Here is a 92,507-nt window from a genome sequence, read left to right as displayed (position 1 = left end):
CAATCCCTGGAGCTACACCTATGCTGCATAGCGATCGCGGCTTTCAATATACCTCATTACGCTTTAAAAAGCGGATTACTTCGAACGGGCTAACTCAAAGTATGTCTCGGGTCGGTAAATGCATTGATAATGGACCAATGGAAGGGTTTTGGGGCACATTAAAATGCGAGAAATACTATCTCCATAAATATCATACATTTGAAGACCTAAAAAATGCGATTGAGCAATATATCTATTTTTATAACTACGAACGTCTACAAAAAAAATTAAACAGTCTTAGTCCGATGGAGTTTCGGACCAAGACTGCTTAAACTTTTCTTTTTTGCTCTGTCTACTTGACAGGGGGCACTTCAAAATGCATCTGGCGGCTTTCCTTGCAAATATATCCTTTCACTCTTGGGAATAATGTGATTATCTAAGAATGAAAGGAAGATAATAATGGCCGAACTAGTTGAGATTCAGGAAATGATCGAAAAGTTGCGCGATAAGTTGCATGAGATTTCACAGGGTAAGACGCTAACTGATACGGAAGTTGTACGGGCAAGCCAGATGCTCGATGTGTTATTAACTGAGTATCAACGAATGTTAAACGAAAAGATTAATAAATAGAGCCGTGGAGGCTCTTTTTTCATGCCCAGTTGGAGGTGCACTATATGCCATACTGCAACCCAATAGACTAGCCGCTTTTACGATGAATCAAAGCTGCTCTGCCAGACGGAGGCCTACTTGTTGACAAAAGAAAGAACCTCTTTAGCTTTCAGAGGTTCTTATTCCATCTCTTAAAAATTTTAGTATCTTTAGGCCGTCTTCTGTTAGAACAGTCCCGGTACCATTACAAGCAGCGCAAATTGTGTTATTTATTTTTCCACGTCCATGACATTTGGCACACTCTTTTTCCATGTTAAGATCTTTTTTCATCGTTTACCTCCTAACTGTGTTTCATAATTTATTTATCGAAGGACTATCTATAAATCTAAACAGCATTTGGGTATAATATTTAAGCGAATATTTAAAGGAATTATTTACCTTTTACCTAGAGTATTTACACTGTGACGAAGAGAATTTTCGCAATAACAATGGGATTGCCTGGTTTCTTACAGAAGATGAGATTTTAAATATGGTATTTACTCTTCAAACAATACAAATAGCTAAACACAGGTTATATGGCCTAGCTAGAGTGCATAAAAGTATTATAACATCAACAGAGGATGTCTGTAAGAATGCTTGCGTGCAGACAGTAACCATTGAGTTTGCTGAAGGTAAAAAAAATATCATTAATCCGCCAAGGTAGGAAGGGGTAGGCGTTATAGAGTCATATGTTAAATTTATATCGAGATTTTAAAGCGCCTTCGGGAGCCCGCAACAGGGCTCTTTTCTTTTACCCCCAAAATTAAAAACCTGGGCGATAAGCCCAGGCCTAAAGAGGTTTAGTCTCGGTGATAGATTTGCCAGTGATGCATAGCTTTTAACCCAACATACACTACGGCACCTACAGCCAGGACTTTTAATAATGGTGAGTCGCCACAACAGTCGCGATGCGAATGATGATGACAGAACATTATTAATCACCTCCTGATCTAGTTTGTCACTTATTTATGATATTTATTGCTGGAAGTGTAATCAATGCCAGTAGACACAAAACCAACTGCCGAGGCATCCCCGTCCATTACGCTCACGACGAATCATTTGTTAAGGTCCAATTTCTGTAATAAAAGTAAATTTGGATATTTACTCCTTATGTTTCTGAACTTATAATATTTACCACTAAGAAGTATTATAAGGGAGAGATAGCAAAAATGAAGGAGCTAATAAAGAGCAGGGTCCACAGTTATTACTGGAATGATGATCTTAACTGTGCGGAAACAACTTTAAAAACCTTATCGGAAATATTTCAGATTGAAATTCAACCGCAAGTTCTAGACGCCGCTATTGGAATGCACGGTGCTGGTAAGTTTGGCGCACAGTGTGGATTGGTTGAAGGAAGTTTAATGTTTATCGGCATCTTGGGAAAGCAAAAAGGTATTGAAAAAGAAAAGATTATTGCTTTGTGCTATGAGTTTGCCGATAGGTTTGAGGACCGCTTCAAAAGCCTACGGTGTAAGGACTTGAGACCACAGGGTTTTAGACCAAATGATCCACCGCACCTCTGTGAAGGTAAGACTAAAATAGCGATTGATTTTTCTGCGGAGTTTATTTCTAAGGCATATGAGAGTAATACATAGGAAGGACTTAGATATAGACAGATAAAAAGTGGAGATTGCCGGACTTGTGGCAATCTCTTTTGTTTTCCTGTTAGAAAGTATAACTTTCCGTCTGGATAAGGGCAGCATCGACTTCCGCTGTCGCCAAAGGTTCGGCGCAAGCCGTGCTTTCTTTATTCTTTTTATCATGTTATAATTTCTGTTAATTGTATACATATGACTTGGAGGAAAAATTGCTTACATTGCTAGTACCCTGTTTGGCGGTAAACACTTTATATGATATTAATCTGGATATGCTTAAGCAGCGTGGTATCTGTGGTATAGTATTCGATCTTGACAATACTATCATTCCATGGAATAGCCCGGATCTATGTCCAGATATACATTTCTGGCTTAATCAACTGAGTGGGCAGGGATTTAAAATATGTTTGGTATCCAATAATGGAAAAAGAAGAGTCAGACAAATAGCGGCACAGTGCGGTGCGCCTTTTGTCGCCCGCGCGTTAAAACCATCTCGGACAGGCTTTCGTCAAGCAGTGCAAACCATGGGATTAACTCCGGCTGAGGTGGCTGTAGTCGGCGATCAATTGTTCACTGACATTTTAGGTGGAAATCGCCTAGGACTATTCACCATCTGGGTTAAGCCATTGGCTTCCCAAGAATTTATCGGCACGAAAATTACCCGTCAGTTGGAAAAACTAGCTATACGCCTGTTAAAGTCTACTGGACGGCTATAGGAGGGCTTAGTGTGAAAGTAGCAATGGTGCAAATGAACGTAATTGCTGGTGATGTAGCCGGCAATAAAGATAAAGGGCTTACACTCATCAGTCAAGCTGCGCGTAAAGCCGAGGTAGTGGTATTACCGGAAATTTGGACAATTGGCTATGCACTTAAGAATGTAGCTCAAGCTGCTGAAACTATGGATGGGTCACTTGTGACTCAGATGGCAGCCATTGCCCGTGATAACGGCGTGAACATCGTTGCTGGTTCCATTCCACTCAAAGTGGATAACCATATCTATAACAGCGCTATTATTATTGATCGGCAAGGCACTGTTGTTGCCAGCTATGACAAAGTGCACTTGTTTAGCCTGTATGGTGAGGAACGTTTTTTTGCTCCAGGCACTAGGCTTGGCTTATTTGCCTTAGGTGATCTTAACGCTGGGGTAGGAATCTGCTATGACCTTCGCTTTCCTGAGCTGTTTCGTTCCCTGGCATTACAGGGGGCTCAAGTTGTATTTGTACCTGCTGAATGGCCGGCGGCACGAGGTGGTCATTGGCGAACGCTGATCCAAGCCAGAGCCATTGAGAACCATATATATGTCTGCGCAGTAAACTGTGTCGGAGAGCATAGAGGCGGTCCTTTCTACGGTCATTCACTTCTTGTCGGGCCTGAAGGCGAGGTAGTGGCTGAAGGCAGTGATCAAGAGGCTATTATCTACGGTGAGATTGATCTGGCAAGAGTCAGTGAGGCACGCAAAAACATGCCCACTTTCACTGATCGCAGACCTGATATATATTGGAAGGGGCTTAACCAATGAACATAACGGCCAAAACACAAAAAGTCGGTTTGCTGGGCTGGCCGCTCAGTCATTCATTATCACCGGCCATGCATAATGCTGCATTTGCCGCCAGCGGCCTTGACTTTGTTTACCTGCCGCTGCCTACACCGCCCGAAGCACTGGCACACGCTGTAGCAGGACTTAGAGCATTGGGGTTTGTTGGCGTCAATGTTACTATCCCGCACAAAGTGACAATCATGGAGTATTTGGATGAAATCGACATTAGCGCTAAGCTAGTGGGGGCGGTTAATACCCTCGTCATTAAAGAAAATCGCCTCATTGGTTATAATACCGATGCTAATGGCTACATTAGCTCTCTCCGCTTGGCAGGCGTAGATATTGAGGGGAAGCAGGCCGTTATTTTGGGAGCCGGTGGCGCAGCTCGGGCGATTGTAGCCGGTTTTATTGGGAACGATATTGCTGCAGTCACTATCGGGGCAAGGGACAAAACTAAGGCAGACGGCATGGCCAGGTTATTTACTGGCAATACACCGGTCAGCGGGGTCGCTTGGGACAAGTCGGACTTTGCCAGGGCGCTCTCTCAGGCCGACATTATCGTCAATACTACACCTCTAGGTATGTATCCTAATACAGCCAGTCAGCCGCCAGTACCGTGGGAACAATTAAAGCCAGCAGCCGTAGTGTCTGACTTGGTCTATAACCCGCTAAACACTGAGTTTATGGCTGAGGCTACACGCAGGGGACATAAGACTATTGGCGGAGCTGGCATGCTGGTCGAGCAGGGCGCGCTTGCGTACAGCCTGTGGACAGGACAGGATGCTCCGCGAGAGATAATGCAGCAAACGCTAATTATGGGATTAAAATGATAATTTACCATAAATTAATATATTATTAAACAAAATATAATCACAATTAAGAAGGAATTGCTAAATTCTGTGCGAATACAACTACTATATTACCTTGGAAGTTAGCCAGGGATTTTATAAAGGGAAGCAACGAAGCCTGAGGCTGTATTTGGGCACTTGGTCCAGGCTGAGCAAGTAGTGCAACCGACCGCAAAATATAATATGTTTTGCTGTGCCGGTTGCTTTTTTTATTATAATAACTGGAGAAAAACATGTTAAATAAGCGTAAACGGCTGGGCGATTTACTTATCGAGTCAGAGATCATTACTAAAGAACAACTGGATAAAGCGTTAACCGTTCAGAAGAAGACAGGTGAGCGACTGGGTAAGGTGCTTATCAATCTTGGCTATGTAACCGAGAGTAGCATGATTCAGGTTCTTGAATTTCATTTAGGTGTGCCGCATGTTGATTTGTCTACTATGAATATAACAAATGAGGTAGCGGCAACCATATCGGTTTCCCTAGCCGAGCGCTATCAAGTGATTCCTGTATATAAGGATAGCAGCAAACTGACTCTGGCTATGGTCGATCCTACCAACTTCTTCGCAATTGATGATGTTCGCATGGTATCTGGCTGTGAGGTTGAACCGGTTATTGCTGCCGAACGCGAAATCATGCGGGCCATCAGTCAATATTATGGTGTTAACGAATTGGTGGAAAAAGCGGTTAATCAGTTAAAGCCGGAAGAGCTTGTAACTATGTCTCAACTACAAACTGCTGATGACGCTCCGATCATCGGAATTGTGAATTCGCTGTTTAGTCAAGCGGTGCGTGAGCGTGCCAGTGACATCCATCTTGAGCCACAGGACAAAACATTGCGGGTTCGATTCCGTATTGACGGTGTACTCAGGGAAGTGGCCAGGTTCACCCGAGATATCCAGGCTGCTATTGTGTCGCGGATTAAGATTACAGGCGGCATGGATATCTCCGAAAAACGGTTGCCGCAGGACGGGCGGATAAAAATAACTGAAGCTGGGCGGGAAATTGATATTCGTGTTTCGACTTTACCTACCATTCTGGGAGAAAAAGTAGTTATGCGGATTCTTGATAAACAGGCTGTAATATTAGAAGTCGGCAAACTTGGCTTCTCTGCTGATAACTTGCAGTGTTTTCGTCGCCTATACACCCAATCTTATGGAATGATTTTGGTTACAGGGCCAACTGGTTCAGGAAAAACAACAACCCTTTATTCCACTCTCGGAGAGATAAATACCATAGGTAAGAACACTATTACGGTTGAAGATCCTGTAGAGTACAGGCTAGATGGTATTAACCAAGTACAAGTTAATCATAAGGCTGGACTGACATTTGCATTAGGACTGAGGTCAATACTTCGCCAGGATCCTAATATTGTTATGGTCGGCGAAATTCGGGATACAGAAACGGCAGACATTGCTATTCGAGCCGCTCTAACCGGACATATGGTGCTTAGCACTTTGCATACTAACGATGCTCCCGGGGCAATTACCCGCTTGATTGACATGGGGGTTGAACCATTTCTGGCAGCTTCGTCGATATTGGGAGTTTTGGCGCAGCGATTGGTGCGCTGCATATGTCCTGAATGCAAAACTACATATTCCCCGGCGGCTGACTCATTAGAACGACTGTTTCTTGGTGTCGAACCAAATCAACCCTTAGCTCTGAGTCACGGCGGCGGCTGTGCGGCCTGTGGGTTTACCGGCTACAAAGGCCGCATGGGTATCCATGAGGTCATGCCGGTCACTTCAGCTATCCGAGAACTCATTAATCAGCGTGCTTCGGCTGATGAAATAGCGATCGAGGCTAAGAATCAAGGTATGGTTTCTATGCGGCAGGATGGTATTTATAAGGCTTTGGCCGGCCTTACAACAGTGGAAGAGGTTATGCGGGTGGCCTATACTGGTCTATAGTAATCGTCACAGCTTCAAATTTAAAACTAATAATTGCATTATATATTGGAGGATACCGGGATTATGGAAGCACTACTCCGCGCGGCTGTCGAACAACGAGCCTCAGATGTACATATTACGGTTGGCGTACCGCCGGTATTACGGCTCAATGGCAGTTTAGTCCGTACTGATACAGCGCCCTTAACGGTTCAGGATACCCGGGCCATGCTGGAAGCAATAACCTCACCAGAACAGCAGGAAAAATTCTGGCAGGCCGGAGAAATTGATTTTTCCTTTGCTATTCCCGGCTTGAGTCGCTTTCGGGTAAACGCTTTCCGACAGCGTGGTTCAGCCGCCATTGCTATCAGGGTAGTAAACGAGCGGATAGCAACCCTTGATGAACTTGGTCATCCTGAGATATTGAAGACCTTGGCCCGCATGCCCCGTGGCTTGGTACTTGTCACCGGCCCGACAGGTAGCGGCAAATCCACGACGCTGGCAGCCATGATTGACCTAGTAAACAATGAACGCGCTAGCCATGTGCTGACCCTGGAAGATCCAATAGAGTATCTGCATAAGCACAAAAAATGTATTGTTAATCAACGCGAGATTCATGCTGATAGTAAATCTTTCGCTAATGCGCTGAGAGCAGCCTTGCGGGAAGACCCTGATGTCATCCTGGTGGGAGAGATGCGTGATGTGGAGACGATCGGCATTGCTGTTACAGCTGCCGAAACCGGTCACTTGGTATTTGCCACCCTGCACACCTGTGACGCGGCTCAGACCATAGACCGGATTATTGACGTATTTCCGCCACATCAGCAACAACAAATCAGGATTCAATTGTCACTGACACTGCAAGGTATTGTATCCCAGCAGCTCTTGCCACGCCTTGACGGTAGCGGACGGATTGTGGCGCATGAGGTATTGACAGTTACTCCGGCAGTGCGTAACCTGATCCGAGAAGGTAAGACCCATCAAATAGCGTCAGTTATTCAGACTGGTGCCAGGTTTGGTATGCAGGCCATGGACTTTTCCCTGCGTGACCTGTTCCGGCGCGGGATTATCAGTTATGATGATGCATTGGAACGCTCCATGAATCCCGAAAATTTTATCCGTTTGGCCAACGGCAGCTAATGCAAGGAGATGACTAAGTGGCCAAAACCTATGACTATAAAGCCAAAGACAGAACAGGCCAAGTGCACACTGGCAGTATTTTGGCCGACAGTGAGACAGCAGTAGCCCTGCATTGCCGGGAAAAAGGCTATTTCGTGCTACAGATCAAAGCGCAAGGCAGGCCCGGCGGAACGCTAGGGGCAATTGCCGATAGCCTCCAAACCGTCAAGACTAAGGACTTGGCTATGGTCTGTCGCCAACTGGCCACCATGGTTGATGCCGGCTTATCGCTGATCTCCTGTTTAAGTGTTCTAATTGATCAGACGTCCAACTCGCGGATCAAAGCAGCACTACAGAGTGTATATAAGAAAGTAAAAGAAGGCGAGACCTTTTCCCACGCCCTTGCCGAGCACCCGCGGGTATTTCCCACGATCATGATTAACATGGTAGAAGCCGGGGAAGTAGGTGGCGTGCTTGACGATGTCTTGAATCGGTTAGCAACTCACTTTGAGAAAGAACACAAATTGAACGAGAAGGTTAAATCAGCCATGACTTATCCGGCAGTGGTTATTACTATGGCTGTGTTGTGTGTAGTATTTATTCTTACTTTTGTATTGCCGACCTTTATGACCATGTTTGCCGGTATGAAAGTTGAGTTGCCCTGGCCAACCAAGATGTTGTTGGCGTTGAGTGACTTTTTAAAGAATTATTGGTGGCTGGTATTGCTTGAATTAAGCTGTATGCTTATCGCCTTAAAAATCGCCTACAACAAGGATAGTACCAGAAAGAAGCTTGACCAACTGATTCTAACACTGCCTATTGCCGGGCCATTGACAAGAAAGATCGCCATCGCAAGGTTTAGCCGTACGCTGAGTACTCTGGTGCGCGGTGGTGTCCCGATTATTACCGCGTTGGATGTAGTCAAAAGGACCATTGGTAATCTGAGTATGATGGATGCGTTAACGAAAGCTCAAATTAGTGTGCAGGAAGGCGTCGGGCTGGCATCGACATTAGGTTCAAGTAAAATATTTACCCCGATGGTTATTCATATGGTAGCGATTGGGGAAGAGAGTGGAGCTCTAGACAAGATGCTGGAGAAGGTAGCTGACTTTTATGAGAGTGAGGTTGATGATACAGTCAGCCGTTTGAGTAGTATTATGGAGCCGGTTATTGTCGGGATATTAGGAGTGGTGATCGGGTTTATTGTTATTTCGGTGGTATTGCCGCTCTTTGATGTTATAACAAATATGGGTAGATGATTATTAGTATGCTTAGGGAAGGGAGGTGAAAGTTATGTTTCAAGACATTAGAAAGAGTATGAAAAATCAGAGGGGATTCACACTGGTGGAACTTCTTGTAGTAATTTCCATTTTGGGGATTTTGGCAGCTATCGCCGTACCCAAATTTGCTGACTCAACAACGGCAGCAAATACAGCAAAGGTAGCAGCTGACCTTCGGACAATTGATAGTGCAGTCGCTATGTTTCAAGCCCAAAATGCATCAGATCCAGCAAGTATTGATGCATTAGTCACAGCGGGGCTGCTTGCTTCTCTACCTGTAGCACCCACTTCAGGGCAAGTATTTATTAACACTACGGCGTCCGCCCGTCCTACCACTGCGTATGCACTTGAGGGTACAGGAAGTGCAAGAAGGGCTGTCTGGGGCACTGGGAATACCTCTGATGATTTCCATAGGTAAATAGTTATAGTGATATATTTTAGCTAGAAGCGATATCACAGGCTTCGCCCTAGTTGAATATATGCTCTCACTATTTAGTGAGAGCATATATTCAATATTGTCAGCACCTATTAAATAAACTTGTGAGTAATTGGGCTTATAAAATCGATAATGCCATTGGAGAGTATATGATCGAAATGAGTCTGCTTTTAGTAGTTTTGGGGCTAATAGTCGGTAGTTTTATTAATGTGTGCATTTTTAGACTACCACGAAATGAATCTATTGTATTTCCTGGGTCGCGTTGTGTAATGTGTAAGACTCCGCTAAAATCAAAGGATTTAATTCCAGTAATTGGTTATTTTCTTTTATTAGGAAGATGCCGGTATTGTGAATGTCATATTTCAATCCGATATCCAGTAGTCGAGTTATTTACTGCATTTATTTTTTTATATTCTTTCTTTGTGGTTGGTTCTTCAGTAAAACTGATAGAAGTATTAATTTTCATTTCATTTCTCATTATGATTTCGATAATTGATTATGATCATCAACTAATTTTAGATAAGACTGTGGTATTGTTTTCTGCGGTTGGTGTAATATTTAATATTTTCATTAATGGTTCGGTATCAGTACTTGATATGTTTTTGGGAAGTTTATTAGGTGGTGCCATTCTCCTCCTTATCGCCATCATCACCAAAGGTGGAATGGGCGGCGGCGACATCAAATTCGTCGCAGCACTAGGTCTCTGGCTTGGCCTGAAACTAACCCTTCTAACCATATTCCTATCCTTTATCATCGGTGGCATAGGCAGTTTATTACTGCTAGCCTTTAAAATAAAAAGCCGCAAGGACTTCATTCCCTTCGGTCCGTTTATATCGATTGCAGCCTTTATCAGTATGCTTTATGGGACAGAAATCATCTCCTGGTATTTACAGACGATAGTTAAGTAAGCTGTAAAGCATTGTTCGAGGTGAATCATGCAGCGAGGCTTTACGTTAATAGAACTATTGGTTACTGTGGCCATCCTTGGTATTGTTGCCAGCATGGCGATACCACGTATTGCCGACTCTGTTGCTACCCAAGAGCTGGATACTTTTGTTAATAATCTTGCGGCCGATATTCGTAGTGTGCAGCAGATGTCTATGAACGCGAACGGTGCGCAGGCTATATATACTCTTTATATCATTAATGGTACTGAGCCCCAATATAATATCCATGATGGGGAAAAATCGACTAAAATCGTTTATGTGCCAGCCTCTGTTACGATTACTGGTGCGCCGGAACTGATCCGGTATGCCATAACTGGCGTACCTTCGTCCGGTGCCCAGACGATTGAATTTAAAAGCACACAGACTAAGAAAAAGTTATATATCAAAGTTGCTCCGGTCACTGGCCGCGTTCGGGTTACCGCCATTAATACCAGTGGCTCGGAATGAACGAGCTGGGGGACGAGTAATGTGGGGTACTATAGAGGTGAACATGGTTACTTGCTCATGGAAGCAGTGGTTGCCATATTTATTGTTAGTACCGCTCTAGTTCCTATTTCCGGCCTGTTTACTCAGGCACTCCATACTATTGATATCGCCGTTGAATATACTACTGCGACTGCGCTGGCTCAAGAACAGATTGAGCTCTTTAAGTCCAAAGATGATCTGTTTTGGGACAATATTATCTTCCCTTATCAGGTTGGGCCTGAATCAATTTCTGGGACAGACTTCAAGCAAACCGTAAGGGCAGAGATATGCTCGCTAGACCCTCAATATCCTGTTAAACAACGGATTATCCGCCTAAGTGTTCATGTTGAACACTTAGGCGGTAGACAAGTGACCTTGGTTACCTACGTTTTACGGGAATTGCCTCAGTTTCTGCAATGACAGGTGAGTGATGAGACGATGTTTGGTCAATCAGCAAGGCATAACCTTGGTGGAGATTGTGACTGGGTTGTCGATTATCATGATTATGATGTCAGCCATTGTTCCTATGCTAGCCACTTCGTTAAAGGCATACCAAGTAGGCCGAGCCCGGGCTGATATCCAGCAAACGGCACGACTGGCAGTGGAACGGATCGCACACAGTGTGCGTTATGCAAAAAATGTCAGTGTTGTCAACAATGGCGGCAGTTTGATATTGAAGGACGGTGACGGCAGCAACGTTACGTACAATGTTAGTTCAGATACCAAGGCGCTTTGTATTGCCATTAACGGCGGGAGTCCCCAACCCTTTGCCGGTGATGGCTTCTCGAAAGCAGAAGGTCAGATTATTATTGTACCCAACCCGAACAACCAACCACTGTTCAACGTTCAGGATGTATTTATTAGAGATGGAAATGGACAGACTCTTTGCGAAGTAAAACAGGTAAAGATAATCATAACTGTACAGGATAAGAACACTGGGTATAAATATACTCTGCAAACCTCTGTGATAGCGTCAAACACGTAGAAGAGGTGTTCGCTATGTCCTATCTAAAAAGGAGAATAGTAGATCAATCCGGATCTAGTGTCTTGCTAGCCATTGCGGTCATGATGTTGCTGGGTGTAGTTGGTAGCGCCTTTATTTTTCGTGGTGTTACTGAGATAAATTCTGCAACCAATTACCGGGATGGTATTCAGGCATTATATTTAGCTGAAGCAGGAGCCAGACGGGCGCTTGTCGAACTTAGCAATAATTCTAACTGGGTACCTGCTAATCCCTATTTTGAAGGCAGCGGGAGTTATTTATTACAAATTACCATTGGTACGCCGAGCACTATTGAAGCCGTAGGTACTGTGAACAAATCTGTTCGTAAGGTTGTATTAAAAGTAACTATTTCATCTGGTTCTGGGTCCCCTCCTCATAGTATTGCGATCAACTCATGGAATTATCATTAGGAGGCCAATTAGCATGCAAATAAAGAATTATATGGAAGATTTAGTTTGGCAGCGGTTAGATGATGTGATTGCCACAAATACCAGGGCGTGTGGTTGCGAAAAATGCCGCTATGATATTGCAGCCCTGGCACTTAATTTTTTGCCACCACGCTATACAGTAACAGATCAGGGTGAGACTTATACTCGGATAAAAAGTTTAGAACAGCAATTTAATATTGATATCATTACCGCAATCACTCACGCAATCCAAATTGTTAGTAAATGTCCCCATCATAATGAATGCTAAATTTAGTAAGCTAGTCGGCACCTTGCAACAGTGGCTTACTCATGGTCCTGCCAGTACGATTGGTATTGATATTGGCTCAGGGGTACTTAAGATTGCTGAAATCAGCTGGCATAAAAATATACCTACACTCAGAGCCGCCGGGATGGCTTCACTACCGGATGATTTGGTGCGAGATGGCATTATTATGGATAAAATGGCACTGGCCGAGACTTTGCGGCGACTTCTAGCAACAGCTGGGAGTACCGGCAAGCACGCTATTATATCGGTTAGCGGCCATGCGGTATTTATTCGAGAGCTTACTTTTCCTATGATGACTAACGAAGAACTGCGTCAAGCCATTAAATGGGATTTGGATAAATATGTTCCTGCAAATGCAGAGAATTATTATTTCGATTTTTCCGTGATTGGTGCTGGCCAGGAGGCACATGAGGTTAGGGTTTTGCTTGTGGCCGCGCCGCAGACCGTGATTGATGCTATTATTGCTATCTGTAAAGAAGTAGGTCTCAAAGCTGTGGCTATTGACATCGAGCCACTGGCTGTATGCCGGACGTTTACACATGAGGTTAATACCTTGGTAGTTGACATTGGGCAAAAGATCTGCCAAATTAGTATTTTTCAAAATAATTGTCCAGTGGTGTCTCGGCTTCTCCCTCTGGGCGGGGCTCGTTATACTGATGTGGTAATGCGATCACTAGAATTAGACTATAGCGAGGCTGAACTGCTTAAAGAGCGCCAACAGGGGCTATTGCAGGCCATCACTAACGATGGGGAAGTTTCCTATATTCATAAACAGCTTATGATAATTGTCGAAGAACTGGGACGGGAGATACGCCGAACCGCTGACTACTATCAAGCACAAAACCGCGAGGCCATCATTGAAAGTGTCATTTTGACTGGCGGTGGAGCTCGGTTAGATAATCTAGTGGTAAACCTTGCTGCGCTATTGAATGGCGTTGAGGTGAAATTGGTTGATCCACTGGTTAATCTGGAGATTTCCGGGTCGCTTGATCCTGAATGGTTGAATAGTGTTGCACCCCAGCTAACAGTTGCGATCGGGCTTGCTCTGCGTGGGGGTGAAAGTGATTAACACCACCATCCAAATAAACCTGCTGCCACCGGAAGAGCGCCAGGAACGCTGGCCAGTCAACCGATTGTTTGCGGTAGCTGCGCTGCTGGGGTTAATGTGCTTTTCCCTATTTGCAGGATATAATGTATATAGAGTATATGAGTTGGAGCGAGATATTGCAGCAGTTGAGCAGCAACTGCAATTATTACAGCCGACACAGGATAAAATGGTATCAACTAATTCTCAGCAGCAAGTAATCAATGCGAAAAATACCCTGCTAACTAAACTGACTACTGAACGTAAGCCATGGTATGCTGTTGTCTCCAGATTAGCTGTGATTGTACCTCCCCAGATATGGCTAGAAGAGCTGGGGACCGGTGATAAGAATACTTTTAAAATGAAAGGTAACGCGCTCACCTATCCTGACCTGGCAAACTTTATGCAACTACTAGATCAGGATGACATGTTTATTGAGCCTGTCTTGATTAGGGCTGAACGCGATAGCCAGTCAGTCGTTACCAAGTTTGAAATGACTGTAAAAGTCAAGGGGTTGTAGTCATGAATATCTCTTGGACCAAGTTATCAATAAAGCATAAGAGCATGGTATTTGCCGGGGGGTTGTTGATTACTTTCTGGCTGTACTATTTTTATATTATTGAAGGTCAAAATCAAAGGCTTGCTGATCTAACTGCCCAACTTCAGGTTGAGAAACAAAAGTTGGCCATCATTCAAGGGTTTTCCCGTAACCATCCTGATCCAGCTACCTATCTTGCCGAACTTGGAAAAAAGTCAGTACAGGCTGAGGCTATGTTGCCCAATCAACCCGACCTAGGCGGTCTGCTGTCTCAGATTGAGCAAGCAACCAAGACCTGTGGGCTGCAACTTGTTGAAATCAAGCCGGCATCACCGCTTGCTAAGGCCGGTTATCGTGAGATTCCAGTTGAGATTAATATTAAAGGCTCTTTCGCCCAAACAGCGGATTTATTAAAGAAGCTTGAGGATATTCCCCGGTTTAACTCGCTGAATCATGTAATCATGAATTCACGTCAAGGGTTATTAGAGAGCAAACTAGTGCTCATTGTTTACAGCTTTGGGGTGCCGGCAGGCACTGCTGGTGATAAGCAGGCCCAAACAGGGCAAACTGACAAGAAATAGCTGATGCATCTGAAATGAGGTAGATTTATGCTAAGATTTATTACTGCTGGCGAGTCCCACGGTCCTGCACTGACCACAATTATCGAAGGCTTACCAGCTGGAGTTCCGGTAGATATTGAACTAATCAACCGGGATCTGGCCCGGCGTCAAAAAGGCTTTGGCCGTGGTGGCCGCATGCTTATTGAACAAGATAGAGTTGAGATCACAGCAGGCGTACGCTTCGGTCAGACCTTAGGGAGTCCGGTGACGATGGTGATTCATAACCGCGATTGGGAAAACTGGCAAGACCGGATGTCACCTGCAGGACCTCCCAGCGGCCAGGCTGTTTCTTCGCCCCGGCCGGGACATGCTGATTTGACAGGCGTACTTAAATATGATCGACAGGATGTCCGCGACATTCTGGAACGGGCAAGCGCTCGCGAGACTGCTGCCAGGGTAGCAGTCGGTGCATTAACGAAACAAGTGCTGACTGCCGCCGGTATCAAGATAATTGCGCACGTTACCAATATCGGGGGAGTTAACGCTCAGGTTGCTAGCCGTGAGTATGACGAATTACAATCCGCAGTTTTCGCATCTGAGTTGGGCTGTCTTGACGCAAACGCGGAAACACAAATGAAAGCGGCCATTCTTGAGGCGAAAAATCATGGTGATTCCCTGGGTGGAATATTTGAAGTGCTTGCCTTAGGCGTGTTGCCCGGACTTGGTAGTCATGTCCAGTGGGATCGGCGTCTGGATACCAAGCTGGCGGCAGCACTAATGTCCATTCAAGCCATTAAGGGTGTTGAGGTTGGGGTAGGCTTTGAGTATGCCAACTTACCTGGCAGTAAAGCCCATGACCAAATATATTATGAACCTGAACGTGGTTATTATCGTCAAACAAATAATGCTGGCGGGATTGAAGGCGGCATGAGTAATGGTGAGCCTATTGTGCTGCGTGCTGCTATGAAGCCGATTCCCACCTTAATGACACCGTTGTCCTCGGTGGATATTGTGTCTAAAGCTCCCATTCAGGCCAATACCGAGCGCAGTGATGTTTGTGCGGTTACAGCCGCCGCCGTTGTTGGGGAAGCTATGACTGCTATTGTGTTAACAGAGGTTTTACTTGAAAAGTTTGGCAATGATAATCTTACAGACCTGCTAAGCGCCATTAGCCATTACCGGCAGCGCCTGGCCGGCTTATAATTGCAAAATGTCGCCTGAAGGAAGGGGCAGCTAGCTATGTCTGCTTTTATCGAGAAACTGAATGCTTGGTACGAGAATTTGCCTATGCGGCAACGCTATTTGGTAATGGCAGGCATCGGAATTATATTGGCAGCAGGGATATCCTTGTTTGTTTTACCGGAAAAACAGCCAATAAACAGTGTTGTTCCCAGCATGGCAAAACAAAAATCGGTAGACGTTTTGCCGGCCATGCCCACAGGCTATACAACACAGACCATGCGTGACCCATTTGCACCACCGCTGGGGTTTGGCAAGCCAGAAAGACCAATAATTCCCCCGCAGACTGGTAATCAACCAATACCGGCGACGGCTATTCAGGGGCGTACAGTCTCCCAAGATACCTCAAAGGAAACGCTGCCGCTTCTCATGGGCGTTGTTTCAGGCGGTAACCGGCAGATGGCAATTATAAATTTTAATAACGTAAGTAGGTCCTACCATCCTGGACAAGATATCGGCCCATATAAATTAGTTAAAGTTGATACAAATTCAGTAATAGTCCAAGGACCTGGCGGGCGGCGGGTCTTAGCACTGGGAAGGTGATACTATGCGATCTATAGTAATACGAATATTTGTGGCCGCGATATTTTCACTTAGTATTTGTTCTTCTGCTTTGGCTAGCAAACCTGTGGTTAATATGAGCGTCGTTAATGGCGAAGTAAGGGATGTTCTCACTGCGTTAGCTGGTATCGGACAGGTGAATATGGTAATTGATGATTCGGTGAGTGGTACGATTACAATTCAACTAAAAAATATTCCCTATGATAATGCGCTTAATTTGGTATGCAAAACGAAAGGCCTTACCTACCATGAAGTCGACGATGTACTTGTCGTCGGGGTTGCCGATCAAATCGGCAGAGGGTTTGGTTCTGTACATATATTTAAGCTAAAATTTATAAAACCCGATTCTGTCAAAGAAACGATCTTATCCATCTTGTTTGGTGAGAAAAAGGGCGAAAAAAAAGTTGAGGAGAACTCTGGCAGTAAGAATGTAAGCACCTCTAATTCAGGTGGCAGTGCTTCAGCCAGTGCCTCAAAATCCAGTGAGAAATCAACAGAGCTAGACCGATTGACAATTGATTATGCAACAAATTCGCTTATTTTGTATGGAACGCCACTTGAGGCAGATAAAATCCAAAGACTTTTGGATGAGCTTGATATACCATATCAGCAAGTATCACTTGAAGCTGAAGTAGTAGCTGTTAATAAAGATAAGAGTAAGGATTTAGGCATTGAGTGGTCATGGGAAGCAACACCCCAGTACGCCGATTATACGGCAGCAGAAACTGAAGTTGTCTATGATGCTGCCGGAAACCCTGTCGGGACACATATTACTGAAGCGGCCAAGGTTACCCGGAAAAATAATAGTGGAGTTATTCAGTTTGGCCGTAATCCAGAAGGATATCCTTACGAATTTTACTATCAGGCCAAAATTAATGCTTTGATCAGCAATGGCAACGCAAAGGTGTTGGCCAAGCCCAAAGTTTCCACAATAAATGGCAAGCAGGCACAAATTCTCATTGGTGACCGTATTCCTGTTTTAGTGGAAAAAGTCGAGAATGGGGAAACAAAAACTACCACTGAATATGTTGACGCCGGCATCAAACTGGTATATACTCCCCGTATTAACACCGATGGGTTAATTACGGTCGAAGTTCGCACTGAAGTCAGCAGCCCGACATTGGTAGCAGAGATGAAAGCATACAAAATTACTACCCGTGAGGCTGAGACTACTGTACGCCTAAAGGATGGCGAGACTATGGTTATCGGCGGGTTAATTGGCTCTACCGATAGCGAAACTAAAAAGGCTGTGCCGTTTTTTAGCGATTTGCCGATATTAGGGGCGCTATTTAAAAATCTTAGTAAATCTAAGTCTGAGACTGAAGTCGTGATTTTTCTTACACCTCGTATTGTCAAATAGTGTCTTTAACTTTTTCCGGAGGAATAATGAAAAATATAGTTTTAATAGGTTTTATGGGTACTGGTAAGACGAGTACAGGACGTTTATTAGCAGGCCGTCTTAACCGTACTTTTATTGATATAGACAAAAAAATAGAGATGCAAACAGGCCTGGCTATTAGTGAAATCTTTCAATTATATGGTGAAAACCACTTCCGGCAGCTTGAACGAGACGTTATTTCACGGGTGTCACGCTACCATAATGCGGTTATCGCTACCGGCGGCGGCGTAGTACTTAAGCAAGAGAACATGATCAGGCTGAAAAATACCGGCATTATCATTGCGCTAACCGCCTCACTGGAAACCATCCTGGAGCGAACTTCCCGGCGAGGCGTCCGGCCACTTTTAGACTGCGAAGATCGAGCCGAAAGGGTAGCTAAGCTGTTTAATGATCGCGCCAGCCTCTACATGAAGGCTGATTATACTATTGATACTACCAATATGCCGCCACATCATGTGGCGGAAAAGATTATAGCACTTTTGCGCGAGGGGAGGCATCTGCGTGGCCGAAGTAAGGGTTAACTTAGCGAACCATAGCTATACCATCCATATCATGGCTGGTATAATCAGCCAGGTTGGTCAATTAATGAAGGATATGCCGCTAAGTAGAAAAGCGCTGATTGTAACAGACGAAAATGTCGCTCCATTATACTCTGGTGTATTGGCAGATAGTTTGGCTGCAGCCGGATTCTTGCCTTTTGTCTTGGTTGTCCCCCCAGGTGAAAGCTCCAAGTCGCTGGCTACAGCCGATAAAGTATTTACCCAAGCGATAAGTATGGGTCTTGACCGCAAATCACCCATTATCGCCTTGGGCGGCGGAGTTATTGGTGATCTGTCTGGGTTTGTAGCGGCTACTTACTTGCGCGGCGTGCCATTTATTCAGGTGCCAACAACATTATTAGCGCAAGTGGACTCTAGTGTTGGGGGTAAAACTGCTGTTAATCACCCGTTAGGCAAAAATCTGATTGGTGCTTTTTATCAGCCACAGTTAGTAGTGATTGATCCGCTGGTTTTGGATACATTGCCTGAACGTGAACTCAAAGCGGGGTTAGCTGAGGTAGTAAAATATGGAGTTATTGCTGATTACGATTTTTTTGATTATCTTATCCGTCATCAAGAGGATATTTTGGCGCGTCGTCCAGATGAATTAATAGAAGTCATAAGTCGCTGCTGCCAGATTAAGGCTGCAGTTGTCGCGCAAGATGAACGGGAAACCTCTTTGCGGATGATACTGAATTTCGGCCATACTATTGGTCATGCTGTAGAGGGCGTAGGCGGCTATTCTGAGTATAATCATGGTGAGGCTGTAGCTATTGGAATGCATGGCGCGGCGCTGCTCAGCAGCAGCCTGCATTTATGCAGTACGGCAGCTAGTGCAGCAGTAAAACAGTTAATTACTGGTATGGGATTACCTCTGACTGCCCCTGGTTATGGAACAGATGAACTGCTGGGGTATTTAGCAAGAGATAAAAAGGTTGTAGATAGTAAGGTTAACTGGGTGTTGATGCAAGACGTTGGCAGGGTGACTATTACTCAAGATGTTTCTGAAGAGCATGTCAGAGCTGTGCTGTCACAGCTAACGGAAAACAGTAATAAGCATTAAGCGAAAGAACAGATGGAGGTTGGTAGTATGAGAGGACAAATGCCCCCATGCCCATCGCGAATTGATCAATTGAATAAGAGAAAAAAGAAATTTAGGTTGTCCAAACAATTCGCGCAGGTAACAGCTATGGCGTTCCTTATTACTATCTTCACGCTGTTTGCCTTTCCCTCTTATGATACGCACTCCGCATATGGCAGCCAGCAGACCTCAATTCCTGCACCACCTGCGGATACTTTTAAACGGGTAAGTGGCTATGTATATAAGCCAGGTGTTTATAAGGTTCCCGAAAATTACCGGATCATTGACGTAGTTGCTGTTGCCGGTGGATTTTCTCCCGGTGCTGCGCCAGAGAGAATCGACATAAATCAAGAAATTGGGCAAGAATTTATAATCGAGATTCCTGGGAAAAGCCCTTTTCCTGATGTTAAGAAGAAATAATTTGTCAAATAGATAAAAAAATGAGGAGAGTACCAATTCGGTACTCTCCTCATTTTTTTATAACGCAAATCACTACTTATTACTCCATGAGATTATTTCAGGGCTTGAACTACCTGTGCCAGATGTTAAGCTTTGCAATATTGTACTTTTGGAGTTAACTTCATTGATTTTTGGTGCGGAATTTATAGTTAACTTTCCTATAACATAAATTCCGCAGATGTCAGCATTATTTGTTACAGTAGAATCCTTCCCGCCGACAAATATTGCATTCGGTGCTTTTATATCTGAGTTTAAATTTAGGGAGCTATTTGTTACAACTAATCCAGCTTTACCCCCTAATTTGAATTTGTTGGTAAACTGTATGTCATCATTTGCGTAAATCTTATTTATAGCAGAGCTAGAATCTTTGTTAATTGATGTGTTATCACTATTAAAATTAATCTTACCGTTTGTTTGAATAAGAACATTTTCACTATTAATAAGGGCATAGTTAGTAATTTGAATAGTATCCTGAGCATACATAATAAAGGTACTATTAGGTAATGGATTTTTATTAATTGAGCTGGTAGAGTCAAGTGTAATATTCTTCTGGCTTTGTATAGTAATATTAGTTCCGCTGATCAAAGGATTATTTGTTAACTGAATATAATTTCCAGCATATATATTAAGTGTACCATTATTGTTAGTTTGAATAGAGGTATTGTTATTTAATGTAATACTACCACTAGCGTAGATGGTAATATTTTCACCTGAAATTGAAAGGTTTTCTGATTGCATACTACCATATATATATATTTTTATTGATTGTCCGGTAGTAGCTTTAAAAATTCGATTACTCAAGTTAGCATAGCCATCGTAATAATAGGTACCCCCTGGGAGTGTGGTCGTACCTGTAATACTTGCTAGATTGGTAGCTCCACTAGCTATTAGGTCGTTTTTCGTTGGCATATCCGGAATAGCGGGTAACTTCGGTATTGAAATAGTTAGAGTACCTGCAGGATTAGCATAATGATATCCATTTGCAACAGCTGAATAATTCCAAGCACTCGGTAAAAGGACATTTGGTGCATAGGAAGCACCGCGAACTGGTTTACCTGTATTTTGAGGTGTTATAAGAGTATTAGTGCCAACGTCTCCAATAATGGTAGGTATATTGTCAATTACAAGCTCTTTAGTAGCAAAAGCGGTATACTTAGTAAATACATCACCTTTTACGGTATCACTTGATCCACTTCCGGGTTTAGCCTGCAGTGCAACAGTTCGTGATATTGAGTTATTTACCCTGCCAATTGATTTAATGGCCGTAGTATTATCAGGATTTTGAGTAATCGTGACCGTATATGTTCCCGCTGTAGCTGTGCCTGCATTCTTGATTGGCGACGTAAAACCAGCTGTTACATAGTTCGGGTTGGCAGTAAGCTGGGCGATAGCCCATTGTGCGCCCGCTTCAGCCAAATATTGGGCGGCGATATCATCACGTACACGGCTGGATGAGGTTACATTGCTGCTCGCAAGGGTAGCATATGCTGCACCAATGATTCCTAAAAATAACATGCCAATAATAGCTAGCATTGCAGCTGAACCCTTGGGGTTATTCAATAATTTGTATATGTATATCATTGACTTGCCTCCCTAAAAGCGGCTAGTTTTTCTATCTAACTAAAAATTCCCGGATAGGAGTTACTGTTGTCTGAATATTATAATTCTGATTCTTTGAGCTTTCAGTAACGCGAAAGGCAATGGTAATACTAGAATTATTTATGGAAAATATTGGTGTAATATCAGTTTGCTTAACAATATTGATATTTTTAGCCCATACTCCCGTTTGACCGGGAACTAGTTCAGCATCAGCGGCAGTATAGCCTGGAACACGGTATAGCTGACGGCTGGTTTTATCGATATAATAAATGTATCTAGCTGCGGTATCTGCTTCCGGGGCAAAACTTATTGCTTCATTGGTATTGGCACTATTGTGAGTAGCATAATTGTAATTGCTACCATACCGCAAATCATTAGCCATCGTTTCCATAACCAGATTGGCTGTTTGTTGTACATCATAGCGGCGATCTCCGTAAAACCAAAAATTAGTTAAGGAGAAAAAAACGCCGGCAAGCGCAGTCATCAATATGGTGGTCAGCATAAGCCAGACCATTATTTCAATCAAGCTAAATCCGTCTTGTGAAGGACCGAGCTTTAGCATAGAAATACCCCTCTCCTAATTGCAACATAGCTAGTTTACTTCTTAGAAAACAAAGTGGTAAATGGTATAATATGAGATTTGTTTTGTTTAGTCCAACTCACTGTTACTGTTAATTCAATCAGGTTTTCAGCCACATCAGTACTGTCCTTTGGCGTATACTCACTGGCGTGAGTAGTAACATTAAATGTTACAGCAGAGTTCGTGCGGTCCTTTTCATCCCCTTGCCAGGGTATATCTTTGGACAGATCTAAGCCAGCCCACTCATTAGCAGTGTATTTTTTCTTCAATAACTCAAACTGCCTTTGAGCTAGATTGGCTGCAAATGTGTAATCGGCAGAGGTTGTAGCTGATTTGTTAACTTGAATAAATAGGCCGCCAATTGCAACGATTGCGACGGAGATTATAACAATGGCCACCAGTATATCAACCATTAAAAAGCCTTTCTGGCAACGTATGTTTTGCATAAGCATGCACTCCTAAAAAAGTAGTATGTACCTTCATTCTAATTCCCGAATATACAATATCAGACAGGCTAAGATTAACTAATTATACCATATGCGTCCATAATATAATATATCGGTAAACAGTCTAACAGGCCCGTTAGACTGTTGTTTTTTTGTTAATTTTTATTATCATTCGTAAACAAAAATTAACATCCCAAGGCAGGAGTGCCTATCCAGCTGTCGAATAGGAATGGGTATCTAATTTTTTCTTTTGGAGGTATGAGCAGGTTGGCAAGCAAGAAGAAAAAAGCAATTATCATTGTATTAGTTGTTGCACTGGTCTTGTCTGGAATTGTTGGCTACCGGATTTATAGTAATATGCAGGCAGGTAAAGAACGGGCCGGACGAGTATCACAGGGGCAGGCTGTAGCTGTCGAAGTTGCAGCCGTAACCAAAAGGGATGTTACACCTGTTTTGACCTTCTCCTCCAGTCTGGAACCGGTATGGAGCGCCGATATTTCTGGTAAAGTTGACGGTCGCATCGACCGTCTGACTGTTGATGAAGGCGATGCCGTTTCTGCTGGCATGACAATAGCTGTGCTGGATATGGGGGAACTTTCCGCCCAGGTCATTCAGGCCGAAGGGAGCCTATTCCAGGCTAGAGCTAATATGGAGCAGGCAGAACTTGATTTCAGACGGATGGAGCCACTCGCCAAACAGGGGGCTGTATCAGCGCAAACTCTTGACTCGGCCAGGACTAAGCGGGATTTGGCTGCCGGCCAAGTCAGGGCGGCTGAAGGCGCTCTGGCTCTTTATGATAGTAAGTTAACAGGGGCCAATATAACAGCGCCACGGGGTGGTGTGGTATCCAAGCGCTACCTTCAATCTGGTTATTATGCCAAAGCCGGGTCTCCGATTGTGACCGTGGCTGATATTAGCACTTTATTGGCTAAAGCCACTGTCGGTGAAGCTGAGATTGCTCAGCTTCAATCAGGCGCTGCTGTTAAAGTCAAAGTTGATGCCCTGGGCAGTCAGGAGTTTACTGGGACTATCACTCGGCTATCGCCGGTAGCGACCATGCCTTCGCGTACATTTACTGCCGAAATCTCAGTCCCTAATCAGCAGAATATCTTGAAGGCAGGTATGTTTGCTAAAGTCGAAGTTCTTGCCCAAAATCATCTCCAGGCGATCGTTGTTCCTGAAACGGCACTGGTTATGCGGGAAGATATTAAAACAGTGTATGTGCTTGCCGCTGATAATAAAGTACAGCAGCGTGCCCTTAAGCTAGGGTATGTTGGTGGGGGCTGGGCCGAGGTCCTTGACGGCGTTAAGGAAGGCGAAAGAATTGTTATCGCCGGACAAAACAAACTGAGAGACGGTTCGACAGTCCGACTGGGAGCGCCTGGGGAGGCTGGCAAGTAAATGATTGACGTTTTTATAAAACGACCGGTATTTACCACCATGCTGGTAATGCTGCTGGTGGTCTTCGGTCTTAATGCTTATCCAAGTCTTGGTATTGACCTTTATCCAGATGTTGAGTACCCTCTCGTTTTAGTAAATGTTACCTATACAGGCGCTTCACCAGAAGAGATGGAGAGCCTTATTACCAAACCCATTGAAGATGCTGTCAGTTCGGTCGCAGGCATTAAAACACTATCCTCTGTATCGCGGGAGGGCGTATCCCAGACTACAATTGAGTTTGAGTTGGGGACAAACCCTAAGATGGTGGCCAACGATGTGCGAGAAAAGGTGGCTGGTGTTCGCAGACGGCTGCCAGAACAGATTGATGAACCGGTAGTACAGCGGTATGATATTACCGCACAGTCAATTCTTACCTTTAGCCTGGCATCAGATACCAGGCAGCGGGGCGAGATCCGCAAGATTGCGGAAGATGTTGTAAAAGACCAAATTCAGCAATTGGAAGGGGTAGCTGAGGTCAGTGTATATGGTGCTGCCCAAAGGGAGATTCAGGTACTAGTCGACCCGCGGAAGCTTGAAGCCTATGGCCTTACACCGCAACAGCTGCTGGATGCAGTTAATAACAACAATGTCAATACTCCGGGCGGACGGGTTACGGAAAAAGGCATTGAACTGACAGTAAGAACCATTAGTAAATATGAGAGTGTCGATGATATTAGAAACATCATTGTTCTCAACCAGCAGGGGCGGTTGGTGCGGCTTTATGAGGTAGCCAATGTACAAGATACCTGGGGCGAAGAACGGACTTATGCCGCAACAAACGGTGTACCTAGCGTAGTTGTGTCAATCCAAAAGCAGTCAGGTACCAACACAGTTGGTGTAGCTGAAAAAGTAAAACAGGCGATGCAGCATTTGGAGCAGAACGTTCTGCCGCCTGATATTAAGGTGACCAAGGTACGGGATAACGCTGTTTACATTAGAAACAGTGTTGAAGATGTAATGATGTCCATGGTATTCGGCGGCTTATTGGCAGTAGCCATTACCTTCCTATTCCTGCGCAATACCAGGGCAACAATAATTGGTGCTATTGCTATTCCTACATCGGTAATATCCACCTTCGTTTTAATGAAGGTTATGAATTTTACCCTTAACAACATGTCTTTGATGGGGCTGAGTTTGGCGGTAGGCATTCTCATTGACGATGCCATCGTTATTGTCGAAAACATTTTTAGGCACATGGAGCAAGGAAAAAGCCCGATGGAGGCGGCGCGTGAAGGAACTAAGGAAATCTCACTGGCCGTTATGGCGACAACCTTCTCAATTCTTGCCGTATTTGTGCCTGTTGGCAGCATGGGCGAGATCATTGGCCAGTTTTTTAAGCAATTTGGTTTGACAATAGCCTTTGCAGTAGCCTTCTCGCTGTTCGTAGCCTTTACACTTACCCCTATGCTGTCAGCTTACTGGCTCAAGGCCGGTCATGATTCATCAGGCCGCAGGGTGCGTTGGCTGGAGGCCCTGCTTGACAAGTGGGAACAGGGTTTTGAAACCCTCCGGGAAAACTACCGGCAGATATTGTATTGGGCTTTGCAGCGGCCGAAGAAGCTTGTGGCACTGGCCATATTATCGCTGTTCCTCAATGCCTTGTTGATGCCTTTCCTGGGATCAGAGTTTCAGCCTACATATGACTCGGGTGAATTCAGTATTAACATGATGGCACCGGCAGGAACATCCATTGAGCGCAATAAAGAGCTGGTAGCTCAGGTTGAAAAAGAAGTTATGACTATCCCCGAGCTTGAATCGGCTTATCTGGTTGTTGGTACCAATCGTCAGGTATACCGTTCGATGATTGGTATACGGTTAGTAGAGTCAGGTAACCGTTCTCGTTCCATGATGCAGATTATGGATGCACTTCGTGTGAAGTTTCGTAATGTAAAAGGTCTAAAAGTATCTGTATCGACAGGTCAGAGCCAGGGGAGAGGCGATTCCCGTCCGGTTCAGGTGGCCTTACGCGGGCCGGAACTGGACTCGCTAAATATGTACGCCAGTACGCTGGCAGAGAAGATCAAACAAATTCCCGGCACTACCGATGTTGACATATCAAGTGAGCAGTCCGAACCTGAGGTACAGGTGAAATTTGACCAGGCCCGGCTGGGTGACGTTGGGCTGGATGCGACTACAGCCGGTAAGGCTGTGCAGATTGCTTTTCTCGGCTCAACTGCTAAAAATCAATATAATGTAGCTGATAGCGATTACGATATCCGCGTTCAGCTTAAACAGGAAAACCGTCTAAGCATCGAGGATGTGGCAAACCTTCGTGTTAGCAGCAAAAATGGCTTTATCCGTCTAGGTGACATTGCTGAGGTCAAGCTTTCTTCTGGTCCAACTCAAATTGACCGTGAAGACCGCCAACGCCAGGTCATTGTCTATGCCAACGCTGTAGGCACCTCTCCTGGAGAAGTAATTGCCAAAGTTAAAGAACTTGTTCCTGGGCTTAACCTCCCTATGGGGTATACGCATAAGTTGGTAGGTCAAGCTCAGATGATGGAAAACTCATTTAAAGAGATTGCTAAGGCGCTGGTGCTAGCCGTCATCCTTATTTATATGGTGCTGGCAGCCGAATTTGAAAGCTTTATTCACCCCTTAACCATCATGCTTTCATTGCCATTCTCGCTGCTTGGGGCAGTACTTGGTCTGTTGGTATCAGGAAATACTATTAACATTATGTCACTGATTGGTGTGATCATGTTGATGGGGCTGGTAACCAAAAATGCTATCCTGCTGGTGGATTATACCAATCAGCTGCGAGAGCAGGGTACGCCAATTATTGATGCGCTGGTTGAGGCTGGCTCTGTGCGGCTCCGGCCAATATTGATGACGACTATGGCCATGATTTTCGGTATGATGCCTATTGCTTTAGGTATTGGCGCTGGGGCTGAACTCCGTTCATCTATGGGAGTTGCGCTGATCGGTGGGTTAATAACATCAACCTTCCTGACGCTCATCATTATCCCGCTTGTCTATCTTCTCATTGATAAGTTGCAAAATTATTTTAGGACGGCTAAACCCGATATAGCAGGAAGAAACCCTGGCGTTTAACGCCAGGGTTTCCTGTCCTGTAAGAAAGTTAACTTTCCGTCTGGATAAGGGCAACATCGACTTACGCTGTCGCCAAAGGCTCGGCGCAAGCCGTGTTTTCTTTACTAGGCTAGCTGCCAGCCTTCAATCACTAGTCTTTTAAACCAGAAAAAGCGGCTCAGCTCAACGGTCAGCGGTATCTCGGGCAGATCATGGGGGATATATACCATGATGCCCTGGATTTCTTCAAGGGTATAATTTTGTGGGTCACGCGGTTGGCCCAGGCGTACAGCCGGGCTTTCTCTTAAATCAATTCAGCAGCTAATGACCTGGAAGAGTTCAAGATATATCGGTTTGCCGCGTGATTTGATATATTCTAGGGCTTGATTAGTTATTGAAAGCATTGCCATAGAACATGCCTCCTTGATTTTCTTTTTTCCATTATTCGTTACGAAAGACAGGTTATCCTGCTGGAGGAGTCTACCATAAATAAGCGAATTCTGGTAAAATATATAATGATTGTACTAATCAATGCAGGTAAGTAAAAAGGAGCTGTTGACATGAAACAGAAAGTCTTTGTTTCGGGGATTATTCCTCAGATTGCGGCCGATATGCTGTCTAAACAATTCGAAGTAATAATGCATAACGACCTCCGCCTTTTAAGTAAGCAGGAGATTACTGACGGCTTAGCAGGTAAAGATGCCCTGCTTTGCTTACTTTCTGACAGCATTGATGCTGATATTATTAACTCTAACCCAAATTTAAAGATCATTGCCAACTATGGTGCTGGCTTCAATAATATTGATGTGACTACAGCCACAGCCCGGAAAATTCCTGTGACCAACACTCCTAAGGTTTCAACTAATGCTACTGCCGATCTGACCTGGGGTCTTATTCTGGCGATTGCCCGCCGTATTGTTGAAGGCGATAAGACAACTCGGGCCGGCAAGTTCACTGGATGGGCACCCCTTTACCACCTAGGGGTCGAAGTAACTGGTAAGACACTGGGGATTGTCGGTATGGGGAACATTGGCAAAGCAGTAGCTAAACGTGCCCAAGGTTTTGACATGCGGATTATTTACAATACCCGTACCCGATTAAGTCCTGAGGTAGAACAAACGATGGGTCTTGAATTTATGCCGCTAGAAGATGTAATCAAGCAAGCAGATTTCCTGACTTTCCATCAAAGTTATAACCCTTCAATGAAGCATATGATTGGTGCTAAAGAACTGGCGAGCATGAAGTCCACAGCATTTCTTATCAATGCGGCCCGTGGTCCGCTAATTGATGAAGCTGCTCTACTGGAAGCTCTCAGACACAAGATAATTGCCGGTGCCGCACTTGACGTATATGAATTTGAGCCTAAAGTAACTGCTGGTCTTGAAACGCTTGACAATGTAGTTCTGGCGCCCCATCTTGGTAATGCTACCATTGAGACGCGGAACGCCATGGCCGAGATTGCTGCTAACAATATTATTGCCGTTCTTACCGGTAACAAACCGCTCACCTGCGTCAATCCGGATATCTATCAATAACTATCATAACAAAAGCACTATAGCTGCCGCTGAGGTATCTAAGAAATTAGCTCGGCGGCAGCTTTTCTTTATCCTTGAGTGACATAATATTTGGAAACTGAATAGGATATATTGTAGTGTCTTAGACGCGCCGCCTTGGGGGTGATGCCGCTGTTTAACCAGATGGAAGAGCTAAATAATTTATTGACATTAATGAGGTTACAAAACAACTATATTCATGAGCTGAATAAACTAATATATGCTGCTGTTTCCGATATGACGCTGGCGAACAATCATCAATTTAGTGAATTTGTTAATCATTTTTCGGAATTTGCCCATTATCACTTTAGCAGTGAGGGCTATAGCCAGGCCGCGCAGCTAGTTCAAGCGTACCATTATATATTATTGGAACGATTGCTTGATGGTCAGGTATTAGCTGCTGCAGAGCAAATGGAGCTAGCCATCGGGCATCTGGAGATGGCTGCCCGTGAGATGCAAGTTAGGTTCTCACCGCAGATTATGTTATTAACTCAAGGGATTTTGCTAATGGAAGAAACTCAGTTAAAGATTATTGAGACATTGGAAGCATTTTTGGAAAGTGCTCATCCTGCTCCCCAGTTGCAAAACTAAAAAAAAGTTAACCCAAAACAGGAGTTTGACTGTTCATATTGAATTCATATAAAGACATAATGCCGATTGAGGACATTATGTCTTTATGTTGTCAAATGGCGAGATTGTTCTGGTGATCTTTGATACAATTTGGAGGATGACGCAATGACTCAATTACAAGACAAAGTGAATAATCTTAATAATATTCTTTTATCATTGGGAAGTGTAGCTATTGCCTATTCGGGCGGTGTAGATAGTACTTTTTTAGCTGCAGCTGCTTATCGAGCACTTGGCGATAAGGCTGTGGCTGTGACGGCCTGTTCTGAGTCGTCACCGTCATGGGAAAATAATGAGGCGCAGGCTATTGCGCAAGCCATCGGTATAAAGCATATAGTATTAACTGCTGGCGAGATGAATAATGCCGACTTTGTTGCCAATACGTCCCAGAGGTGTTATTATTGCAAAAAGGAACGTTTTTCAGCATTGGTTGCCTGGGCCGGGGCGCAAGGTTACGGCTTAGTGGCAGAAGGAACAAACGCTGATGATCTGAAGGACTTTCGGCCCGGGATGAAGGCCATTGCTGAGTTGCCCAAAGTAAAAAGCCCTTTGTTTGCCGCTGGCTTTACCAAAGCTGAGATTAGAGCCGTATCACGGGAATGGGGGCTGCCTACCTGGGACAAGCCCAGCGCTGCCTGCCTGGTATCCCGCCTAAGCTATGGTTTGCCGATTACTCCCGTACGGTTAAAGCAAGTGGAAGCGGCCGAGGAATTGGTGCGCAGGTATTGTTCAGGTCAGATACGGGTTCGACATCATGATTCTTTGGCCAGAATTGAGGTGCAGCCTGAAGCTATGCCGTTTTTGACTAGGCCGGAGGTTTTGCCGAGCATAGTAGCAGGGTTAAAGGAACTCGGTTTTACATATATTGCGCTTGATCTGAGTGGATATCGCACAGGCAGTATGAATGAGACGCTAGACGAGGTGTAGAAGTGGATATTGATTATGTAAGCAGCCTGCTGAAGGAATTCAAGGCAGGCGGTATGTCATTGGAAGAGGCGCTAGATAAACTTAAAACATTGCCTTATGAAGATTTGGAATTTGCTAAGCTTGACCATCACCGAATGCTTAGGCAGGGCTTTGCCGAAGTAGTGTTTTGCCAGGGGAAAACGGTGGAGCAGGTACTTGCTATTATGAACAGGCTTGCTGAGTATAATCGCAGTATTTTAGCGACAAGGGCCACCAGAGAAATGTATGAGGCAGTAAGAAGTGCTGTGCCTGATGCTCAGTATCACGAATTAGCCCGGCTAATCACCGTTGAACGCCAAAAACCTGCAGTAGACAATGAACGCTTTATTCTGGTTATGAGCGCTGGTACGAGTGATATTCCGGTGGCTGAGGAGGCTGCCATTACTGCTGAAATTATGGGCAATGAAGTAAAACGGGTGTATGATGTCGGCGTGGCTGGCATTCATCGTTTACTCGGTCAACGGCAGTTAATTGAGCAGGCTAATGTTCTTGTTGTAGTAGCTGGTATGGAAGGGGCGTTAGCCAGTGTAGTCGGCGGCATGGCGGCAAAACCTGTTATTGCTGTACCGACAAGTATTGGTTATGGTGCGAATTTTGGCGGCCTTGCCGCGCTATTAAGCATGCTCAACAGCTGTGCGGCCGGAGTGGGTGTTGTGAATATTGACAACGGTTTTGGTGCAGGGCGGCTGGCCAGTATTATTAATCATATGAGGTGATGCGGATTATGGCTGAGAAATGTAAAGCGATTTATCTTGACTGTTTTGCTGGCATTAGTGGCAACATGCTGCTTGGTGCTTTAGTAGATATTGGAGCCCCTGAGGAACTGCTTCGGGCCGAACTGGCAAAACTGCCGGTGACTGGTTATGAGCTGACGATAGCAAGAGTGGATAAGGGGGGGATCAGTGCACTATATCTGGATGTTCAGGTGGATGAGCACGGACACCATCATCGCAATTTGGCTGATATAATGGCCATTATTGATGGTTCGACGCTTACTCCTGCTGTTAAGGAAACCAGTAAGCAGATATTTACCCGCTTGGCTGAGGCTGAGGCCAAAGTTCATGGTGTATCAATCAATGAAATACACTTCCATGAGGTGGGCGCCGTTGATTCCATTGTTGATATTATTGGAATAGCCTGGGCGCTTGATTATTTAAGTGTTAAGCAGATTTATGCTTCGCGGCTTCATGTCGGCAGCGGTTTTGTCAAGTGCGCTCATGGGCTTATCCCCGTGCCAGCACCAGCTACGGCCGAACTATTACGCGGTATTCCTTTTTACCAGGGAGATATTGCCAAAGAGTTGGTAACCCCGACTGGGGCGGTTGTGCTGGCAACTCTGGGTAATAGCTATGGCCAGATGCCTGAAGGCTTTATTAGCTGTCAGGTCGGCTATGGCGCCGGAACTTGGGAATTGGACATTCCCAATGTGCTGCGGCTATATCTGGGAGAAATCCCGGCAGATGCCATACAAGGACCGATAGAGGGGCAGGATGATGAGTCCTACTTGGTGGTTGAAGCCAATATTGATGACCAAAACCCTGAACTTTACAGCTATATAATGGATAAACTTTTTGCTGCAGGTGCGCTTGATGTTTGGCTGACACCCATTATCATGAAAAAAGGTCGGCCAGCGACTAAATTATCAGCACTATTCACTGAGGACTGTCAGGCAAAAATTGCCGAGATTATTTTAGAAGAGACAACGTCAATCGGCATGCGGTTCTACCCTGTAACAAGGGCCATGGCTAACCGCGAGTTTATGATTGTGGGACTCCCCTGGGGGGATGTAAAAGTAAAAATTAGTTCATACCAGGGTAAGATATGTAATGTGGCGCCCGAATATGAAGACTGTCGCAAAATAGCCGAAGAGTTGGGCCTGCCGCTCAAGGTTGTCCAACATTTAGCATTAAAAGAAGCCATGTCATTTTGTTAGAGGTATTTGAATGGATATATTAAGCGCAAGGTTGGCTGTTTTATCTGAACGTTTTGCTCAGGCTGGTCTAAAAATAACTGTAGATAAGCCAATTAATTACGGCAGGCAGCTAAAAGTCTCTGACGGCCAAGCGACTGTAACGGTTAATATTTACAGCGGCAAGAAAGGCATCAGTGTTGTCGTAGGTGGCTCTCAGTCACCGTTCAAAACGGCAGTTGAGGCTATCACCCAGGGACAAGTACCAGCGGCTGTAGGCGCGGCTACAGAAAAGTCAGACGTGATTGCCGGACGTCCACCAGGCTTTGAATATGTAAAAGATTTTGATAATAAATGGATTGGTCTTGATGAGTCAGGCAAGGGCGACTTTTTTGGTCCACTGGTTGTGGCTGCTGTGCTTGTTGATGAGCAGGCAGCCCGCAGACTTACATCTGGCGGTGTGAAAGACAGTAAAGCGCTATCTGATGTTAAAAATCGAGCATTGGCTGAGCGCATCCGCGAGGAATGTGCTGGAAGATTTGTGGAACTAGAGTGGACACCAGTCGATTACAATGAGATGTATAGCCAATTTAGTGATGCAGGGAGAAACCTAAATCATCTTTTGGCTTATTCACACGCTCGGGCGCTTGAGAGTCTTCTGATCAAAGAACCGGCTCGCTTTGCTTTAGCTGACCAGTTCGCACATGAACGTTTTATCCAAGCCGAGCTTATGGAACAAGGCCGGACGATTACTCTGGTGCAAATGCACAAGGCAGAACGCAATGTTGCTGTTGCTGCTGCCTCTATTTTGGCTCGGGACCGTTTTTTAGGAAGTATGGCAGCACTTGCGGCTCAGTTCGGCATCACCTTTCCTAAGGGCGCAGTCAATGTTGTGCCTGTTGCCCGCGATTTTGTTTGTAAGTATGGAAAAGATGCGTTAAAGCAAGTTTGTAAGCTCCATTTTAAGACTTTTGAACAGATATAAGTAATTTGGAAATTTTTTTGCAGGAAAAATCGAAATCATGTAAAATTATATTGTTAATATTGTAACTTTTTCGCTAATAGTCAGCTGGTTCTAATGAGCGGGGAGGGAATAAGATGACTAAGTACCGGATTAAGCCGTATCCTATTAGCGATGTAGAAGCTGGCATGGAAATTGGACGAATGGTTCTGACCCAGGATGATAGAGTTATTTTAAGTGAAGGCACTATTCTCTCAGACAGTATGATTGAAGGGTTAAAGTTCTGGGATATTAGTACTGTATTTATTAAAGAGCGGCTATCAGCAGAGCCTGAAGTCGACTTTTCTATTCCCGAAACTGCTCATCAAAAAAAGTTTTATGCTGGTTATGAAGATACTGTCAGCTTATTGAAAGAATCCTTTACCAAGCTTCGTTTTTTTAAAGAAGTGCCACTTACTACCATGCGTGAATTAACAAATGATTCGATTGAACCGCTTATTAACTCAATTGGTGTAATTAATCATATGCATATGGTGCGTCGACAGGATGACTATACCTTTCACCACTCAGTAAATGTTGCTGTTATTTGCGGAGTGCTAGGTAAATGGCTTAGCTATTCTGGGGAAGAATTAAAGGATTTAGTATTGGCGGGGTTGCTGCATGATGTCGGCAAGACTCAGATTCCACTTGAAATACTAAATAAGCCTGGAAAGCTTACACCTGAAGAGATGGAGATAATGCGTCTTCACACAATTCGAGGGTATCATTTGATTCGCGGCACGCCAAATGTCTCAAAGGGAGTCATTTACGGAGTACTCCAGCATCACGAGCGTTATGACGGTAGTGGTTATCCATTTGGTGTTTCGGCTGATAAAATTCATAATTATGCTAAAATTATTGCGATTGCTGACATATATGATGCTATGACGTCTGACCGTGTTTATCATCGCAAAGTCTCACCTTTTGCCGTTGTTGAAATGATTGTTGAAGAAATGTTCAACAAGCTTGACCCGGCTATTGGTACTGTTTTTTTAAACAATGTCCGTGACTATTTTGTTGGCAATATCGTTGAATTAAGTGACGGCCGACATGCTGAAGTTATTTTCTTAGGACAATTTATGGCTTCGAGGCCGACCGTTGTGACTCAAGACAAAGAATATATTGACTTGGAATGCAATAAGAGCCTGAGTATTGTTAATGTTATCAGGGCTTAATGTAAAATAAATACAGGATAAGGGGATCGCTTATGAATAGAAAGGCTGTTGTACTGCTGTCGGGGGGATTAGACTCGACTGTATGTATGGCTGTCGCCAACAGTGAGGGGTATGAACTGCTGCCAATCAGCTTTAACTACCACCAGCGGCATAGCAGGGAGCTTGTGGCTGCTGCCAGTGTAGCTCAGCATTATAAGATCGACCGTCATTTAGTCATTGAGACTAATATGGAGGCTATTGGTGGCAGTGCGCTGACAGATGCTAGCCTTGCTGTCCCAACAGGGCAGATCGGCGCTGTTGGGGTACCGGTTACTTATGTACCTGCCAGAAACCTGATTTTTCTAAGCTATGCGCTGGGCTATGCTGAGGTCACTGGGGCCGACCGGGTGTATATAGGTGTTAATGCGCTTGATTACTCGGGTTATCCTGATTGCCGGCCTGAATTTATTGCCTTGTTCCAGCAGTTAGCCGATTATTCTACTAAAGCGGCTGTTGAAGATGGCCGGAAAATTATAATTGAGACGCCACTGATAAATCTAACCAAAAAGGATATTGTGCTGTTAGGGGATAGGCTGGGTGCGCCGCTTCACCTGACAACAAGTTGTTATCAGGGCACAGATGAGGCTTGCGGGCAATGTGACAGTTGTCTTCTGCGGCTTAAGGGCTTTGCCGAGGCAGGTCTCCCTGATCCTATTTTGTATCGTACTAGGAGTGATTAACATGACGCAAACGACTCAAGGGCGCAACAGCATTAAAGATGTCCAAAACAGCTGCGACGAGCGCGGTATTGCTATTCAAAAGGTTGGGGTCAGTGACGTTCATTTGCCGTTTTTAATAAAAACTAAAAGCGGTTCCTTTCAGACAGTGCTGGCTAAAATTAAACTTACTGTCGATTTGCCCCAGGAATTTAAAGGTACGCATATGAGCCGGTTTATTGAAATCCTTAGTGATTGGAGTCAAAAACCGGTATCATACCGGGAAGTTGAATACATGCTAACAGATACAATTGATCGCTTACATGCCCAGAGAGCCCATATTGATATTGATTTTAAATATTTTATCGAAAAAACGGCTCCGGTAAGCGGTTTCAAAAGTATGTTAGACTATGATTGTATGTTTTCGGCTAGCTTAGTCAGGGGCGAACATCTAGATTTTATGTTTGGTATTACTGTGCCGTTTACTTCTCTGTGTCCTTGTAGTAAAGAAATATCTCAGTATGGGGCACATAATCAACGGGGCATTATGCGGGTGAAGATTAAACATCAGCCAGGCGGATTTATCTGGATTGAAGATTTGGCAGAATTAATGGAGCAGCAGGGTAGCTGTCAGGTCTATCCTCTTTTAAAACGTGCCGATGAGAAATATGTCACTGAGAAGGCATATGAAAATCCTAAGTTTGTTGAAGATGTGCTGAGGGATTTGGTACTAACCTTACGTCAAATAGACAGTGTCCAATGGTTTGAAGTTGAGTGTGAGAACTATGAGTCCATTCATAACCATAGCGCTTATGCCTCGCATATAGAGACGATTGCTAGGTAAACTAAATAGAGCGGCGCCGAACTATTCAATGAGAATAGTCCGGCGCCGCACTTGGTTTACCCTTGTTATTCGGCGCTATAGTCGCCGTTTGCGTCATATTTTGCAGTCATGGTCTGGTTGGCCATTTGGGTTTTTGTGTTATTAGCTGAACTGGTAGCAGAGGTGGCGCTGCCGGTTTGCGATTGTTTGGCCAATTTGCTTAATTCGCTCATATTGGCCGAGGTTGCAGAACTTGAAGAGGTAGAAGCGGTAGCGGAGGTTCCAGAAGTTCCGGAAGTTCCGGAAGTGCTGCTGGAGTAGTCGTTGTTGGCATCCAGTTTAGCAGTTAGAGTACCAAATTCCCGTTTACTTTCCGCTTGTTTACTTTGCTTGTTTTGTTCCATAGTGTAATACCTCCCTGTTTTTATTATTTGACCGCGTGGCCAATAATAGTATCAGAAATCATAGATCAAGTCATACCAGGGATTTTTTGCCCGACCAATGGGTTGCGCTCTATATGTAAAAATTGCCTTCGAGGTAGATATGAAACAACTAATTATTAATGCAGATGATTTTGGCTTACATGAAAAAATTAATCTAGGAATTATTGAAGGTTACACTAACGGATGTATTACAAGTACTACGATTATGGCTGGCGCACCTGCTTTTGACCACGCGACTGCCTTAGCAGCCGATTACCGGAAGCTTGGGATTGGCGTCCATCTTACCTTGGTAGGCGGATACCCGACAGCTGAACCTGAGCAAATATCTTCACTGGTTGATCAAGAAGGGATGTTCTGTTCTAAATATCCGGTATTTTTAAGAAAGTTTTGTTCTGCTAGTGTCCGGCTTGACGATGTGCGCAGAGAACTTGCAGCTCAGGTCCAAAAGGTGTTGGCGGCTGGAATTCAGGTTACTCATCTAGACAGCCATCAGCATATGCATATCGTACCAGGGATTATTGATGTTGTAGTTGATATTGCCAGGGAGTTTAATATTCCGGCCATACGAATCCCTGCTGAACCATTACTTTTCTTTGGCGGATTTATACCATCTACCGGCCGCGTCATTGGCCGCTCTGGTCTTAGTATTTTAGCTAGTCTGGCCCGCTTGAAAGCTCGGCGTGCCAGACTGGCTGTGACTGATCATTTCTATGGTATGCTGGCAGGCGGGAGTATGGAAGAACTGTTTTTACTAAACATTATTAACAGCCTGCCTAATGGCACAACTGAAATTATGGTTCATCCAGGACAGGATGATACAATATTAACTCCGGTTTTTCCTTGGGACTATCATTGGCAAAAGGAGCTGGCGGCTGTTACTAGCCCACGGGTTGCAGACTGCTTAAAGCAAAGAAAGATTGAGCTTGTGTCGTTTGCCGGTGTGAATAACAGATAAAGGAATGATTGATGATGAAAGCATTAGTAACTGGCGGTGCTGGTTTTATCGGCTCACACACTGTTGAGAAAATGCTGGACAAAGGCTGGGATGTTGTTGTACTAGACAACTTAAGTACTGGCTTACGGGACAATGTTGATGCCAGGGCCAGGTTTATTGAGCTGGATATAGTAGATAGTAAGTTGTCAAACATATTTGCTCAGGAGAAGTTTGACTATGTGGTTCATTTGGCTGCCCAGACTGCAGTACCATATTCTATTGACCATCCGGATATTGATTGCAAGGTGAACTTGCTTGGCCTTGTGAATGTGTTAGAAGCATGCCGCCATACAAGTGTCAAACGGGTGGTTTTTGCTTCAAGTGCTGCGGTGTACGGGGATGTAGACAGCCTGCCGGTCACTGAAGAGTGTACTCTAAATCCGACGTCTTTTTATGGTCTGACCAAGCTTACTAGCGAGAAGTACCTGGCTCTGTATAACCAGATACATGGGGTAAACTATATCGCTTTCCGTTACGCTAATGTTTATGGCGAGCGACAGGGCGATGGCGGTGAGGGCGGGGTAGTCAGCATTTTTACCCGTAAAATATGTCTGGATCAGCCTGTTCACATTTTTGGCGATGGCGGTCAAACTAGAGATTTTATTTATGTCGGCGATGTGGCTGAGGCCAATTGTCAAGCGCTTACGGCACCGCAGATGGCAGCAAACAGGGTATATAACATCAGTACGCAAACACAAACTAGTGTTAATGATTTGGTTGAACTATTGGCAGCGGCAGCTGGTAAACAGGTTGATAAAATCCATGCTCCAGCCAGAGACGGGGATATATATCACTCCATGCTATCAAATCAGGCTGCTGTCGAAGGTTTGTATTGGAGGCCGCAGATGCTGTTAGCAGAAGGGCTGGGCCGAACGTATCACTCTTTAAAAAAAATGCCTTAGATGGAGGATAAGCATGCTTAGACGGTTGGATAAAAGTTTTTTTATTGTCGCATGTATTGCTGCAGTGATCATGTTTTTTTATTTGGGAAATATTCCGTTATTAGATCCTGACGAACCGGTTTATGCTGAAACTCCTAAAGAGATGATAAATTTTAACGAATTCTTATCTCCGCGTATCTATGGAGAATACTGGTATGATAAGCCACCTCTGTATTATTGGTTAGTCGCTGGTGCTTTCAAGGTTTTTGGAATGGGGGAATTTTCAGCGCGTTTTCCCTCAGCTTTTTTAGGTGTAGCTGGAGTGTTAGCATTGTACTGGTTTGGCTGTGAAATCTTTAATAAACGTGCAGCCATGGCAGGAGCACTTGTTTTGTCAACAAGTATCGAATATTTTTACCTTGGTAAAGCAGCAGTTACCGATATTACACTTAATTTCTGCCTGACACTTGCTTTACTGGGGTTTATTACAAAGCGCTATTATCTGATGTATATCTTTACAGGCTTGGCTACTGTAGCTAAGGGGCCGGTCGGTTTTCTCTTTCCAGGTGCCATAATATTCCTGTATTTGGCTGCTACAAGTCGGTTCAAAATACTCAAAGAAATGAAGATGCCAACAGGGATTATATTATTTGCTGTCACTGCTTTGCCATGGTATTTGTTCATGTATAGCGTACATGGTAATGCCTTTATTGATACTTTTCTTGGGTTTCACAATGTAACCCGTTTTACTTCGCCTGAGCATCCGGAATTAGTAGTGTGGTATTACTTTATTCCAGTATTACTACTTGGATTTTTTCCATGGACGTCAATTCTCTTTCAATCGGTGTGGGTTTCATTAACACAAAGAAGTCAAGGGAATAATAAGAAGCTACTATTTTTGAACATCTGGGCAGCCTTCATTTTTATCTTTTTTACGATATCCCAGACTAAATTAGTATCGTATATTTTGCCAATGTATCCGCCGCTGGCACTTATTGCAGGCTGGTATATTGACCGGGTTTGGGAGTTCAGAGAGCGCAGTATTATGTGGCCGATTGTACTTGCTATCTTGTCAGCACTCATTATTGCTGGTATGTTTACTGGGTTGAAGCTGTTGCCTATCTTATCTACTGGAATTATGATTTCTGCTGTGTTATTTATCGTAATGACATTATGCTCATTAGTATTTATATGGAAACGACAGATTGGGAAGGCATTTTGGGCTCAGGTAATTGGAATGATGCTGTTTTCCATGGTACTTGTCAGTCTGCTGTTTGCTGGAGCTGCGCCATACTTTACGTCGAAATATATTGCTCAAGAATTTACTAATAAATATGATGGAAAATCGCCAGTCTATGTAATGAAGTTTCTTCGTCCTGGATTTGCCTATTATACTAATGTTTATGGAAGTGAAATCAAGGCAAAGGAATTAGCAACTGCGGTTAATAGTGCACAAGGTAAGGCCTATTTTGTTATTCAGCAGGCTGACTACAAGGAACTAACAGAATCAGAGCGGGAAAGGGTAAAAATTGTGGCTGAAGCTGCAGATAGAATCATTTTGATCAAAGAATAGAAAATTTTTGTACCTAGGCAATTAGGCCTAGGTGATTTTTTTTGTTACTTTGTAATGTTTAAAGCAGGAAAACATTATGAACATATCCAATTATATTTAATTAATCAAATATATGGAATTGGCAGGTCTAAAAGGAGGATTGACGATTAATCTGCTGACACCATAATTTTTAGGGGGGACATTATGAAAAAGTTTTTTGCTATTTTGGTGGTATGTATGATGGTGGCTGGCATCCTGGCCGGTTGTGGCGGTAGCCAAACAACATCACAGAAGCCAACTCAAATGATTCTGGCTACCGGCGGTACAGCAGGAACGTATTACCCGTTTGGCGGCGCAATGGCGCAAATCTTTAACAGCAAGGCTCAGAATGTCAACGTTACCGCCCAAGCGACAGGGGCCTCGGTTGAAAACCTGCGCCTTGTCAATAAAAAGGAAGCAGAATTGGCCATTGTTCAAAGTGATATGCTGGACTATGCATATAACGGTAAAGAGTCTTTTAAGGAGAAACTACCTAATCTAACTGGTATTGCAGTACTATATCCTGAGATTATCCAACTGGTGGTGCGTGCTGACAGCGGTATTAACAGCATTGCTGATTTGAAAGGCAAAAAAGTAGGTGTTGGTGCACCTGGCAGCGGCACGGAGGCCAACTTCCGCCAGCTTATTGATGTTTTCGGCATGGACTACAAAGCACTTACTCCACAGTATCTTTCTTTCGCAGAAAGTGCTGACCAGTTTAAAGATAAACATGTGGATGCTTTCTTGGTAACAGCCGGTATTCCCAACTCGGCCATTCAGGATATTTCCGCTCAGCATAATATTAAAATTTTATCGTTGGCTGATGATAAGATAGCTCAACTTACCCAAAAGTACCCATTTTTAGCTCCTGTTACTATTCCGGCTAATACCTACAAAGGTCAGACTGAAGCCGTAAAAACAGTAGCTGTAAGTGCTACTCTTATTGTAAGCCCACAAGTCAAAGATGATGTGGTCTATAATATTACCAAAGCGTTGTTCGAAAATCAGGCTGATTTAGCCAGAGCCCATGCGAAAGGCAAAGAGCTTAGCTTAGAATCGGCTGTCAAAGGTATGTCGGTGCCTTTCCATCCAGGAGCAGCCAAATATTTCAAAGAAAAGGGCGTACTAAAATAAGAGAAAACTGATATGCGTAAAAGTTTAATTGTGGCCGGCGGCGTTGCAGCAATTCTGCTGTTTCTTGCCGCCGTCCCCTTTCATACCGTTCTTAGCCTATCGCTTGCCAAGACCGGCGATCCGGTGTTATATGCTTGGATAAAACCTAATCAGGAATTTATTCTCAAATTTATCCACTCTGTTAACAAACGTCCGGTATCTGATTATATCAGGGTGGAAGATCAGCATTTTGTTGTGGTTAAATCGGTATATGATTCCTTTGGTGCCGGTATGCCTGAGACTTCCATTGATGGCATGGAGCTGAAATTTAATGCTCAAGGGCAGCTTGAATTAACGAACATCAACCGAAGGTTAGATAAGTTTACTGTGTTTGTCGGCACTGTTGCTGAGCATTCGCTAATAATTAATGATCAGGAGATCTATCTCGCAGAGTTGGCTGCGCCAGGGAAGGGACTGCAATTTGAAATTACTAAAATATCCTATTATGAATTGTGGAAGGGCAGGTGTCTTAATTGAGTAAACCGCATGACCCTCAAAAAAACGGGGGCAGTCCTGAGTTTGAGCCCGAAATATCGCAGATTGAACTAGAAGAATTAATGAAAAAAGTCGACAAAGAATCGACTTTCCGCAAGCTGGAAGGATTTCAGCATAAGCTAGTATATCTTATTGCTGTAGTTTTTTCCTGTTATCATTTGTATACAGGTATTTTTGGTATGTTTGCCGCCCAAATCCAGCGTTCGGTGCATTTGGCTTTTGCGTTTGCACTGGTGTTCCTGCTGTACCCCGCAAATAAAAACTCGTCAAACCGTATTGGCGCGATTGACTATATAACTGCTGCCTTAGCCACTTTTACCGGTCTCTATTTGACGATTGAATATGAGCGGCTAATGACTGCAGCCGGTAACTATACTCAGGCTGATTTGCTTTTTGGTATATTGGGGGTGCTGTTTACCTTAGAAGCAGCTCGCCGTGTTGTTGGTACACCGATTGTAGTAATTGCCGCATCTTTTCTGGTATACGCCTATTTAGGCGACTATTTCCCCGGATTTTTATCCCATCGGGGGTATTCACTTGAACGGATAGTTACCCACATGTATTACACTACAGAAGGCATTTTAGGTATTCCACTTGGAGTTTCATCAACATTTATCTTTTTATTCCTCTTATTCGGCGCATTTTTGGAGCGCACTGGTATTGCTAAATTATTTATTGATATTGCTAATGCTATTGCCGGTTGGGCATCAGGCGGTCCCGCCAAGGTCGCTGTAATTACCAGTGCCTTAGAGGGCACTATCTCAGGCAGTTCGGTCGCCAACACTGTAGGTTCTGGCAGCTTTACCATCCCAATGATGAAAAAACTAGGCTACAAGCCCGAATTTGCAGCAGCTGTTGAGGCTGCTGCTTCGACTGGCGGTCAGATTATGCCGCCGATCATGGGGGCTGCCGCCTTTCTTATGGCTGAGTTTATTGGCCTGCCCTACATTGAAATTGCCAAAGCCGCCGTTATTCCGGCGTTGCTTTATTTTACGGGTGTTCTAATTTCAGTGCATCTTGAGGCAAAACGTCTTGGCTTAAAAGGCGCTAACCGCTCTGAGTTACCAACAGTTTGGTCGGTAATGAAAGAACGTGGACACTTATTTGTGCCGCTTATTGCTATTATTTATGTGCTTACCGAAGGTTTTACACCTGTCCTGGCAGCACTTGTAGGTCTAGCGCTATCAGTATTAGCTGGCATGATTAAAAAAGATACACGCATGGGTTTCGGTGATATCATCAACGCTTTGGAGGCTGGAGCGAGAAGCGCACTTGGCGTGGCTGTTGCTTGCGCGACGGCGGGTATCATTGTCGGTGTTGTTACTTTAACCGGGGTTGGGCTAAAAATGGCCAATGGTCTGGTAGACTTGGCTGGCGGCAACCTGCTCTTAACATTAATGTTTACAATGGTTGCATCTCTTATCTTAGGTATGGGCGCTCCCACTACTGCCAACTATGTCATTACTTCGACGATTGCGGCCCCGGCACTGGTACTCCTTGGGGTGCCGATCTTAGCGGCTCATATGTTTGTGTTTTACTTCGGTATTGTGGCTGATATTACTCCGCCGGTTGCTTTAGCTGCCTATGCCGGTGCGGGGATTGCTAAGGCTGACCCGTTTAAAACAGGTGTGACAGCCACTAAGCTGGCCATCGGGGCCTTTATTATTCCATATATCTTTGTGCTTAGTCCGCAAATAATATTGATTGGAAGTACGCCGATGGGGCTTGTCCAAATTCTTATCACCTCAATCTGCGGCATGACAGCGATTGGCGCTGCTATGATTGGCTATTTATTAACAAACATGTCAATGCCTGAACGCATTGCCTTCTTCGTCGGTGGATTAATGCTGATTGATCCAGGTACACTGACCGATGTTGCTGGATTGGTTATATTGGCGCTTGGTGGAATTATTCAATTGCGCAGAAAGAAAGCTGACCGGTCGATGTCAATTGGCGGCTAACGGTTAGAAAAAGCAGGGTAACTGCGCGGAAATATTGAATAACCGAGTATTATCGCTTATAATAATACGAGATATACTATAATCCGCTGCAAATAGACATGACCTGAAAGAGGAGTGAAAAGTTGTTATGGCACTGTCTGTTAAACCAAAGCTGTGTAAAGGCTGTGGTATCTGCGTGCATTTTTGCCCCAAATCTGTTCTGGATTTAGATGATATGGGCAAAATTTACGTAAAAGATCCTGATAAATGCATTGTCTGTGGCCAGTGTGAACTTCGCTGCCCGGATTATGCCGTCAAAGTTACGAAAGAAGAACAAACTAAAGCTGAGAATGATGGGAGGGATACCAAGTGACCAAGGCGCGCTTAATGCAGGGGAATCAGGCATGTGCTGAAGGTGCGCTGGCGGCAGGAGTCCGTTTTTTCGCCGGCTATCCCATCACCCCAAGTACCGAAGTTGCTGAAATACTTGCCGAAAAGCTCCCAGAGCTGGGCGGTAAGTTTATCCAAATGGAAGATGAAATCGCCAGTATGGGAGCAGTCTGTGGTGCAGCTCTAACTGGTGTCAAGGCCCTTACTGCCACGAGTGGTCCTGGATTTTCGCTAAAGCAGGAGCTAATTGGCTATGCTTCAATCGCTGAGATTCCGGTAGTTATTGTCAATGTACAGCGGTTAGGCCCAAGTACCGGCAAGCCTACCTCACCAGGCCAAGGTGATGTTATGCAGGCTCGCTGGGGTAGTCACGGCGATCGTGGCGTTATCGCTCTGTCGCCAGCCTCTGTGCGTGAATGCTTTGATGTAACCGTTAAGGCTGTAAATTTCTCTGAGAAATTCCGTACACCTGTTATTCTGCTGTTGGACGAGGTCATTGGCCATATGCGTGAGCGGGTGGAATTACCGGCGATGGATGATATTGAGATTATCAATCGTAAGCAGCCCTCAGTACCACCTAGCGAATATCAGGCCTACAAACCTGAGGCTGATGGCGTCCCAGCCATGGCAGCATTTGGTTCAGGCTATTATTATCACGTCACCGGCTTGGTGCACAATTATCAGGGTCAACCTACGCAGGCTAATAATCTTACTGAAGAACTCATTAAGCGGCTCCATACCAAGATTGACAATGCTCAGGATGAGCTGACACTTTATACTGAACATTATCTTGAGGATGCTGAAGTACTGGTAGTAGCTTATGGTGGTTCTGCTCGCGCAGCAATTACCGCTGTTAAAGCTGCCAGAGCACAGGGAATCAAAGCTGGTTTGCTAAAGTTGATAACAATTTGGCCGTTTCCTGGCCATGTAGTACAGCGGGCAGCCGGTCAGGTTAAGAAGGTAATTGTACCTGAAATGAACTATGGTCAGTTAGCTGGTGAGATTGAACGGTATGTGGGTCAAGATAAAGTTGTATCTGTAACTAGAGTCGATGGCGAGCTGTTTAAACCAGAAGAAATACTTGTGCCTATTGTCACAGCTGCTGGAGGTGCTAAATAATGGCAGACATTGAAAAATATTTGCGCCCGTCAGCCTTCCCTCATATTTGGTGTCCTGGCTGTGGTAATGGTATTATCTTAGCAGCGCTTATCCGTGCCATTGATAAACTGGGTCTTGAACAAGATAAGACAGTCATCGTGTCTGGTATCGGCTGTTCGTCACGGGCGTCTGGTTATATGAACTTTAACACTGTGCATACGGCGCATGGGCGAGCGTTGACTTTTGCTACCGGTATTAAGCTGGCCAACCCGGAACTTAACGTACTGGTTATCACTGGTGACGGTGACTCTACGGCTATTGGCGGCAATCATTTCATTCATGCTGCCAGACGGAATATTGATATTACTACAATTATTTTTAACAATAACATCTATGGTATGACTGGCGGTCAGTCGTCACCGCTTACCCCGTTGGCAAGTAGATCCAGCACTGCACCGTTTGGCCATATAGAGCGCTCGTTTGACATTGGTGCATTAGCTACTGCTGCAGGTGCTACCTATGTTGCGCGCGCCACTGCTTATCATGCTAATATGCTGACAGACCTTATCGTGAAAGGTATTGAGAACAAAGGCTTCTCAGTTATTGACGCCATTACTCAGTGTCCTGTTTCCTACGGGCGCAAGAACAAGATGGGTTCAGCAGCTAAAATGATGGAATGGCAAAAGGAAAGCGCTATTCCCGTTAAAGCAGTATCCAAGCTTACGCCAGAGCAGCTCAAAGACAAGTTTCTTATCGGTGAGCTTCATCACTCTGAAGCCCCTGAATATACTGCTGAATATGACAAACTTATTGCTCATGTTCAAGCTAAAAGGGGGAATAAGTAATGTGGCAAATTAGCTTGAGTGGTACTGGTGGCCAAGGTCTTATTCTTGCAGGCATTATTTTGGCAGAGGCAGCTATTCTTGATGGCAAGCAAACCATTCAGACTCAGTCGTATGGTCCTGAAGCCCGCGGCGGAGCCAGTAAATCTGAGGTTCTTATTAGCGATGAAGAACTCGACTATCCTAAAGCAACTTCGGCAGATATTCTGCTGGCCATGAGTCAGGAGGCCTGCGATAAATATATTGGTCTCTTGAGGCAGGGCGGGCGATTGATTGTCGATACTACGCTAGTCAAAACTATGCCAACAGTTGACGCACAAACGCTGGCGTTGCCGATCACCCATATTGCTCGCAATGAGCTAGGCAATGTTATGGTTGCTAATATTGTTGCTCTCGGAGCACTAGTCGGTTTTGCCGGTGTTGTAGGGCTTGATTGTCTGACGCAGGCTGTGTTGGCCAGAGTGCCTAAAGGCACTGAGGAACTCAATAAGAAAGCGCTTGAAACCGGCTTTGCTTTAGGGCAGGCTGAGAGATAAAGTACTACAGGTAGAAAAGGAGCCTTCCGGTTTTGGAAGGCTCCTTTTAGGTCTTAGGCAAGAAAGTTTTAGCTAATCTTTGATGTTTTCAGCTAAAATCTCAGCTACATGCTTGATCTTTACATTAGGTAACTGCTTATCTAGGCCACCTTGAATCTGCATCATGCAGGCTGGGCAGCCGACAGCGATAATTTCAGCACCGCTATTTTTGATATTAGTGATTTTTTGTTTAAGGATAGGCATCGACAGTTCGGTATATTTGACACCAAAAGCGCCGGCCATGCCACAACATTTGTCACAGTCTTTCATTTCTACCAGTTCATATCCCTTGGCAGCTTCGAGCAGCTGACGCGGTTCGGTGTAGATGCCAAGACCTCGCTTCATATGGCAGGAATCATGGTAGGTGACTTTTGTACTGCCAGCTGTTTTAGTTAAGCGGCCGGTTTTCTGGTATTCTTTCGCGATAAAACTAGTGAATTCGCAGACCTTATGCCCGATTTTTTCGGCACGGGTTTTCCAGTCTGGCTCGTCTTCAAACAGCTCGATATATGTCTGATGCCAGGTTTCAGCGCAGGTTGGGCAGGCTGACAGAATCGCATCAGCGTTGGCGGCTTCGAAGACCTCAATATTTTTCTTGGCAATTCGCTTGGCTGTCTCGCGATCGCCCATACCCAGTACTGGTTTGCCGCAGCAGCTTTGTTCTTCTGGAAAGACTACTTCCATGTTAAGGTCTTGAAGTACTTTATAGACTGACTCACCGGTTTCGGGGAAAATAAAGTCAATGTTACAGCCACTAAAGAAGGCTATCCGCTTGGCTGGTTTATTTATTTTTTTGGTTACTTTAGTTACCCGGTCACGGAAGGGCACGTCAGCTACTGCCGGTAGGCTGCGATCTTTGGCCATGCCTGCTAAAAACAGCGGCAGATGACGAATAACGCGACCAGACTGGAAGGGCTTTTGACCGATGGCGGCTAAACGCAGCAGGGTATGGAAGACTTTGCGGTTTGCCAGGACGTTTTCAAATACCGCTTTAACGCCGAAAGGCAGGCCATGTTCTTTAACTGCTTTGGATCTAAGTTCTTCAATGAGATGAGGGATATCGATTTTGCCAGGGCATATCTCAACACATTTTCGACAGCCGATACACAGTTCATTAATCTTTTCAAAATCGCCCATACTGTTTAAGAAGGCAGTCAGGATGGCGCCAATACCGCCGGCATAGATGTGTCCGTACACGTGACCGCCGACAAGGGTGTATACAGGGCAAACATTGAGACAGGAAGCACAGCGAACACATTGGTAAATTTCTTTGAATTTATCATCATGAGCTGCTTTTAAGCGGCCATTATCAAAGAGGATAATATGAAGCTCTTTATCTTGCTCAACCCATTTGCCGTCTTGCTTAACCATTACAGGGGTAGCGCCTGATGTCATAGTCATATAGCTTGTCATGAGCTGACCAGTGGCGTTGCGCGGCAGGGTGCGCAAGATCGGAGCGGCATCTTTAATGGAAGGGATCAATTTTTCATAGCCGATGATGACAACATGAACACGCGGCAGGGTAGTAACAAGACGTGCGTTGCCTTCATTAGTTACTAAGCCGATGGCGCCATTTTCCGCAATGCCGAAGTTTGCACCAGAGATACCCATGTCCGCTTGCAGAAACTCAGTTCTGAGCGCTGTACGGGCTGCTTGTACCATGAAGGGAATATCTGTAGGGATTTCCTGCTTTAGTTCTTTGGAAAAATAACCGGCAATCTGCTCACGGTTTAAGTGAATGGCTGGCATAACCATATGGGAAGGCTTATGACCTGCGAGTGAGATAATCCACTCGCCCAGATCGGTCTCTTTGACATGAAGGCCAGCGGCTTCCAGGTCATGGTTAAGATGAATTTCTTCAGAGGCCATGGACTTGGATTTAACAATCCGTTTTACATTTTTTTCTTTGCAGAGGTTAATGAGGTATTGCTTGAGTGCATCACCGTCTTTGGCGCGGAATACTTTAGCACCGCGCTTAGTAGCTTCGGCTTCGAATTTGTTGGCAAGATTGTCGATGTCGGCAACGGCCCTCATTTTCATTTGCCGGACTTGTTCGCGCAGTGCCTCAATATCGGCAACGTTTTCATAGGCTTTAGCCCGGGAAATAGGATAGGCTTCGGCAAATCGTCCTAACGCGCCGCGCAATACTTCATCATTTAATTTTTCTTCTATTTCGTTCTTTATATTACGGTTGTTTGTTTCCATTACTTACTACCTCCGTTAACTTCTTCATCAACGGCAATAATGACAAAACGGCTGGGACCATGTACCCCGATTGTCAGAACGCGTTCGATATCCGCAGTACGGCTAGGGCCAGTAATGAAGCTAATATAGCCATGGTCATAAACTTTGGAAATGACTTCCATGGCTTCAGTTATACCAGGCACAACATTACCACTGTTCATAAAAGCAACATGAACGGGGGGCAGCATGGAGACTAACCGGCTTTCGAATGCCATAGCGTCCTGGCAGACGCTGCCTGATTCGGCAATGCCAAATTCAACAGCTGAGATGCCAATATCGGCGCTTTCTGCGTGCTCGGCAATGTCGGCTTGCTGGGTATAAAGGGTAACACCTAGTTCAGCTAGCGCGGCATTGATACCGGCAGCTTGTTGCAGCGGGCTGTTAACAGCTACGACCTTTCGAGCGTTAGTGTACTTTACGAGGTTGGCAATAACTTCTTTGGCTTCGGCCGCTGTTTTCACCCGAAAAACTTCAGCGGCTGCATTTTTAGCTCTGGTTTCGAACTCTGAGAATAAGCTGGTGCCGCTCAAACAGGATGTAAGTGCTTGGTTCCAGTTCTCACTAACTCTTTTCAACTCTTCACTCCCCCAATAATAGAAGATAATTAATTGGTATGATGGTCTGACCAGTATATCATTTCGCTAATAAATCTTCAAAATCCTTTTTAATTTGCTAAAAAATGCGAAAGTTCCGGTAAGAAATTAAATTATTTTATTTTATAGTATAATTATGAGGATGACCAGCAGGAAATTACTCAATGGTATGGAATTATATTATTGTTATCCTGTAAGAAAGTATAACTTTCCGTCTGGATAAGGCAACATCGACTTCCGCTGTCGCCAAAGGCTCGGCGCAAGCCGTGTTTTCTTTATAATTTGATAAGTTTAAGGGAATGGGTGCTTCACGCTTAATTGGGAAGTCCGGTGCAACACCGGCACGGTCCCGCCACTGTAATGGGGATGCCGCTTAATGTATGCCACTGGGAAACTGGGAAGGCTTAGGTGCGCGATGAACCAGAGTCAGGAGACCTGCCTGTTCTAACACATACCGTTTTGACCTACGGAAGATAGGCAGGTGTGGGTACAATAATCAGGCAAATCTGTTCTTATTGTTTGTTATTATACCCCCTTGCACAAGGGGGTTTTTCTATTGTCAGATAAGCCGATGCGTAAAGGAATAACTACGGGAACCTGTGCAGCTGCGGCGGCTAAGGCGGCAGTGCTGGCCTGGCAAGGTCAGCATGTTACTACCGTTGAGGTGGTTTCCCCACAGGGCGTGGCCCTGGTAGCGCCAGTGGCTGAAAGCCATGTAGTTGCTGACGGCGGTGTTGCCTGGGTGATTAAAGATGCGGGTGATGACCCGGATATTACTAATGGCGTCAAGATAGTTGCTGCCGTGAGGGTAGCCGATGAGCCGGGTATTGTTATAAAAGCCGGTGAAGGGGTAGGAACGGTAACCAAGCCCGGGTTGGCTGTGCCGGTAGGCGAACCGGCGGTAAATTCTGGGCCGCGTACTATGATAACTAAGGCGGTTGAAGATTGTCTGCCACCAGGTAAGGGGGCGATAGTTACTATTTCTATTCCTGACGGAGAAAGGTTAGCAGCGCGAACTCTTAACCCCATACTTGGTATTGCCGGCGGTTTATCAATTATCGGTACGACAGGTATAGTTGAACCGATGTCAGAAGAAGCGTTTAAGAATTCGCTGGTGCCGCAAATCAGTGTCGTACAAGCGTTGGGATATGACGAGATTGTATTTGCGCCTGGCAAAATTGGGCAGGATATTGCGATCAACCGTTATGGTCTCCCAGCTGAGACTGTTGTTCAGACCAGTAATTTTATCGGCCATATGCTAGAAAATGCTGTTAAGTATGGTATGCGCCGAGTGCTTTTGTTTGGCCATCTTGGGAAAATAGTCAAAGTGTCAGCTGGAGTATTTCATACCCATAATCGTATGGCTGATGCCCGGCTGGAAACATTGGCTGCCTATCTGGCGGCTAGCGGAGCGCCGCAGGCAGCTATTAAAGAGGTATTGGATTCGACCACAACTGAAGCAGCTATGCCAATTATTGCCCGCTATAATATGACAGCAGTATATCAAGTACTGGCCGAGCGAGCTAGTGTTAGGGCTATGCGCTATGTGTTTGGCGACTTGACAGTTGGGACAGTGATCGTGACTTTGAAGGGAGAAATACTGGGCCTTGATCAGACAGCCCGAGAAATTGGAGGCCACTTAGGATGGAATGTACCTATCGAATAGTTGTTGTTGGCATTGGCCCGGGGTCGCCTGATTATGTACTACCAATTGCCAGCCGGACGATTGCAGGAGCTCGAGTTTTAGTAGGCAGTAAACGGGCGCTTGATACATTTGCGTCTGCCGGGCAGATTACCAAGGTTATTGATAAAGATATTAAGAGTGTGCTTGATTTTATCGAATGTCAGCTTGCAGGTCAGGATGTAGTAGTTTTGGTATCCGGTGATCCTGGCTTTTATAGTATGTTGGCTGCGCTTAGAAATCGTTTTGCTGCTGAATGCATTACTGTTGTCCCAGGTATTAGTTCGGCTCAGCTGGCTTTTGCCCGGCTGGCTGAAGTCTGGCAGGACGCGGCTTTAATCAGCATGCATGGCCGGAAGGCGGCTGACGATGTGCTCAGTTACCGGCCAGGCCATAAGTTGGGGATCTTAACTGACACCCAGCATAATCCCGCCCATATTGCCCGCGTCCTGTTACAGCAGGGTTGGCCGGAGACGGCGAGTGTTTGGTTATGTGCCAACTTGTCCTATGATAATGAGGTAGTAGCTGCCATGACGCTTTCTGAGGCGACGGCAATACCAGGATTTGAACATAGTGTAATGGTGGTGAAAGCATGAACCATAGGTTAGGGATTCCTGATAGCCAATTTATTAGAGGCGATATTCCTATGACTAAACAAGAAATTAGGGTATTAACGCTGGCTAAGGCCCGAATTGCTTTTGACGATACTATTATTGATATCGGTGCAGGCACTGGCTCTCTGTCAATAGAGGCTGGTTTATTAGCCAGTCAGGGCAGGGTAATTGCTATTGAGCGTGAACCGGACGGCTTTGAACTAATTAAGGCTAATGCTGCCAAATTTAAAGCCGCAAATGTTGAGGCTGTACTGGGGGCAGCACCTGAGGCACTTGAAGGACTACCGGCCGCTGATGTTGTTTTAGTCGGTGGCAGCGGTGGTAAACTGCCTGATATTTTGACTTGCGCCGATCGTTTGCTCAAACTGGGCGGACGGCTTATTGTAACTGCTGTTACTGTAGAAACGTTGTCTACTACACTAAATATTATGCGACAAAGGCCTGAATACAGTGTTGAGGCTTGCTGTGTACAGGTCACGCGAATTCAGCAAGTGGGCACCAGCAATATGTTTAAAGCACTTAATCCAATATATATAATTGCTTGTACTAAAGAGAGTGGGAAGGCTGTTAATGAGAATAACAGCCTATAAGAAGGGAGACAAAGTAAATGAATGTATTTTTTGTAGGAGCTGGGCCAGGTGACCCTGAACTCATAACTGTTAAAGGGCAGCGTCTCTTAGGGCAGGCTGATATTATTATTTATGCCGGTTCATTGGTAAATCCGGCGCTGCTCTCGCTGGCCAAAAACGGTGCGGCCATCTTTAATAGCGCTTCGATGACGCTTGATGAAGTTATTGCTGTTATGGAACAGGGCGTTAAGGAAAGCAAGTTAGTGGTACGGCTGCATACTGGCGACCCTAGTATTTATGGTGCTATCCAAGAACAAATGGATGCATTGGCTATTAAGAATATTACCTTTGAGGTTATCCCGGGTGTCAGTTCTTTCCTAGCTACAGCGGCTGCTTTAAAGCAGGAATACACGCTGCCTGACGTGTCCCAGACAGTAATTATTACCCGGTTGGAAGGCCGCACTCCTGTTCCCGAAAAAGAAAAACTAGCTAAGCTGGCCAGCCATGAGGCAACAATGTGCATCTTTTTGAGTGTCCATATGCTGGATAATGTTGTTAAAGAACTGGTGGACGGCGGGTATACATATGAAACGCCGGTAGCCATTGTCCAAAAAGCTTCCTGGCCTGATCAAAAGATCTTCCGCGGCACATTAGCTACCATTGCGCAAATTGCCAGAGAAAATAGTATTGACCGCACGGCCATGATTGTGGTTGGAAAAGTTTTGAGCACAGACTATGCCTTGTCGCGATTGTATGCCCCAGAGTTTGGACATATGTTTAGGCAGGCACAGGAGGCCAAGTAGGCTGTGAAACTGGCAATCATTGCAGTGACGAATAAAGGGGCAGAATTAGCCGGGCGCATAGCGCCGCTCGTGGGGTCTAATGTTGATATATATGCCAAGACTGGACGCAATCCAATAAAATCATCTCACACTTATAGTTGCTTAGGTGATTTGGTGCGTGAAATATTTTCCCTTTACGACGGTTTGGTTTTCATTATGGCGACAGGCATTGTTGTAAGAGTTATTGCCCCGTTTGTTAAGGATAAACGATTTGACCCGGCTGTGGTGGTTATGGATGATGGCGGACATTTTGCTATTAGCCTATTGTCAGGGCATATTGGCGGTGCCAATGACTTGACACGCATTGTGAGTAGTGCTGCCGGGGCTGCGGCGGTCATCACCACAGCTACTGATGTTGCAAATCTGCCAGCTGCTGATGTGCTGGCAGTCAAGCTTAACCTAGCCATTGAACCATTTGGTTCTTTGAAGATAATCAACTCGGCGATCGTTAATGGCGACAGAGTAGCGTTTTTCATCGATGGGGCGTTGGCTGGATATGAGCAGTATGTGTGCTTGGCAGCAAACCAGGGAGTTGTACTGGCTGATATCAGTGAACTTACCCATATGGATAAGTATGATGCCGCAGTGATAATTACCGACAGGGAACTCGATTTGCCTAAACCACATTTATATTTGCGCCCTGGCAGTTTGGCCATTGGTCTTGGCTGCCGCCGCGGTACTACCAGTGCCGAAATTTTAGCAGCCATCAGCCAGGCTTGTCGAGCGGTTGGGCGCAGTTTTAAAAGTGTTGCCGTAATTGGGAGTACTGTTGTTAAAGAAGACGAAATCGGCCTGCTGGCTGCTGCTCAGCAGCTGGATGTGCCTCTTGAGTTTTTTACCAATGAACAGCTTTCACGATGTATTGAACAAAATGAACTAGCGTTATCTGATTTTGTTAATGAAAAGATAGGAGTGGGAAATGTATGCGAACCAGCAGCAATTCTGACAGGACGAACCAACAATCTGATCTTGCCCAAAACCAAGTATCCCAAAGTGACTGTGGCTATCACGCCGGTAAAATATCGGTGGTGGGAATAGGCCCAGGCAGCCTGAACGATATGACCCCCCGGGCCCGGCAAGCCATTGAATGTGCTGAGGTAATTGTCGGCTATGATACCTATTTGGACTTGATACAAGATTTGTTACCAGGCAAAGACACTATTGGCACTGGCATGATGCAGGAAATTGACCGCTGTCAGGCAGCTGTCGAACAGGCTATGAGCGGAAAACAGGTTGCCGTTATCTCAAGTGGTGATCCTGGCGTATACGGTATGGCCGGTCTGGTGCTTGAGCTTGTGTCTAAGTATCCGGCGACTGTTCAGCCCGAAGTCAATGTTGTTCCAGGAATCAGCGCTGTAAGTGCCGCCGCTGCCGTCTTGGGAGCGCCATTAATGCATGACTTTGCCGTTATCAGCTTAAGCGATCTTTTAACTCCATGGGAAGTTATTGAAAAAAGAATAGAAATGGCGGCTGCCGGCGATTTTGTTATTGCTATCTATAACCCTAAAAGTATCCGGCGGACAAGTCAGATTGAAACAGTACGCAGAGTTGCGCTAAAACACCGTGGGCCTGATACTCCTGTCGGTATTGTGCATCATGCCACACGGGCCAAAGAAGATATGACATTATCAACCCTGGATAACTTCACTAACGAGCATATTGATATGTTTTCGCTGGTGCTTATCGGCAACAGCCAGACCTATGTAGCAGATGGTAAAATGGTCACCCCGAGGGGCTACCGGCTATGATTTTAGTGCTGGCCGGCACTCTGGACGGACGGGAACTGGCGGTTCGGTTAGCCGAAACCGGTTATCAGGTAATGGTATCGGTAATCAGCGAATATGGCCGAAGTCTAGCAGAAATGCCAGGTATCAGTGTTCACACCGGACAGCTGACAGTAGAAGGCATGAGCAGTTTGATAAGCTCCCGAAAAATTAAAGCTGTTGTTGATGCCAGTCATCCCTATGCTGTTAATGGTTCAGTAAACGCCATGGCGGCATGTGAGGCCATGGAGATTACATACATACGATATGAACGGTCAGAGGTTTCTGTCCCAGAATATAAACGGTTATATATCACCAGTGATGCCGCGGAGGCTGCAAAAGTTGCCGCTGGTCTGGGCAAGGTAGTCTTTTTGACTACTGGAAGCCGGACTCTCAAGGCATTTAAGAACGAACCGTTATTGACGGAATGTCGTCTGATTGCACGGGTGCTGCCTCAGCCTGAGGTTGTTACTGAATGTATTGATTTGGGGTTTAGCCCAGGCGACATTGTTGCAATGAAAGGGCCGTTTTCCCACGAACTGAATGTGGCATTGTTTAGAGAGTATGGTACTGAAGCTGTTGTAACCAAAAATAGTGGTACAGTTGGCGGTGCAGATACTAAAATATCGGCGGCGATGGAACTAGGTCTCCCGATTATCATGATTGGCAGGCCTGCAATTGAGTATAGAAATTTGTGCAAGAACCAAGAAGAAGTACTGGATATCATACTAACCGTTAGATCAGGGGAGGTAAAACAATGGAATACATAAAAGACCCGATGGCTATTGAAACGCGCAGTATGGAGATTATTGCTCCATACCTGGCTGGGTTTAATTTAGATGAACAAGCTATTAAGGTTTATTCGCGGATTATCCATGCTGCCGGAGATCCGGACTATGCCAATATTATAAAAATTCATCCTGAGGCTATTGCTGCTGGTTTAGCTGCTCTAAAAGCAGGCTGCAATATTTTCTGTGATGTTGAAATGGTGCGCACAGGTATTAATAAACGCCGGTTAGCTGAATTTGGCGGGCAGACGTATTGCTTGGTGGCAGACGAGACGGTAGCACAGGAGGCTAAAGCGGCCGGTATTACTCGGTCCATGGCGGCGATGCGTAAGTTTGGCGAGAAACTTAATGGTTCAATTGTGGCCATTGGCAATGCGCCGACAGCCTTGTTTGAAGTCCTGAAAATGATTAAAGAAGATAATATTAAACCGGCGCTGATCGTTGGCGTGCCTGTCGGGTTTGTTGGCGCAGCCGAGTCTAAGGAATTGCTGCACACTATCTCGTCTGTTCCGTACATTACTGTGCTGGGCAATAAGGGTGGCAGCCCTATCGCGGCAGCTTCTGTTAACGCAGTCATGTACATGCTAGGCCGCTAATCGCTATGTCTAGTAAGCAGTTATGCGGTAAAATTATTATTTTTACCGGCTCTGGTAAAGGCAAGACAACCGCAGCGTTAGGGGTAGCTATTCAGGCGGCTGGCAACGGACAACGGGCAGCAGTAGTTCAGTTTCTCAAGGGCGGCGGTTATACTGGGGAATTGTACAGCGCTCGCTATCTTGATCCCTATTTTAGTATTAAACAGTTTGGTTTTGGTTGTCCTATCGCGGTTGAGATACAATCAGGTGAGGCGCTATGCACCAAGTGTGGTCAGTGCTTCCGCGAGAACCGGAACCCGGCTAATCATTTTGCGCCACAGGCACTCGCTTACGCGCAGGAGCTCATGAACGAAAGTGTGGACGTATTGGTATTAGATGAGATTAGCCATGCCATCAAACATAAACTGATAGAACTTGAGGCGGTACTTGCTTTACTAAATGGACGGACGCCGGGTATGTCGATCGTGCTAACTGGGCGCAACATGCCACCTGAAATTATTGAAATGGCCGATGACGCCAGTGAGTGCCGGGTGGTAAAACATCCGATTGATTCAGGCATTGACGCCAGACGCGGCATCGAATATTAGGAGGGATACGCATGGGCCAAATGAATATTCCACGGGTGGTTATTGCCGGGGTTAGCAGTGGTGCTGGCAAAACAACGATAGTAACTGGCATGCTGTCAGCTTTGGCCGAACGTGGCCTGAAAGTCCAATCCTATAAAGTTGGCCCAGACTATATAGATCCCGGTTTTCACCGGCTGGCCAGCGGTAAGAGTGCCCATAACCTTGATACCTGGCTGGTGCCGCCGGAAAAGCTGACTGACATATTTACCAGTACGGCGGCAGGGAATGATATTGCTATTATTGAAGGCGTTATGGGGTTGTATGATGGCGGGCGTTCTGGCGTTAGTAGCACCGCTGCCATAGCCAAAATGTTAAAAGCGCCGGTAGTGCTGGTGATTGATGCAAAATCAATGGGCGAGAGCGCCGCCGCTATTGCTTTAGGTTTTAAAATGTATGACCCAGATGTCAATCTGGCTGGTGTCATTATTAACAGACTTGGTTCTGAGAGCCACCGCCTGATGGTGTGTGAGGCGCTTGAACGATTAGGGATTTCTGTCATTGGGACAGTTTTTCGAAACAACGAGCTTACTATGCCGGAACGTCACCTTGGCTTGACACCGGTTACTGAGCATGATGCTGCAGCTGCTGTAGCTGGGATGGGACGCCAGGTAGCTAAACAAGTGAATTTGGATGATTTACTGGCTTTGGCTAAAACGGCTGAGCCGCTTGCTATACGCCCACCGATAGAAAAAAGCGGTCGGCTGATTAAAGCTCGAATCGCCGTGGCTCAGGATGATGTATTTACCTTTTACTATCCTTCAAGCCTTGAGGTTTTGGCTGAGTTTGGGGCCGAGCTTGTTCCTTTTAGTCCACTTAAAGACAGTCAATTGCCTGCAGTGGATGGTATCGTATTAGGCGGCGGTTTCCCCGAGATGTTTGTTAAGGAATTGTCAGCCAATACTACGATGCGAAAAGATATATTGTGCGCAGCGCAGCGCGGAATACCTGTTTACGCAGAGTGCGGTGGCCTGATGTATCTAGCCAGGCAGATTATAGATTTTGATGGTCAGGCATACGATATGGCTGGTGTTATTCCAGCGGTATGTCAGATGCAGTCCAAACTTGAAACAGTAGGCTATGTGGAGACAACAGCCTTAACAGATAATGTCCTGTGCGCTGACGGGGAAACATTGCATGGGCATGAATTTCATTTTTCACGGATGATTCCAGATGTGGTCGAAGCTGAGTTTCCCTGGGCATTTGACTTTAAGAAAATGCGGACAGGAGCGATCTACCAGGGCGGATATGTATCTGGCAATGTATTGGCATCCTATCTGCATATGCATTTTGCCGGTAATAGACAGGCAGCCGGACGGTTTGTAGAGCGGTGCGCTCGGTATAAGAGCGGTCTGACTGGACAAGGGAGGTAGACAATATGGCAGGTAAAATTGTTTTGGTTACCGGTGGTGCACGCAGCGGCAAAAGCACGTTTGCCGAAAGATATGCCGCCCAAGGCGCCCGTAAGGTAGCATATATTGCTACTGCCCAAATCTATGATGATGAAATGAAAGAACGGGTGAATATTCATCAAAGCCGCCGCCCAGCTAGTTGGCCGACTTTTGAAGCGCCGTACCAGGCTGAAAAAGCCATGGCAGACGCTGTTCAGAGCTCAGATGCCGTGCTGTTTGATTGCCTGACACTATATACCAGCAATCTGCTCCTAGCGCCTGATGCTCCTGGTGACCGTGAGGAACGTCGTCTGGCTGTGCTTGGTGCCATTGATAAACTGCTAGCTAGCGCCAAGCAGGAACAATCAGATGTGATTTTTGTTACTAATGAAGTCGGCTTAGGTATTGTGCCTGATAACGCGCTGGCCCGCGAATACCGCGATGTAGCCGGACTTGTGAATCAAAAGGTTGCACAACATGCTGACGAGGTATATCTGGTAGTCAGTGGTCTGGCTGTTGAACTTAAAAAACTAGCTGTTAGTCTGGGGGAGGATGAGTTTAATGGCTAAAGCAATTATGCTGCAGGGAACAAGCTCCCATGTTGGCAAGAGCATTTTAACTACGGCGTTATGCCGTATTTTTAAACAGGACGGTCAGAAGGTAACACCGTTTAAATCCCAAAATATGGCACTTAACTCCTATGTGACCAAAGACGGCGGTGAAATGGGCAGAGCTCAGGTGGCTCAAGCCGAGGCTGCCGGACTGGAGCCAACCGTTGAAATGAACCCAGTATTATTGAAACCTACCGGTAATTCTTGCTCCCAGGTTATTGTTATGGGTAAACCTGTTGGCAATATGTCAGCAAAAGAATATCATTCCGGATACAGCCTTACGGCACTGGGGGTAGTAACCGAATGCCTGCAGAAGCTGCATAATGACTTTGATGTTATTGTAATCGAAGGGGCTGGGAGTCCTGCTGAAGTTAATCTCAAAGATAACGATATTGTCAATATGCGTATTGCCAAACTAGCTCCGGCACCTGTGCTCCTAATTGCTGATATTGACAGAGGCGGTGCGCTGGCATCAGTTGTCGGCACGCTGGAACTGTTAGAGCCGGATGAGCGGGATTTGGTTAAAGGCATTATTATTAATAAATTCCGGGGCGATATTAATTTGCTGAAACCTGCGCTTGATTTCCTTGAAACCAAGACAGGTAAGCCGGTGCTTGGCGTTATTCCGCATCTTGACCGGTTGGGTATAGATGACGAGGATTCGGTATCGCTGGAAGATAAACAGCAGTCAAATAAAACGGGAGAACTTGATATTGCCGTATTACGTCTCCCGAAAATATCCAATTTTACAGATTTTGACGCCTTAGCGAACGAAAGTGACGTTCAGGTCAGATATGTGCGCCAAGGGGAAACCATTGGCAAACCTGACCTTATTATTCTGCCAGGTAGCAAGAATACGACAGAAGATTTGTTATACCTTCGCCACAATGGATATGAGAAGGAACTTATTAAGTTAGTAAAGAGTGGTACGCCGGTTGTCGGCATCTGTGGTGGTTACCAGATGCTGGGGCGGGAGGTTCAAGACCCTGACCATACTGAGTCAGACCTTGATAAAGTGATGGGATTAGGTCTTATTGATAGTATCACTATTTTTGAAGCCGATAAAGTAACCCATCAAGTCAAGGCTACGGCTGACAACCATAAATTTTTGGGGATTAATTACAGTGGAGATAATCTAACCGGCTATGAAATTCATATGGGCCGTACCCAATTCCTGACTCCTTTTGACCCTGCCTTTACCATTACCACCCGTTCGGGCGAACAGGTACAGATGACTGACGGCGCTGTTTCGGCAGATGGGTTGGTTATGGGCACGTATATGCATGGAATTTTTGACAATGATGCTTATCGCCGGGCCGTGCTTGATGCGCTGCGCATACGCAAAGGCTTGTCGCCTCTAGGTATTGTTCAAGATACGCAGGCGCGTAAAGATGCTGCTTATGACCGATTGGCTGACGTTGTCCGACAGAGTATGAATATGGACTTAGTCTATCGTATCATTAATGAAACTAATGGTAGGTAGATATGGAAGAGTATTTAGCATTAGGCGCAGTCATCCTTGATCGCATTGTTGGTGACCCGCGCTCATCACTCCATCCAGTAGTTATTATGGGTAATTTTATTGCCTGGTTGGAGCGGCGACTTTTGAATGTCAATCATTCGTCTGTATATAAAAATTTAGCTGGTGCATTGCTTGTTACTGTCGTGCTCGCAACAGTATATGGGGTTTCATGGTTGGCTATGGCCGCTTTAGGCTCTATTCATCTCTGGGCTGTTTATATTGGCGGTGCAGTACTGCTGGCTTTTACCATATCGCCTCGAAGTTTGGCTGAAGCTGGGCGGGAGATTGCCGGCTATTTAAATACTGGAAATATGGAACAGGCCCGGTATAAGGTGGGCTGGATTGTCGGACGTGATACCGCTAATCTTGATACCGCTGGGGTCACGCGGGCTACGGTAGAGACAGTGGCTGAGAACATTGTGGATGGCATCATATCACCGCTGTTTTATGCTGTCATTGGCGGTGTACCATTGGCCTGTCTTTACCGGGCAGTGAATACCATGGATTCAATGGTGGGCTACAAAAACGAAAAATACCGGGATTTTGGCATGGTAGCAGCCCGGGTTGATGATATGTTCAACTACATTCCAGCAAGGATTACAGGTTTTCTGATTATCATCGCTGCAGCACTCTTGAGGCATAACGCTGGCGGTGCTTTTACTGTTATCAGGCGTGATGCAGCCAAACACCCCAGCCCCAACAGCGGTTTTTCTGAGGCTGGGGTGGCCGGAGCGCTCGGGGTTAGGCTGGGTGGCCTAAACTATTATGGCGGGGTAGCTTCCTTGCGGGCTTATATGGGTGAGGCTAAGAATGAACTCCGGCCTGTACATATTGAACAAACTATTCAAATCATGTATTTAGTGACCACGCTGTTTATTGCAGGGGCATTTGCTGTAAAGTGGTTACTCAACTAGTTTTGTGTAGTTCAACGTGGAGGAATTAAAGCTTGAAAGATTTTTTTACCGGATTACAGTTTCTTACCCGCATCCGAGTGGTAGAGCAGACAGACTGGTCGCCTGACAGTTTTGGCCGCAGCGTAAAGTACTTTACGCTGATTGGTGCCATTATCGGTGTGATACTGGCTGGACTTAATTATATTTTGAGCCAGTTTTTGCCGCTACATGTGCTGGCAGCTGTTATTATTTTAGCCGAGATTGTACTTACTGGCGGACTACATTGCGATGGTTTTATGGATACTGCTGATGGCGTATTCTCTGGCCGCTCCCGGGAGCGCATGCTGGAAATAATGAAAGACAGCCGGGTCGGGGCGAATGGTGTCGTGGCTTTTGGCCTCTTGTTGCTACTAAAATATTCGCTTATTGTTGATATGACGCCAACTATGCTGACTACCGCTCTAATTATTATGCCAGTTGCAGGACGTGTGGCGATGGTTATCAGTATTGCCTCTTTTCCTTATGCACGGCCTGATGGTATGGGAAAAGCTTTCGCCCAGTATGCTGACCGTACTACTTTAATGCTTGCTCTTGCTATTGCTCTTGCAGTTGTTGTTCCGTTTGGCTTTCAAGCCTCAATCAGCGCCAGTGGAGCTGTTCTGGCCGGAGTGCTGTCAGCCCGTTATTTTGCTAATGTTTTGGGAGGATTAACAGGCGATACCTATGGCGCTATTACCGAGCTGACCGAGTTAGTGGCTTTGCTCGTATTTGTCATTTAAAAGAAATAAGATTCGATCACTGAAAGGCAGACTTTGCTATGACAATTAAAGTTAGAGCACCTGGCTCATGTGGTGAACTAGTACAGGGCACAATAAATGGGGTTAACTTTTTAATTACCTGTCCGGTAGATTGGTATTCAGAAGTTACGGTAGTTCCAGGCGGCAGTATGACAAGCGCTGAGCCCAAGGCAGCCGCGGCTGTAGATAAGACATTAAAATATCTATATGCCGCAGGAGATTTTGGTTTAGTTGTAGAGTCTGATTTGCCAGTAGGAAAAGGCATGGCTTCCAGCAGCGCCGATATAAGTGCCGCCTGTCAGGCGGCGTCGCTCGCGGTAACTGGTAGACGTCTTTCCTGTGATGAAATTGCCGATATTGCTTTAGCAATCGAACCGACTGACGGTATTTTTTATCCAGGAATCATTATGTTTGATCATGTGCAGGGGAAAATCCGCCGCACGTTAGGCACTCCTCCGCCAATCAATATTGCGGTTTTTGATGCTGGCGGGGAGGTAGACACGCTGGCTTTTAATGATCGTCAAGATTTAGCCAGTTTAAATCAAGCAAAAGAGCTGCAGATTATTCAAGCCGTTGAACTGGTGGCAAAAGGCCTGGAAATCGGTGATGCACGACTTATTGGACAGGGAGCCACGATGAGCGCTCTCGCTAATCAGGCAATATTATATAAACCTTGTCTTGATACGGCGATAAACATTAGCCGGGATTTTGGTGCTGTAGGTGTCTGCGCCGCTCATAGCGGCACGGTGCTAGGTGTTATGTTCAGCGCTGACGCTATGAGCGGCCACGAAGCTTGTATCAAGGAGATATGCCGAGCCTGTCCAGAGGTTGCCTATTTAAAGACTATCCAGCTGATTGCCGGCGGACTTATAATAACAGGAGATGATGGCAGTGAGTGCGGATAAGCAGGCAGGTAGCTTTGTTCATGGTGGTAATGTGCACGCTTGGGCACGAGAGCGCGGCAGCAAGGTGTCAGGCGTTCTTGACTATAGTGCTAACATTAATCCGCTTGGTCTAGCTAACAGTGTACGGGAAGCTATAACCCAGTCTATCAGCCAGGTAGTTCATTATCCCGATGTTGAGGCAACTTTGCTTAAAGCTGCAATAAGTAGCTATTACCATGTTGACGTTGAGCATATTACTGCCGGTAATGGTGCTGTCGAACTGCTCTATGTACTAGCGCACACCGTAAGGCCCAAGCGGGTACTTATTCCGGCTCCTACTTTTAGTGAATATGAGCGGGCAGCTAGGGCGGCTGGCGCCGAAATTGAATATGCATATTTATCGCCGGACAATGGTTATAACATTGATATAAGTGCACTGTGCAGCCATTTAAGCGGGGTAGATATGGTGTTTATCGGCAACCCCAATAATCCTACCGGTACGATGTTAACAGTCAGCCAGCTTGAACGGCTGCTATTGGCTGCCAGTCAGGCGGGAATAATAGTAGTTGTCGATGAGTCATTCATGGACTTTATTATCGGTGACAAGGAATATACTTGCCGGCCGCTGCTTAAACAGTATGATAATCTAGTCATACTACATTCGCTTACTAAGTTTTACGCCATTCCTGGTCTTAGGCTGGGCTTTGCCCTTACTCAACCGCATTTATCAGCCAAGCTCCATGCAGCCAAAGATCCATGGAATGTTAATTTATTAGCTCAAGCTGCTGGGGTAGCAGCTTTGGCTGACAACGACTATCAGAATAAAAGCCGACAAGTCGTGAATGGCGAGAAAGACATACTATACGCAGGTCTAAAAGTTCTGCCGGGGTTAAAGCCATTCTTTCCATCTGTTAACTACATATTGGTTGATATAAGCCAAAGCTGCCATTCGGCCTCTGAACTACGGCAGGCGATGGCTGAGGAGGGTATTCTCATCCGTGATTGCAGCAATTATCCGGGATTATCTCCTTATTATGTACGGGTGGCTGTTAAACGCAATGAACAAAATAAAGTTTTGCTCGAACGCTTAGAGCAGATGCTGGGGTGAATACATGACAAGACTTATAGTAGTGCGCCACGGTCAGACACTGTGGAATTTGGAGCGGAAATATCAGGGGCACAGTGATATTGCATTAAATGATAAAGGGCTGAGGCAGGCTGAGGCAGTAGCAGCGCGTTTATCTGAAGAAACCATTGATGCCGTTTATGCCAGTGATTTATCCCGCGCTTTTAAGACTGCTGAATGCATTGCGGCTAAACATGGTTTGAAGGTAAACCTTGTTCCTGAACTGCGGGAGATAAAGTTTGGTGACTGGGAAGGTCTTACTTACGAACAGATTTCCGACCGTTGGCCAGGGCTATTAGGCAAGTTGTGGACAACTCCGGATGAACTTGAAATTCCTGGTGGTGAGACCTTCCATCAACTAAAAGAGCGGGCCTATGCCGCTATTAAAAAGATTGTGGACGCTCATCCGGAACAAACGGTAATAGTAGTGGCTCATGGTGGCACCATTGGCACAATTTTATGTGCCATGCTTGATATTCATCTGAATCATGTGTGGAGTATCAAACAAGATAACACCGCAGTAAATATAATAGATTATTATGATGGCCGTCCGACGCTTAGTTTAATAAACTGTTCCCGCCATTTAAAAGAATAAAGCCTATACATCAGCTCAGTTTCACTGTAGCCGGCTCGCCGTTTATAAAAGTCAAATACTAATAAATTATGAAAGTCAAACAAGTAACAGTCGTGTGCGGTTAAGGCCGAAATGGCGTTTTCAAGGTGAGTTTGATTAATCAGTCAGGAACCCCAATTTTTGACTGATTTTCACCCTTGAGCTAACGGCACTGGCATGATAAGATACATAGTGTCGAGAGACACTATTGCCTGAGGTGCCCGTAACCTCTTATATGTTCAACCGACTCATTTACCTGGGGAGTTTGATGTTATGCAGCTGCCAAGCCTCCTAAGAGTGGACGGCAAAAGCATAAATACAAAAACGCCCACCTGCGAGAAGCGGGTATTGAACATACGAGAGAACGGTACGTTGGGCTTACATACTGATTTCCAGAATACTCTTTCTCGGTATAGAAGGGGTGTTTTTTTTGATTTTTTTCTGTAAGTCAACTTCCAATTTTGCCAAAGTATGTCTAGCTGTGCTATAATAAAAATAATTCTACTTAAGTGAGGGATAAACTTTGAAAAAAGCAATTATCGAGATGAATAAAGGTAAAGTTACCATTGAATTATTTGAAAAGGACGCACCTAAGACGGTCGCTAATTTTGAAAAATTGATTAATGACGGTTTTTATGACGGCTTACAGTTTCACAGAGTAATTAAAGGTTTTGTTGCGCAAGGTGGTTGTCCGAATGGTACTGGTGCTGGTGGCCCAGGATACACTATTCCTTGCGAGACTAAAGGTAACCCCAACAAGCATGAGCGGGGATCGCTGTCTATGGCCCATCGAGGCCCCAATACCGGCGGTAGCCAGTTCTTTATTGTGTATGAGCCCCAGCCGCATTTGGATGGCGTACATACTGTGTTTGGCAAGGTCATTGAAGGTTTGGACGTAGTTGACCAAATTAATCAAGGCGACATAATGAATAAAGTGACTGTTGTTGAGGAATGATTTTACAGGTAACGTCGTAAAATGACGTAAGGGGGTCTCTCTATGAATCATGTTGAAGCAATGCTCCAAACGAAAAGCTGGGCTGTTGTAGGAGCTACCGACAACACTGAAAAATTTGGCTATAAGATTTTTAAAGCACTTAAAGAAGCTGGCTATAATGTGTATCCGGTGAACCCTGGAATAAATGAGATCCTTGGCGATAAGTGTTACCCCGCGCTTAAGGATTTGCCGATTGTGCCTGATGTTGTAAATGTAGTAGTACCGGCGAAAGTTGGCGAGCAAATCATGAGCAATTGCTCTGAGCTTGGCATTAAGAACGTTTGGCTGCAGCCTGGTGCTAATGCTGCCAGCGTAGTACAATTGGCCAGAAATTTTGATCTTAATGTGGTTGATCAAAATTGTGTATTGGTTGAGCTTCGCAACCACAAGTAGGATAATCCGCGTTTTAGTTTAATTAAAAGGGGGACTGTCTGATGGCAAATGTAGTCAATGCTAATGAAAACAATTTCCAGGAGGAAGTGCTTGACTCCGCTAAGCCGGTACTTGTAGACTTTTGGGCTCCGTGGTGTGGTTACTGCACTCGGTTGGCGCCAGTCATGGATGAACTGGCAGAAGAAATGAGTGACCAAATCAAGGTTGCAAAAGTCAATGTGGACGAAAGCCGTTCACTGGCGCAGAAATACGGTGTTATGAGTTTGCCTACGATGGTTATCTTCAAAAACGGTGAGCAAGTGGAAAAGATGACAGGTTATATACCCAAAGCTAATATTGTCACCAAAGTTGAAAAGTTCATATAAAGTAGACTTAGCTTCAGATGGGGTTTTAACCCCACCTGAAGCTAAGTCGCCCTTATCCAGGGACTTAGCCGCTCTTAAACTCCCACTTGTAGAAGATGGAGTCTTAGAGCGGGTTAGTCATCGGATAAATACTTATTCCCAGCTGCTTGCAGCTGGGGTTTTTATTTGACAGTTAACGCATATCCCTACACGCCTTGGCATAGGAAATATAATAGTATTTCTTAAACAGACGGAGGATGTGGCAGTGCAGGATACAGCAGTAAAAGTTGTACTGGTAGGTTCACCCAATGTTGGTAAAAGTGCAATATTTAATTATTTGACAGGCAGTTATGTTGCTGTGTCTAATTATCCGGGTACTACGGTTGATATTTCTACAGGGCATTTCAAGCAGGGCAGACAACGCTTTGAGGTTATCGATACACCCGGAATTTATTCGCTAATCCCGCTAACAGATGAAGAAAATGTTACCAGGTTATTATTAACCAGGCAAGTACCGGATGTTGTCATCCACGTTGTTGATGCTAAAAACTTACGGCGTATGCTTAATATGACCATTCAGCTTATTGATGCAGGATTACCTGTTATCCTTACTCTAAATATTATTGATGAGGCTCAAAGTATGGGCATGCTTATTGATGCCAAACTGCTCGAGAAAATGCTTGGAATCCCAGTCATCGCTACTTCAGTTGTGACCAAAACTGGATTGGAGTCCTTAAAAAGTGCGGTGAGCCAATATAAGCGGGTTAAACCAAGTGTCTTTAAACTGAGCGATGAGATTGAGCAGTCAGTAACTAAGATAAGCGGTCAGTTAACCGGCACATATGGCCTGAGTAAACGTATTACCGCTTTACTATTACTGCAGGGTGACACTAGAACGCTTTCGATTGCTCAGACCGAAGAGGTGTGGCCGGAAATAGCCGCTACCCTTGATCAGCTAGCAGCAGGAAAAAAAAATAGCCTTGACGCTTTTGTAGCGACAGAGCGGCAGGTGGTTGTCGATAAAATTATTGTTAAAGTTGTCAGATATGCAAGTTTTGAGAAGCATCAACTAAAAACGTTAGCAGGATGGCTGGGGAAGGTAACTAGAGAACCATTGACAGGGGTTCCCATCTTATGCCTTGTCGTATATTATGGGCTCTACCAATTTGTTGGGAAATTTGGCGCCGGATATCTTGTTGATTATATCAATAATAGCGTGTTTGTACCCATCATTAATCCGGTGGCTGAAGGGCTGACAAATGCCTTAATCCCGTGGGAATGGTTAAGGTCGCTATTGGTGGGGGAATATGGCATCTTTACCATGGGATTCCGCTATGCGACAGCCATTATTTTGCCGATTGTCGGGACATTTTTTTTTGCTTTTGCTATCCTTGAAGATACTGGCTATCTGCCGCGGCTGGCCATGCTGGTTGATTTGGTTTTCCGGTACTTTGGGCTTAACGGACGGGCGGTTATCCCGTTGACGTTGGGGCTAGGCTGCGGAACGATGGCTGTAATGGTTACCCGAACGCTGGAAAGCAGACGTGAACGATTGTTAGCTACTTTTCTCCTATCACTGACCATACCTTGCTCTGCTCAGCTTGGCGTTGTTCTTGCGTTGCTTTCACATAGCGCTGCTGCGGTTGCTATCTGGAGCTTCTACATGGTTACCATCTTTGTGAGTGTGGGATGGTTGAGTGCTAGGTTTATTCCTGGCCACAGAAGCGCTTTTTACATGGAAATACCACCCCTCAGGCTACCTATGGCAGGCAATGTTATAAAAAAAGCCTATACGCGAATGGCCTGGTACTTTATGGAGATATTGCCAGTGTTTATTGTTACTAGCATCGTGCTCTGGGCTGGAGATCGCAGCGGTATTTTAGATACAATGATTCGATATGTTGAACCCGTTATGGGGATTATTGGGTTGCCGCCGGAAACCGCCCAAGCTTTTCTGCTTGGTTTTTTTCGTCGCGACTATGGTGCAGCTGGTCTTTACGACTTGGCGGTGGCAGGAAAGCTGACTGATGCCCAATTGGTTGTTGCGGCAGTAGGTTTAACCTTATTTGTTCCGTGTGTTGCGCAATTTGCTGTCATGGTGAAAGAACGGGGATTAATTACGGCCTGGGCGATGGTGGTTCTGATTATTATGATCGCGTTTGGTTCAGCCGCGTTAGTTCACAACTGCCTTAACTTGATACTATTCTAATTTGATCGAGAGGGTTGGTTATGACAGAACAGTCTGTTACTGCACTTAAAGCAGGTGAGAGAGCTAGAATAGTGGCAATAAACAGTCAGGATTCCGTGAACATGCGGAAGTTGACAGTCTTTGGTCTGCTGCCTGGTATGGAAATAGAAGTAGTCCAAACCTTTCCGGCTTATGTTCTCAAAATAGATAACACTCAATTGGCGCTCGATCATGAAGCGGCTATAGGGATTATTGTTGTCAAATCTCAACAGGGAAGGATATAAAGAAAACACGGCTTGCGCCGAGCCTTTGGCGACAGTGGAAGCCGATGTTGCCTTATCCAGACGGAAAGTTATACTTTCTTACAGGAAAATAAAAAAAACAGGGCTGAATTGCCCTGCTTTTTTTGGAAATTATTCGCTTACAGCTTTGTTTAAGTCGGCAACCAGAGCAGTTGTGTCAATGCCGTGGGCGGAAGCACCTTGCTCGATATTCTCAAAGCGAGCGGCAGCGCAACCCAAGCAACCCATGCCATAGTTGCGGAATACTTGAACAGTCTGTGGATATTTTTGGACAACATCGACGATGCTCATTTCTTTAGTGATAGTCATTGTAAACAGCCTCCTTAAGTTCAGTATGGAATATGTTGGTAAGATAATTAATTATATCATACTTGACTAATGCTTGTCATGACTTTATTATGATTTTAGAGATGTCGCACGATACTAATATTATCGCCTGCTTTCTACTTTTTATACGAATTTGACATGCATTAGGAGTTTACATGGGGAAAATTGCATTTTCAATCGGAACTATTACTTTTAGCTGGTTCGGTCTGATTCTGGCATTAGCTATTTTGGTGGCATGTATCATTAACTGGTGGCATGTCCGGCTGCGTAACGAAGAGCCCGATAGACTGCTGGATTTAACGCTGTATAGTGTACCTGTAGGCATCATTGCTGCCAGAATATATTATGTTGCGATGAATTGGCAGATGTATGCGGCTGATCCAAGTGAGATTTTACGGATTTGGCATGGAGGTTTAGCTATTCACGGTGCGCTTATTGGCGTAATTCTAACTATCTGGATTTATTCTCAAGTTCATAATATTTCCTTCTGGCGTTGGGCTGATATAGTCGCGCCAGGGCTTGTTTTTGGCCAGGCTATTGGTCAATGGGGTAATTTCGTTAACCAGGATGCATTCGGCTATCCGACTGACGCTCCTTGGGGTATTTATATTGATTATGCGTACCGGCCATCAGGGTATGAGCAGTTTGATTTCTTTCATCCCACGTTTTTATACGAGTCATGTTGGGGGTTAGCGGTATTTATCTTACTGGCAGCAGTAAGCTGGTTGACAACTAGAACGTCTGCAAAGTCAGCACCAGGTAACCTGTTTTTGTTATATATAATTTTGTATTCGGCAGGACGCCTGGTAATCGAGGGATTACGGCTTGATAGTGAAATGATTGGTGATTGGCGATTGGCGCAAGTTGTTAGCGGACTTGCCATAGTGTGTGCTGGAGTGCTTATGTGGCGTAATCACATAGTACAAAAGCGGCTTAAATCCGTGATAGCGGGGAGGAGAGGCGGTGGTTGGTATTAGCCGTCGGCAGGGTTGTCTTATTATTCTTGGTCTTATTTTTTTATTGGTTTTATCATCATCTGTAGTAAGCACCACAGCTGTGGTGGCTGGACGCAATAGTAACCGTGCCGGCAATGTCTCACTTGCCGATGTTCCAATTTTAAACTATCACAAGATTGATACACTGCATCATTCGTTATCAATACCGCCGCAGGAATTTGAAGAACAAATAGCATATTTGTCTCAAAATGGCTTTACTACAATTAGTCCTGATCAGCTTATGTCTTATCTCAATCATAGCAAGGCGCTGCCGGAAAAGCCTATTTTAATCACTTTTGATGATGGCTATCTAGATAATTACACCAACGCATATCCCATTCTGAAAAAGTATGGATTTACTGCTACTATATTTCTGGTAACTAACCTAGTGGGTCATGATGAACGGTTTATGACCTGGGATCAAGTGCGGGAAATGCAGAAAGCTGGTTTTGCTTTCGGCTCACATACTGTGTCTCATGCTGCACTCACTAAGATATCACGGGAGCAAGCGATGGAAGAACTAATTGACTCACGTAAAGAGATGGAGCAGCAGCTTGGCGTTAAGGCGCGTTACTTTGCTTATCCTACCGGCGCATACAATTTACAGGTTGAGGAAATGGTTAAGCAAGCTGGTTATAAAGCGGCGTTTACTATCCGGTATGGTCAGGCAGGCACAGAAAGCGATCCATATGCACTTGAACGCATTCCGATATTTAAAGGCCAGCAGACTTTTCGGAGTTTCTTTATCAGACTTAATGCTGCACCGTTATTGGAGCGTTTTGGACTGATAAGAAATTAGGCATACTAAACTTATAGGACTTAAGTCTCCAATTTTTGGTTTTTTTAGAATCCTGCTGAATTTAAGCAGGATTTTTTTTACTTTCCCAGAATAGACTAAAAAAGTGGGTTAAAGTGGTTTAAAGTGGTTTAAATTTTTCAATGGTGGTGACAGCCGTGTTCATGGGTGAGTATTTGCATACCATCGATAATAAAGGCCGGCTGATTCTTCCTGCCAGGTTTCGTGAAGAATTGGGAGAAACATTTATCGCTACCAAAGGACTTGATAACTGTTTATTTGTATATACGCGCAGCGAGTGGGCCATCCTAGAAGAAAAATTAAAGAAGCTTCCGTTAGCTAAGCCGGAAGCCAGAGCCTTTGTCCGGTTTTTCTTTTCTGGGGCGGCTGAACTCGAATGTGATAAGCAGGGCAGAGTGCTTGTGCCTCCTAACTTACGTGAATATGCGAAGTTAGATAAAGATGTAGTCGTTATCGGCGTGTCAACCCGGATTGAGATCTGGGATAAAACCGCATGGGATGATTATAACCAGCAAGTGAGTCCTACTGTTGCTGAGATTGCTGAAAACTTGGCTGATTTAGGAATTTAATTATAACCGAAACGAGTGGTTAAATAATGCAAGAATATGAATTTGAGCATACCAGCGTACTGCTGAAAGAAAGCGTTGCAGGCATTTTTACCAACCCGCAGGGCATCTATGTAGACTGTACGCTAGGCGGTGGTGGGCATTCGTCTTCTCTAGTTGCGCAGTTGGAGCCGGCTGGCTGGTTAATCGGCATAGACCAAGATCCAGCAGCTATCCATGCCGGTAGAGCACGTCTGGCAGGAGCTAGTTGCCGGGTAAGTATTGTTCAGAGCAATTTTCAGAGTTTAGGCTCGGTGCTTGATAGTCTGGAGACCGGCTTAGTTGATGGAGTTTTGTTTGATCTAGGAGTTTCGTCCCATCAGCTCGACGTTGCCGACCGGGGGTTTTCTTATATGCAGGATGCGCCGCTTGATATGCGGATGAATCCAGATGCTGATTTTTCCGCGCATGATGTTGTTAACACCTATAGCGAGCAACAACTGACAGATATTATTACTGACTATGGTGAGGAACGCTGGGCTAAGCGAATCGCCAAATTCGTTATAGAAAACAGGGCTAATGGCAGTATTGAAACAACAGGCCAACTGGTAGATGTTATTAAGAAGGCTATTCCTGCCGGGGCCCGGCGGGATGGCCCGCATCCCGCTAAAAGAACATTTCAGGCAATTAGGATTGAAGTCAATAACGAACTGGGAATCTTGCGGGATGCTTTTAGCACAGCGGTAGAACGGTTAAAACCTGGAGGACGTATTGGGATCATAACATTCCATTCACTGGAAGATCGAATTGCCAAACAGACCTTGCAGCAATTGGCCAAAATGTGCGTTTGTCCGCCGCAGCTGCCGATCTGTGTCTGCAACACCAAACCCAAGGTAAAGGTTCTGGGCAAGCCTGTGCTGCCATCACCTGATGAGCTTGAACATAATCCACGCGCTCGCAGTGCCAAGCTTCGAATAGCTGAAAAGTTATAGCGACAAATTGTTCTAATTTGTGGGGAGGAACAATAGAAATGTTACTACATAAAAAACAAGAAGTATATGTGTATGAACAGGAAGCCGCTTCGCCTGCGCCTAAGACTGTACAAAAAGCTGACAAACGACTGCGTGTTAAGTGCCTGACACTTGTCATTATGGCTGCTGTAATGGCTGCCGTTACAACTATGCAGAGTGCTGCTATTATTCAATCAGGCTATGATTTAGTGAAAATTAAAGGCCAAGTAGCAAAAGTCGAGAAAGAAAATGAACTTTTGCGCCTTGATATTGCCAAACTAAAATCACCGCAGCGTATTGAAGAAATTGCCGTAAAAGATTTGGGGATGGTTGTGCCTAAAAACGCTTATTACGCGTCAGCAGCCATGGCTGTGAGTAGTCAGTCACAGCCGGCAATGGTTAGCAATACAGGGGTTGCAGAGAAGATTCTGAGCGTAGTCAAAGTCAACAGAGCGGAGGCGAGTAAAGGGCGGTAATTTAGACGAGTGGGGGAGATAAATAAGTGGCATCTGTTTCGCATGTTACCATCAGGAAGAGGGTGGCTTGCCTTTTTCTTATCATATCGGTAATTATGATGGGGTTGATTGGTCGCTTACTATATCTCCAACTTTATAAAAGTGCCTGGCTTTCGGAAAGTGCTGTCGATCAACGCATCCGCGAGATTCCCGTTGAGGCCAAACGAGGCATTATTTATGATCGGCACGGCCGAGAGCTAGCGGTTAGTGTCAGTACTGAATCTGTGTACGCAATACCTGCCGAAATACGGAACCCCGAAGAGACAGCAGCCAGACTGGCTGCTATTTTGGCGTTAGATGAAGACAATCTTAAGAACAAACTAAAAAAACGCCAGGCATTTACGTGGATAAAACGGAAAATTGAGCCAGAAACAGCCCGCCAGGTCCAAATCCTTAATCTTCCCGGCATCGGTCTAACCCAAGAAGGCCAGCGTTATTATCCCCATGATAATCTGGCAGCTCATATTCTTGGGTTTAACGGTATAGATAGCCAAGGTCTGGATGGGGTAGAAATGACTTTTGATAGTTACCTCAAAGGCCGTTCGGGCAGCGTTGTCATTGAGTATGATGCTAGGGGGCGGGAGATACCGCAGGCATCTCACCGGTTTGTGCCACCCATTGAAGGACACAATGTTTACCTTACCATCGATGTAGTTGTTCAGCAGATTGTTGAGCGCGAACTTGAACGGGTAATGAAAGAGACACAGGCTAAGGCTGCTACCATTATTGCTATTGATCCACGCGATGGCGGGATATTGGCGCTTGCCAATAGGCCGGATTATAACCCTAATAAGTTCAGTGATTTTTCACCAAAGTTATGGAGGAATATTGCCGTTTCAAACGCCTATGAGCCTGGTTCAACCTTCAAAATTGTTACTACGTCAGCAGTAATGTCTGAACACATAGTCAAACCTGAAGAAAGATTTTTTGACCCTGGTGAAGTGGAAGTACAGGGACGTAATATTCACTGTTGGAAACATGGTGGGCATGGCAGCCAGAGTTTTACCGAGGTGGTTCAGAACTCCTGCAATGTCGGGTTTGTTAATGTTGGACTGCGCTTAGGGCGCGACTCATTTTATCGGTATATAGATGCTTTTGGTTTTGGGCAGCATACCAATATTGATTTGCCAGGAGAAGCAAAGGGTATTACCATTGATCGAACTAAAGCCACACCGATTAACATTGCGACGATGTCTATCGGGCAGAGTATTGCCGTTACTCCTATTCAGTTAGTGACGGCCGCCGCCGCTATAGCTAATGATGGTCAACTCCTTAGGCCGCAAATTGTTAGAGAAGTTAAGGATAAATCCGGGCAAATCATTAGAGGGTTTCAACCTGATGTCATTAGGCAGGTTCTTGATCCTGCTATGACTAAACAAGTCAAGGAAATATTAGAGTCGGTAGTATCACAGGGAACAGGCAAAAATGCATACATCGAAGGCTTCAGGATTGCTGGAAAAACAGGTACAGCGCAAAAAGTCGGAGCTGGCGGTTATCTGCCTGATAAATATGTTGCTTCATTTGTTGGATTTGCTCCTGCTGACAGCCCTCAGGTAGCCATGCTGGTTGTTATTGATGAACCTGTTGGGCTCTATTACGGTGGGCAGATTGCGGCACCGGTATTTGGGGCTGTAATGAAAGATGTACTGCAGTATCTGAAGGTGAGTCCACAGCTATCAGGTATAGTCAAACCCAGTAGTCAAGAAACCCATGTGCTGGTTCCCAGTGTAATTAATTTAAATGTTCCTGAAGCTATAAAAGAATTAGAAAAAGCCGGTTTGGTCCCACGTATCGAGGAGTCCGGCGATAGAATAGCTGATCAGATCCCTAAACCTGGCAGTCGTATGCCGACTGGCGGCGGTGTGCTTTTATATACTATGACCCCACGCTATTTGGCAGGTGAAGTTACTGTACCAGATTTAGCTGGGAGGCCACCGCGCGAGGCATTAGATATGCTGGCCGAGCTTGGGCTTGCCATTAATCCGGTCGGGAATAGCGGGAAAGCCATCAAACAAGACCCGCTGCCTGGCAGCAAAGTGCTATCAGGAACAACTATTACTACCTATTTCGAGTAAATGGCGTTAAAATAAATGATATTGGTAAAAATAGAATAGGAAAGTGGATATAACAAATTTTACCGTAGTTGGTAGGAGGATAATTTTATGGCTAAAAATTTAGAACAATTAGCGGCATTATTGCCAGATGCTGTCACACATGGGCGGCTTGATAGAGAAATTACGGCAGTTGCCCATGATTCCCGCAAAGTAGTTCCTGGCACATTATTTGTCTGCCTGGCCGGCGTTCATGTTGATGGGCATGATTTTATTGAAGACGCTATTAAGCGTGGAGCAGTCGCCGTGCTTGTAGAGAAAGATGTCACAACGTACGGCGATATAACTATCATGAAAGTAGATAATACTCGTGCAGCCATGCAGGCTGTTGTGCCGTATTTTTTTGATTATCCAGGTTACAACTTAAGAATGATTGGCGTAACTGGCACAAATGGCAAAACAACGACCACTTACCTAATTAGAAGCATTTTGCGGCAGGCCGGCTACAAAGTAGGCTTAATTGGAACGATCCAGACATTGATTGACGATAAAGCACTACCAGTTAAAAATACTACACCAGATGTTATTGAACTGCAAAGTACGCTGGCTGAAATGGTTAACAGTGGTATGGAATATGTGGTTATGGAAGTTTCTTCACACGCTCTGGCGCTAGAACGTGTGGCTGGTTGTGAGTTTGACGTTGGTGTGTTCACCAACATGACGCAAGACCACTTGGACTTTCATCAAACATTTGACAACTATATTGACGCCAAAGCGGAATTGTTTCGCCGCTTGAGCCAGCCCAGCAGCAGGAAGTCAGGTAAGACAGCGGTAATCAATTTTGATGACAGTGCAGGCGAAATAATGGCAAACAATTCAGCGTGCTCAGTGATAAGTTATGGGATAAAGTGTTCTGCTGTGTTAACTGCTGACAGCATTGATGTTGAGGCGGCTGGTTCTAGCTTCAGCATCAATGGAGTATTTGGAATTATGTCACTCAAACTTGGTATTACCGGCATGTTTAATGTCTATAATGTGTTGGCGGCAGTAGGGGTGGCTCTGGCAGAAAAAGTTGATCCGGCGATTATCAAACAGGCACTCGAAAGTTTTATCAGTGTACCCGGGCGATTCGAGTTAGTGCACGCCGGACAACCGTTTACTGTCATTGTTGACTATGCCCATACACCAGATGGTTTGGAAAATGTGCTTAAGACGGCTAAGCAGTTTGCCAAAGGCAGGATTATCGTAGTGTTTGGCTGCGGTGGTGACCGTGACCGTACCAAGCGTCCGATTATGGGTAAACTTGCTGCTCAATATGGTGATATAGTGCTGGCGACATCTGACAATCCCCGCAGCGAGGATCCCGAAAAAATTCTGGCAGATATCGAAGTGGGGATTAGGGATGGCTTGAGCAGTATAGCATGTTCGGATAAAAGCTATAAAATAACTCCAGATCGACGTCAGGCCATCACGCAGGCGTTGCAACTGGCTGAGCCGCAGGATGTTATACTCATTGCCGGCAAAGGTCACGAAACTTACCAGATTCTAAAAGACAGAACAATTGATTTTGATGACCGGCAGGTAGCGCGTGAAGTCATTAGGGAGATGAGAATAAATGGCTGATTTTAGTTTAACTGAGGTCTTAAAGGCTACTGGCGGTCGCCTAACTAGGGGGTCAGGTGGCAAGTTTTTCCGAGGAATCTCCACCGATACCAGGACTGTACAGCCTGGCAATTTGTTTATTGCTCTAGTTGGTGAGCATTTTGATGGGCATGAGTTTGTGGCTCAGGCTGTCAGTAAGGGGGCAGTTGGGGTCGTTGTCAGCAGGTCTGTACATCTGCCTGAACAGGCTCAGGTAATAGAGGTAAACAATACCCTGGTTGCCTTGCAGGATTTAGCAAGGTTTCACCGTAAACGGTATTATATTCCTGTAATCGGTGTAACTGGCTCTAACGGTAAAACAACAACAAAAGATATGCTAGCAGCGGTGCTGTCTAGCAGGTTTAACGTGCTTAAGACTGAGGCTAACTTTAATAATGAAATTGGGTTGCCGCTGACTTTGTTAAAACTTGAATCAGGCCATGAAGCCGCCGTAGTTGAGATGGGTATGCGAGCTCAAGGGGAAATTCGTGAGCTGGCCGGGATAGCCTTACCTACCGTGGGCGTAGTCACTAATGTGGGTGAAACCCATATGGAAATCTTGGGTTCAATTGAAAATATTGCTGAGGCTAAAGCCGAACTGGTTGAAGCAATAGTCCATGATGATTTAGTTGTACTCAATGCGGATGATCCCCATGTACGGGCAATGAAAGATAAGTCTCAAGGACGGGTAGTACTTTACGGCTTAAACCCTGGAGCCTTTGTCCGGGCCGAGAACATTACCACTGGGGAAAATGGTGAATGGATCACTACCTTTGACTGCTGCAGCCCACGCGGTACTTTTCCTGTTGTTTTGCATACGGTGGGTACACATAATGTTTATAATGCCTTGGCGGCAATTGCTGTCGGGTGGGAATTAGGATTAAAACCTAGCGAAATAAAAATGGGTATCGGCAGTTTCGTTTCTGGCGCAATGCGGCTTGAGATAAAAAAATATGGAGAGTATACTGTTATTAACGATGTATATAATGCCAGCCCGTTATCTATGGCTGCCGCACTTAATACTTTATCAGATATTAGCAAAGGCCGTAAGATCGTTGTACTAGGTGATATGCTGGAACTTGGTGATGCGGCAATTGAGGCACATCGCCGGATTGGCCGGCAAGCTGCAGAGCAAGGAATTGAGGTTGTACTGACTGTCGGAGAGTTATCAAAGCATATTGCCGCTGCTGCCCATGAGTATGGGGTTACAGTAACCCACGCTTTTACCGGCCACAAGGAGGCGATAGAGGCGTTACGCGGTCTGATGAATCCTGGTGACTATATCTTGATTAAAGGCTCCCGCGGCATGAAAATGGAAACGATGCTGGAAACATTTAACGATACATCGCTGCTATAGCGAGCCAATACAGGAGGTTACCATGCAGGAATTGTTGTATGCTGCCGTGATGGCGTTTGCCATTGCGATAATAGCGGGGCCGCTCATTATTCCCATGCTAAGGCGGCTGAAATTTGGGCAAAGCATCAGACAAGAGGGGCCAGAACGCCATTATGCCAAAGCGGGTACACCCACCATGGGCGGGGTGCTGATTTTAGTGGCTCTTGTTATTCCCAGCCTTGTCTTTGCAGGCAAAAACCCTGAAGTGTTATTAGCCTTATTTGTTACATTAGGCCATGGCTTAATTGGTTTTTTGGATGATTTTATCAAAGTGGTACTTAAACGCTCATTGGGCCTTAAGGCCCGACAGAAATTATTAGGACAAATTATTATGGCTGTGGCCCTTTCCTATATTGCCAGTATTTACTTTGGCCGCGGTACAGATTTATGGATACCTGTTCTGGGGATTAATGTTGACTTTGGGGCCTTATATTATCTAATGATCTTTCTTGTACTTGTCGGTACTACCAATGCGGTTAATCTTACTGATGGTCTTGATGGTTTGGCGGCAGGCACAACAACTGTAGCCGCTTTGGCTTATGCAGTAATCGCTCTTTATTTTGGAAAACCTCATCTGGCTGTTTTTTGCGTAGCTTTGGCTGGAGCGTGTCTGGGGTTTTTACGGTACAATGCGCATCCGGCCAAAGTTTTTATGGGAGATACCGGTTCGTTGGCCCTGGGCGGGGCGCTGGCAGCAGTCGCTGTAATGACCAAAACCGAGTTTTTGCTGGTTATTGTTGGTGGTGTGTTTGTTATTGAAGCGCTGTCAGTCATTATTCAAGTCATCTCATTTAAGTCAACCGGTAAGCGAGTTTTTAAAATGAGTCCAATTCATCATCATTTTGAATTATCTGGATGGTCGGAGACCAAAGTGGTGACCGTATTCTGGCTGACTGGCGCAGTGTTTGCGGCTGTGGCGTTAAGCGTATTGGCGGTGAGCCGGGCAGGAGGTATGTAAAATGAGTAAACAGACAGAATTCGCCAATAAGAATATATTGGTGTTAGGCGCTGGGGTCAGCGGAATTTCAGTAGCATATATTTTGCGGCAGTTAGGCGCACATGTTACTTTAAGTGACGCCAAGTCCGCCGATACAATTAACAAAGATTTTTCTCAATTAAAAGAAGCCGGTGTTGTTTTGGCACTGGGGAATCAGAATGAAGAACTACTGGTCGGTATGGATTATTTGGTAATGTCACCGGGGATATCTATATATATACCCCTTGTTGCCGCTGCTCAAGGGCGTGGGATTACCGTTATGAGTGAAGTAGAGGTGGCGTACCGGCTGAGCAATGCACCTATAGTTGCAATTACCGGTACCAACGGCAAAACAACAACAACAACACTCCTTGGTGAGATGCTTAAGACTACAGGTCATCAGGTATCTGTAGGTGGCAATATCGGTGCAGCGCTGTCAGAGCAGGCACTTGAGACTGGAGCAGATGGTTTTGTAGTTGCTGAAATATCAAGCTTCCAGCTTGAGGGGGCTATCAAGTTTAGGCCACATATTGCGGCAATCCTAAATCTCACCCCAGATCATTTAGATAGACATCATACCATGGCAGTTTATCAGGAAATGAAAGAACGGGTATTTGCCAATCAGCAGGTGAATGATTACTTAATTCTCAACTATGATGATGTCGTTGTGCGAGAGATGGCCAAACGGGCGCCTGGCAAAGTACTCTATTTCAGTCGTCGGCAGCGTCTGGAATCCGGTATTTTTGTTGAAAGCGGAGCGATCAGGCTGAAATGGGAAGGAAAAGTTATTGATATCTGTACCGTTAATGATATTAGAATAAAAGGCGGCCATAATGTGGAGAATGCGTTAGCTGCCTGTGCGATTGCTTATTTTGCTGGAGTCGATCCTGCAAATATGGCTGAAGTTCTCAAAGTATTCCCGGGCGTTGAGCATCGTATTGAGCCTGTGGCTGAGATTGCCGGTGTAGCCTATTACAATGATTCTAAAGCCACTAATCCAGAATCATCAATAAAAGCGCTAGAGGCTTTTCCGAGTCATATTATCCTGATTGCCGGAGGGCGCGATAAGAATACTGATTTAACGGAATTTATGAAGCTAGTTAAAGAGCGGGTTGACCATTTAATTTTATTAGGAGAAGCTCAAGAGCGCTTTGCAGAGTCTGCAGTTCAACATAGTGTGAGAAACATTCATAAAACAGCTTCGTTTGCCGAGGCAGTGACGCTGGCTCACAAATTGGCTCAATCGCCGCACGTGGTTCTTTTATCGCCAGCTTGCGCTAGTTATGATATGTTCAATAATTACGAAGAACGGGGGAACATATTTAAAGATTTAGTGCGTCGGTTAGGTTAAGGGGGGAGCGAGATTGGCAGTTAGACCTAAGTCGCCCGATTATGTCATCTTTTTTGCCATTATTGGTTTGTTGGGGTTTGGGATTGTAATGGTTTATAGTTCTAGTGCGGTTTCCGCGTATGTCAACTATAATGACAGCTACTACTTTCTAAAACGCCAGATGATTTGGGCCACACTAGGATTGCTGGCCATGCTGCTCACAATGAATATTGATTATCACGTTTGGCGCAAACTGGCAAAACCTACTATGATAATTACCCTTATTTTATTAGTGCTTGTCCTCATCCCAGGGTTAGGTAAAGTAGTTAATGGTGCAAGACGTTGGTTGGGTTTCGGTTCATTGTATCTACAACCATCAGAGATCGCAAAATTGAGCATGGTGCTCTTTACCGCTAATAGTTTGGCAAGATCCCAGGATAAAATTGGATATTTTATTAAGGGAGTCGTTCCGCAATTACTAATGCTTTTAGTAGTGTTCGGTCTCATTTTGAAAGAACCAGATTTAGGTACAGCGCTTGTTATCGGCGGCACAGTGTTTATTCTTCTATTTGCTGCAGGTGCTAAATTATCACATTTAGGTTCATTAGGCGCCGTAGGTGTTGCAGGTATAGTTGCTGCCATTATTGCTGAACCATATCGTCTAAAACGGCTGCTGGCATTTAGCGATCCGTGGGCTGATCCGTTAAATAGCGGCTACCATATCATCCAGTCGTTATACGCTATTGGTTCTGGCGGCCTGTTTGGTGTTGGTTTAGGGCGCAGCAGAGAAAAGTTTTTGTATCTGCCTGAGCCTCATACTGATTTTATCTTTGCTATTTTGGGTGAAGAACTCGGTTTTATTGGTACCGCTACTGTGATAATATTGTTTTTTTTATTTGCATGGCGAGGGTTTAAAATTGCTATTTCCGCGCCAGATATTTATGGTAGTTTGTTGGCCGGCGGAATAACGAGTATAATTGTTTTGCAGGCACTGATGAATATTGCGGTAGTTACAGCATCCATGCCGGTAACCGGAATACCATTGCCGTTTATTAGTTTTGGCGGTTCTGCCCTGATTTTTACACTTGCAGGGGTAGGTATTCTCCTCAACGTATCCCAGTATGTCAGCATGAAATGAAGCTAGGGGGCAAACATATGCGACTGATTATTTCTGGCGGGGGAACAGGTGGTCACATCTACCCCGCCATTACTATCGCGAGAGAAGTAGCCAAGTTAACCGATGACTGTGAAATCTTATTTATAGGAACTAAACAGGGGCTTGAAGCTGACATTATTCCCAAAGAAGGGTTTAATTTTTCAACAATAGAAGTGCGCGGACTAGAGCGGCGAATTTCCTGGCAGAACATTCGAACACTATTTAGTACAGCAGGCAGTGTATGGAGTTCAGCTAAAATTATTAAAAGGTTTAAGCCTGATGTTGTTATTGGCACAGGTGGTTATGTGTGCGGGCCAGTGCTGCTTGCTGCCAGTTTGCTCAAAATACCAACCATGATTCAAGAGCAGAATGTTATTCCAGGTATAACTAATAAAATATTATCTCGGTTTGTTGATAAAATTGCCGTAGGATACCAGGAAGCTGAGCGATATTTTGGGAGGTACAAGCCAGAACAGATTGTATTTACTGGTAATCCGATACGGCCTGAAGTGATGTCGGCTGCTCGGAATGAGGGACAAGCAGCACTGGGATTAGACCCAAATAAACTAACCTTGCTGGTAGTCGGGGGGAGCCGTGGTGCTCGCAGCATAAACAATGCTATGTTCGATGTTTATAAACATTTTAACAGGAGTCCACGTATTCAAATATTGCATGTAACAGGACAAAGCGAGTATAATAGCATAGTTGGCAATATTAAACAATCTGGTATAGACCTTTCCAGTGATGGCAATATTATCATCAAACCATATTTGTATAATATGCCTTTAGCCTTAGCGGCCGCTGATTTAGCGATATTCCGAGCCGGAGCTGTGGGATTGGCCGAATTAACAGCTAGGGGAATTCCCGCAATACTTATACCTTATCCCTATGCTGCCGAAAATCATCAAGAATTTAATGCTAGAGTTCTCGAAACCTATGGCGCAGCAAAAGTTTTTCCGGATAAAGAATTAACTGGGGCTAAATTAGCCAATACAATTGAAAATTTAATAGATAATCCGGCCGTACTGTTAGATATGGCAGGAAAGAGCAGAGGGTTAGGTCGGCCTCAGGCGGCAGAAGCAATCGCTCGGTTGGCGCTCAGCCTAGTAAAGCTGCAAAGCAAATAAAAAAGGTAACACCGGATGTGGGCAACGCATACACTAAGGTATGCCAGAGCGGCAGCCGGGTAGTTTTTTAAGCAGCTCTTTCTGCCAGATGCGCTACATCGGAGACGGGGTGCGCAAGAAAGGGGAGAAATTCTGTTGTTAAATGACATCAAAAAAATTCACTTTATTGGTATAGGTGGCTCAGGAATGAGCGCCATTGCTAAAGTCTTGCTTGATTTGGGTTATGCTGTTTCTGGCTCTGATGCGCAAAGATCAGCTGTTACCGCTAAACTTGAGCAGGCAGGTGCAACGGTGTATCTTGGTCATAATTATGAAAATATCGGCGATAGTCAAGCTGTAGTTGTTTCTACCGCTATCCCTGAAATAAATCCAGAGGTTAAAGCCGCGCGGGATAAGGAGATTCCTGTATATCACCGGGCTGATGTACTGGCATTTCTTATGTCCAAACGTCAGGGAATAGCTGTAGCCGGCGCTCATGGCAAGACCACAACCACATCGATGATTGCCCTTATGCTTGAGAAGTCAGGCATTGATCCGACCATAATCATTGGCGGCGAGTTAGAATCAATAGGCGGTAGTGCAAAACTCGGTCATGGCCCATTCTTAGTAGCTGAGGCCGATGAAAGCGATGGCTCTTTTTTGAAACTTTCACCACATATTGCTGTCGTAACTAATATTGAAAACGATCACATGGATTACTACAAGACCATGGATAATATATTACGCACTTTTGATGATTTCCTACATAAGATTGATCCAGCTGACGGATTAGCCGTTCTATGTTTTGATAATGCTTATGTAAGGAATATGGCACCCAAGCTTGAAAGGCGCTATGTATCTTATGCACTTGAACATGATGCAGATTATATCGCGCGTAATATAAAATCTGACGGTCCGGTTACAATCTTTGATGTGTACAACCGAGATGAATTTTTAGGTACGGCTAGAATCTCTGTTCCCGGGATGCACAATGTGGCGAATGCCTTGGCGTCTGTGGCTGTAGGTCTTGAAGTAGGACTAAGTTTTTCGCAAATTGCTGAAGGGCTCAGCCAGTTTCAGGGGGCCAAACGCCGGTTTCAGTCCAAAGGGCGGGTAAACGGTGTTTGGGTAGTGGATGATTATGCCCATCATCCTACGGAGATTACCACAACTTTGCTGGGAGCGCGTCAAACAGAACCTAAGCGGTTAATTTGCGTCTTTCAACCGCATCGGTATACACGTACCCAGTTTTTGCGCCAGGAGTTCGGCAGTGCGTTTGCTCCAGCCGACATGCTGATTCTTACCGATGTTTACTCAGCTGGAGAGCAGCCTATTCCAGGGATTAGCGGTGAGACACTCAAGGATGAGGTTGAACGGCAAACTAATCAGCGCGTTACTTATATACCGGACAAAGATAAAATTGCTCGGTATCTAGCTGAAATTGTTGAGCCCGGAGATTTAGTGATGACTATGGGTGCTGGTAATATTTACTTATCAGGGGAAGAATTAGTTGAAAAGTTAATGTGTCAAGAGTAATGCGTAGTATTTCTATTAGAGATTAGATATATAAAGTTAGAGGGTGATTGTACTTGTCTGGGAGGGAAGACGATGGAGAAATTTATCGTCACAGGAGAAGTACAACTATGTGGCAGTGTCCGAGTAAGCGGGGCTAAAAACGCTACATTACCAATTATGGCAGCAACGCTTTTATGTTCAGGGGTCAGCGTTATTCATGATGTTCCTTATTTGCGCGACATCCAAGCCATGCAGGATATATTGACTCTTCTTGGAGCTAAAATATCCAGGCAAGAACACACGATGTTGATTGATACTACTAATGTAAGCAAGGCCGAGATACCTGAACATCTCATGCGGGAAATGAGGGCTTCGGTATTTTTAATGGGGCCGCTGTTAGGAAGATTTCGTAAAGTCAGAGTTTCTTATCCTGGCGGTTGCGCTATCGGTCCACGACCAATTAATTTACATATCAAAGCTTTAGAAAAAATCGGCGCAAAAGTTGATGAAAGTTTTGGTTTTATTGACGCAGAAGCGGTAGAGTTAACTGGCGGCGAAGTTAATTTTGACTTTCCTAGCGTTGGCGCTACCGAGAATGCTATGATGGCTGCCGTACTAGCTAAAGGAGCAACAGTTATCCGCAATGCAGCGCGTGAACCGGAAATATCTGATTTGCAGGCTATCTTAAATAAGATGGGAGCAAAAATTACCGGAGCAGGTACTGATACCATTAGAATTGACGGCGTTCAAAAACTTGTTCCTACCGAGCATACTGTGATGTGTGATCGGATTGAAGCTGGCACGTTCTTAATGGCAAGCGTGATGACTCGAGGCGATGTTATAGTGGAAAACATTATTCCAGAATACTTATTCTCAGTCACTGATAAACTTCAGGAAATTGGAGCTCAGGTAATTACTGGCAGTGATTCCATTCGGATAAAGGCAGGAGAGCTTAGAGGCGTAGATATTAAGACGCTGCCCTATCCAGGATTTCCAACCGACTTACAGGCGCCAATGCTATCCCTGGTTAGCATTGCCAAGGGGACCAGCATTATTACTGAAACTATTTTTGAAAATCGGTTTAAGCATGTTGACGAGCTTACTCGAATGGGTGCTAAAATCAAAGTGGAAGGTCGTACTGCCATTATTCGCGGAGTTTCAAATTTGACGGGAGCCATAGTGGCAGCTCCTGATCTACGGGCAGGTAGTGCCTTAGTGCTAGCGGCTCTAGCGGCTAAAGGAACATCAGAGATTGAGCAAGTGTATCACATTGACCGCGGTTATGAAAATATTGAGAAAAAACTACAGGGCTTGGGAGCACAAATTGTAAGGGTACCTGGTAGCTAGAGGGGGACTATTTATGAAGAATAAGAAGATTGCAGTTGTCATGGGTGGGCCGTCTGCTGAGCGGGAAGTATCATTAAATACAGGGCGGGCCATTTTGGCGGCACTGCAGGAAAAAGGGTACAATGCCATTGGCATTGATCTGGCCCCCCGGCATTTTGTCGATCAGCTAAAAAAGGAAAAGATTGATTTGGTATTCAATGCTATTCATGGTCTTTATGGGGAAGATGGATTGATCCAAGGTACACTTGAAATGCTAGGAATACCTTACACAGGATCTGGAGTATTGGCTAGTGCTGTAGCTATGGATAAGGCAGTAACCAAGAGGTTATTTACTGCCGCTGGAATACCTACGCCGCGATCACGCCTATATAACAAGCATGATGCCGGGCGTGATTTGGCTAGTGAAATTCTGTTAGAATTTGGCATGCCGGTAGTGGTTAAATCAGCTGCCCAAGGCTCTAGCATTGGTGTTGTAATTGTTGAAGAACCAGCAAATATCGAATTCGCCGTAAAAGAAGCTTTTAAATACAGCGACCACATTGTTGTTGAGGAATTTATTAAGGGGAAAGAGTTGACAATTTCTATATTAGGTACTGACCAGCCAGAAGCACTGCCTATTATCGAGATAGTGCCTGAGTCAGGGCGGTATGATTATAGCTCAAAATACACCAAAGGAGCCACTGAATATATTGTTCCGGCTAGATTAGAGGCTGAGGTTGCCAGCTATGTGCAGCAAGTCGCGCTTGAGGCGTATAAGCTGTTAAACTGCCGCGGGATTGGTCGAGTTGACGTAATGCTTGATAGTAATAACAAACCTTACGTTCTGGAAGTCAATACCATTCCTGGTATGACAGCTACCAGCCTGGTACCTAAAGCGGCAGCCGCTGTCGGCATAAGTTTTGCCGATTTATGTGAGCGGATTCTCCTGATGACCGCTGAGTAGAAGGTGTTTTGGGCAGTGTCGATAGATGCGGCCCAATTTTTTATTTCATTAAAAGACAATCCAGTGTATAATTACTGCAGAAGATGTCCACAGGAGTGATAGTATGCAGACAGCAGAACGCTTGAGAGAGGCTAGGCGGCGGCGGAGTTCTATATTAGCGGTCTGGCTGGCGGCTTTAGCATTGCTGATAGCATTTTTTTTGTTTATTAAATCTCCTTATTTTACCGTTGGAACAGTATTGGTAGAGGGAAATAAGTATATAACAGTTGAAGAAGTGTTACGCGTTGCCGACATCCCCGAAAAGGTAAATATTTTTAGGCTAAAAACTGATAACATAAGGGACAGGCTGATGAATGACCTCCGCGTGGCCGAAGTCAAGGTAGAACGGAATTTCCCTGCTACCATTGCTATTCAGATTAAGGAGCGTCAGCCGCTGGCCTTTGTCGCCAGTCAATATGGTTTTGTCGAAATTGACCGCCAAGGTGTGGTCTTGGCTGCTTTAAAAAATCTAAAGCAGGTAAAAGTTCCGGTTATTACAGGGGTTCGATTGGGAAACGTATATGTAGGTGACCAGGTGAATAATCCTGGGCTTGCCAGTGTCTTAACCTATCTTGCTGCGCTGGATGAAACTGCTCTAAACCAACTGTCTGAGGTTAATATTAAGTCGCCGGACGAGCTTGTTGCATATACGACTGAGTCAGTCTACATCCGTGTGGGCGATAGCCAACGCCTTACAGAGAAGGCAAGGCTGACAGGCGAGATTTTACAGGAAATCTTAGCGAAAAAGATGGCTGTTGAATACGTAGATCTTAATTATACATCGCCGATTATTAAAATACGTGACAGATAAGGGATAATTTGAAAGGAGACGATATTTTGCTACCTATTAAACAAGGGCAGTTTGCGATTGCCCTGGTCTGTGTTGTGTTGGGTATTATGCTGGCGGTACAATTTCGTACCACTCAGGATATTAGATCAAGCATTCCATTCCAACGGGTGGAAGACTTGTCTCAACGGTTGAGCCAGACCGAAAAAGAACGGGACGCGCTTATTAACCAGGTTCAGGAGTTAAAACGTACTTCTGGTGCGGAAGCAGCGTCTAAGGAATTTGAGATGGTAAGGATGGGAGCTGGCGTAGTGGCTGTAGAAGGCCCAGGAATTATTGTAACTATTGATGACAGCAAGCGCCCTTCTAAACCGGGAGAAAACCCCAATTTATATTTAATCCATGATGACGATATCCTAAAAGTCATTAATGAACTTTGGGCCGCAGGCGCGGAAGCAATATCTATTAACGAGCAACGACTGATTGCCAGTTCAGAAGTTCGCTGCGCTGGTCCGACACTGTCGGTAAATAATTCACGTTATTCGCCGCCTTATGAGGTTCGGGCTATAGGAGAGCCGACAACGCTCGAAAACGCGCTTAAAATGCGCGGTGGTGTAATTGAGACATTGCAATTTTGGGGGATTCAAGTAACAATTAAAAAGCAAGATGGAGTAACAGTTCCGGCGTATAAAGGTGCTTTCCGGTTTGAGTTCGCCAAGCCGGTTCAGGAGGGTGGTCGCTAACATGGTATTGCCGATTACCGGGCTTATTATAGGTTTACTTATAGGTATATCTTTTCCTATTACCGTACCACTTGAATATGCCAAATTTATGTCAGTCGCATTACTCGCATCGTTAGACTCAGTATTTGGTGGACTCAGGGCTGGAATTGAAGAAAAGTTTGATAATACTGTATTTATTACAGGATTTTTCACCAATGCACTATTAGCGGCTGGTCTAGTTTATATTGGAGACCGGTTAGGAATTGACTTGTATTATGTATCGCTGTTGGCTTTTGGCCTAAGGATTTTTCAAAATCTGGCCATCATTCGTAGGTATTTCTTAAAGAAGTAGTGTGAAAGCTTTAAAGCCTGTCTGAGCGTGTTCCGGCTTTGAAGCTTTCTTTTGTTAGTTTTTAAAAAAAAGCGCAAATTTTCCGGTTAAAAAAAAGGGAAAATGCTACTTTTGTTGAAGCTATTGGGAAGAAACATAATACTGTGCTGCGAGGGAGTTATGGATAAAAAAACTATATTAGCTATTGATGTCGGCACAGGTATGGTCAAAGTGTTGGCCGGAAGGCAGGAAGCCGATGGCCGTGTAGAACTACTAGGCAGTGGTGCGGCTCCAACCGCAGGATACGCCAGAGGATTCGTCACTGATATTAACGCTTTGGCCCATTCTATCAGACAAGCTGTGGATTGTGTTGTTATGGCAGCTGATTGCCAAACTGCCGGCTCCATTTATCTGGGGATTAGTGGCTCGATGTTTACAGCCCAAAATAGTGTTGGCATCGTTGCACCAGCATCACCTGGAACTGTAACTGGAGCTGATGTGGAGCGTGCTTGTAAAGCAGCTGTTTTTGCAGTTGCAAATGATGAATATGAGGTTCTTCATGTTTTGCCTGCCAAAGAAAATGCAGCCCAGCCAGGAGCTGCTCTTGAAGTAAAAACTCATATTGTGGCAGCTTCTAAAACGCTACTACAGAATCTTACTAACGCACTTAGTGGGAATGGTATCCGCGTGAGCGGTATTGTCGCTGGAGGTATCGTGGCGGCTGAAGGCATGAAGAATGAGTTGCCTGGCCAACCGTCTAACTATATCTTTATAGATATTGGTGCGGGATCTGCAGATATTTCCGTCTATGCTGACGGCCGCCTTTTCTCATCCGCTTCGTTGCCGCTGGGCGGTGACTATATAACCAGTGATTTAATGCAAGGTTTGAGCGTTGGCCGAGCCCATGCTGAGGAGATTAAGCGCTATTATTCTCGGTTGTCTCCTAATTTGCGTAATCAGGGAGTAATATTAGACTGTAATGATTACGGAACGACTGATAAACACATTCCTTTTGACTTTTTGTATGATATTATCGAAAGCAGGGTAGATGAAATTGTGACTTTGGTGTACGATGATCTTAAGCCGCTGATGGACAATCATCTCTCCGACCATGGGCAAGTTTTTGAATCTGTTTATTTAACCGGCGGTTGCGGAGCAATGCCGAGTGTAGCGGCTTGTGCAGCCAAAGTTTTTCAAATACATACCGAAACGGTAAAACCCGAACGCCTGGCTGTTGAATATGTACATCCAGCTAATACTGTGTGTTATGGCATTATAAAACACGGTGCCAAAGTCGCGGCAAGTGAGCTGGCTACCGAACGAAGTGCATGGAACGTGTTTGTTCATAAAGCTAAAAGACTATTGAAAATTTGATAGATATTGAAGGAGGAAAACTTAGTAATGCTGGAATTTGATATGGATTTGGATCAATTTGCTTCGATAAAAGTTATTGGCGTAGGCGGAGGCGGTAATAATGCGGTAAACCGCATGATTGGAGCTGGCCTGCAAGGCGTTGAATTTATTACTGTTAATACAGATGCACAGGCATTAATTGGCTCAGAGGCTGCCTATCGTATTCAGATTGGCGAAAAACTGACAAAAGGCTTAGGCGCGGGAGCTAATCCAGAAATTGGCGAAAAAGCGGCCCAAGAAAGCCGGGAAGATATCATTAAAGTTCTAAAAGGTGCGGACATGGTATTTATCACTGCCGGCATGGGCGGTGGTACAGGTACAGGTGCAGCGCCGGTAGTTGCCGAATGTGCCAGAGAAGTAGGCGCCCTTACGGTTGGCGTTGTGACTAAACCATTTACTTTCGAAGGCCGCAAACGTCAGCAGCAGGCCGAACGGGGAACTGCTAAACTTAAAGAAAAAGTGGATACTCTAATAACCATTCCTAATGACCGTTTATTACAGGTTGTTGACAAGCGCACCTCAATTATGGATGCTTTTAAAATTGTTGATGATGTGCTCCGTCAAGGCGTTCAGGGCATATCTGATCTCATTGCCGTGCCAGCGCTTATAAATCTTGACTTCGCAGATGTTAAGACCATTATGAGTGATGCTGGCTCAGCACTGATGGGTATTGGTTTCGGCACAGGCGATAACCGCTCAATTGCAGCCGTTGAAGCGGCTATCAGGAGCCCTCTTCTGGAAATGTCAATTGACGGTGCTAAAGGCGTGCTCTTAAACTTCACTGGTGGTCCTAACACAACGCTGTTTGAAGTAAATGAAGCGGCTGATATTATTGCTAGGGCAGCAGATCCGGAAGCGACAATTATATTCGGTGCCACCATCGATGAGCGTTTTGAAGATCAAGTGAGGGTAACTGTTATTGCTACCGGTTTCGATCCTAAGCCATTGTTAAAGGCAAGTGAAGGTAGGCATGAAAGTCCGGTTATTGAACCGTTTAAAAGTAGAGACTTAGATATCCCAGCCTGGATGCGCCGCTAGCAGCGGCTAAACAGGACAACAAAAACCCAGCTCTGTTATGAGCTGGGTTTTTGTTGTCTATTTTTGGAATTGTTTATAGGGCAAGAAATTACATAATTTTAAAAAGATGCTTGTTATAATGGGAATAGTGATTTTAGCTGAAGCATATATTGCTATGTAGCAGTTATCTTTATGGAATAAAATTCCACATTAGGAAGGTATAACCAGTGTATATTTATGCTGATATGGTACTATTGATTAATTTCATCATGAATAGTGTCATTTTAGTTTTAACAGCTTATGCTGCAGGAATTACATTTCAGTGGAAACGCTTGTTGCTGGCGTCTTTGATGGGGGGGATCTATGTATTAGCTGGAATATTGCCAGAAATGGCAATGCTGTATACGATTCCAGGAAAGCTGTTGGCCTCAGTAATTATAATCTCATTGGCTTTTGGTTGCAAGTCGTTAAAGATAACATTAATACTTGTCGGTACTTTTTTTATTGTTTCATTTATTTTGGGTGGATCTGTGTTGGGCTGGCTGTATTTTGTTCAGACCGGGGCACCTAACGGTATTACTCATGACATTGATTTATCATGGGGTAATTTAGCGATAGGCAGTGTTATTGCGTTAATACTCATCCTGCTTCTTGTTAAACAAATGCTTGGGAGAATGTATCGTCGCCAGACTTTATATAAAGCAAGAATAGAGTATGGTGGGCGGGCTATAGAGATAACCGGTATGCTTGATACTGGTAATGGACTGTATTCGCTGTTGGGGCACAAACCTGTCGTTCTTTTAACTTGCCAGGCATCACTTCGCCTGCTTAGCTCAGAGGCGGCCGAATTTTTGATCAGAAACAGCCCTGGTGCATGGTTGGCTAATCTTGATCAATGTCAAGATTCAGCCTGGCTAGCAAGAATAGAAATTATTCCCTATCAATCTGTCGGCAGCCGGAATATGATTTTGGGATTTAGACCTGACAGTATTACCGTGGTAACCGAGTATGGCCTGGCTCAGACAGCCAATGTACTTCTCGGTATCTATGATGGCTTATTTACTGGTGATCGTAATTGTCAGGCGCTATTACACCCTGCGCTAATTAATGGGATAAATATGACAAAGGAGGCGGGGATATGCGCATTACCTGGTCGATAGTTAAACTATATGTTAAGCTTAAGGTGATATCATTTCTCCAAGTTATCGGCTGGCTTAAGCCAGACGAAGTATTTTACGTAGGTAGTGCAGAGATTTTACCACCGCCGCTATCAAGCGATGAAGAGGTATTTTTGCTTAATCGTTTACAAAAAGGTGATAAGTCTGTCAAAAGTGTCTTTATTGAGCGGAATCTTCGGCTTGTTGTCTATATTGCACGTAAGTTTGAAAATACCGGAGTAAGTGTCGAAGATTTGGTAAGCATAGGTACGATTGGGCTAATTAAAGCGGTAAACACGTTTGATCCCATTAAAAAAATTAAACTAGCCACATATGCTTCTCGTTGTATTGAGAATGAAATTCTAATGTATTTGCGCCGCAATAGTAAGACTCGGGCTGAAGTGTCGTTTGATGAGCCGCTTAACATTGATTGGGATGGCAATGAGCTGTTGTTGTCCGATGTTTTAGGGACAGATAATGATATAATTTATAAATCTGTTGAAGAAGAAGTGGATAAAACCCTGCTCTATGCAGCCATGAGTAAATTATCAGGACGGGAACGGCGAATTATGGAACTTAGGTTTGGCCTTAATGATGACGGTAATGAGCGCACACAAAAAGAAGTAGCCGATATGCTGGGAATATCTCAATCGTATATCTCTCGGTTGGAAAAAAGAATCATAAAACGTTTACGCAAAGAAATTAGCCGCATGGAATGAATGAAGTGCCCCCTGTCAAGTAGACAGAGCAAAAAAGAAAAGTTTAAGCAGTCTTGGTCCGAAACTCCATCGGACTAAGACTGTTTAATTTTTTTT

General features: G+C 44.9%; 100 protein-coding genes, 1 other RNA gene and 2 riboswitches. Of the genes, 91 read left to right on the top strand and 10 right to left on the bottom strand.

Translation table 11 applies throughout. From position 1 onward, the window contains the following. Both B9A22_RS20130 and B9A22_RS20125 read left to right on the top strand, forming a co-directional pair. On the top strand, window positions 1-311 hold a 311-nt coding region (locus B9A22_RS20130), incomplete at its 5' end, for an IS3 family transposase (RefSeq protein WP_217805942.1). Between the two features lie 127 nt (window positions 312-438). Then, window positions 439-609, top strand: coding sequence for an aspartyl-phosphate phosphatase Spo0E family protein (locus tag B9A22_RS20125; protein WP_084577733.1), 171 nt, complete (start codon window positions 439-441; stop codon window positions 607-609). A 141-nt stretch (window positions 610-750) separates the two neighbouring features. Here B9A22_RS20125 and B9A22_RS20120 read toward each other — a convergent pair whose 3' ends face one another. Together B9A22_RS20120 and B9A22_RS26410 are read right to left on the bottom strand one after the other, a co-directional pair. Next, a complete protein-coding gene (locus B9A22_RS20120; protein ID WP_084577732.1) occupies window positions 751-918 on the bottom strand; it encodes a hypothetical protein in 168 nt (55 codons plus the stop codon). A gap of 509 nt (window positions 919-1,427) precedes the next feature. Beyond that, window positions 1,428-1,559: a hypothetical protein gene (locus B9A22_RS26410; protein WP_281252415.1), complete on the bottom strand. Its 132-nt coding sequence runs from the start codon at window positions 1,557-1,559 to the stop codon at window positions 1,428-1,430. Window positions 1,560-1,796: 237 nt separating this feature from the next. Between B9A22_RS26410 and B9A22_RS20115 the strand changes: the two genes are divergently transcribed. From B9A22_RS20115 to B9A22_RS20005, 23 genes are all read left to right on the top strand, one after another. Further along, window positions 1,797-2,222 (top strand): C-GCAxxG-C-C family protein, encoded by a 426-nt coding sequence (locus B9A22_RS20115; protein WP_084577731.1) that lies wholly within the window; start codon window positions 1,797-1,799, stop codon window positions 2,220-2,222. A 212-nt stretch (window positions 2,223-2,434) separates the two neighbouring features. Continuing rightward, window positions 2,435-2,938, top strand: coding sequence for a YqeG family HAD IIIA-type phosphatase (locus tag B9A22_RS20110; protein ID WP_084577730.1), 504 nt, complete (start codon window positions 2,435-2,437; stop codon window positions 2,936-2,938). A gap of 11 nt (window positions 2,939-2,949) precedes the next feature. After that, window positions 2,950-3,741, top strand: a complete 792-nt coding sequence (locus tag B9A22_RS20105) for a carbon-nitrogen family hydrolase (RefSeq protein ID WP_084577729.1) — start codon at window positions 2,950-2,952, stop codon at window positions 3,739-3,741. Beyond that, the gene (locus tag B9A22_RS20100) at window positions 3,738-4,589 is read left to right on the top strand and encodes a shikimate dehydrogenase (protein ID WP_084577728.1); all 852 of its coding nucleotides are present in this window, start codon (window positions 3,738-3,740) and stop codon (window positions 4,587-4,589) included. Before B9A22_RS20105 ends, B9A22_RS20100 begins: the two co-directional genes overlap by 4 nt. A 113-nt stretch (window positions 4,590-4,702) precedes the next feature. Then, a riboswitch (cyclic di-GMP riboswitch) is annotated at window positions 4,703-4,787 on the top strand. Between the two features lie 53 nt (window positions 4,788-4,840). Further along, window positions 4,841-6,517, top strand: coding sequence for a GspE/PulE family protein (locus B9A22_RS20095; protein WP_084577727.1), 1,677 nt, complete (start codon window positions 4,841-4,843; stop codon window positions 6,515-6,517). A gap of 63 nt (window positions 6,518-6,580) precedes the next feature. Continuing rightward, entirely contained in the window at window positions 6,581-7,633 is a 1,053-nt protein-coding gene (locus B9A22_RS20090; RefSeq protein WP_084577726.1) for a type IV pilus twitching motility protein PilT, read from the top strand. Window positions 7,634-7,650: 17 nt separating this feature from the next. Further along, window positions 7,651-8,871, top strand: a complete 1,221-nt coding sequence (locus tag B9A22_RS20085) for a type II secretion system F family protein (RefSeq protein ID WP_084577725.1) — start codon at window positions 7,651-7,653, stop codon at window positions 8,869-8,871. A 34-nt stretch (window positions 8,872-8,905) separates the two neighbouring features. Further along, complete coding sequence (locus B9A22_RS20080) at window positions 8,906-9,310, top strand: competence type IV pilus major pilin ComGC (protein WP_084577724.1); 405 nt, start codon at window positions 8,906-8,908, stop codon at window positions 9,308-9,310. A 167-nt stretch (window positions 9,311-9,477) separates the two neighbouring features. Further along, on the top strand, window positions 9,478-10,236 hold the full coding sequence (locus B9A22_RS26405; RefSeq protein WP_342747856.1) for a prepilin peptidase: 759 nt from the start codon (window positions 9,478-9,480) through the stop codon (window positions 10,234-10,236). A gap of 27 nt (window positions 10,237-10,263) precedes the next feature. Continuing rightward, window positions 10,264-10,722, top strand: a complete 459-nt coding sequence (locus B9A22_RS26400; RefSeq protein ID WP_084577723.1) for a type II secretion system protein — start codon at window positions 10,264-10,266, stop codon at window positions 10,720-10,722. A gap of 21 nt (window positions 10,723-10,743) precedes the next feature. Continuing rightward, entirely contained in the window at window positions 10,744-11,160 is a 417-nt protein-coding gene (locus tag B9A22_RS20065) for a type IV pilus modification PilV family protein (protein ID WP_084577722.1), read from the top strand. Window positions 11,161-11,170: 10 nt separating this feature from the next. Further along, window positions 11,171-11,725 (top strand): PilW family protein, encoded by a 555-nt coding sequence (locus B9A22_RS20060; protein ID WP_139796322.1) that lies wholly within the window; start codon window positions 11,171-11,173, stop codon window positions 11,723-11,725. A gap of 14 nt (window positions 11,726-11,739) precedes the next feature. After that, the gene (locus tag B9A22_RS20055) at window positions 11,740-12,153 is read left to right on the top strand and encodes a hypothetical protein (RefSeq protein WP_084577720.1); all 414 of its coding nucleotides are present in this window, start codon (window positions 11,740-11,742) and stop codon (window positions 12,151-12,153) included. A gap of 13 nt (window positions 12,154-12,166) precedes the next feature. Beyond that, a complete protein-coding gene (locus B9A22_RS20050; protein ID WP_084577719.1) occupies window positions 12,167-12,439 on the top strand; it encodes a late competence development ComFB family protein in 273 nt (90 codons plus the stop codon). Further along, window positions 12,429-13,526, top strand: coding sequence for a type IV pilus assembly protein PilM (gene pilM / locus B9A22_RS20045; protein WP_084577718.1), 1,098 nt, complete (start codon window positions 12,429-12,431; stop codon window positions 13,524-13,526). The genes B9A22_RS20050 and pilM overlap by 11 nt, the downstream gene beginning before the upstream one ends. After that, window positions 13,519-14,061, top strand: a complete 543-nt coding sequence (locus B9A22_RS20040; protein WP_084577717.1) for a PilN domain-containing protein — start codon at window positions 13,519-13,521, stop codon at window positions 14,059-14,061. Before pilM ends, B9A22_RS20040 begins: the two co-directional genes overlap by 8 nt. 2 nt (window positions 14,062-14,063) lie before the next feature. Further along, window positions 14,064-14,660, top strand: coding sequence for a type IV pilus inner membrane component PilO (locus B9A22_RS20035; protein ID WP_084577716.1), 597 nt, complete (start codon window positions 14,064-14,066; stop codon window positions 14,658-14,660). Between the two features lie 27 nt (window positions 14,661-14,687). After that, the gene (aroC, locus tag B9A22_RS20030) at window positions 14,688-15,842 is read left to right on the top strand and encodes a chorismate synthase (RefSeq protein WP_084577715.1); all 1,155 of its coding nucleotides are present in this window, start codon (window positions 14,688-14,690) and stop codon (window positions 15,840-15,842) included. A gap of 36 nt (window positions 15,843-15,878) precedes the next feature. Continuing rightward, window positions 15,879-16,421, top strand: coding sequence for a hypothetical protein (locus tag B9A22_RS20025; protein WP_084577714.1), 543 nt, complete (start codon window positions 15,879-15,881; stop codon window positions 16,419-16,421). A 4-nt stretch (window positions 16,422-16,425) separates the two neighbouring features. Beyond that, window positions 16,426-17,799 carry a type II secretion system protein GspD gene (locus B9A22_RS20020; RefSeq protein WP_139796321.1) on the top strand — a complete coding sequence of 458 codons (1,374 nt, stop codon included), beginning with the start codon at window positions 16,426-16,428 and terminating at the stop codon, window positions 17,797-17,799. Between the two features lie 26 nt (window positions 17,800-17,825). Next, window positions 17,826-18,359 carry a shikimate kinase gene (locus B9A22_RS20015; RefSeq protein ID WP_084577713.1) on the top strand — a complete coding sequence of 178 codons (534 nt, stop codon included), beginning with the start codon at window positions 17,826-17,828 and terminating at the stop codon, window positions 18,357-18,359. Beyond that, the gene (gene aroB, locus B9A22_RS20010; RefSeq protein WP_084577712.1) at window positions 18,340-19,440 is read left to right on the top strand and encodes a 3-dehydroquinate synthase; all 1,101 of its coding nucleotides are present in this window, start codon (window positions 18,340-18,342) and stop codon (window positions 19,438-19,440) included. The genes B9A22_RS20015 and aroB overlap by 20 nt, the downstream gene beginning before the upstream one ends. A 27-nt stretch (window positions 19,441-19,467) precedes the next feature. Next, complete coding sequence (locus tag B9A22_RS20005) at window positions 19,468-19,878, top strand: SLBB domain-containing protein (RefSeq protein WP_176215621.1); 411 nt, start codon at window positions 19,468-19,470, stop codon at window positions 19,876-19,878. A gap of 72 nt (window positions 19,879-19,950) precedes the next feature. On the opposite strand, the gene B9A22_RS20000 is transcribed toward B9A22_RS20005, so the two are convergent. From B9A22_RS20000 to B9A22_RS19990, 3 genes are read right to left on the bottom strand one after another with little or no spacing between them, the layout of a single operon-like run. After that, entirely contained in the window at window positions 19,951-21,498 is a 1,548-nt protein-coding gene (locus B9A22_RS20000) for a DUF7305 domain-containing protein (protein WP_084577710.1), read from the bottom strand. A 31-nt stretch (window positions 21,499-21,529) separates the two neighbouring features. Next, on the bottom strand, window positions 21,530-22,078 hold the full coding sequence (locus B9A22_RS19995) for a PilW family protein (protein ID WP_084577709.1): 549 nt from the start codon (window positions 22,076-22,078) through the stop codon (window positions 21,530-21,532). A gap of 35 nt (window positions 22,079-22,113) precedes the next feature. Then, on the bottom strand, window positions 22,114-22,542 hold the full coding sequence (locus B9A22_RS19990; RefSeq protein WP_084577708.1) for a type IV pilus modification PilV family protein: 429 nt from the start codon (window positions 22,540-22,542) through the stop codon (window positions 22,114-22,116). Window positions 22,543-22,800: 258 nt separating this feature from the next. On the opposite strand from B9A22_RS19990, the gene B9A22_RS19985 reads away from it, so the two are divergent. Continuing rightward, window positions 22,801-23,943: an efflux RND transporter periplasmic adaptor subunit gene (locus B9A22_RS19985; protein WP_245824073.1), complete on the top strand. Its 1,143-nt coding sequence runs from the start codon at window positions 22,801-22,803 to the stop codon at window positions 23,941-23,943. Continuing rightward, the gene (locus B9A22_RS19980) at window positions 23,944-27,036 is read left to right on the top strand and encodes an efflux RND transporter permease subunit (RefSeq protein WP_084577706.1); all 3,093 of its coding nucleotides are present in this window, start codon (window positions 23,944-23,946) and stop codon (window positions 27,034-27,036) included. Window positions 27,037-27,140: 104 nt separating this feature from the next. On the opposite strand, the gene B9A22_RS26595 is transcribed toward B9A22_RS19980, so the two are convergent. Then, entirely contained in the window at window positions 27,141-27,329 is a 189-nt protein-coding gene (locus tag B9A22_RS26595) for a CC/Se motif family (seleno)protein (RefSeq protein WP_371361023.1), read from the bottom strand. 246 nt (window positions 27,330-27,575) lie between these two features. On the opposite strand from B9A22_RS26595, the gene B9A22_RS19975 reads away from it, so the two are divergent. The 9 genes from B9A22_RS19975 (at window position 27,576) to folE2 (ending at window position 35,784) form a co-directional block, all read left to right on the top strand. Next, window positions 27,576-28,550, top strand: coding sequence for a 2-hydroxyacid dehydrogenase family protein (locus B9A22_RS19975; protein WP_084577705.1), 975 nt, complete (start codon window positions 27,576-27,578; stop codon window positions 28,548-28,550). Window positions 28,551-28,691: 141 nt separating this feature from the next. Then, window positions 28,692-29,159: a hypothetical protein gene (locus tag B9A22_RS19970; RefSeq protein WP_176215620.1), complete on the top strand. Its 468-nt coding sequence runs from the start codon at window positions 28,692-28,694 to the stop codon at window positions 29,157-29,159. A 144-nt stretch (window positions 29,160-29,303) separates the two neighbouring features. Beyond that, entirely contained in the window at window positions 29,304-30,122 is an 819-nt protein-coding gene (gene larE / locus B9A22_RS19965) for an ATP-dependent sacrificial sulfur transferase LarE (RefSeq protein ID WP_084577703.1), read from the top strand. 2 nt (window positions 30,123-30,124) lie between these two features. Next, complete coding sequence (larB, locus tag B9A22_RS19960; RefSeq protein WP_084577702.1) at window positions 30,125-30,877, top strand: nickel pincer cofactor biosynthesis protein LarB; 753 nt, start codon at window positions 30,125-30,127, stop codon at window positions 30,875-30,877. 8 nt (window positions 30,878-30,885) lie between these two features. Continuing rightward, the gene (larC, locus tag B9A22_RS19955; RefSeq protein WP_084577738.1) at window positions 30,886-32,094 is read left to right on the top strand and encodes a nickel pincer cofactor biosynthesis protein LarC; all 1,209 of its coding nucleotides are present in this window, start codon (window positions 30,886-30,888) and stop codon (window positions 32,092-32,094) included. A gap of 10 nt (window positions 32,095-32,104) precedes the next feature. Then, entirely contained in the window at window positions 32,105-33,055 is a 951-nt protein-coding gene (rnhC, locus tag B9A22_RS19950; RefSeq protein ID WP_084577701.1) for a ribonuclease HIII, read from the top strand. A 113-nt stretch (window positions 33,056-33,168) separates the two neighbouring features. Next, window positions 33,169-34,245 carry an HD-GYP domain-containing protein gene (locus B9A22_RS19945; RefSeq protein WP_084577700.1) on the top strand — a complete coding sequence of 359 codons (1,077 nt, stop codon included), beginning with the start codon at window positions 33,169-33,171 and terminating at the stop codon, window positions 34,243-34,245. Between the two features lie 32 nt (window positions 34,246-34,277). Then, entirely contained in the window at window positions 34,278-34,964 is a 687-nt protein-coding gene (gene queC / locus B9A22_RS19940) for a 7-cyano-7-deazaguanine synthase QueC (protein WP_084577699.1), read from the top strand. A 31-nt stretch (window positions 34,965-34,995) separates the two neighbouring features. Further along, complete coding sequence (gene folE2 / locus B9A22_RS19935) at window positions 34,996-35,784, top strand: GTP cyclohydrolase FolE2 (protein WP_084577737.1); 789 nt, start codon at window positions 34,996-34,998, stop codon at window positions 35,782-35,784. A 65-nt stretch (window positions 35,785-35,849) separates the two neighbouring features. On the opposite strand, the gene B9A22_RS19930 is transcribed toward folE2, so the two are convergent. After that, the gene (locus tag B9A22_RS19930; RefSeq protein ID WP_084577698.1) at window positions 35,850-36,167 is read right to left on the bottom strand and encodes a hypothetical protein; all 318 of its coding nucleotides are present in this window, start codon (window positions 36,165-36,167) and stop codon (window positions 35,850-35,852) included. A 139-nt stretch (window positions 36,168-36,306) separates the two neighbouring features. On the opposite strand from B9A22_RS19930, the gene B9A22_RS19925 reads away from it, so the two are divergent. From B9A22_RS19925 to B9A22_RS19880, 10 genes are all read left to right on the top strand, one after another. Then, window positions 36,307-37,161, top strand: coding sequence for a ChbG/HpnK family deacetylase (locus B9A22_RS19925; RefSeq protein ID WP_084577697.1), 855 nt, complete (start codon window positions 36,307-36,309; stop codon window positions 37,159-37,161). A 14-nt stretch (window positions 37,162-37,175) separates the two neighbouring features. Next, window positions 37,176-38,102, top strand: a complete 927-nt coding sequence (locus B9A22_RS19920; RefSeq protein ID WP_084577696.1) for an NAD-dependent epimerase/dehydratase family protein — start codon at window positions 37,176-37,178, stop codon at window positions 38,100-38,102. Between the two features lie 13 nt (window positions 38,103-38,115). Further along, window positions 38,116-39,654, top strand: a complete 1,539-nt coding sequence (locus B9A22_RS19915; protein WP_084577695.1) for an ArnT family glycosyltransferase — start codon at window positions 38,116-38,118, stop codon at window positions 39,652-39,654. 183 nt (window positions 39,655-39,837) lie between these two features. Next, window positions 39,838-40,806, top strand: coding sequence for a TAXI family TRAP transporter solute-binding subunit (locus B9A22_RS19910; RefSeq protein WP_084577694.1), 969 nt, complete (start codon window positions 39,838-39,840; stop codon window positions 40,804-40,806). 12 nt (window positions 40,807-40,818) lie between these two features. Then, on the top strand, window positions 40,819-41,322 hold the full coding sequence (locus tag B9A22_RS19905; protein ID WP_084577693.1) for a DUF1850 domain-containing protein: 504 nt from the start codon (window positions 40,819-40,821) through the stop codon (window positions 41,320-41,322). 80 nt (window positions 41,323-41,402) lie between these two features. Next, window positions 41,403-43,301 (top strand): TRAP transporter permease, encoded by a 1,899-nt coding sequence (locus B9A22_RS19900; protein WP_084577736.1) that lies wholly within the window; start codon window positions 41,403-41,405, stop codon window positions 43,299-43,301. Window positions 43,302-43,428: 127 nt separating this feature from the next. Continuing rightward, window positions 43,429-43,653 carry a 4Fe-4S dicluster domain-containing protein gene (locus B9A22_RS19895; protein ID WP_084577692.1) on the top strand — a complete coding sequence of 75 codons (225 nt, stop codon included), beginning with the start codon at window positions 43,429-43,431 and terminating at the stop codon, window positions 43,651-43,653. After that, the gene (locus B9A22_RS19890; protein ID WP_084577691.1) at window positions 43,650-44,789 is read left to right on the top strand and encodes a 2-oxoacid:acceptor oxidoreductase subunit alpha; all 1,140 of its coding nucleotides are present in this window, start codon (window positions 43,650-43,652) and stop codon (window positions 44,787-44,789) included. Before B9A22_RS19895 ends, B9A22_RS19890 begins: the two co-directional genes overlap by 4 nt. Continuing rightward, window positions 44,789-45,613, top strand: coding sequence for a thiamine pyrophosphate-dependent enzyme (locus B9A22_RS19885; protein WP_084577690.1), 825 nt, complete (start codon window positions 44,789-44,791; stop codon window positions 45,611-45,613). Before B9A22_RS19890 ends, B9A22_RS19885 begins: the two co-directional genes overlap by 1 nt. After that, on the top strand, window positions 45,613-46,146 hold the full coding sequence (locus B9A22_RS19880; protein ID WP_084577689.1) for a 2-oxoacid:acceptor oxidoreductase family protein: 534 nt from the start codon (window positions 45,613-45,615) through the stop codon (window positions 46,144-46,146). Before B9A22_RS19885 ends, B9A22_RS19880 begins: the two co-directional genes overlap by 1 nt. Window positions 46,147-46,218: 72 nt before the next feature. On the opposite strand, the gene ldhH is transcribed toward B9A22_RS19880, so the two are convergent. Next, window positions 46,219-48,390: an L-lactate dehydrogenase (quinone) large subunit LdhH gene (ldhH, locus tag B9A22_RS19875; protein WP_084577688.1), complete on the bottom strand. Its 2,172-nt coding sequence runs from the start codon at window positions 48,388-48,390 to the stop codon at window positions 46,219-46,221. Further along, window positions 48,390-49,004 (bottom strand): LutC/YkgG family protein, encoded by a 615-nt coding sequence (locus tag B9A22_RS19870; protein WP_084577687.1) that lies wholly within the window; start codon window positions 49,002-49,004, stop codon window positions 48,390-48,392. Before B9A22_RS19870 ends, ldhH begins: the two co-directional genes overlap by 1 nt. A 302-nt stretch (window positions 49,005-49,306) precedes the next feature. After that, window positions 49,307-49,479: riboswitch (cobalamin riboswitch) on the top strand. 114 nt (window positions 49,480-49,593) lie between these two features. On the opposite strand from B9A22_RS19870, the gene cbiD reads away from it, so the two are divergent. From cbiD to B9A22_RS19755, 23 genes are all read left to right on the top strand, one after another. Further along, window positions 49,594-50,688: a cobalt-precorrin-5B (C(1))-methyltransferase CbiD gene (gene cbiD / locus B9A22_RS19865; RefSeq protein WP_084577735.1), complete on the top strand. Its 1,095-nt coding sequence runs from the start codon at window positions 49,594-49,596 to the stop codon at window positions 50,686-50,688. Next, entirely contained in the window at window positions 50,667-51,299 is a 633-nt protein-coding gene (gene cbiE, locus B9A22_RS19860; RefSeq protein WP_084577686.1) for a precorrin-6y C5,15-methyltransferase (decarboxylating) subunit CbiE, read from the top strand. The genes cbiD and cbiE overlap by 22 nt, the downstream gene beginning before the upstream one ends. Continuing rightward, window positions 51,296-51,907: a precorrin-6Y C5,15-methyltransferase (decarboxylating) subunit CbiT gene (gene cbiT / locus B9A22_RS19855; RefSeq protein ID WP_084577685.1), complete on the top strand. Its 612-nt coding sequence runs from the start codon at window positions 51,296-51,298 to the stop codon at window positions 51,905-51,907. The genes cbiE and cbiT overlap by 4 nt, the downstream gene beginning before the upstream one ends. 17 nt (window positions 51,908-51,924) lie before the next feature. Beyond that, window positions 51,925-52,689 carry a precorrin-4 C(11)-methyltransferase gene (gene cobM, locus B9A22_RS19850; RefSeq protein WP_084577684.1) on the top strand — a complete coding sequence of 255 codons (765 nt, stop codon included), beginning with the start codon at window positions 51,925-51,927 and terminating at the stop codon, window positions 52,687-52,689. A gap of 3 nt (window positions 52,690-52,692) precedes the next feature. Beyond that, on the top strand, window positions 52,693-53,766 hold the full coding sequence (locus B9A22_RS19845; RefSeq protein ID WP_139796318.1) for a cobalt-precorrin 5A hydrolase: 1,074 nt from the start codon (window positions 52,693-52,695) through the stop codon (window positions 53,764-53,766). 20 nt (window positions 53,767-53,786) lie between these two features. Continuing rightward, window positions 53,787-54,476 carry a precorrin-3B C(17)-methyltransferase gene (gene cobJ / locus B9A22_RS19840; RefSeq protein ID WP_245824074.1) on the top strand — a complete coding sequence of 230 codons (690 nt, stop codon included), beginning with the start codon at window positions 53,787-53,789 and terminating at the stop codon, window positions 54,474-54,476. Then, complete coding sequence (gene cobK / locus B9A22_RS19835) at window positions 54,473-55,261, top strand: precorrin-6A reductase (RefSeq protein WP_084577682.1); 789 nt, start codon at window positions 54,473-54,475, stop codon at window positions 55,259-55,261. The genes cobJ and cobK overlap by 4 nt, the downstream gene beginning before the upstream one ends. Further along, the gene (locus B9A22_RS19830) at window positions 55,249-55,875 is read left to right on the top strand and encodes a precorrin-8X methylmutase (protein ID WP_084577681.1); all 627 of its coding nucleotides are present in this window, start codon (window positions 55,249-55,251) and stop codon (window positions 55,873-55,875) included. Before cobK ends, B9A22_RS19830 begins: the two co-directional genes overlap by 13 nt. 5 nt (window positions 55,876-55,880) lie before the next feature. Then, window positions 55,881-56,462, top strand: coding sequence for a cob(I)yrinic acid a,c-diamide adenosyltransferase (locus tag B9A22_RS19825; RefSeq protein ID WP_084577680.1), 582 nt, complete (start codon window positions 55,881-55,883; stop codon window positions 56,460-56,462). Window positions 56,463-56,473: 11 nt separating this feature from the next. Next, on the top strand, window positions 56,474-57,871 hold the full coding sequence (locus B9A22_RS19820; protein WP_084577679.1) for a cobyrinic acid a,c-diamide synthase CobB: 1,398 nt from the start codon (window positions 56,474-56,476) through the stop codon (window positions 57,869-57,871). 5 nt (window positions 57,872-57,876) lie between these two features. Beyond that, window positions 57,877-58,458, top strand: coding sequence for a bifunctional adenosylcobinamide kinase/adenosylcobinamide-phosphate guanylyltransferase (gene cobU / locus B9A22_RS19815; RefSeq protein ID WP_084577678.1), 582 nt, complete (start codon window positions 57,877-57,879; stop codon window positions 58,456-58,458). Further along, on the top strand, window positions 58,451-59,983 hold the full coding sequence (locus tag B9A22_RS19810; protein ID WP_084577677.1) for a cobyric acid synthase: 1,533 nt from the start codon (window positions 58,451-58,453) through the stop codon (window positions 59,981-59,983). Before cobU ends, B9A22_RS19810 begins: the two co-directional genes overlap by 8 nt. 2 nt (window positions 59,984-59,985) lie before the next feature. Further along, window positions 59,986-60,936: an adenosylcobinamide-phosphate synthase CbiB gene (gene cbiB, locus B9A22_RS19805; RefSeq protein ID WP_084577676.1), complete on the top strand. Its 951-nt coding sequence runs from the start codon at window positions 59,986-59,988 to the stop codon at window positions 60,934-60,936. Window positions 60,937-60,968: 32 nt separating this feature from the next. After that, window positions 60,969-61,694 carry an adenosylcobinamide-GDP ribazoletransferase gene (gene cobS, locus B9A22_RS19800; protein WP_084577675.1) on the top strand — a complete coding sequence of 242 codons (726 nt, stop codon included), beginning with the start codon at window positions 60,969-60,971 and terminating at the stop codon, window positions 61,692-61,694. 38 nt (window positions 61,695-61,732) lie between these two features. Then, window positions 61,733-62,617, top strand: a complete 885-nt coding sequence (locus B9A22_RS19795; protein ID WP_084577674.1) for a GHMP family kinase ATP-binding protein — start codon at window positions 61,733-61,735, stop codon at window positions 62,615-62,617. Continuing rightward, window positions 62,604-63,704, top strand: a complete 1,101-nt coding sequence (gene cobD / locus B9A22_RS19790) for a threonine-phosphate decarboxylase CobD (RefSeq protein WP_245824072.1) — start codon at window positions 62,604-62,606, stop codon at window positions 63,702-63,704. Before B9A22_RS19795 ends, cobD begins: the two co-directional genes overlap by 14 nt. 4 nt (window positions 63,705-63,708) lie before the next feature. Beyond that, on the top strand, window positions 63,709-64,317 hold the full coding sequence (gene cobC / locus B9A22_RS19785) for an alpha-ribazole phosphatase (RefSeq protein ID WP_084577672.1): 609 nt from the start codon (window positions 63,709-63,711) through the stop codon (window positions 64,315-64,317). Window positions 64,318-64,541: 224 nt separating this feature from the next. Next, window positions 64,542-64,718, top strand: a non-coding RNA gene (ssrS, locus tag B9A22_RS19780) — 6S RNA. Window positions 64,719-64,858: 140 nt separating this feature from the next. Then, window positions 64,859-65,290: a peptidylprolyl isomerase gene (locus B9A22_RS19775; protein ID WP_084577671.1), complete on the top strand. Its 432-nt coding sequence runs from the start codon at window positions 64,859-64,861 to the stop codon at window positions 65,288-65,290. 42 nt (window positions 65,291-65,332) lie between these two features. Continuing rightward, on the top strand, window positions 65,333-65,722 hold the full coding sequence (locus tag B9A22_RS19770; RefSeq protein WP_084577670.1) for a CoA-binding protein: 390 nt from the start codon (window positions 65,333-65,335) through the stop codon (window positions 65,720-65,722). A 41-nt stretch (window positions 65,723-65,763) separates the two neighbouring features. Further along, window positions 65,764-66,087 carry a thioredoxin gene (gene trxA / locus B9A22_RS19765; RefSeq protein ID WP_084577669.1) on the top strand — a complete coding sequence of 108 codons (324 nt, stop codon included), beginning with the start codon at window positions 65,764-65,766 and terminating at the stop codon, window positions 66,085-66,087. Window positions 66,088-66,331: 244 nt separating this feature from the next. After that, the gene (gene feoB, locus B9A22_RS19760) at window positions 66,332-68,275 is read left to right on the top strand and encodes a ferrous iron transport protein B (protein ID WP_139796317.1); all 1,944 of its coding nucleotides are present in this window, start codon (window positions 66,332-66,334) and stop codon (window positions 68,273-68,275) included. 20 nt (window positions 68,276-68,295) lie between these two features. After that, entirely contained in the window at window positions 68,296-68,538 is a 243-nt protein-coding gene (locus B9A22_RS19755) for a FeoA family protein (RefSeq protein ID WP_084577667.1), read from the top strand. A gap of 129 nt (window positions 68,539-68,667) precedes the next feature. On the opposite strand, the gene B9A22_RS19750 is transcribed toward B9A22_RS19755, so the two are convergent. Beyond that, entirely contained in the window at window positions 68,668-68,865 is a 198-nt protein-coding gene (locus tag B9A22_RS19750; RefSeq protein WP_084577666.1) for a DUF1858 domain-containing protein, read from the bottom strand. A 173-nt stretch (window positions 68,866-69,038) separates the two neighbouring features. Here B9A22_RS19750 and lgt point away from each other — a divergent pair, with 173 nt between their 5' ends. The 22 genes from lgt (at window position 69,039) to sigE (ending at window position 92,411) form a co-directional block, all read left to right on the top strand. Continuing rightward, a complete protein-coding gene (lgt, locus tag B9A22_RS19745) occupies window positions 69,039-69,860 on the top strand; it encodes a prolipoprotein diacylglyceryl transferase (RefSeq protein ID WP_084577665.1) in 822 nt (273 codons plus the stop codon). Continuing rightward, window positions 69,847-70,677 (top strand): polysaccharide deacetylase family protein, encoded by an 831-nt coding sequence (locus B9A22_RS19740; protein WP_084577664.1) that lies wholly within the window; start codon window positions 69,847-69,849, stop codon window positions 70,675-70,677. Before lgt ends, B9A22_RS19740 begins: the two co-directional genes overlap by 14 nt. 155 nt (window positions 70,678-70,832) lie before the next feature. Continuing rightward, entirely contained in the window at window positions 70,833-71,264 is a 432-nt protein-coding gene (gene mraZ, locus B9A22_RS19735; RefSeq protein ID WP_084577663.1) for a division/cell wall cluster transcriptional repressor MraZ, read from the top strand. A gap of 26 nt (window positions 71,265-71,290) precedes the next feature. Further along, on the top strand, window positions 71,291-72,232 hold the full coding sequence (rsmH, locus tag B9A22_RS19730; RefSeq protein WP_084577662.1) for a 16S rRNA (cytosine(1402)-N(4))-methyltransferase RsmH: 942 nt from the start codon (window positions 71,291-71,293) through the stop codon (window positions 72,230-72,232). Window positions 72,233-72,270: 38 nt separating this feature from the next. Beyond that, entirely contained in the window at window positions 72,271-72,726 is a 456-nt protein-coding gene (locus B9A22_RS19725; RefSeq protein WP_084577661.1) for an FtsB/FtsL family cell division protein, read from the top strand. A 26-nt stretch (window positions 72,727-72,752) separates the two neighbouring features. Further along, window positions 72,753-74,840 carry a stage V sporulation protein D gene (locus B9A22_RS19720; protein WP_084577660.1) on the top strand — a complete coding sequence of 696 codons (2,088 nt, stop codon included), beginning with the start codon at window positions 72,753-72,755 and terminating at the stop codon, window positions 74,838-74,840. 87 nt (window positions 74,841-74,927) lie between these two features. Continuing rightward, window positions 74,928-76,439: a UDP-N-acetylmuramoyl-L-alanyl-D-glutamate--2,6-diaminopimelate ligase gene (locus B9A22_RS19715; protein ID WP_084577659.1), complete on the top strand. Its 1,512-nt coding sequence runs from the start codon at window positions 74,928-74,930 to the stop codon at window positions 76,437-76,439. Next, window positions 76,432-77,814, top strand: coding sequence for a UDP-N-acetylmuramoyl-tripeptide--D-alanyl-D-alanine ligase (locus B9A22_RS19710; protein WP_084577658.1), 1,383 nt, complete (start codon window positions 76,432-76,434; stop codon window positions 77,812-77,814). The genes B9A22_RS19715 and B9A22_RS19710 overlap by 8 nt, the downstream gene beginning before the upstream one ends. 22 nt (window positions 77,815-77,836) lie before the next feature. Next, window positions 77,837-78,811: a phospho-N-acetylmuramoyl-pentapeptide-transferase gene (gene mraY / locus B9A22_RS19705; RefSeq protein WP_084577657.1), complete on the top strand. Its 975-nt coding sequence runs from the start codon at window positions 77,837-77,839 to the stop codon at window positions 78,809-78,811. A 1-nt stretch (window position 78,812) separates the two neighbouring features. Further along, complete coding sequence (murD, locus tag B9A22_RS19700) at window positions 78,813-80,180, top strand: UDP-N-acetylmuramoyl-L-alanine--D-glutamate ligase (RefSeq protein WP_084577656.1); 1,368 nt, start codon at window positions 78,813-78,815, stop codon at window positions 80,178-80,180. A 13-nt stretch (window positions 80,181-80,193) separates the two neighbouring features. Next, window positions 80,194-81,297 (top strand): stage V sporulation protein E, encoded by a 1,104-nt coding sequence (gene spoVE, locus B9A22_RS19695; protein ID WP_084577655.1) that lies wholly within the window; start codon window positions 80,194-80,196, stop codon window positions 81,295-81,297. 17 nt (window positions 81,298-81,314) lie between these two features. Then, window positions 81,315-82,442: an undecaprenyldiphospho-muramoylpentapeptide beta-N-acetylglucosaminyltransferase gene (murG, locus tag B9A22_RS19690; protein WP_084577654.1), complete on the top strand. Its 1,128-nt coding sequence runs from the start codon at window positions 81,315-81,317 to the stop codon at window positions 82,440-82,442. A 135-nt stretch (window positions 82,443-82,577) separates the two neighbouring features. After that, on the top strand, window positions 82,578-83,957 hold the full coding sequence (gene murC / locus B9A22_RS19685; protein WP_084577653.1) for a UDP-N-acetylmuramate--L-alanine ligase: 1,380 nt from the start codon (window positions 82,578-82,580) through the stop codon (window positions 83,955-83,957). A 72-nt stretch (window positions 83,958-84,029) separates the two neighbouring features. Beyond that, window positions 84,030-85,283, top strand: a complete 1,254-nt coding sequence (murA, locus tag B9A22_RS19680) for a UDP-N-acetylglucosamine 1-carboxyvinyltransferase (protein ID WP_084577652.1) — start codon at window positions 84,030-84,032, stop codon at window positions 85,281-85,283. A 13-nt stretch (window positions 85,284-85,296) separates the two neighbouring features. Then, window positions 85,297-86,226: a D-alanine--D-alanine ligase gene (locus tag B9A22_RS19675; protein WP_084577651.1), complete on the top strand. Its 930-nt coding sequence runs from the start codon at window positions 85,297-85,299 to the stop codon at window positions 86,224-86,226. 103 nt (window positions 86,227-86,329) lie between these two features. Next, window positions 86,330-87,076, top strand: a complete 747-nt coding sequence (locus tag B9A22_RS19670; protein ID WP_084577650.1) for a cell division protein FtsQ/DivIB — start codon at window positions 86,330-86,332, stop codon at window positions 87,074-87,076. Between the two features lie 26 nt (window positions 87,077-87,102). After that, the gene (locus B9A22_RS19665; RefSeq protein ID WP_084577649.1) at window positions 87,103-87,795 is read left to right on the top strand and encodes a DUF881 domain-containing protein; all 693 of its coding nucleotides are present in this window, start codon (window positions 87,103-87,105) and stop codon (window positions 87,793-87,795) included. 1 nt (window position 87,796) lies between these two features. Then, a complete protein-coding gene (locus B9A22_RS19660) occupies window positions 87,797-88,126 on the top strand; it encodes a small basic family protein (protein WP_084577648.1) in 330 nt (109 codons plus the stop codon). A gap of 159 nt (window positions 88,127-88,285) precedes the next feature. Then, complete coding sequence (gene ftsA / locus B9A22_RS19655) at window positions 88,286-89,479, top strand: cell division protein FtsA (protein ID WP_176215619.1); 1,194 nt, start codon at window positions 88,286-88,288, stop codon at window positions 89,477-89,479. Between the two features lie 27 nt (window positions 89,480-89,506). Then, on the top strand, window positions 89,507-90,556 hold the full coding sequence (gene ftsZ, locus B9A22_RS19650) for a cell division protein FtsZ (protein ID WP_084577646.1): 1,050 nt from the start codon (window positions 89,507-89,509) through the stop codon (window positions 90,554-90,556). 206 nt (window positions 90,557-90,762) lie between these two features. Beyond that, on the top strand, window positions 90,763-91,695 hold the full coding sequence (locus tag B9A22_RS19645; protein ID WP_084577645.1) for a sigma-E processing peptidase SpoIIGA: 933 nt from the start codon (window positions 90,763-90,765) through the stop codon (window positions 91,693-91,695). Then, window positions 91,674-92,411, top strand: coding sequence for an RNA polymerase sporulation sigma factor SigE (gene sigE, locus B9A22_RS19640; protein ID WP_084577644.1), 738 nt, complete (start codon window positions 91,674-91,676; stop codon window positions 92,409-92,411). The genes B9A22_RS19645 and sigE overlap by 22 nt, the downstream gene beginning before the upstream one ends. The last annotated feature ends 96 nt before the right edge of the window (window positions 92,412-92,507 follow it).

Origin of the sequence: Sporomusa malonica, from assembly GCF_900176355.1 — a bacterium.
GTDB lineage: Bacteria > Bacillota > Negativicutes > Sporomusales > Sporomusaceae > Sporomusa > Sporomusa malonica.
Note: the sequence above shows the minus strand (reverse complement) of the source record. Positions and strands in the feature narration are given on the sequence as shown.

What these genes read in the sequence shown, in the direction of transcription:
- B9A22_RS20125 (WP_084577733.1), top strand. Translation starts at nt 439, where the DNA reads ATGGCCGAACTAGTTGAGATTCAGGAAATGATCGAAAAGTTGCGCGAT.
- B9A22_RS20120 (WP_084577732.1), bottom strand. Translation starts at nt 918, where the DNA reads ATGAAAAAAGATCTTAACATGGAAAAAGAGTGTGCCAAATGTCATGGA.
- B9A22_RS26410 (WP_281252415.1), bottom strand. Translation starts at nt 1,559, where the DNA reads ATGTTCTGTCATCATCATTCGCATCGCGACTGTTGTGGCGACTCACCA.
- B9A22_RS20115 (WP_084577731.1), top strand. Translation starts at nt 1,797, where the DNA reads ATGAAGGAGCTAATAAAGAGCAGGGTCCACAGTTATTACTGGAATGAT.
- B9A22_RS20100 (WP_084577728.1), top strand. Translation starts at nt 3,738, where the DNA reads ATGAACATAACGGCCAAAACACAAAAAGTCGGTTTGCTGGGCTGGCCG.
- B9A22_RS20095 (WP_084577727.1), top strand. Translation starts at nt 4,841, where the DNA reads ATGTTAAATAAGCGTAAACGGCTGGGCGATTTACTTATCGAGTCAGAG.
- B9A22_RS20090 (WP_084577726.1), top strand. Translation starts at nt 6,581, where the DNA reads ATGGAAGCACTACTCCGCGCGGCTGTCGAACAACGAGCCTCAGATGTA.
- B9A22_RS20080 (WP_084577724.1), top strand. Translation starts at nt 8,906, where the DNA reads ATGTTTCAAGACATTAGAAAGAGTATGAAAAATCAGAGGGGATTCACA.
- B9A22_RS26405 (WP_342747856.1), top strand. Translation starts at nt 9,478, where the DNA reads ATGATCGAAATGAGTCTGCTTTTAGTAGTTTTGGGGCTAATAGTCGGT.
- B9A22_RS26400 (WP_084577723.1), top strand. Translation starts at nt 10,264, where the DNA reads ATGCAGCGAGGCTTTACGTTAATAGAACTATTGGTTACTGTGGCCATC.
- B9A22_RS20060 (WP_139796322.1), top strand. Translation starts at nt 11,171, where the DNA reads ATGAGACGATGTTTGGTCAATCAGCAAGGCATAACCTTGGTGGAGATT.
- B9A22_RS20055 (WP_084577720.1), top strand. Translation starts at nt 11,740, where the DNA reads ATGTCCTATCTAAAAAGGAGAATAGTAGATCAATCCGGATCTAGTGTC.
- B9A22_RS20050 (WP_084577719.1), top strand. Translation starts at nt 12,167, where the DNA reads ATGCAAATAAAGAATTATATGGAAGATTTAGTTTGGCAGCGGTTAGAT.
- pilM (WP_084577718.1), top strand. Translation starts at nt 12,429, where the DNA reads ATGAATGCTAAATTTAGTAAGCTAGTCGGCACCTTGCAACAGTGGCTT.
- B9A22_RS20035 (WP_084577716.1), top strand. Translation starts at nt 14,064, where the DNA reads ATGAATATCTCTTGGACCAAGTTATCAATAAAGCATAAGAGCATGGTA.
- aroC (WP_084577715.1), top strand. Translation starts at nt 14,688, where the DNA reads ATGCTAAGATTTATTACTGCTGGCGAGTCCCACGGTCCTGCACTGACC.
- B9A22_RS20025 (WP_084577714.1), top strand. Translation starts at nt 15,879, where the DNA reads ATGTCTGCTTTTATCGAGAAACTGAATGCTTGGTACGAGAATTTGCCT.
- B9A22_RS20020 (WP_139796321.1), top strand. Translation starts at nt 16,426, where the DNA reads ATGCGATCTATAGTAATACGAATATTTGTGGCCGCGATATTTTCACTT.
- B9A22_RS20015 (WP_084577713.1), top strand. Translation starts at nt 17,826, where the DNA reads ATGAAAAATATAGTTTTAATAGGTTTTATGGGTACTGGTAAGACGAGT.
- B9A22_RS20005 (WP_176215621.1), top strand. Translation starts at nt 19,468, where the DNA reads ATGAGAGGACAAATGCCCCCATGCCCATCGCGAATTGATCAATTGAAT.
- B9A22_RS20000 (WP_084577710.1), bottom strand. Translation starts at nt 21,498, where the DNA reads ATGATATACATATACAAATTATTGAATAACCCCAAGGGTTCAGCTGCA.
- B9A22_RS19995 (WP_084577709.1), bottom strand. Translation starts at nt 22,078, where the DNA reads ATGCTAAAGCTCGGTCCTTCACAAGACGGATTTAGCTTGATTGAAATA.
- B9A22_RS19990 (WP_084577708.1), bottom strand. Translation starts at nt 22,542, where the DNA reads ATGCAAAACATACGTTGCCAGAAAGGCTTTTTAATGGTTGATATACTG.
- B9A22_RS19985 (WP_245824073.1), top strand. Translation starts at nt 22,801, where the DNA reads ATGAGCAGGTTGGCAAGCAAGAAGAAAAAAGCAATTATCATTGTATTA.
- B9A22_RS19980 (WP_084577706.1), top strand. Translation starts at nt 23,944, where the DNA reads ATGATTGACGTTTTTATAAAACGACCGGTATTTACCACCATGCTGGTA.
- B9A22_RS19975 (WP_084577705.1), top strand. Translation starts at nt 27,576, where the DNA reads ATGAAACAGAAAGTCTTTGTTTCGGGGATTATTCCTCAGATTGCGGCC.
- larE (WP_084577703.1), top strand. Translation starts at nt 29,304, where the DNA reads ATGACTCAATTACAAGACAAAGTGAATAATCTTAATAATATTCTTTTA.
- larC (WP_084577738.1), top strand. Translation starts at nt 30,886, where the DNA reads ATGGCTGAGAAATGTAAAGCGATTTATCTTGACTGTTTTGCTGGCATT.
- rnhC (WP_084577701.1), top strand. Translation starts at nt 32,105, where the DNA reads ATGGATATATTAAGCGCAAGGTTGGCTGTTTTATCTGAACGTTTTGCT.
- B9A22_RS19945 (WP_084577700.1), top strand. Translation starts at nt 33,169, where the DNA reads ATGACTAAGTACCGGATTAAGCCGTATCCTATTAGCGATGTAGAAGCT.
- queC (WP_084577699.1), top strand. Translation starts at nt 34,278, where the DNA reads ATGAATAGAAAGGCTGTTGTACTGCTGTCGGGGGGATTAGACTCGACT.
- B9A22_RS19930 (WP_084577698.1), bottom strand. Translation starts at nt 36,167, where the DNA reads ATGGAACAAAACAAGCAAAGTAAACAAGCGGAAAGTAAACGGGAATTT.
- B9A22_RS19925 (WP_084577697.1), top strand. Translation starts at nt 36,307, where the DNA reads ATGAAACAACTAATTATTAATGCAGATGATTTTGGCTTACATGAAAAA.
- B9A22_RS19920 (WP_084577696.1), top strand. Translation starts at nt 37,176, where the DNA reads ATGAAAGCATTAGTAACTGGCGGTGCTGGTTTTATCGGCTCACACACT.
- B9A22_RS19915 (WP_084577695.1), top strand. Translation starts at nt 38,116, where the DNA reads ATGCTTAGACGGTTGGATAAAAGTTTTTTTATTGTCGCATGTATTGCT.
- B9A22_RS19910 (WP_084577694.1), top strand. Translation starts at nt 39,838, where the DNA reads ATGAAAAAGTTTTTTGCTATTTTGGTGGTATGTATGATGGTGGCTGGC.
- B9A22_RS19905 (WP_084577693.1), top strand. Translation starts at nt 40,819, where the DNA reads ATGCGTAAAAGTTTAATTGTGGCCGGCGGCGTTGCAGCAATTCTGCTG.
- B9A22_RS19900 (WP_084577736.1), top strand. Translation starts at nt 41,403, where the DNA reads ATGAAAAAAGTCGACAAAGAATCGACTTTCCGCAAGCTGGAAGGATTT.
- B9A22_RS19895 (WP_084577692.1), top strand. Translation starts at nt 43,429, where the DNA reads ATGGCACTGTCTGTTAAACCAAAGCTGTGTAAAGGCTGTGGTATCTGC.
- B9A22_RS19885 (WP_084577690.1), top strand. Translation starts at nt 44,789, where the DNA reads ATGGCAGACATTGAAAAATATTTGCGCCCGTCAGCCTTCCCTCATATT.
- B9A22_RS19880 (WP_084577689.1), top strand. Translation starts at nt 45,613, where the DNA reads ATGTGGCAAATTAGCTTGAGTGGTACTGGTGGCCAAGGTCTTATTCTT.
- ldhH (WP_084577688.1), bottom strand. Translation starts at nt 48,390, where the DNA reads ATGGAAACAAACAACCGTAATATAAAGAACGAAATAGAAGAAAAATTA.
- cbiD (WP_084577735.1), top strand. Translation starts at nt 49,594, where the DNA reads ATGCGTAAAGGAATAACTACGGGAACCTGTGCAGCTGCGGCGGCTAAG.
- cbiE (WP_084577686.1), top strand. Translation starts at nt 50,667, where the DNA reads ATGGAATGTACCTATCGAATAGTTGTTGTTGGCATTGGCCCGGGGTCG.
- cbiT (WP_084577685.1), top strand. Translation starts at nt 51,296, where the DNA reads ATGAACCATAGGTTAGGGATTCCTGATAGCCAATTTATTAGAGGCGAT.
- cobM (WP_084577684.1), top strand. Translation starts at nt 51,925, where the DNA reads ATGAATGTATTTTTTGTAGGAGCTGGGCCAGGTGACCCTGAACTCATA.
- cobJ (WP_245824074.1), top strand. Translation starts at nt 53,787, where the DNA reads ATGACCCCCCGGGCCCGGCAAGCCATTGAATGTGCTGAGGTAATTGTC.
- cobK (WP_084577682.1), top strand. Translation starts at nt 54,473, where the DNA reads ATGATTTTAGTGCTGGCCGGCACTCTGGACGGACGGGAACTGGCGGTT.
- B9A22_RS19830 (WP_084577681.1), top strand. Translation starts at nt 55,249, where the DNA reads ATGGAATACATAAAAGACCCGATGGCTATTGAAACGCGCAGTATGGAG.
- B9A22_RS19825 (WP_084577680.1), top strand. Translation starts at nt 55,881, where the DNA reads ATGTCTAGTAAGCAGTTATGCGGTAAAATTATTATTTTTACCGGCTCT.
- B9A22_RS19820 (WP_084577679.1), top strand. Translation starts at nt 56,474, where the DNA reads ATGGGCCAAATGAATATTCCACGGGTGGTTATTGCCGGGGTTAGCAGT.
- cobU (WP_084577678.1), top strand. Translation starts at nt 57,877, where the DNA reads ATGGCAGGTAAAATTGTTTTGGTTACCGGTGGTGCACGCAGCGGCAAA.
- B9A22_RS19810 (WP_084577677.1), top strand. Translation starts at nt 58,451, where the DNA reads ATGGCTAAAGCAATTATGCTGCAGGGAACAAGCTCCCATGTTGGCAAG.
- cbiB (WP_084577676.1), top strand. Translation starts at nt 59,986, where the DNA reads ATGGAAGAGTATTTAGCATTAGGCGCAGTCATCCTTGATCGCATTGTT.
- B9A22_RS19795 (WP_084577674.1), top strand. Translation starts at nt 61,733, where the DNA reads ATGACAATTAAAGTTAGAGCACCTGGCTCATGTGGTGAACTAGTACAG.
- cobC (WP_084577672.1), top strand. Translation starts at nt 63,709, where the DNA reads ATGACAAGACTTATAGTAGTGCGCCACGGTCAGACACTGTGGAATTTG.
- B9A22_RS19770 (WP_084577670.1), top strand. Translation starts at nt 65,333, where the DNA reads ATGAATCATGTTGAAGCAATGCTCCAAACGAAAAGCTGGGCTGTTGTA.
- trxA (WP_084577669.1), top strand. Translation starts at nt 65,764, where the DNA reads ATGGCAAATGTAGTCAATGCTAATGAAAACAATTTCCAGGAGGAAGTG.
- B9A22_RS19755 (WP_084577667.1), top strand. Translation starts at nt 68,296, where the DNA reads ATGACAGAACAGTCTGTTACTGCACTTAAAGCAGGTGAGAGAGCTAGA.
- B9A22_RS19750 (WP_084577666.1), bottom strand. Translation starts at nt 68,865, where the DNA reads ATGACTATCACTAAAGAAATGAGCATCGTCGATGTTGTCCAAAAATAT.
- lgt (WP_084577665.1), top strand. Translation starts at nt 69,039, where the DNA reads ATGGGGAAAATTGCATTTTCAATCGGAACTATTACTTTTAGCTGGTTC.
- rsmH (WP_084577662.1), top strand. Translation starts at nt 71,291, where the DNA reads ATGCAAGAATATGAATTTGAGCATACCAGCGTACTGCTGAAAGAAAGC.
- B9A22_RS19725 (WP_084577661.1), top strand. Translation starts at nt 72,271, where the DNA reads ATGTTACTACATAAAAAACAAGAAGTATATGTGTATGAACAGGAAGCC.
- B9A22_RS19715 (WP_084577659.1), top strand. Translation starts at nt 74,928, where the DNA reads ATGGCTAAAAATTTAGAACAATTAGCGGCATTATTGCCAGATGCTGTC.
- B9A22_RS19710 (WP_084577658.1), top strand. Translation starts at nt 76,432, where the DNA reads ATGGCTGATTTTAGTTTAACTGAGGTCTTAAAGGCTACTGGCGGTCGC.
- mraY (WP_084577657.1), top strand. Translation starts at nt 77,837, where the DNA reads ATGCAGGAATTGTTGTATGCTGCCGTGATGGCGTTTGCCATTGCGATA.
- murD (WP_084577656.1), top strand. Translation starts at nt 78,813, where the DNA reads ATGAGTAAACAGACAGAATTCGCCAATAAGAATATATTGGTGTTAGGC.
- murG (WP_084577654.1), top strand. Translation starts at nt 81,315, where the DNA reads ATGCGACTGATTATTTCTGGCGGGGGAACAGGTGGTCACATCTACCCC.
- murA (WP_084577652.1), top strand. Translation starts at nt 84,030, where the DNA reads ATGGAGAAATTTATCGTCACAGGAGAAGTACAACTATGTGGCAGTGTC.
- B9A22_RS19675 (WP_084577651.1), top strand. Translation starts at nt 85,297, where the DNA reads ATGAAGAATAAGAAGATTGCAGTTGTCATGGGTGGGCCGTCTGCTGAG.
- B9A22_RS19670 (WP_084577650.1), top strand. Translation starts at nt 86,330, where the DNA reads ATGCAGACAGCAGAACGCTTGAGAGAGGCTAGGCGGCGGCGGAGTTCT.
- B9A22_RS19660 (WP_084577648.1), top strand. Translation starts at nt 87,797, where the DNA reads ATGGTATTGCCGATTACCGGGCTTATTATAGGTTTACTTATAGGTATA.
- ftsA (WP_176215619.1), top strand. Translation starts at nt 88,286, where the DNA reads ATGGATAAAAAAACTATATTAGCTATTGATGTCGGCACAGGTATGGTC.
- ftsZ (WP_084577646.1), top strand. Translation starts at nt 89,507, where the DNA reads ATGCTGGAATTTGATATGGATTTGGATCAATTTGCTTCGATAAAAGTT.
- sigE (WP_084577644.1), top strand. Translation starts at nt 91,674, where the DNA reads ATGCGCATTACCTGGTCGATAGTTAAACTATATGTTAAGCTTAAGGTG.